Consider the following 110,148-nt stretch of genomic DNA (forward strand, 5'->3'; position numbering starts at 1 on the left):
AGCGGCGCGCGTCGACATTGACGAGGATGTCCGCACCCGTGGCCCGCGACAGCTCCGCTGTCCGCGCCGCCAGCTCCGGATGCTCCCCGAGGTCGTACCCGACGCTGCTCTCGCCCCAGACGATCAGGTCGACGTCCTGGCCGATCAGCCGCCGGGTGAGCCGCTCCGCGACGTCGAACCGGCGCTGGGCCCCGTCCACCACGCCCGGCTGGACGACGGCGATCCGGGCCCGACCTTCGACCTCGGGGCGGGGCGCCCACACCCACGCCGCCGAGGCGGTGGCCGCCGTCGCGACCAGTCCGGCGAGGGCCGGGGTCCGCGAGCCGGGCACGGAGACGATCACGGCGACGGCCACGTTCACCGCCACCAGCAGGAAACTCAGCAGCCACACCCCGCCCACCGAGGCGAGCCGCAGCGCGGGCTCCACCTGCCACTGACTGGAGCCGAGCATGCCCCAGGGCCCGCCCAGCCCCTGCCAGGACCGTACGAGTTCGACGACCAGCCAGGCGGACGGCAGTACGAGGAGCGCACCGCCGATCCGCCCCCGGCCGGGCGTCCCGGTCGCACCTGTGGCGAGAAAGCGACGCACCAGCCAGCCCCAGGGCGCCCACAGGGCACCGAGCAGCGCCGCGATCACGAGCGTGAACACGTTCAGGCTCGGCAGCAGCCAGTGATGCATCGCCAGCATGAAGCCGAACCCCCCGCACCAGCCGTCCCGGGCCGCACGCCGCCCGCTCGGCGCGGAACGGGCGAGCAGCATCCAGGGGACGAGCGCGACGTACGCCCACCACCACAGCGCGGGCGCCGGAAAGGCCGCCACCGGCAGCGCCCCCGCCCCGGCGGCGACGGCCGAGCGGCCCCAGGGGGAGGCGAGGAGCCGGGAGGCGGAGGGCGGGGAGGCGGAGGGCGGGGGAGGGAGGCCAAAGGGACGTGGCCGGACGGGAGGTGAGCCAGTGGCCGGACGCGTTCATGCGGCACCTCCTACCCGGTGGTGCCTTCAGTGTGCGCCCCCGCGGACGATCTCCGACAGGACTCTTTCGGGCGCGGCCGGTGTCACGCCGTCGGCAGGCGCCGCCACTTCTCCTCGACGACCACCTCACGCAACCGCCAGCCGTCGTGGGTGCGCAGCAGCCCGAAGGAGTACCGCCCTCCGCAGACGAAGTCGGGTGGCCCGCCGTGGCTCTCGTCCCCGTGGCCCGCCAACCGCATCGGGTTGACGTAGTCGGCGCCGACCCGGGCGGTGTCACCCGTGTCCTGCTCCAGGACCCCGAACCGCACCCGCCGGTTGACGATGAGGTGCTGCCGCATCGCGAACAGCCCCAGACTCTCCGCGAGCCACGTCGCGACGCCGTCCACGTCCCCCTCGATCCCGCCCGCCGAACGGTAGTCCGCCCGTCCGTCCGGCGTGAACAGTTCCCGGTACGCCGCCCAGTCGCCGTCGTCCACGGCCACCGCGTACGCGGTGACCAGCTCGTCGACGGCCAGCCGGTCCATCACCGTGGCGAGCTCCACACGCTGCGTCATGGGCCGAGTGTTGGGCATGACGGCTGCGGAGCCAAGGGGTGTGCGCGTGCCACTCGGGCCAGTACCTGGTCGGCCAGGGCTCGTGGGGGCAGTGTGCCGTTCAGGAAGACCGTGTCGGCGGGCAGCGTGTCGGCCGCCGCCCTGCACGCCGTGATGCGGTCCTTGGCCCAGCTCCGGATCCGTTCGTCTCGTTCGGGGTCGTCAGGGACCAGGGAGCGGCCGTCGATGCGCTTCTCCAACTCCGGGCGGGGGACGTCCAGGAAGAAGTGGTGGAGCTCGATGCCCGCATTCCGCAACGCGCCGAAGATCTCGCTCACATAGCCGGGGTCGACCAGCGTCATCGGCACCAGGACCGGGCGGCCGTACTCCTCGACCAGTCCCACCGCCAGGTCGGCGACCTGGCGGCGCCACAGAGGAAGGTCCTGGAAGTCGCCCGTCGGCACGTCCACGATCCTCCGCAGGACGAAGCCGACCATCTCCGGGTCGTAGACCAGTGCCTCGGGCCAGCGCGGCCGTAACTCGCCCACCAGCGTGGTCTTCCCGCTGCCGAACGCGCCGTTCACCCAGACGATCAACGTGATCCTCCCGCCCCGTTGCCCTGCTCCACGTCAGTGGGTGTACTACAGCACGCTCCGGCGACGGCCGGGCCGTCGGGCCCTGGACACAGCCGGCTCGCAGCCCGGCCCTAGGGTGATCCCATGCCTGCCCCGTTGAGTTCCGCGAGAAGCCGTGCCGCCTTGCGTGGATCGGCCCGTGTTTCCGGTGAGTTGCTGCTGGTCCTCGTGATGCTCACGGTGGCGCTGTGGGTGCTCGGCCGGATGTGGTCGGTCGTGTGGCCGCTCACCGTCGCCCTGTTCCTCACCACCCTGACCTGGCCGCCGACGCGGTTCCTGCGCCGGCGCGGCTGGCGGCCGGCCGCCGCGGCGTCGCTGGTGACCCTGCTGTTCGTCCTGGTCGTGCTGGGCATCCTGGCGTTGATCGCCGTACCGGTCGCCTCGCAGTCCGGGGAACTGACCGACGGTGTGGTCGCCGGGATGCAGAGGATGCGCGAGTGGGCCGAGGGGCCGCCGCTGAACATCGGTGACGACCAGATCGCCGGCGCCTTCGACGCGGCGGTCGACCGCGTGCAGAACAGCGTCGGCAGTCTGGTCGGCACGGTCGCCTCCGGCGTGGGCACGGTGGTCGACGGGGTGGTCACCGCCCTCCTGGCGGTCTTCCTGATGTTCTTCTTCCTCAAGGACGGCCCGCGCTTCCTGCCCTGGCTCACCCGCCAGTTGCCCGGCCGGTTCGCCACCGACGTGCCCATCGTCGCCCTGCGCGGCTGGGAGACCCTGGGCGCCTTCGTCCGCTCCCAGGCGCTCGTCGGCGTGCTCGACGCCGTCTTCATCGGCCTGGGGCTGTGGATCCTCGGAATACCGCTGGTGCTTCCGCTGGCGGTGCTGACGTTCGTCTCGGCGTTCGTGCCGATCGTGGGAGCCCTGTTCGCCGGTTTCGTGGCCGTGCTCATCGCGCTGGTGTCGAACGGTCCGACGGACGCCCTCGTCGTGCTGGGGATCATCGTCGTGGTGCAGCAGCTGGAGGGCAATGTGTTCCAGCCGATGATCCAGAGCCGTGGGCTCGGGCTGCACGCCGCGGTCATCCTGCTCGCGGTGACACTGGGCGGCAGTCTCGCCGGGATCGTGGGCAGCCTGCTGGCCGTTCCCGTCGCCGCGCTGATCGGGGTGGTCTGGAACTACGTACGGGAGCAACTCGGCGAGTCGCCTCGGGCCGAGGGGGACGAGGAGAACCTGCAGAGGGCGGAAGAGGGAGAGAACGGAGAGAACGGAGCGGACGGAGAGGACGGGGATGGCCGGGAGCCCGCAGGGGCGGCCGTTCCCGCGGTGGCGGACTGAGGGCCGGTGGCCTCGCCCGGCCGGTGGCCTCGCCCGGCCGGTGGCCTCGCCCGGCCGGTGGCCTCGCCCGGCCGGTGGCCTCGCCCGGCCGGTGGCCGGTGCTCAGGCCGCCGTGACCACCTCGCCGCGGATCGCCGCGGCCCACTCCACCACCAACAGCTCGTACTCCTCCCGCTCCTGGGCGGACAGCGAGCCGCCCGTGCGCAGCCACAGGGAGCGGATCCGCTCGTTCACCTCGGAAGCGGACCGCACGGAACCAGGGGCATCAGAATTGGGGGACATGGCTGTCAGCGTAGGGCGAGCAGCTGACAGCGCGCCATGCCCCCGTCACGGGAACCGTTATGGGCTTGGTCACGGTTGATCGATCAACCGGACGGCTCCGTCCGGGAGTTCGAAGGGCCCCGGCTCAGCCCGCCGACTCCGCCGCGTGCGGGCTCAGCGCGCCGGTGGCGACGAGGGCGATGATCACGGCGCCGAGGGCGACGCGGTAGTACACGAACGGCATGAAGGACTTGGTGGAGATGAACTTCATGAACCAGGCGATCACGGCGTAACCGGACGCGAACGCGATGACCGTGGCGAACAGCGTCGGGCCCCAGGCCACATGGCCGGTCTCCAGCGCGTCCTTCACCTCGAAGGTCCCGGAGGCGAGGACGGCAGGGATGGCCAGCAGGAACGAGTAACGGGCCGCCGCCTCACGCTTGTAGCCCATGAAGAGGCCTCCGCTGATGGTGGCGCCGGAGCGGGAGACGCCCGGGATCAGCGCGCAGGCCTGGCAGAGACCGAAGATCAGACCGTCCCGGACACCCAGGTCCTCCAGCTGCTTGCGCTGCTTGGGCGCGCGGTGCTTCCCGCCCGTCTCGTCACGCGCCGCCAGCCGGTCGGCTATGCCGATGACGACGCCGATCACCACGAGCATGGTCGCGGTGACGCGCAGATCGCGGAACGGGCCCTCGATCTGGTCCTTGAGCGTGAGGCCCAGCACACCGATCGGGATCGAGCCGACGATCACCAGCCAGCCCATCTGGGCGTCGTGGTCCTTGCGCATCGTCTTGTCGAACAGGGACTTCGACCACGCGGCGATGATCCGGCCGATGTCCTTGCGGAAGTAGATCAGCACCGCTGCCTCCGTGCCGATCTGGGTGATCGCCGTGAAGGCGGCGCCGGGGTCCTTCCAGCCCGAGAAGGCTGCGGTGAGCCGCAGGTGCGCGCTGGAGGAGACGGGGAGGAACTCGGTCAGCCCCTGGACGAGTCCGAGGATGAGCGATTCAAACCAAGACATGAGGTTAAGGAGTCCAAGCGCCGATCGGAGCGGGGCGACGGGCGACGGCCGCCCGCGCGCGGTGATCAAGGGTGTGCCAGGGGAAGCGTAGCGGTCCCCGAAGACAGCCCCGCCACAGGGGTTTGGCAGGCGCCGGGGAAGGGGGCCCGCGCCGCTCCCCGGGACCTTCCCCACCCCTGCCCCCGAGCAGCCCCGAGGCACCTCTCCCGGCCACCTGCGCCCGGCACCGGCGTCGACCACCCGTCCCACCCTTCCCACCCGGCGCAGTCGTCCCCCGCCCGGAGGCGACCACAACCGCGGATGGTTGACCGGCCCCAGGGGCGCCGCATACGTTGCTGCCGAGCGGAAAGCGCTTGCTGAGCGTGCTTGCTGCTCCGTTTGCCGCTCACCGGTCCTTCGGGCCGTACCTCGGAGGAGTGCTGATCACGCCCATGTCCCCCACCACACCGCTCTCCGGACGTCCGGTCCGGGCCGCCGTCGTCGGGACCGGTGCCATCGGCCGCGGCTCCCATCTCTCGGCTCTCCAGCAGCTCGCCGCGGAGGGCGAGACCGAGGTGGTCGCGGCCGTTGACATCGATGCCGCGGCGGTCGAGGCGTTCTGCGCGGAGGGCGGGGTTCCGCACGCCTACACCGACCTCGACCGGATGCTCGCCGAGCAGCGCCCCGATCTGGTGACCATCTGCACCCCGCCGACCCTGCACCGCGAGCAGAGCGTGGCCGCGCTGCGCGCCGGTGCCTGGGTGTGGTGCGAGAAGCCGCCGGTGCCGACCCTCGCCGACTACGACGCCGTCCAGGCCGAGGAAGGCGCGGAGCACGGGCCGTACGCCTCGATCGTCTTCCAGCACCGGTTCGGTTCCGGCACCCGGCATGTGAAGCGGCTGCTCGCCGACGGCGCCCTCGGGCGGCCGCTCGTCGCGCACTGCCAGACCACCTGGTACCGCGACACCGCCTACTACGCCGTGCCCTGGCGCGGCCGCTGGCAGACCGAGGGCGGCGGCCCCGCGATGGGACACGGGATCCACCAGATGGATCTCCTGCTCGACATCCTCGGGCCGTGGCGCGAGGTGCGCGCCATGGCCGGCCGGCTCGTCCACGACGTCGAGACCGAGGACGTGTCGACGGCCCTGCTCCGGTTCGACAACGGCGCGCTGGCGACGGTCGTCAACAGCGTCCTGAGCCCCGACGAGGTCAGCCGTATCCGCATCGACTGCGAGCGTGCCACCGTCGAGCTCACCCACCTCTACGGCCACTCCAACACCGACTGGCGCATCACCCCGGCCCCCGGTGCGACCGGCGACGAGGTGGCCGCCTGGCAGGACTTCGGCACGGACGTGCCCAGCTCGCACCTGGCGCAGCTGCGCGAGCTGGTCGCCAGCATGCGCGCCGGTGAGCGGCCGCGCAGCAGCGGCGCCGACGGGCGGACCAGCCTGGAGCTGATCACCTCGCTGTACAAGTCCGCCTTCACGGACACCACGGTCAGGCGCGGGGAGATCGGCCCCGGCGACCCGTACTACACGGCCCTGCACGGCGGAGCCCCCGGCTGGGCGCCCCGCACGGCCGCGGCGGACGTGGAGGTGCCCGCATGAGCGGCGCCCTCCGCCTCGTCCACGCGCACGGCGACCGGATCACCGTGACCGACCCGGCGACCGGTGTGGAGCTGCTGGCCTACGTCTACCGTCCGGAGGCGGCCTGGGAGGCGCCCCGGCCGTACCTGCACCCGCTGCGCACCCTCGCCGGCGACGTCGTCACCGACTACCGGCCCAACGACCACCGCTGGCACAAGGGGCTGTCGCTGACCGCTTCGCACCTCTCCGGCGCGAACCTGTGGGGCGGCAACTCGTACGTCCACGGCGAGGGGTACGTCGCGATCCCCGAACGGGTCGGCTCGATGGCGCACGCGGGGTTCGACGAGGTCTCCGCCGGAGAGGGACGGGCCGTGATCGCCGAGCGGCTGACCTGGCACCCGCACAGCGGCGAGCTGTGGGCCGAGGAGAGCCGCCGGATCGAGATCCACGACGTGGACCCCGAGTCCGGCTCCTGGGCGCTCACCTGGACGAGCGCGATCACCAACCGGCGCGACGAGCCGCTGCGCTTCGGCAGCCCCACCACCGCGGGACGTGAGCTGGCCGGCTACACCGGCCTGTTCTGGCGCGGACCGCGCGCCTTCCGCGACGGCCGGATCATCGGCCCCGACGGCGAGGGGCCCGGTCTCATGGCCTCGCAGAGCCCCTGGCTCGCCCTCTCCGGCGAGCACGACGGCACCGACGGCCATGCCACGGTCGTCTTCGCGCACGCCCCCGAGAACGACCACGCGGGCGCGCACGGCGCCCACCCCGCGCACTGGTTCGTCCGCAACGAGCCCTTCGCGGGCATCGCCCCGTCCTGGTCCTTCTTCGACGAACTGGAACTCGCCCCGGGCGACACCCTCACCCGCCGCTACCGCGTGGTCGTGGCCGCCGGCGCCTGGGAGCGGGAGGAGATCGTCAAGTACCTGGACACCCACCCGTGGTGACCGGGTACGGCGGGCTGCCCGGGGGTGTCGCGCTCTCGCACCTGTGCGTGTACGACTGGCCGGCCGCCGACGGTCTGCGCGGCGGCACCCCCCATCTGCACCTGGCCTGTTCGGAGGCGTACGTCGTCACGGGCGGCCGGGGCGCGGTCCAGACGCTGACCGCGTCCGGGTACGAGGTCACGCCCCTGGCGCCCGGCACCGTCGCCTGGTTCACCCCGGGCACCGTCCACCGGCTCGTCGACGAGGGCGGGCTGAGGATCACGGTGCTGATGCAGAACGGCGGCCTTCCGGAGGCGGGCGACGCGGTCCTCACCCTGCCCCCGGAGTACCTGGCCGACCCGCGCGCGTACGCCGCCGCGACCACGATCCCGGCCGACGCCCCCGAGGAGGAGCAGGCCCGGATCGCCCGCGCCCGGCGCGACCTCGCGCTGGAGGGGTACCGCGCGCTGCGGGAGGCCCCCGAGGGGCTGGCCGCCTTCCACCGGGCAGCCGCCGCGCTCGTACGGCCCCGGATCGACGCGTGGCGCGCACGCTGGCGGCGCGGTGCGCTGGCGGCGGCCGAGGCCACGGGGGAGCAGCTCGACCGGCTGGCACGGGGCGACGCGGGCCACCTCGCCGACGCCGTCGTACGGGCCGAACAGCCTTCCCAGCACGGGAAGTTCGGGATGTGCGGGCGGTTGGACGTGTACCCGCAGGGCTGACGCCACCGGCACCGCCCGCACCCGGACGGCCGCCGAGCGCACCGGTGATCACTGCACCTGGGCCGCCGTCGGCCCGGACACCGGCCACCCCGGTGCCTGCGGACGGGGCGCCCGCTACGGCCTCCGGACGATGTGCGGGGCGGGCGGACTGGCCAACGCGATGATCCTCGAATCGGTGTGACGGCTCACCGGCGACGCAGGTGGTGGCGCTTGCGCCAGGCCATCACCGCGCCCGCCACCGTCGGCAGGGCGATCGAGGCCAGCGCGATCAGGAAGACCGGGGACGTCGGGGCCGACGCCCGGGCGCCGGCGACGACGTACGCGGCCGTGTTCGGGATCGAGCCCAGCGCGGTCGCGACCAGGTACGGCGTCCAGCGCATCCGGGACACGGCCGCCGCGTAGTTCACCCCCCAGAACGGCAGCCCCGGGAACAGCCGCGCCCCCAGCATCGAGCGCATCCCGTGCCGGCTCAGCTGACCGTCCGCCGCCTTCAGCAGCCGGCCGCGCAGCAGGGGCCGCAGCGCGTCCTGCCCCAGCACCCGGCCGAGGCCGAACGCGAGCCCCGCGCCCAGCACGGTGCCCACCAGCGCCGCGCCGAGCCCGACGGCCGAGCCGAACACCGCCCCCGCCGCCAGGTTCAGCAGCGGCCGCGGCACGAACGCGACCGTGCACAGCCCGTACGCCGCCGCGAACACCACGGCAGCCATCACCCCGCCCACCTGGGGCGGCCAGCCGTCCGCGAGGAGTCTCTGGGGTTCGAACAGCAGCACGCTCGAACCGGCCAGCGCGAGCAGGGCGACGAGCAGCGCGAACCGGGACCAGGGCGACAGCAGCATTCTGCCGAGGCGCGCCAGGGGACGGGCGGGCGCGGGCGCGGCGGCGGTGACGAGGGGCACGGGAACCAGGAGCTCCGTGGCGGCGGCCCGGGGAGTGGCCGCGGCGGTGCCCCCAGAGCGGGTGGTGGCATCGAGCATCCCGCGACAGTAACCGACGGACATGTGTGATCGCCGTATGGTTCGTCTCATGACCGACTCCGGCGCGGGTCCCACCGACGTACCGCACAGCGCCCTCGCCGACACCCTGCTGGAACGCCTCACCGCCGTGTACGCGGGCGCGGCCGACCCCGTCCGGGCCGACGCCATGCGGGCGTACATGAAGGACGTGGCCCCCTTCCTCGGCCTGCCCACCCCCGAGCGCCGCGCCCTGTCCCGGACGGTCCTCGCGGGCACGCCCCGGCCCACCGAGACCGACTGCACGGCCGTGGCGCTGCGCTGCTGGGCCCTGCCGGAGCGCGAGTACCACTACTTCGCCGTCGACTACCTGCGCCGGTACGCCGGACGCTGCTCGTCGGCGTTCCTCCCCGTCGCCCGCCGGCTGATCACCACGACCTCCTGGTGGGACACGGTCGACCTGCTCGCCGCGCACGTCGTCGGCGCCCTCGTCGCCGCCGACCCCCGGCTCACCGCCGCGATGGACGACTGGATCGCCGACGACGACCTCTGGATCGCCCGCACGGCCCTGCTCCACCAGCTCCGCTACAAGGACCGCACCGACACCGAGCGTCTCTTCGCCTACTGTCTGCACCAGTCCGGCCACCCGGACTTCTTCATCCGCAAGGCGATCGGCTGGTGCCTGCGCGAGTACGCCAAGACCGACCCGGAGGCCGTCCGCACCTTCCTCGCCCACGAGCGCGGCCGCTTCGCCCCGCTGACGGTCCGTGAGGCACTCAGGAACATCGGCGCCGGCGGCCGGCTCCACTAATTCTTGTGCCCCACGGCGCCTCGACGGGTCGCCGTGAGGTGCGTGTCGATGGAGCGGGCGAGGATCAGGCCGTCCTCCGGCGCGTCGGCACGGAAGGAGACACGGCGGAGCAGGGCGACACGGTCGAGCGAGATTCCCTCACGGGCCAGGACGAAGACCAGGGTCAGGAAGGCGGAGCGGGCGTTGCCGTCGTCGAACGGGTGGAAGAAGCACACGTCCAGACAGGCCCGGGCGGCGCGGGCGGTCAACGGGAGCGGCCGGTCGCCGCTCGCGGCGCTCTCCGCCCGGCAGGCGTCCAGGCGGGCGCGGGTGTCCGGGCCGACGCCGTAGCGCTCCCGGCCCTTCTCGGCGAAGGCGGGCAGGCTGCGGAGGTCCGGCAGCTCAGGGGTGCCCAGAACGTGCCGCTGCCAGCCGCGCAGCAGCTCGAAGTCGAGCACGGCGCCGCGTGCCGCGTCGGCCCGCACCTGCTCCAGCGCGCTCCAGCGCGGCGAGCGGGCCCGCCCCGCGGGCGGGGTCCAGGACGCAGTCGAAGGTACGGACGGAGTCCGCCGCCCCGTCGGAGGCCGGGGTGACCGGCCCGTCCTCGCCGCTGCCCGACGCCTCCCGCCACGGCACGGCTTCCCGCACCTCGAGCCAGCGCTCGAGATGATCGGGCAACGCCGCGGGGACCCGACTGCCGTCGTCCGGCCGCAGCGCGCCCGCGATGTGCTCCGCCACGTCGTAGATCAGCACGCGGTCCGGGCCGCACCAGCTCCGACGCGATGTCTCAGGCGCTGGTAGAGCATTACGGACACTGGGCCGCCGGCTGGCGCTGGGCGCTCGACGAGGGAGACTTCGACGGCGGCCCGGTCGGCAGCTGGTGCTGTCCGCCGCACTCGATCACCACCCCGGAGGAGACGGTCACCCGGGTCGTCTCGGCACTGTGCGAGTGGACGGTGACACCGCTCGCTCACGACGCGCTGCGCGTCCGGCAGATGCGGCCCAGCCCGCCCGGCTGCCCCACCTCCCGGACGACACGCACCGAACCGCCCCTTCCCCTCCGCGTTCCCGCCGCCCGAAAACCATTCGACGCCGAACGAACCATCGGCGAGGATCGGGACCATGTTCCGGTACGCCTTCTTCCTCGTCGCATCCGCCGTCGCGGATGCTCCGAAGGCTGCCGTCCCGCCGCACCCGGCCGCTGTCGACGGCGCCCGAAGCTGACCCTCCCCGGATCGTCCGGCGGACCCCGCAGGGGGAGGGTCGGCCGGTTCCCCCCGGGGTCCCCTCTCCCCACGGAGATCTTCCACGCAGACGCTTCGAGGTACCGCCATGTCCAAGACCGCGTACGTACGCACCAAGCCGCATCTCAACATCGGCACCATGGGGCACGTCGACCACGGCAAGACCACCCTGACCGCCGCCATCACCAAGGTCCTGGCCGACCGCGGCGCCGGCACCTTCGTGCCCTTCGACCGCATCGACCGGGCCCCCGAGGAGGCCGCCCGCGGCATCACCATCAACATCGCGCACGTCGAGTACGAGACCGACACCCGGCACTACGCGCACGTCGACATGCCGGGCCACGCCGACTACGTCAAGAACATGGTCACCGGCGCCGCACAGCTCGACGGGGCGATCCTCGTCGTCTCCGCGCTCGACGGGATCATGCCGCAGACCGCCGAACACGTGCTGCTCGCCCGGCAGGTGGGCGTCGACCACATCGTCGTCGCGCTGACGATGGCCGACCGCGCCGACGACGAACTGGCCGAACTCGTCGAGCTGGAGGTCCGCGACCTGCTCACCGCGCACGGCTACGGCGGCGACGCCGCCCCCGTCGTACGGGTGTCGGGGCTGAAGGCCCTGGAGGGCGACCCGCGCTGGACGGCGTCGGTCGAGGCGCTGCTCGACGCGGTGGACACGTACGTGCCGATGCCCGAGCGGTATCTGGACGCGCCGTTCCTGCTGTCCGTGGAGAACGTCCTCACCATCACCGGGCGGGGGACCGTCGTCACCGGCGCCGTCGAGCGCGGCACGGTGCGGGTGGGTGACCGCGTCGACGTGGTCGGCGCCGGGCTGGAGTCCGTCGTCACCGGCCTGGAGACCTTCGGCAAGCCGATGGAGGAGGCCCAGGCCGGGGACAACGTGGCGCTGCTGCTGCGGGGCGTGCCACGGGACGCCGTACGGCGCGGCCACGTGGTGGCGGCGCCGGGCAGCGTCGTGCCGCGACGGCGGTTCTCCGCGCAGGTGTACGTGCTCTCCGCCCGCGAGGGGGGCCGCGCGACGGCGATCGCCACCGGCTACCGGCCGCAGTTCTACCTGCGCACCGCGGACGTCGTGGGGGACGTGGACCTGGGGGCGGCGGGGTTCGCGCGCCCGGGGGAGCGGGTCGACATGACCGTCGAGCTGGGGCGCGAGATGCCCTTGGAGCCGGGGCTCGGGTTCGCGATCCGGGAGGGCGGACGGACCGTGGGGGCGGGCACGGTGACGGCCGTGCTGTGAGCGGGGACGGCCGTGCTGTGAGCGGGGCCCGCCCCACCCCGAGCCCCTGGGGCGGCTCCGCCCACCAGGCACAATGAACGGGTGGAGTCCCTACCCGTCAGCCGCGCCGTCGACCACGGCACCGCCAAGCTCATGCCCGACGTCGACCGGGAGCGGGCCTGGCTGCTGACGGTCGACGGCGCGCCGCAGTCGTACGTCGATCTCGACGAGCCGGAGCACCTCGAGTTCGAGTACGCGCGCCGCCTCGGGCATGTGCTCGACGTCGTGGCCGAGCCCGGTCTGCCCCTGGACGTGCTGCACCTCGGGGGCGGGGCGCTCACCCTGCCCCGCTACGTGGCCGCCACCCGGCCGGGCTCCCGGCAGGACGTCGTCGAGGCCGACCGGGCGCTGCTGGAGCTGGTCGTCGAGCAGCTGCCGCTCCCGGCCGGCTCCGGCGTCGCGCTGCACCCGGCCGACGCCCGCGCCTGGCTGGAGGCGGCGCCCGGGGACTCGGCCGACGTCCTGGTGGCGGACGTCTTCGGCGGTTCCCGGGTCCCCGCGCACCTGACCTCCCTGGCCTACGCCAGGGAGGCCGGCCGGGTCCTGCGGGACGACGGCGTCTACCTCGCCAACCTCGCCGACGCGGCGCCCTTCGGCTTCGTCCGCTCCCAACTGGCCACCTTCGCGGCCGTGTTCGAGGAACTCCTGCTCATCGCGGAACCGGCCGTGCTGCGCGGCCGCCGGTTCGGCAACGCGGTCCTCGTCGCCGCGCACCACCCCGTCGACGTGACCGCACTGGCCCGCCGCACCGCCGCGGACGCGTTCCCCGCCCGGGTGGAGCACGGCCCCGGGCTACGGCGGTTCATCGGCGACGCGCGTCCGGTACGGGACGAGGACGCCGTACCGTCCCCCGTGCCACCGGACGGGGCGTTCGGCATCGGCTGACCGGTCCGGCCTCAGCGCGCCGCACTCCGCCGCGCCACCCACGGCCGCGCTCAGGGTGCGGGCGGTGTAGCCCCGGCGGGCCAAACGGAGTGACGGATCGTCCGTCGGACGCGCGCCCGGGGGCCGGCCGCCCGTTCAGTTCGCCGTGGGCTCCCCGTGCCAGCGCACGGTGCTCAGGATCTGCATGACCGTCGCCTTCGGGACCTCGTCCTTGACGCCCTTGGCGCCGAACCAGTTCCACGACACGTAGTCGCCCTTGGAGTTCTTGAAACCGAACGTGATCGCCTTGCCGTCGCTGTCGCACTTGCCCTTCTGGGGCGTGTTCGTCGACTGCGCCCAGGCGTAGCTGCCCTCGATGCCGGAGGCGGTGGTGAACGGGGTCGCCTTCTCGTCGAAGGTGAGGCTCTTCTTGTCCGGCTCGGTGTAGCCGCCGAAGACCCACCACGCCGGGGTGTTGACGGCGATCTCGTCGGTGTTCTTGGCGCCCTCGGCGCCCTTGGTGCCGACCATCGCCAGCGCCGTGTAGTCGGTCTTGCCGTCCTTGTCGCTGTCCGTGCCGCACCACTGGGACTTGTACTCGGCGACCCCCGACATCAGGATCGAGCCGTAGCCGCTGGGTTCCTTCTTGTCCTCCCACTCGAAGCCGCGGCCGACGCCCGGCTTCTCGACCTCCCAGTCGGCCGGCACGTCGAAGGCGAGCCCCCACTTGGGGTTCACCACGACCTTCCAGCCCGGGATCGTCGCCTTCTCCTCCTCGTTGTCACGCGGGTTGTCGTCGGTGCCGGTGCCGGTGGACGCGGCGGCGGACGCGGACGCCGAGGGGCTCTCGCTGCCCTTGGCCACCACGCCCTTGCCGTCGTCCTTGGCGCCCAGCACCAGATAGCCGGTGACACCGGCGGCCACGACCACGGCCGTGGCGGCGATGATCGCGACCAGCTTCGTGCGGTCCCCACCGCCCCCGCCGCCGGGTGCGGGCTGAGGTCCGCCCACGGCCGTCGGGGCACCCCACTGCGGCTGCGGGCCATGGGGGTGGGGCTGCGGGGTGCCGGGCTGCCCGGTCTGCTGATAGCCGGGCTGCTGGTACGGATTCGGCTGCTGGTATCCGGGCTGCTGGTACGGATTGTTCTGCGCCTGCGGGTTCTGCTCTCCCCCGGGCGGCTGGTTTCCTGGCCACATGGCCAGAAACCCTAGTGCCGCCCCGGACGCGCCGTGGCCACCGCCCCTCGCCGGAGCCGGCCGGGCCGACTCTGGCCAGGAAGGCTACTCATGGGTAACATCGCGGCATGAGCGCAGACCAGATGTCCATCGGCGAGATGCTCGCCGCCACCGTGCCCATGGCCCGGACCCTCAACCTGGAGTTCGTGGAGACCGGCCGGGACCGCGCGGTGGTCGCCCTGCCGGACCAGGGCGACTTCCACAACCACGTGGGCGGCCCGCACGCCGGTGCGATGTTCACGCTCGGTGAGTCCGCCAGCGGCGCGATCGTGCTGGCCGCGTTCGGGGACCAGCTCTCGCGTGCCGTGCCGCTCGCCGTGCGCGCCGAGATCGCGTACCGGAAGCTCGCGATGGGGGCCGTCACCGCCACGGCGACCCTGGGCCGCCCGGCCGCCGAGGTCGTCGCCGAACTCGACGCGGGGGCGCGTCCCGAGTTCCCGGTGGAGATCGAGATCCGGCGCGCCGACGGCGCCGTCACCGGCGAGATGACCGTCGTCTGGACCCTGCGCCCCAACGGCTGAGCGGCGCGGGCGGATGACGGGCCCGAGGGGTCTTTGGAGGAGGTGTGCCCCTCGGCTAGTGAATACGTAGAGTGATGAACGGGAAGAGGGTCGTGTCCCTCGCCGCCGCCGGAGGTCGAAGGTGACTGCAGCCGATACGTCCCCCGGAACCACGGTTGCAAGCGGGCTGGCTTCCTTGGGGAACTGGCGACGCGAGCCCACCAGTACGGGACCCCAGCTAGGAGCGTGGGTCAGTAACGGGCAACTGACCCGGTGGTCTTGATCGCTGGGATCGGTCGCGGGCGCCTGGGCGGTTCCCTCCGGGGCGGGGCGGAGGGCTTGATGGCCTGGGAGTCTGCCTGGAGGGGGGGGCCAGCCGGGGTCGGTCAGCCGATGGGCTTGGTCCGCAGCTTGCGGGCCATGAGCTCCTTCAGAGTAGCGTTCTTGGGGATGCGTCCGCGGGGTACGGGCGAGACCTGTTCGTCGTGGCCGAGGCGACCGGTGGCCATGAACGTGTCGGTGCCGCAGGAGAACCGGCGGTCCGTCGCGGCTTCGAGGTTGGTCTAGTATCCGGCGTCGACGAGGGCCTGCTTGGGGTGGTGGCCGGTGTTGCGGGCAGACTGGTCGAGCATGCTGGTGTAGTTCAGCGCGTCGGAGGCGTTGGTGGTCACGTCGGCGGCGGTGATGACCTGTTGGGCCTCGTCCATGACGGCCTGGGCGTTGTAGGCCTGGATGCAGGCGCCGTCGCCTTCTTCATGATCCGCGAGTCGGGGTCGGTGAAATTGGCCTGGGCCTTCGGCTTGGGCCTCGCCTTCGCGGAGGCCTGCTCGCCCGCGTCGGTGACGGCCTGCTCGTCGCTGGTACCGACACGCTGCTGGCGGCAGCGTTCCTTCTCCTCGGCATGCTTTCGGGCCTTGTCGGCGGCCTCGGCCTCGATCTGAGCGCGGGCGGCCTGCAGCCTGGCGAGGCGTTTCTCGCGCCGGTCCAGCTCGGCGGGCAGGTCGGTGTCCTTGCCGTCATACCGAAGGCCTGGTCCTCGGCGATGTCGGTGGCCTCGGCGTCGGCCAGCAGAGCGGCGGCCTTGGCCTCCAGTTCGGCGATCTCGGCCTCTATCCGCTCCTCCTTGTCGACCAGGCGGCCGTAGCTCATCGCCTTGTGCTTGGAGGCGTTCGCCTCCAGTTTCGTGCCGTCCAGGGCGAGCGGCCCATCTTGACCATGCCGAGCTTCTGCGCGAGGTGCAGCGATTGGAGGAACAGATCCGCGCGGGCGTCCAGGTGGCGGCGGCGGAACCGGGCGATCGACCGGCAGTCCGGGGCCTGGTCGACAGCCAGGAAGCGGAACGCGACATCGTCCACGCAACGACGCTCGATCGCTCGGGACGAGCGGACCCCGGTGGTGTAGCCGTAGATCAGCAGGCGCACCATCAACCGCGGGTCGTAGAGCGGGAAGCCGCGCCTTTCGGTGTAGCCGGCCAGGACCGGGGAGAGGTCGAGGACCTCGTCGACCAGGTCGGCGACGAACCGGGCCAGGTGCCCCTCAGGCAGCCAGTCGTCCAGTGACGGCGGCAGCAGCAGGACCTGACGCGGGTCGAACGCCCGGAACCGTTTGCCCGCCGCCGCTGGACGGCCTTGTGCCCGCTTCCTCTCAACCAGCTCGACCTCGTCGAACAGCCCGTTTCTGTCGCGCATACCAGGATCATCCCGCATGAATGATCATGAAATGCAAGCAGGTTACTGCCAGGTGGTACCAGCTCAGACGGCCGCCGACTGGAGCTGATGCGGCATGTTCCACCCTTCAGCGAGTTTCGAGGGATGAACGTTGCGTCCACCGCCGAAGAACTCGCAGAACTTCATGATGAGTGGATCCCAGCCGCGTGGATCCACATAGTGCGTTCCCGGGATGACCAACTCCTCCTCGACATGGGCGCGAAGGACCTCGACCTGGAAGGCCGTGGCATAGGAGCCGGGGCTGCCAAAAGGATGAGACGAGACGACCCTGCACTCCAGTTGGATCGGACATTCCGCGACCCGTGGTGCCCGGACCAGCTCCGATTCCTGCTCAGTCAGCTGTGCGGCCGAGAACTTGTCCGGTTCGTATCGGTAGCTCTGCTTTGCCTTGTGGTCCGGCACGGCCGGTTTCCCGGTGGTGAGCGCGATCCGGTCCACGGCGTCGACCATCGCCGATGAGGGCAGGTTGAGCACGCATTCATCCTCGCGGAGCAGGTTCGCGGTCGTCTGACTGCTGTTGTCGAGACCGAGCATGCAGGACTGGCCCAGCCACCACGCGGAGGACATCGGCGCGAGGTTCGCGGTGCCGTCCTCGTTACGTGAGCTGATCAGTACGACCGGCGTCCCGAAGTACAGCACTTTGAGTCCGGGGTCCACGTGCATTCGTTTTCCTCTCGCAGGGTGTCAGCTGAACGGGTCCGCGATCAGGATCGCGAGCCGTCGCCGACTCTCCCGAAAGAAGGCGAATGTTGCTGGCGGGAATCCGACCTTGCGTCCCGGCAGGTCGGATCGACTGCCTTGCTGGATGCACCCAGCTGCTTGCCCGTTACTGAGACGCGCTCCTAGCGGCCCCGGGAAGTTGGCGTGCCGGTCATTGAGCGGGGAGAGCCGGGCCACGTGCTCGTCCCGTGTCTCGTGGCCCTCGGCGCGGAGCTGGGCAACGGCGGCGTCCAGGTAGCGGGTGCTCCACGATGTCGAGACATCCTTCAGGAAGAGCATGCCCGTCACGTCTAGCACTGGAATGGGTGATCACATAACGGAGCGCCACCGGCACGCCCGCCGCGCCGGGCGCCCGCACCTCCGGCCACGAGGAGCCCGCGCCGTCCGGCTCCCCCTCGACCGCCTCCGCCACCCGTTCCGGCGCGCCCGCCCACGGCCGGCTGCGCCGTCCGGCGACCGGGCGCTGCCTCGACGTGGCGGGCGGCAGGGCCGTGTCCGGGGCGGCGGCCGTCCTGACGGTCTGCTCCTCGGCCGCCTCCCAGCAGTGGTCGTACCAGGACGACGGTCTGCTGCGCAGTGCCGCCGCCCCGGCCCTCTGTCCGGCCGCCGACCCCGGTCGGGCATCGGTCGCGCTGGCCGGCTGCACGGTCCACTCCGGCGAGGCCCTCTTCGACCTGACCGTGCGCGGCGAACTCCTGCTGCGCCGCGACGGCGGTCTGCTGGCCGCCCCCGGTCCCGGGAAGGCCGGCACGAAGGCCGTCGTCACGGAGCGGAACGGCTCGCCGGGGCAGCGGTGGGAGTTCGAGGCGGCGGTACCCGGGGCGGGGCCGTCGGCCGGACCACCGGTCCCGCCGCTCTCCCACGAGACCGGCCCCACGCCGCCCGCGCCCCGTGCCGCCACGCCGCCCCCGCCGCGACCCGCCGCGCCTACGGGGGACTTCGAGAGGAGGGCCGCCCAGGTGCGGTGCTGCGGGAGCCGTGAGCCACTCCCGCTACCGGACTCGACGTGCCGGTGCCGATACCGGGGGCGGTATCAGCGGCGGTGGCGCTGCCGGTGCCGCTGGCAGTCCTCGATCGCCCGGTCACGGCACTAGCTTGCTGGTCAGCGCGAGCGCCGCGGCGGTTGAGGCGATGACGGCGGCGGTACGACGGCGGGGGCGCTGCTCCCCGGTCCACGGTGCAGGCCGCTCCACCACGCGCCCGGCCGCGCCGGGGCGAACCGGTAGGCTTCCCGGCAGCAGGCGATGTTCGAGGAACGTCCGAGGGAATGGCGAAGGGGAGGCCCGCCGGTGCACGTGCAGGAGTGGCTCGACACGGTGCCCGCGGCGGCCGTGTACGCCGTGGTCGGCCTGGTCATCGGGCTGGAGAGCCTGGGCATCCCGCTGCCCGGCGAGATCATCCTGGTCTCGGCCGCGCTGCTGTCCTCCCAGCACGCCGGGGTCAACCCGATCGTCCTCGGGGCGGTCGCCTCCGCCGGTGCGGTGATCGGTGACTCCATCGGCTACGCCATCGGCCGCAAGGGCGGACGTCCGCTGCTGGCCTGGCTGGGCAGGAAGTTCCCGAAGCACTTCGGCGAGGGGCACATCGCCACGGCTGAGCGGTCCTTCGAGAAGTGGGGCATGTGGGCCGTGTTCTTCGGCCGCTTCATCGCCCTGCTGCGGATCTTCGCCGGGCCGCTCGCGGGCGTGCTGCACATGCCCTACTGGAAGTTCCTCATCGCCAACGTGCTCGGCGGGATCATCTGGGCGGGCGGGACCACCGCCGTCATCTACTACGTGGGCGTGGTCGCGGAGTCCTGGCTGAAGAGGTTCTCGTACCTGGGGCTGGTGGCGGCCGTGCTGATCGGGCTGACGTCGTTCCTCGTCATCAAGCGCAAGGCGAAGCGCGCGGCGAAGGAGGTCGAGCCGGAGGCCGTGGGGGCCGCCGAGTAGTCGGGCGCGGGTTCGTGCAGGCCGGTCGCGCCCACGCGGCGGAGCCGCACAGTGCGGCTCCGCGCGCCCCTTGGACCGGTCGGCCTACCCGTGGATCTCGCTGTGGGCCTTGGCCAGGTCCGCGTAGAGCGTGCCGTTGAGCGTGACGCCCTGGCGCTCCTCCTCCGTCAGTTCCCGCTTGACCTTCGCCGGGACGCCCGCGACCAGGGAACCCGGCGGTACCTCCATCCCCTGGGGAACCAGGGCCTGGGCCGCGACCAGGGAACCCGCGCCGATCACCGCGCCGTTCAGGACCGTCGCGCCCATGCCGATCAGGCAGTCGTCGCCGACGGTCGCGCCGTGGACGACCGCGTTGTGGCCGACGGAGACCCGCTCACCGACCGTCACGGGGAAGCCGAGGTCCGCGTGCAGGGTCACGTTGTCCTGGATGTTCGCGTCGCGGCGGACGGTGATCCGCTCGACGTCCCCGCGCACGACCGCGCCGTACCAGACGCTCGCCCCCGCCTCCAGCGTCACGTCCCCGATGACCGAGGCCGTCGGCGCCACGAACGCCTCCGCGTCGACCTTGGGTTCCCTGCCGCCGATGCCCACGATCAGCGCCTTGTGCGTCGTCACCGTCTCACCGTCTCCCTAACGCCGTGATGGCCCAGTGGGTTGATGGCCTCATGGCCTCATGGATTCATGCCCGCATGTCCGTCGTACCGTACGCCAGCCGGTGGGGCGAAGATCACAGGCCCCGGCCCGTATCCCGGCGGCACGCGCTGAGTACGGTGAGCGGGTGCCGAAGCGCAAGAACACGTTCTCATCCTGGCGGGGCCGCCTCGCGCAGCGCGCCGTCCACGCGGGCTGGGCGTGGGTGCAGCGCACCGGCTCCGTGACCGCCGAGCGCCCCGGCCGGCTGCGCTTCGGCTCGATCGGCCCGGCGACCCGGCTCGCCTTCCCGCTGGGCACGGTCTTCGGCGAACCCTGGATCCACATCGGCTCGCACTGCATCGTCGGCGAGCAGGTCACCCTGACGGCCGGTCTGATGCCCGACCTCGACCTCGGGCCCGACCCGATCCTGCGCATCGGCGACGGTGTCGTCCTCGGCCGCGGCAGCCATGTCATCGCCGACACGACGGTCACCATCGGCAGCGACTGCTACTTCGGACCGTACGTCTACGTGACGTCCACCAATCACTCCTACGACGACCCGCACGAGCCCATCGGCAAGCAGTGGCCGCGTATGGAGCCGGTGCGGATCGGGTCCGGCTGCTGGATCGGCACCGGCGCGGTGATCCTGCCGGGGGCGCAGATCGGGCGGAACGTCGTCGTCGCGGCGGGGGCCGTGGTGCGCGGGACCGTGCCCGACCACTCCGTCGTCGCGGGCGCGCCCGCCAAGGTCGTACGACGCTGGACTCCCGGTGAGGGCTGGCAGCCGCCGCTGCGGACGCCCGCACCGGTCCCGATCCCGGACGGGGTCACCCCGGACCAGCTGGTCGCGCTGGCCGAACTGGACGAGGAGACCGTGGAGCAGCTCGCCCGGCTGGAGCCCGGGAGCTGACTCAGCCGGTCGCCAGCAGCAGCGTGCCCAGCAGGGCCAGTCCCGCACCGGCCGCCTGGACCGCGCGCAGCCGCTCGCGCAGGAAGCCGCGGGCGGCGAGGGCCGTGACCACGGGGTAGAGCGAGGCGAGCACGGCGGCGACCGTGACCGGGCCGTGCTGGGCGGCGACCGCGTAGGTGCCGTTGGCGGCGACGTCGGCGAGCCCCACGAACCCGTACACCGGCAGCGCGGCCGGCCGCAGTCCGCCCTCGGGGAGCGCGGGGGCACCGCGCCGGACGGCGGCGTACAGAGCGACCCCACCCGCCGCCACGTTGGTCAGGCGTTGCACGAACAGGGCGAGGAACAGGCCGGTGGGGCTCGTCGACGCCTCGGTGATCAGCACGAACACGGTGCCGAAGCCGAGCGCCGCGACCAGGGTGAGCAGGACGGCCCGCCGCTGCACCGGCGCGCCGCGCAGTTGGGGGCCGCCCGCCAGGACCACACCCAGCACGGCGACCGCGATGCCCGAGATCTGCAGGAGGCCGGGGCGCTCGCCGAGGAACAGGCCGACCGAGACGGGGACGGCCACGCTCAGGGTGGCCAGGGGGGAGACCACGCCCATCGGGCCGAGGGCCAGGGCCTGGTAGAAGGAGAGCAGGGCCACCGGGCCCACCAGTCCGGCGGCGACCGCGAACCACAGCCGGGGGCCGGCCTCGCTCCAGCCGCCGGTGGCGATCACGATCACGCCGAGGACGACGGTCGCGATCGACTGGGACACCATGACGACCGTGAGCGCCGGGGCCCGGCGGGTCAGCAGCCCGCCGCCGAAATCGGCCAGGCCCCACAGCAGGCTGGTGGCCAGGGCGAAGAGTGCGGTCACGGTTCCTCGCAGTACAGTTCGATGCATCATCGGGTACATCCACCGTAGTGCAACACAGTGAACTTAGTCATCCATAATATTGGACGGAATGTGGCGGATCTCGACCTGCTGACCCAGTCTCTGGCGCGCAACGTCAAGCACTGGCGTGCGGTGCGCGGCTTCACTCTGGACGTGCTCGCGGCCCGTGCGGGGGTCAGCCGGGGCATGCTCATCCAGATCGAGCAGGCCCGCACCAACCCGAGCATCGGGACGGTCGTCAAGATCGGGGACGCGCTCGGCATCAGCGTGACCACCCTGCTCGACTACGCGCAGGGACCGCAGGTGCGGGTCGTGCCGGCCGACCAGGTCGTGCGGCTGTGGCACACCGAGGCCGGCAGCTACAGCAGACTCCTCGCCGGCACCGAGGCGCCCGGCCCGCTGGAGATGTGGGAGTGGAAGCTGATGCCGGGCGAGAGCAGTTCCTCGGATCCGCATCCGGCGGGCACGTTCGAGATCATCCACGTCGTCGCGGGCGAACTGACGCTCACCGTCGAGGGCGAGAACTACCGTGTCCCGGCCGGTGCGAGCGTGACCTTCGAGGCCAACGCCCCGCACACCTACGGCAATTCGGGTGAGGTCCCGGCCGAGTGGGTACTGGCCGTCTCCGTCCCGCCCGTGCGCTGAGACGCGGGCACCCCAGGCGGGCGGATCTTGTTAGCGTGCGGGCATGCGCGCACCCATCGGAGAGTTCGACACCGCGACTCCCGTCCCGGACTGCCTCGACGAGCTGACCGCCCCGGTCGCCGACGCCGTACGCCACTGGGGCGGCAGCGTGCCCGCCTCCCAGATCCTCTATGTCGACACCGACCCGGAGTGGGCCGACACGGCGGTCTTCGTCGAGCACTACGGGCGGGACCTGCTGGAGAAGTCCGCGAACTGCGTCGTGGTCGCCGGCAAGCGCGGCGGGGACACCACCCTCGCCGCGTGTGTCGTGCTGTCCACCACCCGCGTCGACGTCAACGGCGTGGTCCGCCGGCATCTGGGTGCCCGCAAGGCGTCCTTCGCGGCGATGGACACGGCGGTGGGGGAGACCGGCATGGAGTACGGCGGGATCACCCCGATCGGGCTCCCGGCCGCGTGGCCGGTCCTGGTGGACTCCGCCGTGGTCGACCTGCCCTGGGTCCTGGTGGGCAGCGGCCGCCGCCGCGGCAAGCTCCTCGTCCCGGGCAAGGCGTTCACCGAGCTGCCGGGCGCGGTGGTACTGGACGGGCTCGGGGTCTGACGGTCCGGGGTGCGGTGGTGGCGGACGGGCTCGGTGTCTGTCCGTCCCGCGCGGTGGTGTCGGAAGGGCCGGGGGCTGACGGTCCCGCGCGGGGGCCGGCGGTGCTCTCAGGCCGGCGTGTGGTGGGCGAGAGGCAGATGGGGATCTGTCGCGCCCGGTACCGGTGCCGGATCCGCGTGGACCAGGGCCGCGGTGAGCCGGGGGACGGCGTGCAGCAGCGCGTGCTCCGCGTGCACGGCGATCGCGTGCGCCCGGCGTACGGTCGCCTCGCCGTCCACGACGACCGCGACCTCGGCCCGCAGCCGGTGCCCGATCCAGCGCAGCCGCAACTCGCCCACCCCGCGCACCCCGTCGACCTCCAGCAGGGCCCGCTCGGCCCGGTCGACCAGCGCCGGGTCCACCGCGTCCAGCACCCGCCGGAACACCTCCCGCGCCGCGTCCCGCAGCACCAGCGCGATCGCGGCCGTGATCGCCAGCCCCACCACCGGGTCGGCGAGCTGCCAGCCCAGCGCCGAACCGCCCGCGCCGAGCAGCACGGCCAGTGAGGTGAAGCCGTCCGTGCGGGCGTGCAGCCCGTCCGCCACGAGCGCCGCCGAGCCGATCGAGCGGCCGACCCGGATGCGGTACCGGGCCACCCACTCGTTGCCCGCGAAACCGGCCAGCGCCGCCAGCGCGACCGCGCCGACGTGCTCGACCGGCCGGGGGTCCAGCAGCCGCTCGACCGCCGTCCACCCGGCGAAGGCCGCCGACGCGGCGATGGTCAGGACGATCGCTAGGCCCGCCAGGTCCTCCGCGCGCCCGTAGCCGTAGGTGAAGCGGCGGGTGGCCGCCCGCCGGCCCACCACGAACGCGATGCCCAGCGGTACGGCGGTCAGTGCGTCCGCCGCGTTGTGCACCGTGTCGCCGAGCAGGGCCACCGAGCCCGAGAGCACCACCACGACCGCCTGGACGGCCGCCGTGACGCCCAGCACCGCCAGCGAGACCCACAGCGCGCGCAGGCCCCGGGCCGAGGACTCCAGGGCCGCGTCGAGCTTGTCGGCGCTCTCGTGGGAGTGCGGGGTGAGGAGATGGGAGAGCCGGTGCCGCAGGGAGGACACGGCGGAGGGCCGGTGGTGCGGATGCTCGTGCGCATGTCCCCGGTGATGCCCGCCCCCGTTCCCGTGCCCGCGCCCGTCCCTCTGCCCATGCCCATGCCCGTGCCCGTGCTCGTGCGCATGCCTGTGCCCGTGCCGCTCGCTCACGTCGGCCCCTTCCGTTGCGCCGGGGTGGACGGGCGTCCGCCCACGGCGCCATTATGTGCGTATGAGCGCACGCATGCACCTATCACCTGCGCACCATGCGCATCCGCGCACCCCCGGCGAGGAGCAGCTCGCGCTCGCCGCCGAGCTGCTGGCCCTGCTCGGCGACCGCACCCGGCTCACCCTGCTGCACGCGCTGACCTCGGGCGAGGCCGATGTGACCACGCTGACGGAGGTGTGCGGCGCCGCCCGGCCGGCGGTCAGCCAGCATCTGGCCCGGCTGCGGCTGGCCGGGCTCGTGCACACCCGCAAGGAAGGCCGCCGGGTGGTGTACTCGCTCTCCGACGGCCATCTGCGCCGACTGGTGGCCGAGGCCCTGAACGTGGCCGACCACCGGCTCGGGGACACCCCGGTGCACGACTGAACCGCGCGGAGTGCCCGGTCCGGTCAGTAGTGCTCGGCCGTCCCGAGGTACTGCTCGGCGAAGGCCGCGGCCGCCACCGGTGAGGTGAAGAGGCGGCGCAGCCGGGCGAAGGTCGTGCCCGCGCGGAAGGGATCCTTGGAAGCCGTCCCGTGGTACACCTCCGACAGCCACTGCGAGAACTCCTGGTAGTCCCACACCCGCCGCAGACACGCCTCCGAGTAGCCGTCCAGGCCCTCGCCGTCGCCGCCGTCGAGATACGCCACCAGCGCGTCGCCGAGCAGGAACGCGTCGTGCAGGGCGAGGTTCATGCCCTTCGCGGCGATCGGCGCGACGGCATGGGCCGCGTCACCGGCCAGGAAGAGCCGTCCGTAGGTCATCGGCTCGACCACGTAGTCATGCAGGGCGAGCACCCGTTTCTCGGTCAGCGGGCCCTCGGTCAGCGCCTCGGCGCCCGGGCCGCCCGCGAGCCGGACGTGCAGCTCGGACCAGATCCGGTCGTCGGGCCAGTTCTCCGGGTCGTCGCCGGGCGGGCACTGGAGGTAGTAGCGGGTCACCTCGGGGCTGCGGGCCATGTGCCCGGCGAACCCGTTCTCGTGCACGCCGAACACCACGCAGTCGGAGGACGGCGGCGCCTCGGCGAGCAGCGCCAGCCAGGCGACGCCGTAGTCGTGCCGGGCGGTACGGGCGTGTCCCGGCGGCATCGCGGCCCTGCTCACCCCGCGCGCTCCGTCGGCGCCGACCACGAACTCGCAGGCGAGCATGCGCCGTTCACCGCTGTCCCGGCAGGTGTACGACACGGAGGGGTGCCCGCCGTCCAGATCGCGCAACTCGACGTCGCGCACCGAGAACCGGGCGTCCCCGCCCCGTACGTCCACGTACTCGCGGACCAGGTCGGTCACCAGCAACGGCTGTGGGTACACCCAGTGATGACGGCCGGTCAGATCACCGTAGGGGAACCGGTACCGCTCGCCGCCGAAGCGGAACTCGCAGGCGGTGTGGCGCTGGGCGCGCGCCAGCAGGAAGTCGGCCAGGCCCCGTCGCCGCAGTCCGTTGACGGCCCACTCCTCGATGACGCCGGCCCGCGGCCGCTGCTCGATGAACGCACGGCTCTCCGTCTCCAGGACCACGCAGTCGACGGACGCGGCCCGCAGGATGTTCCCGACCGTGAGGCCGGCGGGGCCCGCGCCGACGATGACGACCCGAGTGCGCTGGAACGAGGGGGAGTTGGTGGTCACCCGGTCATTATCGACCGGGCCGCTGCCGGGACGTCCCGGGCGCGGCGGCACCCCGCGTGCGTGCCGCCGCGGACCACGTTCGGGCGTACGAGCGCCCGGCAGGCCCGGCAGACCCGGAGGCCGACCGGCCCGGTCCGGGGCGTCAGCCCAGTCGCGGGATCTCGATCGCCGGGCAGCGGTCCATCACCATCTCCAGACCCGCCGCGCGCGTCCGCTCGTACGCCGCCTCGTCCACGACGCCGAGCTGGAACCACACCGCCTTCGCGCCCTTGGCGACCGCCTCGTCCGCGACGGCACCGGCGAGGTCGCTGTTGACGAACACGTCCACCACGTCCACCGCGAAGGGGATGTCCGCGAGGGAGGCGTACCCCTGCTCGCCGTGCACCGCCTCCGCCTTGGGATGGACCGGCACGACCCGCTTGCCGTAACGCTTCAGCACCTCGGCGACGCCGTACGCCGCGCGCCGTCGGTTCGTCGACAGCCCCACCACCGCCCAGGTGTCACCGAGCCCGGTGAGAATCTTCCGGATCGTCGCCTCGTCGCCGTGCACCGTCGGCCTCCCGTGGGTCGCGCACCATACCTGTCGGCCAGTCCAACGCGCCACGCGTACCCCTGATTCCACCTCCCTGCCTGCGAACCCCCGACCAGCCGCCTAGGCTCGCCTCGTGCTGCGCATCATCGACGCCCGAACCGGCGAAGCCGTCGTCGCCGCCCCCGTCCGCCGTGGCCTGACCCGGGTACAGGCGCATGCCTCCGGGTACGGCACGGGATCGCTGCGGGTCCTGCTCGTCGCCGACGTGCTGGTGCGGGCGCTGGAACTCGGCGGGACGCCCGTGTGGGCGCTGCTCACCGGCGCGCGCGAGCAGGCCGAGCTGCGGTCCGGCGCCGCCGCGCTCGGCATGCATCCCTTCGAGGACGGCCAGGGCCTGGGCGCCGGGGTGGGGGAGGCGCAGATCCTGCACGTGGTGGCGGAGGACGGCCCGGAGCCCGACGGGGTGCGGATCGCTGTGGCCGGGGTCGAGGGCACCGTCCCGGACGATCCCGCCGCGCTGCGTCTCGCCCTGCTGTCCCGGCCCCGCACCGAGCCCGTCCGGCTGGACGGGGCGACGCTGGGCGAGGCCGGCGAGACCCTCGTACGCTGGCGGAGAGCCGTCGCCGACTGGGCGAGGCGGCCCTCGCGGCCCGTCCCGGACGAGGTGCGCGGACCGCTCCGTACCGCCTGGGAGGACGACCTGGACGTACCCGAGGTGCTGACGGTGCTGCGGTGGGTGGAGGACGCCGGGCCGGAGCTGCCGTACGGCGCCCGTTTCGAGACGTTCGCCTACGCCGACCGCCTCCTCGGCCTGGACCTCACCCGCGATCTGGGAGCCCCCGCATGAGCGCACAGGACGGACCGCCGCGCAGGCTGGTGGTGCTGCGGCACGCCAAGTCGGACTGGCCGGACGGCGTCCCCGACCACGAGCGGCCCCTCGCGGCCCGCGGCCGCCGCGACGCCCCTGCCGCGGGCCGCGCCCTCGCCGGGACCGGCTGCGTGCCCGACCTCGCGCTGGTCTCCACCGCCGTACGCGCGCGCCAGACCTGGCAGCTCGCCTCCGCGGAGTGGGACGCCCCGCCCCCGGTCCGCCACGACCCGCGCCTGTACGCGGCCGACGTGCCGGAGCTGCTGGACGTCGTACGGGAGACCCCCGCGGGGATCGGGACGCTGCTGCTCGTCGCCCACAACCCCGGGCTGGAGGAACTGGTCCTGGAGCTCGCCGGGGACGACCTCGACCACGCGCTGGACGAGGTACGGCTGAAGTTCCCCACGTCGGCGATCGCCGTCCTGGCCTGGCACGGACCCGACTGGCGGGCCCTGCGCCCCGGCACCGCGCTGCTGACCTCGATGCTCGTGCCCCGGGGGCAGAAGAAGGCCGGCTGAGCGCGGGTCCGGCCGGCGCATAGGGTGGCCGGATGCAGGACGAGTACCGCACGGTGGCCCGGGAGGGCGTGCACGAGACCGAGGTCAACCGCTCGCGCTTCCTGTGCGCCCTCGCCCCGGCGGCGACCGAGCAGGAGGCCCAGGCGTTCATCGCGTCCGTGCGCAAGGAGCACGCCGACGCCACCCACAACTGCTGGGCCTATGTGATCGGCGCGGACGCCGCCGTCCAGAAGGCCAGCGACGACGGCGAACCTGGCGGCACCGCGGGGGTCCCGATGCTCCAGATGCTGCTGCGCCGGGACATGCGGTACGTCGTCGCCGTCGTCACCCGCTACTACGGCGGCGTCAAGCTCGGCGCCGGCGGACTCATCCGCGCCTACGGCGGCGCGGTCGGCGAGGCACTGGACACACTCGGCACCCTCACCCGCCGGCGTTTCCGCCTCGCCACCGTCACCGTCGACCACCAGCGCGCCGGCAAGGTCCAGAACGGTCTGCGGGCCACCGGCCGCTCGGTGCGGGACGTCCGGTACGGCGAGGCGGTCACCCTCGAGATCGGCCTCCCGGACGCCGACGTGGACGCCTTCCGCGCCTGGCTCGCGGACGTCACGGCCGGGACGGCACTGCTGGAGCTGGGCGGCGAGGCGTACGGGGACGCCTGACGGGGCGGTCTACTCCGGCAGCCGGTACACCGAGACGTGGGACGGCGACTCGGCGGTGAACTCGGACCCCGACCAGTCCGCGTGCCGGCTCTCCCGCGCGAACCCGGCCAGCTCGGCCATGAGGTCGAGCTCGGCGGGCCAGACGTAGCGGTGCGGGGAGCGCTCCAGCCGGGCCTCGCGGCCCTCCTCGTCGAACCGGAAGTGGTGCGAGACGACGTGCTGGCGCAGGACGTCGTAGGTGTCCAGACCGATGTAGCCCGGCTCGGAGTGCCAGACCGTCGCCGGTGTCCCCGGCGGCAGCTTGCGCAGCTCCGGCACCCACAGCTCGATCACGAACCGTCCGCCGGGCGCCAGGTGCCGGGCGGCGTTGCGGAAGCAGGCGACCTGCTCGGCCTGGGTGAGCAGATTGGAGATCGTGTTGAAGACCAGGTAGACGAGCGTGTACGTGCCCGGCGCCCGGGTGGTCGCCATGTCACCGACGACCACGGGGATCGCCTCTTCGTCCACCTTTGCCCTCAGCTGTCCGATCATCGGGCGGGACAGCTCGATGCCGGTCACCGGCACGCCGCGGCCGGCGAGCGGCACCGCGACCCGCCCGGTGCCGATCGCGAACTCCAGCGCCGCCCCGCCGTCCGCGAGCGCGGCCAGCCGGTCCACGGTCGGCCCGAGCACCTCGGGCGCGAACATCCCGGTACCGGGGGTGTCGTAGCGTCGGGCGGCGTCCGCGTCCCAGATCTGTTCCTGGTCCATTCCGTCAACGATTGTCAGGGGGACGGGAGTTGTCCAACGGATTTGCCGTCGGTGCCGCCGTGAATCAGACAGAATCGGCATCGTTTGGGCGGTTCAATGTCGTATACGGGCAAAAGGTGCCGTCGGTGCGGGGGCAGGTGCCGAAGGCGTTAGCGTGGTCGGTGTTCACGGTCGGTTTCTGTACGTCGGAGCGGTTTCTTGAGATTGCTGCACACGTCCGACTGGCACCTCGGCCGGTCGTTCCACCGCGTGAACATGCTTCCGGCGCAGTCCGCGTTCATCTCCCGACTCGTCGCAACCGTGCGTGAGCGCGAGGTCGACGCGGTGCTCGTCTCGGGGGACGTGTACGACCGCGCGGTGCCGCCGCTCGCCGCGGTCGAGCTGTTCGACGAGGCCCTGCACCGGCTCGCGGACCTCGGGGTGCCGACCGTGATGATCTCGGGCAACCACGACTCCGCCCGCCGGCTCGGCGTCGGGGCCGCGCTGATCGGCCGGGCGGGCATCCATCTGCGCACGGACCCGTCGGCCGCCGGCACCCCCGTGGTGCTCGCCGACGCCCACGGCGACGTCGCCTTCTACGGCCTGCCGTATCTCGAACCCGCGCTGGTCAAGGAGGAGTTCGGGGTCGAGAGGGCGGGACACGAGAGCGTGCTCGCCGCCGCCATGGACCGGGTCCGCGCCGACCTCGCGACCCGTACGCCGGGCACCCGGTCCGTCGTCCTCGCCCATGCCTTCGTCACCGGCGGCGAACCCAGCGACAGCGAACGCGACATCACCGTCGGCGGCGTCGCCTCCGTGCCCGCCGGTGTCTTCGACGGCGTCGACTACGTGGCACTCGGGCATCTGCACGGCTCCCAGACCCTCACGGAGCGCGTCCGCTACTCCGGCTCCCCCCTGCCGTACTCCTTCTCCGAGACCGACCACCGCAAGACGATGTGGCTGGTCGACCTCGACGCGACCGGTGCCCTCACCGCCGAGCGGATCGACTGCCCGGTGCCGCGCGCGCTGGCCCGGATCTCCGGCACCCTCGAGGAACTGCTCGCCGATCCCGCGCTCGCCCGGCACGAGGAGGCATGGGTCGAGGCGACGCTCACCGACGCCGTCCGCCCCACCGAGCCCATGGCCCGGCTCACCGAGCGGTTCCCGCACACCCTCAGCCTGGTCTTCGCCCCCGAGCGGGGCCCGGACGACCCGGACGCGTCGTACGCCCGCCGCCTCGCCGGCCGCAGCGACCAGGAGGTCGCCGAGGACTTCGTCGCCCATGTGCGCGGCGCCGGGCCCGACGCCCGGGAACGGGGTGTGCTGCGGGACGCCTTCGACGCGGTCCGCACGGACGACGTGGTGCGGGAGGTGGCCCGGTGAGGCTGCACCGGCTCGACCTGACGGCCTTCGGGCCCTTCGGCGACGCCCAGAGCGTCGACTTCGACGACCTGTCCGCCGCCGGTCTCTTCCTGCTGCACGGGCCGACCGGAGCGGGCAAGACCTCCGTCCTCGACGCCGTCTGCTACGCGCTCTACGGCTCCGTCCCGGGCGCCCGCCAGGCCGTCCAGGGCCAAGGCCTCACCCTGCGCAGCGACCACGCCGCCCCCGGCACCCGCACCGAGGTCACCCTCGAACTCACCGTGTCCGGACGCCGGTTGGAGATCACCCGGCAGCCGCCCCATGAGCGCCTCAAGAAGCGCGGCACCGGTACGACGGTCGAGAAGGCCCAGACCTGGCTGCGCGAGTACGACGCCGTCGGGGCCGTCTGGAAGGACCTCAGCCGTTCCCACCAGGAGATCGGCGAGGAGATCACCCAGCTGCTCGGCATGAGCAGGGAGCAGTTCTGCCAGGTCGTGCTGCTGCCCCAGGGCGACTTCGCGCGTTTCCTGCGCGCCGACGCCGAGGCCCGCGGGCGGCTGCTGGGCCGGCTCTTCGACACCCGGCGGTTCGCCGAGGTGGAGAAACGGCTCGCCGAGCGGCGCCGGGAGGCGGAGGCACGGGTACGCGAGGGCGACGCCGAACTGGTCGCCGACGCCCACCGGATGCAGCAGGCCGCCGGGGGAGCCATGGAGCTGCCGGAGCTGCAGCCGGGCGAGCCGGGTCTCGCCGAGGCGGTCACCGCCGCCGCCGCGGTGGCCCGCAGCACCGCCCGCGAGCAGCTGACCATCGCCCACTGCCGTCTGGCCGCCGCCGAGTCCGCCCAGGCGGGCGCCGAGCGCGCCCTGACGGACGTACGCGAACTGCACCGGTTGCAGAGCCGGTTCGCCGAGGCGCGGGACCGGGCCGTGCGGCTGGAGGAGCGCGCCGACGCGCACCGCGAGGACCGGGCCCGCATGGAGCGCGGCCGCAAGGCCGAGGCGGTCGCGCCCGCGCTGGAACTGCGGGAGTCCGCCGAGTCGGACCACCGCCGGGCCGCCCGGGCGGAGGCCCGCGCGCGTGCGCTGGTGCGCGACGCCGTCGACCACGGACGGCCCGGCGGGCTCGCGGACGCGGGCGCGGCGGGACTCGCCGCCGCCGCCCGGCGCGCGGCCGAGGAGCTGGGCGGTCTGGACTCGGCCCGCCGGGCCGAGCGCCGGCTCACGGAACTCCAGGCGGAGCGGACGGAGTTGGACCGGCAGGAGCGGTCCGACACGGACGTCCTCCAGGAGGCGGAGGCCTGGCTGGCCGGCTGGGAGGAGACCCGGACCGGTCTGCTGGGCGCCGTGGAGGTCGCGCAGGAGGCCGCCACCCGCGCCGAACGGCTCGCGGTGCAGCGTGAACCCGCCCGCCGGCGCCTCGCCGCCGCCCGCCGACGCGACCGGCTCGCGGGGGAGACCGACGAGGCGCACCGCCAGGTGCTCGCCCTGACCGAGCTGGCCCAGCAGGCGCGCGCCACCTGGCTGGAGGTCAAGGAGCGGCGGCTGGACGGCATCGCCGCCGAACTCGCCGCGCGGCTCAGCGCGGGCGAGCCGTGCGCGGTCTGCGGGGCCGTCGACCATCCGGCACCCGCGCGCAAGGACGCCGGACACGTCGGCCGGGAGACCGAGGACCGCGCGCTGGCCGCGGTCCAGCAGGCCGACGGGGAGCGCGCCGATGCCGAAGAGCGCCGGGGGCTGCTCCAGCGGGAGCTGGCCGCCGCCGAGGGCGAGGCCGGTGACACGCCCACCGCGCAACTGGCCTCTGCCGCCGATGAGGTGGAACAGGAGTACGCCCGGGCCCGGAACGGCGCCTCGGCCCTGCACGCCGCCCAGGAGCGACTGCGGCAGGCCGAGCGGGAACGCGACCGGAGGGTCTCCGCGCAGCAGGAGGCCGCCGTCCGCGCCGCCGCACGGGTCGCCCGACGGGACGCCCTCGACAGCGAACGCGGCTCCCTGGAGGCCGAGTTGACCCAGGCGCGAGGCGCGGCCGGTACCGTCTCCGCCCGTGCCGCCGAGCTGGAGCGGAGGGTCGCGCTGCTCACCGAGGCCGCGGACGCGGCGCGGTCCGCCGAGGACACCGCCCAGCGGCTCAAGGACGCCGACGCCCGGCTCGCCGACGCCGCGTTCCGGGCCGGATTCGACACCCCGCAGGCCGCCGCCGACGCCCTGCTCGACGCCGGCGCCCACCGCGAGCTGCAACGGCGCCTGGACGCCCGGCAGTCCGAGGAGGCCGCGGTCCGCGCGGTCCTCGCGGAGACCGACACCGCGGCCGCCGCCCAGCAGCCGCCCGCCGACCTCGCGTCCGCGCAGGGCGCGGCGGCCGCCGCCGCCCGGCGGCTGCGTGACGCCGCCTCCGCGCGCGACGAGGCGGCCCGGCGCTGCGCGGAACTGGACCGCCTCTCGGCCCGTGCGGCGGAGGGGGTGCGGCGGCTCGCCCCGCTGCGTGAGGAGTACGACCGGGTGGCCCGCATGGCCGGCCTGACCGCGGGCACCTCGGCCGACAACGAACGCAAGATGCGGCTGGAGGCGTACGTCCTCGCGGCCCGGCTGGAACAGGTTGCCGCCGCCGCGACCGCCCGGCTGCGGCAGATGTCCGCCGGGCGCTACACCCTCGTCCACTCCGACGACCGGGCCGGACGCGGTCGCAGCGGGCTCGGACTGCATGTCGTCGACGCCTGGACCGGCCGGGAGCGCGACACCGCGACGCTCTCCGGCGGCGAGACCTTCTTCGCCTCGCTCGCCCTCGCGCTCGGCCTCGCCGACGTGGTGACCGACGAGGCGGGCGGGGTCCGGCTGGACACCCTCTTCATCGACGAGGGTTTCGGCAGTCTCGACGACCAGACCCTCGACGAGGTCCTCGACGTCCTGGACTCGCTGCGGGAACGCGACCGCAGTGTCGGCATCGTCAGTCATGTCGCCGACCTGCGCCGACGTGTCCACGCCCAGCTGGAGGTCGTCAAGGGGCGGTCCGGTTCGCAGGTGCGGCAGCGGGGCCGAGCCGTCCCGCCCGGCCCCTGACCGCCCCGTCCGGGGAATGCCCGGTCATGCCTTCGAAGGGAGGGGGTTTCCCCGGCGGTGCGGCAGGCGTGCCGGGGAATCCCCCTTCAGGAAGGTGATCACCGGCCGTAGATTTCTGGTCATCGGATCCCCCGCAGAGAGGCCCCCGCGATGACCGCCACGACCAGCCCCGTGAACCCCGTCCTGCGTGTCGCCCCCGCCGCCCCGGCCGAGGCCGCCGCCCACTTCCGGGCGAGCCTCGTCTTCCACGCCGACGTCTCCGACGTGGCCGCCGTCCTCGCCGCCGGGGGCGACCCCGGGTTCGTCGTCCTCGACTCGCGCTCCCCGCAGGCCTGGGACCAGGGCCACATCCCCGGCGCCGTCCACCTGCCGACCGCCCTCATCGCCGAACAGGCCGAGCGCCTCCTCGACCGGAACGTGCCCGTGGTGACGTACTGCTGGGGCCCCGGCTGCAACGGCGCCTCCCGCGCCGCCCTCGCGCTCGCCGAACTCGGCTACCGGGTCAAGGAGATGCTCGGCGGCTTCGAGTACTGGGTGCGCGAGGGCTTCGCCTACGAGACCTGGGAGGGCCGCGAGCGCCACGCCGCCGACCGGCTCACGGCCCCCGCCGAGGCGGAGAACTGCGGCTGCTGACCCCGCCGCCCCGCCGGTTCGCGGCCGCGGCCGCGAACCGGCCCGTCAGAGCCGCGCCAGCTCGTCCACCAGGTCGTCGAGCCCCAGCGATCCCTGCGAAAGGGCCGCCATGTGCCAGGACTTGAGGTCGAAGGCGTCCCCCCGGCGCTCGCGCGCCCGCTCGCGGCCCAGCAGCCAGGCCCGCTCGCCGAGCTTGTAGCCGATCGCCTGGCCCGGGATCGTCAGATAGCGGGTCAGCTCGCTCTCCACGAAGTCCGCCGGCCTGCTGCTGTGCGCCCCGAAGAACTCCTCCGCCAGCCCGGGGGTCCAGCGCTCGCCCGGGTGGAACGGCGAGTCCGCCGGGATCTCCAGCTCCAGATGCATGCCGATGTCCACGATGACCCGCACCGCCCGCATCATCTGCGCGTCCAGATAGCCGAGCCGGTGCTCCGGATCGGTGAGGAAGCCCAGCTCGTCCATCAGCCGCTCCGCGTACAGCGCCCAGCCCTCGGCGTTGGCGCTGACCATGCCCACGACGGCCTGGTAACGGGAGAGGTCACCGGAGACGTGCGCCCACTGCGCCAGCTGGAGGTGGTGGCCCGGCACGCCCTCGTGGTACCAGGTGGAGACCAGGTCGTACACCGGGAAGCGGGTCTGGCCCATCGTCGGCAGCCAGGTGCGGCCCGGCCGGGAGAAGTCCTCCGACGGGGACGTGTAGTACGGGGCGGCGGCGCTGCCCGCCGGGGCGATCCGCGACTCCACCCGCCGTACCCGCTCGGCGAGTTCGAAGTGGGTGCCGTCCAGCGCCTCGATCGCCTGGTCCATCAGGCCCTGGAGCCAGTCGCGGACCTCGTCGACGCCCTCGATGTGCTTGCCGTGCTCGTCCAGGTGCGCGAGGGCCACCCACGGGGTCGCCGCACCCGGCAGGATGCGCTCGGCCTCCTTCTTCATCTCGCCGAGCAGCCGGTGGTACTCCGCCCAGCCGTACGCGTACGCCTCGTCCAGGTCCAGGTCTGTGCCGTTGTAGTAGCGCGACCAGCGGGCGTACCGCTCCCGGCCCACCGTGTCCGGCGCCCCCTCGACGGCCGGCGTGTACACGTCGCGCATCCAGTCCCGCAGCTCCACGACCGCCGCCGTCGCGGTTCCTGCCGCCTCCCGGAGCTCGGCGCGCAGCGCCTCCGGCAGCGACTCGGTCCCCGTGGCCACGAACTCCTCGAACCAGCCGCGGCCGGCGCCGTCCGTGTCCGACCACTCGGTGAGCTGGCCGACGAAGACGGCCGTCGGGCGCGGCGCGCCGTACAGCTTGCGTTCGAGGCCGAGCGCCAGGGACTCGCGGTAGCCGCCGAGCGCCGCCGGTACGGCCCGCAGCCGCTCGGCGATCGCCGCCCAGTCCTCCTCGGTGTTCGTCGGCGTCACGGTGAACACCTCCCGCACATGGTGCGCGGGCATGCCCAGGTTGCCGACCGCGCGCAGCCCCTCCTCGGCCTCGTGCACGGCGAGTTCCGCGGTCAGGCGCTCGCGCAGCAGGCGTGCGCACCGGCGCTCGATGTCACTGTCCGCGCCGGGTCTCCGCTCCGCCTCGTCGAGCCGGGCCAGCGTGTCCCGGGCCAGTTGCGCCCGCGCCTCCAGACCCGCGGGCGAGAAGTCGGGCAGACGGCTCGAACTCTCCGCCACGCCGAGAAAGGTACCGGTGACCGGGTCGAGGGCGATGAGGTCGTCGACGTAGGCGTCGGCGACCGCACGGGGAAGAGGGTGGTTGGTCTGTGACATGCACACCATCCTCGTACGGAGGGAAGCGCACGTCACGGCGTTTGAGCTGATGGCGTAGGACGGTGCAGAGGGGTTTGAGCCGAGCTCCGCCCGGCCCCTCGCGCGCGGCTAGCCCGGCGGCAGCAGCGGCCCGCAGTCCCACTGCTGGAAGATCAGCCGGGTCTCGACCCGCGCCACCTCCCGCCGGGCCGTGAACTCGTCCAGGACCAACCGCTGGAGATCCGCCATGTCGGCGACCGCCACATGCACCAGGTAGTCGTCGGGACCGGTCAGATGGAAGACGGTCAGCGCCTCCGGCAGCGCCCGGATCCGCTCCACGAACGGCCCCACCAGCTCCCGCCGATGCGGCCTGACCTGCACCGACAGCAGCGCTTGGAGCCCGCGCCCCAGCTTGGCCGGATCCAGCCGGAGCTGATGCCCGAGGATCACGCCCGAGCGGCGCAGCCGCGTCACACGGTCCAGACACGTGGACGGTGCCACCCCGACCTGTGCCGCGAGATCGCGGTAGGTGGTCCGGGCGTCGTTCTGCAGCAGGCGCAGCAGATGCAGGTCCACCGGGTCCAGTACGACAGATTCGGCCATCGGTCGAACGTAGCACGGTGTTCGATTCCAGTGTCCCGTGCGTTGTTCACTCTGCGGTCCATGGACTCAGCCGCAGCGAGCACGCACGCATCCCCCGAGATACGACGGTCCGCAGCACCCCGCGCCCTGGCCACCGAGGCCGTGCACGCCGGGCGGGACGACCTGGCCCGGCAGGGCCTGCACGCCCCGCCGATCGACCTGTCCACCACCTACCCCTCCTACGACAGCCGCGCCGAGGCGGCCCGGATCGACGCGTTCGCCGCGACCGGCGCCGAGCCCGAGGGCCCACCGGTCTACGGACGCCTCGGCAATCCGACGGTCGCCCGCTTCGAGACCGCCCTCGCCCGGCTGGAGGGCACCGCGAGCGCGGTCGCCTTCGCCAGCGGGATGGCCGCCCTGAGCGCGGTCCTGCTCGCCCGTGCCTCCCTGGGCCTGCGGCACGTCGTCGCCGTACGCCCCCTGTACGGCTGCAGCGACCACCTCCTGACCGCCGGACTCCTCGGCTCGGAGGTCACCTGGACCGACCCGGCCGGCATCACGGACGCGCTGCGGCCCGACACCGGACTGGTGATGGTCGAGTCGCCGGCCAACCCCACGCTGGCCGAGGTCGATCTGCGGGCCGTCGCGCACGCCTGCGGCTCGGTCCCGCTGCTCGCCGACAACACCTTCGCCACCCCGGTGCTCCAGCGTCCGGCGGAACACGGCGCCCGGCTCGTCCTGCACAGTGCCACCAAGTACCTCGGCGGACACGGGGACGTCCTGGGCGGCGTGGTCGCCTGCGACGAGGAGTTCGCGGGGCTGCTGCGGCAGATCCGCTTCGCCACCGGAGGCGTCCTGCACCCGCTGGCGGGCTACCTCCTGCTGCGCGGACTGTCGACCCTCCCGGTCCGGGTCCGGGCGGCCTCCGCGACCGCCGCCGAACTGGCCCGCCGACTGGCCGCCGACCCGCGCGTCGCCCGCGTCCACTACCCGCGCATCGGTGGCGCGATGATCGCCTTCGAGGTCCACGGCGATCCGCACGAGGTGATCGCGGGCGTCCGTCTGATCACCCCCGCGGTGAGCCTCGGCAGCGTCGACACCCTCATCCAGCACCCGGCGTCCATCAGCCACCGCATCGTCGACGCGGACGACCGCCGAGGCGCCGGGGTGAGCGACCGCCTGCTGCGGCTGTCGGTGGGTCTGGAGGACCCGGAGGACCTGTGGGCCGACCTGGACGAGGCACTGGGTAACGCCCCGCTGCGTACGTCGGGTGCCAGGACAGTCTCCGCCGCCTCCTCCTGACGGGCCGTCCGTCGGCCGGGACCGGGCGGGGACGGTGAGAACGGCCGCGAGGCCGCCCCGGTGGACGCGCGAGTGGCGCGGGACGTGCCCGCCCCGCGCCACCGGCACTAGCCGCGGGCCCGCCGGGAACCGGCCTCTCCGCGCTCCCCGGCCACGCCCACGGCGTCGAGCCGGGCCGTGATCACCAGGGTCCCCTCCTCGATCTGGTAGTCCAGGGGCAGCCCGAGCCCCCGCATCGCGGCGACCATCCCGGTGTTGGAGGACTGCGTCACGGCGTACACGCTCGCGCACCCCGCCTCGACGGCCATCGCCACCAGCCGTTCGAGCAGCTCGCGCCCTACCCCGCGCCGCTGCCACCGGTCCTCCACGAGCAGCGCCACCTCGGTCTCGTCCCCGTCCCACAGGAGGTGCCCCAGCCCGACGATCCGCCCGGACGGCGTCCACACCGCGAGGGTCCGGCCGAACCGCGGGCTGAGCAGGTGGTTGAGGTAGCGGTCGGCGTCGCCCACGGGCCCGTGGTACCGCCGGGCGAGCGTCCGCGGCGAGCACCGCTCGTGCATCGCCAGGGCCGCCTCCAGATCTCCGGTGTCGGCCCGCCGCACGGTGATGTCGTTGCCCTCGGGCAGCGTCAGCACGTCCTGGCTGCGCGGAATGCGCGGACCGAGCCGGGCGTCCAGCTCGACCAGGGCCCGTGCCCGGGCGAACTCGGTCGGGGTGAACGGCAGATACGGCCGTTCCACGGTGATCACTCCGCCTTCCGGCGCCCGCAGGCGCATCACGGTGTCCTCCAGCACCCCTTCGACGGGCACGTGGGCCGGTCCCCGGCCGCCGCCGACGGGTGCGGCGGGCAGTGAGCGGATCGTGCAGCGGCCGAGGAGCTGCCGCAGCGCGAGCGGCAGTTCGGCCGCGTCGAGCGCGGTGCGGGTCGCCAGCCCCAGGACCCGGGTCGGCACGTCCACCAGATCGTGGGTGTCGGCCCGCTCGATCCAGGTGCCCGAGCCGCCCGCCTCGGCGACCGCACCGGTGATGTCGGCGCAGGCCAGCGCCGACGGGGCGCGCAGCAGGAACTCGTCGACGGTGTCCTCGCCCAGGGGATGCGTCTGGAGACTGAGGATGTCGACCCGGTGCCCCGCCAGCGCGGCGCAGAGCGCGGCGAGGGAACCCGGCGCGTCCTTCACCGTGGTCCGCATCCGCCACAGGGTGCCCTCCCCGCCGACGGTGCCGGGCCCGGCCTGCTCCTCCGGGGAGGACGGCCGGGCACCGGTATCGCTCGTGGGCGGCGGGTCCTCGTGGCGCCGTGCCCGCCACGGGGCCTTGAGGAACGCGGAGAGCGCGGAGACGGTGGCGACGGTGACGTCAGACAGGTGTCGATTCATGCAGCCACTGTGGAGGAACGGTGTTGCGTGATCACGAACGGCTTGTGACTGACGGGTAAAGGCCACTCATGCCCGTTTTGTTGATCCTTCTGTTGATTCTTCTACGACCACTGCGCCACCGTCACTGCCCCACGCGCCCCGGCTGGAGCACCTGGGTGAACAGCACGGTGCCGTCCTGCTCGCGCAGCCGGACCGTCAGCTCCCCGCTGTCGCCGTCGATGTCGACCTCGCCGAAGAACTGGTAACCGCCGGCCGGCGACACGTTGGCCGCGGTCGGCGCCTTCACGAACACCCGCTCCGGGCCGAAAGTGCCGTCGAGCGCGTTGGCCGGGAAGGCGCCCGCGTTGAGCGGGCCGGAGACGAACTCCCAGAACGGCTCGAAGTCGGTGAACGCGGCCCGCGAGGGCTGGTAGTGCTGGGCCGAGGTGTGGTGCACGTCGGCGGTCAGCCACACCGTGCCGGTGATCCTGCGGTGCTTGACGAACCGCAGCAGCTCGGCGATCTGCAGCTCACGGCCGAGCGGCGCCCCCGGGTCGCCCTGCGCCACGGCCTCGATGTTCGCCCTGCCCTCCGTGGTGTCCGGCACCACGAGGCCGAGCGGCATGTCGGCGGCGATCACCTTCCACACCGCGCGCGAACGCGACAGCTCCCGCTTGAGCCACTCCAGCTGCTCCCGGCCGAGGATGCCCTGCGGGTCCACCGCCTGGTCGTCGGGCGAGTTGGCGTTGCGGTACGTCCGCATGTCGAGCACGAACACGTCGAGCAGCGGACCGTGCCGCAGCACGCGGTGCACCCGGCCCTCCTCGCGGCCCGGCCGCAGCGTCGAGATCGGGAAGTACTCGCTGAACGCCCGCCGGGCGCGCGCCGCGAGGACGTCGACGCTCTTCTCCGTGTAGCGGGTGTCGGAGGCGGCGATCACCTCGCCCGGGTACCAGTTGTTGCGGACCTCGTGGTCGTCCCACTGGATGACCGACGGCACCTGGGCGTTGAACCGGCGCAGGTTCTCGTCCAGCAGGTTGTAGCGGAAGTTGCCGCGGAACTCGCCGAGGGACTCGGCGACCTTGGACTTCTCCTCGGTGACGAGGTTGCGCCAGAGGGAGCCGTCGGGCAGCGCCTGGGTGGCGGTGATCGGGCCGTCGGCGTAGATGTTGTCGCCGCTGCAGAGGAAGAAATCGGGGTCGAGCCCGGCCATGGCGTCGTAGATGCGGTAGCCGCCGAGGTCGGGGTTGATGCCCCAGCCCTGGCCGGCCAGGTCCCCCGACCACAGGAAGCGCACCCCGCGGCGGCGGCCGGCGGGCACCGTGCGGAAGGTGCCGGTGACCGGCTCGCCGGTACGGCGGGGGTCGTCCGGGTCGGCCAGCAGCACGCGGTAGTGGATCTGCTCGCCCGCGGGCAGGCCGTGCAGCCGGGTCGTGCCGGTGAAGTCGGTGCCGGCGCCGAGCAGGGGGCCGTGCCACCGCCGCGCGTGCCGGAACGACTCGGTGGCGGCCGTCTCGACGATCATCCGCGCCGGACGGTCCGAGCGCACCCACACCAGACCGGAGTCACAGGTCACGTCCCCCGTCTGCACGCCCCAGTCGGCCCGCGGCCGTCCGGACAGGGCCAGCGCGGGTGCGGCGCCGGCCGCGACGGGCAGGGTCAGGGCCGCGGACGCGGCGAGCGAGCCGCGCAGGACACTGCGGCGCCCGGGCAGGTGCAGATGTGACATGGGAGGGCCTCCAGGGACGGGATCCGGCCGGTGTGCACCGCCACAACTACTGGGGCACCGCAGCGCACACGCAAACCCCAAGTGAACAACTCCCGGCACACGGAGGGGCGTCACGCCACGGCTGCCCTCCGGGGCGAGTGAGGGGGCTCGGGTACGGCGGGGCGCCAGGGCGGCGGGGTGTGAGGGCCGCTCAGGTCTGGTTGGCCTCCGTCACACGCCGGTCGTGCGGTCCTCCGTCACGCGCCGGTCGTGCGGTCCTGCGCGTTCCGCGGGGCGGCCGTCCTCGCGCCGTCGCGCCTCCCGGCGGGTCAGCACCCGCCCCGCCTGTCCCCGGGCCGCCCGGCCCGGCTCGCCGGATGTCCGTTGCTGTGCCCGGCCCGCGTCCGCGCCCGTTCACCGGCCCTCGGCCGCCCCGGACCGAGCCGTTCCCCGGGGCCGGCCCCGGCTCAGCTGCTCGCGTCCAGGATGACCCGGGCCACCAGGGCCGGGTCGTCGTTCATCGGGCAGTGGCCGCAGCCGGGCAGGCGGACCAGCCGGGCGGCGGGGATGATCTGCTTCGCGCGGACGCCCTGGCGCCGGACGAGCAGCCAGTCGCGGGTGCCCCAGCCGACGGTGACCGGGATACCGGGGATGTCGTCGGTGAACTGCACGGTGGTGCCCGCCCGCAGGGTCTGGTCGAAGCCGGTGGCCTGGGCCAGCGCGAGCGTCTCGGCCACCACGGCCTCGGGCGCGCGCCGGCCGGGGCGGGCGTAGATGGTGCTGGTCAGCGCCGTGCGTCCGGCCGTCGTACGGGAGAGCCGCTCGACCAGCGGCAGCGGCAGCCGACGGGAGATCTGCCGCATGGTGAGCAGGATGCCGAACGCGTACCGTCGCTCGGCCTCGGACCAGAACCCGGCGGGGGACAGCGCGGTGACGGACCGTACGAGCTTCTCGCGGCCGAGTTCCAGGGCGAGCAGGCCGCCGAGGGAGTTGCCCGCGACGTGCGGCCGTTCGAGTTCCAGCGCCTCGCAGAAGGCGGCGAACACGGCGGTCGTGGTCGGCAGGTCGTAGGCGAGCCCGTCCGGCAGTGCGGGGGAGACACCGAAGCCCGGCAGGTCGACGGCGATGACGTCGCGCTCGGCGGCCAGCAGATCCACCACCGGGTCCCAGGCCTGCCGGTGATGGCCGATCCCGTGCAGCAGCAGCAGGGGTTCGCCGCGGCCCGTCCGTTCGTAGGAGACGGAGACCGGCTGCGGTCCCCCGGGCGTGGTGACCGGGAAGGAGACGGTGGCGGGCATGGGGGAGCTCCTCGTCTGGACGGACCGGCGAACGTCATAGACAGCTTGTCAGCAATTGCTACCGACGGGTAGCCCTCAGGGGTGCCGTGACCGGTTCAACGGGAGGTGTGCAGTTCGAGATTGAAGTCCGCGTGCCCGAAGTGCCGCATGAGGTTCAGCCACAGCGGCAGCCACATCTCGACACTGCGCGCCGCCTGGATGCCCCCCAGGTCGAGCACCCGGTCCGCCGGCCACCCGAACTCCCCGAGCAACTCCGTGACCTGCGCCTTCGCCTCCGCGTCGGCCCCGCACACAAAGATCTGGTGCCGCCCCGGCACCCGCCCGGGATCGACCATCACCTCGCAGTTCACCGTGTTCAGCGACTTCACCACGCGCGCGTCCGGGAACGCCCGCTGGATCTGTTCGCCCACGCTGTCCGACTCCACCGGCGACAACCGCACCTCGCCGCCCTCGAACGACAGCGGGTTGGAGACGTCCAGGACGACCTTGCCCGCGAGGTTCTCCGCCCCGGCTGCCTCCAGCGCGGCGAGCGCCACCTGACCCGCCACCGCGTTCACGACCACGTCGGCGCCCGCGGCGGCCTCGGCGAACGTGCCGGCGGCGGCGCCCGTGCTCGCGGCCCACTCCCGGCCGACCGGGTTGTCCTGCGTACGCGAACCCAGGGTCACCTCGTGGCCCAGTGCCACCAGCTTCCCGCCGAGCGTGCGACCGACCTGCCCCGTGCCCAGCACCCCGTACCGCATGGAGACCTCCCGTTTCCCGATCATTGCCGACTCGGTCATTGTGGGCCGGGAGCCCGGATTCCGCCCGGAGAATTGGTCTTGACCAAGGATGGGGGCCGTCCTATGGTCGCAGAGAAGTACAACAACCTTTAATAAACAAGGGCGCGAAATACGCCGCCGGACCACGGCGATTGCGGAGGACAGGGTGGGGACCACGCAACTGGAATCGGTGCCGGAGCCGAAGTACTGGCATCTCAAGACAGTGCTCAGCGAGGCGCTCGACTCCGAGTTCTCCGTCGGCGAGATCCTGCCGAACGAGCGCGACCTGGCCGCCCGCTTCGGTGTCGCCCGTGCGACGCTGCGCCAGGCCCTGGAGCAGCTCGAACTCGAAGGCCGGCTCCAGCGCCGCCGCGGCGTCGGCACGACCGTCGCACCGCCCCGGATGGGTGTCGCCGTCGGCTCGGAGCGCCAGGGCTGGCCGGACGGCGCGGACGACGCCTGGACCTGCGTCGACTCCACTCTCACGGTCCCGCCCGCCGCCGTCGCCACCACCCTGGAGACCCCGCGCGACCAGGCCGTGCACGTGGTGCGCCGCTCGCGCGTCTCCCAGGGCCAGCCGGTCGCCGCCGAACTGCTCTACGTCCCGGCCGCCTCGGTGCCCGACCTCAGCGCGATCGACACCCCGTCCGAGGCGGCCCGCGCGCGGGCGGTGCTGCGCGAACTGCAGCACCTGGACCTCCAGGGCCAGGACCGCTCCGTGGAGCTGGGCTCGGCCCGCGCGGACGACGCCAAGGAGCTCGACCGGCTGCCCGGAGCCCCCGTCCTCGTCGTCACCACCCGCTTCTTCGCGGGGGGCCGTACCGCCGCCCTGTCCGTCGCGACGTACCGCGCTGACACGTGCCGCCTGACGTTCGGCGCCTCGGGCGGCGTGGAGATCCACCACGGCCCGCGACCGGAGCGCCAGGCCTCCTGACGCCCGCTCCCCGCGCCCCGGAGCCCGCTCCGGGGCGCGCCGCGTTCCCCGGGTGACGTCCCGTCAAGGAGGCGCCGGATACCGTACGTCGTCCCGGACCCGACGTCCCGCACTCGTACGTCCCGGACCCGACGTCCCGCACTCGTACGTCCCGGACCCGACGTCCCGCACTCGTACGTCCCGGACCCGACGTCCCGCACTCGTACGTCGCCGAAGACGACGCCCTCACCTGCGGGCCGTCACCGTCCCCTCCACGGCGAACAGTTGCTCCTCGACATGGTCCAGCGCCAGCCGCAGCGCCCCCGTCGCCACCGCCGCCTCGCCCAGGATCGACAGCGCCACCCGGGGCGGCCGCAGGCAGTAGCGCGCCAACTCCCGCCGCAGCGGCTCCAGTACACCGTCGATCCCGGCCGCCCAGCCGCCGACGACGACCAGCTCCGGATCGAGGGCGAGCACCAGCGCCGCCACGTCGTGGACGAGCCGCTGGATGAACCGGTCCACAGCCGCCCGCGCCTGCCCGTCGCCCTCCCGGGCCCGGGCGAACACCTTGGCCACCGCCTGCTCGTCCAGCGGGTGCAGCGGCTCGCCCGTCGTGGACAGCAGGGTCTCCGGCGTCACCTCCCGCCCCAGCAGGTGCAGCGCCCCGATCTCCCCGGCCGCCCCGCCGTACCCGCGGTGCAGCCGCCCGCCGATCAGCGACCCGGCGCCCGGGCTCAGTCCGGCCAGCACGAACACCACGTCGTCGGACTCGGTGGCCGACCCCTTCCAGTGCTCGGCGACGGCCGCCGCGTTGGCGTCGTTCTCCACCAGCACCGGACACTTGAAGGAACGGCTCAGCCGGTCGCCCAGCCGCAGCCCCGTCCACTCGGGCAGCGCCGTGCCCAGCCGCACCGTCCCGTCCGCCTCGACGATCCCGGGGGTGGCGACCCCGACCGCCCGCAGGGAGTCCCGTGGCACGCCCGCCCGGCGCAGCAGCTCGGCGACCGCGGCGCGCAACCGCTCCAGCCGCTCGTCCGCGGACGCCGCCTCGTCGACGTCCTTGGCCTGCGAACCCAGCAGCCGTCCGTCCAGGTCGGCGAGGAGCGCCGCCACCCGGTGCGGGCCGATCTCCAGGCCCAGCAGATGCCCGGCCTCCGCACGGAAGCGGAACCGCCGCGCCGGCCGCCCCTGCCGCCGGGCGACACTCTCGTCGGCCGCCTTCTCCACGACGAGTCCCGCCCCGATGAGATCCTCGACGACCCCCTCGACGGTCGGCCGGGACAGCCCGGTCACCCGGGTGATCTCCGTGAGCGTCGCGCAGTCCGCGGCACGCAGCGCGTGCAGCACCACCGCGGAGTTGATCCTGCGCAACAGCGAGGGATCCCCGCCGGTCAGCCGCCCCAACGTCCGTCCTCCAGCTCGTGCGCGTGTTGGGCGGATCGTACTCGGCGGGGACGAGCCGGGCGAGTGCGGAATCCGTACCGATGCCGTCACACACCGTCTCAACCGGGCGTCACGAAGCCCGACTCGTACGCCGTGATCACCGCCTGGACGCGGTCCCGCGCCCCCAACTTCGCCAGCACCGCGCTCACGTGCGACTTCACCGTCTCGGTGCCCACCACCAGCTGCCCGGCGATCTCCGCGTTCGACAGGCCGCGCGTCATCAGCCGCAGCACCTCGGCCTCCCGCTCGGTCAGCCGGGCCCGCTCCAGGGTGGCGCGGGCCGCGCGGTCGCCGCCCGCCTCGCCGTACTCGGCGGCCAGCCGCCGCACCGACGCCGGGAAGAGCAGCGACTCGCCCTCGGCGACCAGCCGCACGGCGTGCACGATCTCGGCAGGCCGGGCCCGCTTCAGCAGGAACCCGTCCGCGCCCGCCCGCAGCGCCTCGTACACGTACTCGTCGTTCTCGAAGGTCGTCACGACCAGGATCTTCGGCGGCCCGTCCACCGTCCGCAGCAGCGCCCGGGTGGCCTCGATACCGTCCATCAGCGGCATCCGGACGTCCATCGCGACCACGTCGGGCCGCAACCGCCGCACCAGCGGGATCACCGCGGCCCCGTCCGCCGCCTCGCCCACGACCTCGATGTCGCCCTGCGCCTCCAGGACGGCCCGCAGACCGGCACGGACCAGGGGTTCGTCGTCGACGAGGAGTACGGTCACCGGCATCCGGCCAGCGTAGATCAGCGCAGCGGCAGCTCCGCACGCACCTCCCAGTCGCCCGCGTCCGGCCCGGTCGAGGCGTGTCCCCCGAGCAGGGCAGCCCGCTCGCGGATTCCGCGCAGCCCGCTGCCCCGCCCGGGGCCCGGTATGCCGGCCGGCAGCGGATTGCGCACCTGTAGACGCAGGGTGTCCCTCTCGACGCCCACCCGGACCCGCACCGGGACGGCTCCCGCGTGCCGCAGCACATTGGTCAGCGCCTCCTGGAGGATCCGGTAGCCCTCCCGGGACACCGGCCCCGGCACGGTGTCCAGCGGGCCGCTCAGCTCGGCGTCGACCGCCGCCCCGGACACCCGCGCGGACTCCAGGAGCCGGCCGGCCTCGGCGAGCGTGGGTCTGCCGCCCACCGGACGCCCGGCCTCGCGCAACACCCCGAGCACGCGCTCCAGGTCCGCCAGCGCCGACCGCCCCGTGTCCTCGATCGCCGCCAGCGCCCGGCGGGTGAACTCCGTGTCGTCGGCCGCCCGCGCCGCGCCCGCCTGCACCACCGCCACCGTCAGCGCGTGCCCGATGGAGTCGTGCAGCTCGCGTGCGATCCGGGTGCGCTCCAGCAACTGCTCGGTCCGCTCCTCCAGGGCGGCGAGCCGCTCGGCGGCGGAGGGACCGAGCAGGGCCCGGGCGGCCGCGGTGACCACCCGGCCGAGGCCGACCACCACGCCGTACAGCACGACGAGGGGCAGGGGAGCGAGGAGCGACCAGGCCCAGTGGCCGGGCGCGTCCCGCACGAGCGGCAGGTCGCCGCCCGGGTGTCCGAGGGCGGCGCGGATCAGTTCGTAGCAGAGGACGGGCAGCCAGACGCACGCCGCCGTCGTCACCGCGCCCAGCAGCAGGCGCACTTCGAGCCACACGACCGTGCGCAGCCGGTCGCGCCAGGTCGCGGACGGGGCCACCGAGAGACCGGAGCCGGCCTCGCCCGGCAGGAGCAGCAGCCGGGCCTGCACGCCCTCCCCCCTGCGCACCCCCGGGATCAGCCCGACCGGGGCGAGGAGCAGCGCGGGCACCCACGGCCGGGACGGGTCGACGAACATCCAGACGCTCACGACCAGCATCGGCACCCACAGGTGCAGCAGTCGTGTGTACGTCGTCCCCCGCAGCAGCGGGCGCAGAGCGCGGCCCATGCGCAAAGCCTGCCAGGCCCCACTGACAACGGGCCTCCCCCGTGCGGGGGAGACGCTCTCCCCGCCCGGGGGAGGCCCGGCACCCCGGCCGGCGGCCAGAGTCGTGGTCATGACCAGCATCGACGTCCACGACCTCACCAAGGAGTACGGCACCCGGCGCGCCGTCGACCGCCTCACCTTCCGGGTCCTGCCCGGCCGGGTGACGGGCTTCCTCGGCCCCAACGGCGCCGGCAAGTCCACCACGCTGCGCCTCGTCCTCGGCCTCGACCGGGCGACCTCCGGGACGGCCACCGTCGGCGGCCGCCCGTACGCCACCCTCCCCGACCCGCTGCGCCGGGTCGGCGCCCTGCTCGACGCCCGGGCGGCGCACGGCTCCCGCACCGGCCGCGACCACCTCCTCGCGCTCGCGGTGAGCAACCGCCTCCCCGCCCGCCGGGTGGACGAGGTCCTGGCGCGGACCGGCCTCGCCCCGGCCGCCCGTCGGCGGGTGCGGACGTATTCCCTGGGCATGCGCCAGCGGCTCGGCATCGCCGCCGCCCTGCTCGGCGACCCCGACGTCGTCCTGCTCGACGAGCCGTCCAACGGCCTCGACCCCGAGGGCATCGTCTGGATCCGCGGACTGCTGCGCGCCCTGGCCGCCGAGGGCCGCACGGTGCTGGTCTCCAGCCATCTCATGAACGAGACCGCGTCCTTCGCCGACCACCTCGTCGTCCTCGGCCGGGGCCGGCTGCTGGCCGACACCCCGATGCGGGAATTCATCGACGCACGCGTGCGCCCCCGCGTCCGCATCCGTACGACGGACCCCACCGCCCTGCGGACCGCACTGGCCCGGCACGGCCACGAGGCCGTGGAGCACCCGGAAGGCCACTGGACCGTGTCCCACACGCGCGTGGACGACATCGGCCCGCTGCTCACCGCGGCCGGAGTCCCCCTGCTCGAACTGACCACGGAGGAAGGCACGCTGGAGCAGGCCTACCTCGACCTCACCGCCCGCGACGCGGAGTTCGCCGCGGCGCGGCCCCGTCGGCACCAGGAGGCCTGACCGTGACCCTGTCGGACTTCACGCCCGTACTCCACTCCGAGTGGATCAAGATCCGTACGCTGCGGTCGCAGACCGGTGCCCTGTGCGCGGTCCTGATCGCCACGGTGGTGTTCTCGGCGCTTGCCGGCGCCGACCCCGAAGGCTCGGCCGCCGATCCCCTCTTCTCCGCGTTCTTCGGCGTGAGCTTCGGCCAGATCGCGGCGGTCGCGTTCGCCGTGACGGCCGTGTCCGCCGAGTTCCGGGACGGCGCGCTGCGGGTGTCGCTGGCCGCCGTACCGCGCCGGGGCCGCTGGTTCGCCGCCAAACTGACGGCCGTCGCGCTGCCGGTCCTGGCCGTCGGCCTGCTCACGGGAGCCGCGACCCTGGCGGTGGGCAGCGCGCTGCGGGGCGACCGGGCGGACGCCCCGGGCGCGGCCGAGGGCCTGCGCGCGGTGGCCGGCTGCGCTCTCTACCTGACGCTGATGGCCCTGCTGGCCGCCGGACTGACGACGGTCCTGCGCAGCGGAACGGGGGCGCTCGGCATCCTGGTCCCGTTCCTCCTCGTCGTGTCCTTCGTCGTCGGCGACCTGTCCGGCAACGCCGCCGACTTCTTGCCCGACCGGGCGGGCCAAGTGGCGCTCCACAGCAGCTGGGACGGCATCCTGGGGCCATGGGAGGGGCTCGCGGTGACGGCGCTGTGGGCGGCTGCCGCGGTCCTTGCGGGTGCCTGGCGGCTGCGGCGCCGGGACGCGTGAGCGGAGCGAGGGACTGACGGAGCGCCAATTGTCAGTGGTCGCCGCTTTACTGGAGTGATGGACATCGAGAGGTTGCTCGCCGGACCCGGCGACCGCACCGCCGCCTTAGCGACCAGCCATGGTCTCAGGGCGGCGGACGCCGCGGCGCGGGTCGCGGAGGCGGGGCGGTTCCACGAGCAGCGGGAGGACCTGGCCGGGGAACTGACGCGCAGATGGGGCGAGCCGGAGCACATGGGCCTGCAGACGGTCCGGCTGCGGACCGCGGCCGAGGAGATACCCGAGCCCTGGGCCGGACTGAGCCTGCGTGTCGCGGACGTGTACCTGTGGCAGACCGCGGACCACGGCCGCTGGATCGCCCTGGGCGTCGCCGACCTCGACCGGGACGACGAGATAGAGCTCCTGCTCGTGGTCACCGAGACCGACCCGCCCTGACCACCGCTCAGTGCCCGGACCACCGCTCAGTCCTGCGCCGCCACCCGCAGCCGGGCGAACTCCTCCGCCATCGTCGCGGCCGTCCAGTGGGCGTTGAGTCCGCTGGGGTTCGGCAGTACCCACACCCGTGTCCGCCCGATCACCCGCTCCTGCGGCCCGACCGAGGCCTTCCGGTCGTCGAAGGCGGCCCGGTAGGCGGTCACCCCGACCACCGCCAGCCAGCGGGGCGCCAGCCGGGTCACCTTCTCCGTCAGCAGCCGCCCGCCCTCGCGGTACTCCTCGGCGCTCAGCTCGTCGGCCCGCGCGGTCGCCCGCGCCACCACGTTCGTGATCCCGAGTCCGTACGTCAACAGCTCCGCCTGCTCCGCCGGCCTCAGCAGCCTCGGCGTGAACCCGGACCGATGCAGCACCGGCCAGAAGCGGTTGCCCGGACGGGCGAAGTGGTGACCGGTCGCGGCGGTCATCAGCCCCGGGTTGATCCCGCAGAACAGCACCCGCAGACCGCCCGCGACGACGTCCGGTACGAGACGGTCGCGCGCGGCCTCCAGCTCCGCCTGGGTGAAGCGGGGCGAGGGTGTCAGAGGATCGCTCCGGGGGTGTAACCGGCCGCCTCGGGACGCTGCTTCACGATCTCCTCGATCCGGCCGACGACCACGCCGACCTGCGCCGCCGCGGCGCCCGTGAAGGACAGCTTGTCGGACATCAGCGCGTCCAGCGCGGCGCGGTCGAGCGGCAGGCGCTCGTCGGCGGCCAGGTTGTCGAGCAGCTCGTTGCGCTCGGCGCCCTGCTCGCGCATCGCGAGGGCGGAGGCGACGGCGTTCTCCTTGATCGCCTCGTGCGCGAGCTCACGGCCCACGCCCGCGCGCACCGCGCCCATCAGCACCTTGGTGGTGGCGAGGAACGGCAGGTAGCGGTCCAGCTCCCGGGCCACGACCGCGGGGAAGGCGCCGAACTCGTCCAGCACCGTCAGGAACGTCTCGAGCAGACCGTCCAGCGCGAAGAACGCGTCCGGCAGGGCCACCCGGCGCACGACCGAGCAGGACACGTCGCCCTCGTTCCACTGGTCGCCCGCCAGCTCACCGGTCATCGACGCGTAACCGCGCAGGATGACCATCAGGCCGTTGACGCGCTCGCAGGAGCGGGTGTTCATCTTGTGCGGCATCGCCGAGGAGCCGACCTGGCCGGGCTTGAAGCCCTCGGTCACCAGCTCGTGGCCCGCCATCAGCCGGATCGTCTTCGCGAGCGAGGAAGGCGCGGCGGCGAGCTGCACCAGCGCGGTCACGACCTCGTAGTCCAGCGAACGCGGATAGACCTGGCCCACCGAGGTGAAGGCCTGCGAGAAACCCAGATGACCGGCGATCCGGTCCTCCAGCTCGGCGAGCTTGCCCGCGTCGCCGCCCAGCAGGTCCAGCATGTCCTGCGCCGTCCCGACCGGGCCCTTGATCCCGCGCAGCGGGTAGCGGCCGAGCAGCTCCTCGATGCGGCCGTACGCCACGAGCAGCTCGTCGGCGGCCGTCGCGAAGCGCTTGCCGAGGGTGGTGGCCTGCGCGGCCACGTTGTGCGAGCGGCCGGCCATGACCAGCTCGCCGTACTCGCCGGCCAGCTTGCCCAGGCGCGCCAGCACCGCCACCGCACGGTCGCGGATCAGCTCCAGCGAGAGACGGATCTGGAGCTGCTCGACGTTCTCCGTGAGGTCACGGGAGGTCATGCCCTTGTGGACCTGCTCGTGCCCGGCGAGGTCGTTGAACTCCTCGATCCGCGCCTTCACGTCGTGCCGCGTGACCTTCTCGCGGTCGGCGATGGAGGCCAGGTCGACGGTGTCCAGGACACGCTCGTAGTCGGCGATCGCCGCGTCCGGCACCTCGATCCCGAGGTCCTTCTGGGCGCGCAGCACGGCGAGCCAGAGCTGACGCTCCAGCTTCACCTTCTGCTCGGGCGACCAGAGCGTGGCGAGCTCGGCGGAGGCGTACCGTCCGGCGAGGACGTTCGGGATGCGGGGCTTGGCGGGCGCAGAAGTCACGTGTACGGATTCTACTGGCGATTCGTGCAGGCCAGCGCCACGGTGCCGTTCGGCGGATCCTACGAGACGGGCGTCACGCGGGGTGGCGGCGGGCGCGGACCGGGTGCCGGCCGGGGTTTTCCTAGGCGGATCCCTCGTACGGCAGCAGTTCGGGGCGCTTGGCCGGGCGGCCGTCGCCGGAGGAGCGGCCGGTCAGGCGGCGGCCGATCCACGGGAGCAGGTGCTGCTTGGTGAACCGGGCGTCGGCGGCCCGTCGGGCGGCCCAGCCGGGCGGCACGGTGGGGGGGACCGGGGTGCGCCACTCGGTGTCCTCGGCGGGGTAGCCGAGGGTCTGCCAGACCGCCTCGGCGACCCGGCGGTGCGCCTCGGGCGTCAGGTGCAGCCGGTCGACGTCCCACAGCCGCGGGTCGGAGAGCGAGGGGGCGCCGTACAGGTCGACGACCAGCGCGCCGTGCCGCTCGGCGAGGCCGTCGACACAGTCGAACAGCTCCTCCATGCGCGGCCGGAACCGCTCCAGGACGGGGCCCTGGCGACCGGGACTGCGCATCAGCACCAGTTGCTTGCAGGCCGGGGCGAGCCGCTCCACCGCCTCCGTGAGCAGCCCCTTGACCATGCCCATGTCGCACTTGGGGCGCAGGGTGTCGTTCAGGCCGCCGACCAGGGTGATCACATCGGCGTCCATCGCGGCCGCCACGTCCACCTGCTCCTGGACGATCTGGCCGATCAGTTTGCCGCGCACCGCCAGGTTGGCGTACCGGAAGCCGGGCGCGCGGGCCGCCATCCGGCCCGCCAGGAGGTCCGCCCAGCCGCGGTAGGAGCCGTCGGGCAGCAGGTCCGACATGCCCTCGGTGAAGGAGTCGCCGACCGCGACCAGGCTGGTGTGTGTGGGGTTCGTCTGCATGGCGACATAGATGGTAGCCCGAGGCCCATACCCGTCAGTCGGTCACCCCGGTCCGGAACGCGGTCCCGGGCCCACCTTCTCTCACGCCGGCTGTCCGAACAGCTCGCGCAGCACGTCCTCCATCGTCACCAGCCCGGCCGGCCGTCCGTCCGCGCCGAGCACCGCCGCCAGATGCGTACGGCTGCCCCGCATCGCGGTCAGGACGTCGTCCAGGGGTGTCGTCTCCCGCACGCGCGCGATGGGCCGCATGTCCCGCAGCCGGAACGGCTCGTTCCGGGGCGAGGCGTCCAGCGCGTCCTTCACATGCAGGTAGCCGATGATCCGGCGCCCCTCGTCCACCACCGGGAACCGGGAGAACCCCGACTCGGCGGCCAGCGCCTCCAGCTGCTCCGGCGTGACGCCCACGCGCGCGTGGACGACCCGCTCCAGCGGCAGCACGACATCGCGCACCGGACGGCGGCCCAGCTCCAGGGCGTCGTGCAGACGCTCCTGCGCACGGTCGTCGATGAGGCCCGCCGCGCCCGCGTCCTTGACGATCTGCGCCAGCTGGGCGTCCGAGAAGGCCGCCGCGACCTCGTCCTTGGTCTCGATCCGCAGCAGCTTCAGCAGGGCGTTGGCGAACGCGTTGATCGCGAAGATCACCGGGCGCAGCGCCCGCGACAGCGTGACCAGTGGCGGGCCGAGCACCAGCGCGGTGCGCACCGGCTCGGCGAGCGCGATGTTCTTCGGGACCATCTCGCCGAGCAGCATGTGCAGATACGTGGCCAGCACCAGCGCGATCACGAAGGAGACGGCGTGTCCGGCGCCCTCGGGCACGCCGATCGCGTGGAACACCGGCTCCAGCAGATGCGCGATCGCCGGTTCGGCGACCACACCGAGGAGCAGCGTGCACAGCGTGATGCCGAGCTGCGCCGCCGCCATCAGCGCGGACACGTGCCGCAGGCCCCACAGCACGCTCTTGGCACGCCGGTCGCCCTGCTCGGCGTACGGCTCGATCTGGGCGCGTCGCACGGAGATCAGCGCGAACTCCGCGCCGACGAAGAACGCGTTGACGACCAGGGTCGCCAGGGCGATCAGCAGCTGGACGGCGGTCACTGGTCCGCTCCTTCCACGGGGGTCTCGGCGAGCGGGGCGTGCAGCAGCACGCGGGCGGCGCGGCGGCCGGACGCGTCGACCACGTCCATGCGCCAGCCGGTGACCTCGACGCCGTCACCGACGGCCGGTATCCGGCCCAGTTCGGTGGCGACGAGGCCGGCGAGCGTCTCGTACGGCCCCTCGGGGGCGTGCAGGCCCACCCGCGCGAGCTGGTCCATCCGGGCGGCGCCGTCGGCCGAGTACAGCGCCCGGCCGTCGTCGTCGGTGCCCGCGGGAGCCAGGTCGGGCGTCTCGTGCGGGTCGTGCTCGTCGCGGACCTCGCCCACGACCTCCTCGACGATGTCCTCCAGGGTCGCCACGCCCGCCGTGCCGCCGTACTCGTCGATGACCACGGCCATCGTCCGCTTGCCGGACAGCCGGTCCAGCAGCCGGTCCACGGTCAGTGACTCCGGGACCAGCAGCGGCTCACGCACGATCTCCGAGACGGGGACGTGCAGGCGCCGTTCGGCGGGGATCGCCAGGGCGTCCTTGATGTGCACGGTGCCGACGACGGCGTCCAGGCCGCCGCGGTGGACGGGGAAGCGGGACAGGCCCGTGGCCCGGGTCGCGTTCGCGACGTCCTCGCAGGTCGCCAGGGCGTCCAGGGAGATGACCTGGACCCGCGGGGTCATCACGTTCTCCGCGGTCAGGTCGGCCAGGTTCAGGGTGCGCACGAACAGCTCGGCGGTGTCCGCCTCCAGCGCGCCCTCGCGGGCCGAGTGGCGGGCCAGCGCGGCCAGCTCCTGGGGCCCGCGCGCGGCGGCCAGTTCCTCGGTGGGCTCCACGCCGAAGCGGCGCACGACGTGGTTCGCGGTGTTGTTGAGGTGGGTGATGAAGGGCCGGAAGGCGGAGCTGAACCAGCGCTGCCCGTTGCCCACGGTCTTGGCCACCGGCAGCGGCGAGGAGATGGCCCAGTTCTTCGGCACCAGCTCGCCGACGACCATCAGGAAGACCGTCGACAGCGCCGTCCCCAGGACGAGCGCCAGCGAACTCGCCGTCGTGCCCGACAGGCCCGCCGACTCCAGCGGTCCCGCGATCAGCGCGGCGATCGACGGCTCGGCGAGCATGCCGACGACCAGGTTGGTCACGGTGATGCCGAGCTGCGCGCCGGAGAGCTGGAAGGTGAGGTTCCGTACGGCCTTCAGCGCGCCGGAGGCGCCGCGCTCACCGCGCTCCGCCGCCCGTTCCAGCTCGCTGCGCTCGACCGTGGTCAGCGAGAACTCGGCGGCCACGAAGGCACCGCACGCGAGGGACAGCAGGATCGCCACCAGCAGCAGGAGCACTTCCGTCATCGGTTCACCTCCGTCCCATGGTCCGGCAGGGCAGGGAGGATCGCGCGATGTCGCGCACGGCTACTGGGAGGCTCGCCCATGGGCGGACACTCACAACCTTTCGAAAGTCGCAGGGGGACCGCACGCTGTCGCACGGTCCCCCAATGGTAAAGGATCAGCAAAGTCCCGCGGCCGGGGGTGACGGTCAGGGAGCCTGCCGGCCGGCGAACGGCTTCACCCAGCGCCGCCACTTCTCCTCCGGCGCGTACCCCGCGGCGCGCCACGCATGGTGCGCCGTCTCGTTCCGGTTGAGCACCATCGCGTCCCCGCGCCGCCCGCCGAGCCGTACGAACCGCTCCTCGGCGGCGGCGAGCAGCGCCGAGCCGATGCCCTGACGACGCCGCTCCGGATGCACCGCCAGCCGGTACAGGTGGCACCGCCAGCCGTCGAACCCGGCGATCACCGTGCCCACCAGCTCGGCGCCCAGCTCGGCCAGCAGCAGCGCCTCGGGGTCCCGGGCGACCAGCCGCTCCACGCCCGCGCGGTCGTCGCTGATGCTCGTCCCCTCGGCGGCGGCTTTCCAGAAGGCGAGAACGGTGTCCAGGTCGTCGGGCGTCGCGGCCCGTATGCGCAGCTCAGACATGCGGCGATCCCACCACGGGCGCGGGGGCCGGGTGCGCAATTCCACGATCCGGACGGACACTTGACCGGCCCGGGCGCCGGTCGGGGCTCGACGGTGTCCTCGACCGCCCTCCCGGCCTGACACCGAGAGCGGCACCGCGGGCGGCCGGACGGACCACGCGATCCTGCTTCGAACGGAGCCGAGAGCACCGCCGCCACCCCGCCCCGCCCGAGCGCCGCCCCCGGCCGGCACCGGAGCCGCACACCCGGGCCGGCACCGGCGCGTTCTGGGGGGCGTTGCGAAAGTCCTGTGCGGTGCCCGCGGTGTCCGGTGCGTGCTCTCGGAGTGCCGGACGAAAGCCCTCGTACTGGATGTACTCGGGATTCCGGCCGGTGCGCCGAGAGGGCGTGCCGGGCGCCGTGGGTGCTGTGCGGGACTTTCGCAACACCCCCTAGTCGTGGGCGATGGCCGCCAGCACGTTCATCCGGGAAGCCCGCAGCGCGGGCAGCAGGGCCGCCACCACGCCGACCACCGCCGAGCCGATGACGACCGCGACGATCGTGCCCCAGGGGACGGCGAGGGCCTTCATGCCCTGGAGGGCGAGGACCTGCTGGATGCAGACGCCCCACAGCAGGCCCAGCGCCAGCCCGAGGACCGCGCCGAAGACCGCGATCACCACCGACTCGAGCCGGATCATGCGCCGTAGCTGACGCCGCCCCAGTCCGATCGCGCGCAGCAGCCCGATCTCCCGGGTGCGCTCCACCACCGACAGCGCGAGGGTGTTCACCACGCCGAGCACCGCGATGACGATCGCGAGGCCGAGGAGGGCGTACACGAGGTAGAGCAGGACGGCGATCTGGTCGTGCACCAGCTTCTTGTAGTCGGCCTGGTCGCGTACCTGGACCTGGGGATACGCGTCGAGCGTCTTCTCCAGGCGGGGCCGCAGCTGCTCCGCGCCGGTGCCGGGCGCCGCGTTCACGTACAGCGCGGAGTCCTGGCCGTCGGGCACGTACTTCTCGACGGTCCCCAGCCCGAGGAACAGCCCGCCCTCCGTACCGAAGCCCTCGGCCGCGTCCTGGTCGGTGAGCGCGCCCACCTTCAGCGAGGTCGTGCGGTCGCCGGGGAACTCCACCGGGAGCACACTGCCCAGTTTCACCCCGTGGTCCTTGGCGAAGTCCACGTCCATGCCGATCGCGCCGTCCGCCAGCGCCGCCGCCGAGTCGCCCTGGGCGTAGGTGACATGCGCGACGTCGTCGAGCCGGTCGTCGTAGCCCGAGGCCGTCGTCTCGACCCGTTTGCCGTCCGGCAGCCGTACGGCGAGGGGCGCGAACCGCTGCCGTACGACGAGGCCGACGCCGTCGGTCGCGCGGACCGCGTCCGTCACCTCGCGGGAGAAGGGGGTGAAGTTGGCGTTCTGGATCACGTAGTCCGCGCCGAGCGTCTTGTCGATCTGCTGGTCGAAGGACTTCGACATCGAGGCGCTCGCCACCGACATACCGCCGACCAGCGCCAGGCCCACCATCAGCGCGGCGGCGGTGGCGCCCGTGCGGCGCGGGTTGCGCAGGGCGTTGCGCTGGCTCATCCGCCCGACCGGGCCGAACAGGGCGGGGAAGGCACCGCCCAGGACCCGGATCACCGGCCGGACCAGCAGCGGTCCCGCGATCACGGTGGCGATCAGCGTCAGGACCACCCCGAGGCCCAGGAGCGAGGCCGCCGAGGCCGTCCTCGAGGCGGTCGCACAGCCCAGCAGCGCCGCCGCGCCGAGTGCCCCGACGACCGCGCCGACGATCGCGCGCACCCGCAGCGGCCGGCCCACCCCGGCGATGTCCGCGTCCGAGAGGGCCGCCATGGGCGAGACCGTGGCGGCGCGCCGCGCGGGGAGGTAGGCGGCCACGAAGGTGACGCCCACGCCGACGACGTACGCCGCCACCGGGGTCCCCCAGCCGACGACCATCTCCGTCGTCTTCAGGTTCATGCCGAACGCGCTCATCAGCCGGATCAGCCCGGCCGCCAGACCGATACCGGCGGCGAGGCCCAGGGTGGAGCCCACGAGCCCGAGCAGCACCGCCTCCGTCAGCACCGAGCGCCGGACCTGACGGCGGTCGGCGCCGAGCGCGCGCAGCAGCCCCAGCTCACGGGTGCGCTGGGCGATCAGCATCGAGAACGTGTTGACGATCAGGAACACACCGACCAGGACGGCGATGCCGGCGAACCCGAGCATCACGTACTTGATCACGTCGAGGAAGCCGCCCAGCGACGCGGCCGAGGACTTGGCCTGCTCGTCGGCGGTCTTCACGTCGTACGGCCCGGAGCCCAGCGCGGCCGAGACGCGGTCCTTGAGCACGGCGTCGGAGACGCCGGACGCCGCGTCGACCGAGATGCTGGTCGCCTTGTCCGCCGCACCCAGCAGCTCGGTCGCGGCCACCTTCGGGTCGAGGAAGACCAGGGCCGCGCCCGGGTTGGTGGTGGTAAAGGTGGCGATGCCGACGATCTCGACGTCGAAGGAGCCCGGCTGGGCCATCACGGTGAGTGTGTCGCCGATCCTCACGTGCTTCTTGTCGGCGGTGTCGGCGTCCAGCATGGCCTGCCCGGCGCCCTGCGGGGCGTGGCCGGAGGTCAGCTTCACCGGGCTGCGGTGGGTGACGTACCAGTCGGTGGCGATGGTGGGGGCGCCGGTGGTGGGGCCGACGGACTTGTGGTCGCTGTCGACCACGGTGATGTTCTCGACGCTGACGTCCGCGTGCGCGGAGGCGACCCCGTCGACCCGGGCGACCCGGCCGGCGAGCGCGGCCGGGACCGTCTGCACCGCGCCGCTCGGCACGTTGGAGTTCAGGTCGTCCTTCGGCTGCACGGTGACGTCCGCAGCCGTGGAGGCGAACAGCCGGTCGAAGGTGCGGGTCACCGTGTCCGAGAAGATCAGGCTGCCCGCGACGAACGCCACGGACAGCACGACGGCGAGGGCCGACAGCAGCAGCCGTCCCTTGTGCGCCAGGAAACTTCTGAGGGTCGCCTTCAGCACCGGGTCAGCCCTCCTCGGACGCGCCGTCCGCGACGGACGCGCGGCCGACGTCGAACCGCTTCATCCGTTCGAGTACGGCATCGGCCGTAGGGTGTTCCATCCGATCCACTATCCGGCCGTCCGCCAGGAAGAGGACCAGGTCGGAGTGGGCGGCGGCGTTCGGGTCGTGGGTGACCATGACGACCGTCTGGCCGAGTTCGTCCACCGCCCGGCGCAGGAACGCGAGGACCTCCAGCCCGGCCCGCGAGTCCAGATTGCCGGTCGGCTCGTCCGCGAAGATCAGCTCGGGCCGGGAGACCAGGGCCCGGGCGCAGGCCACGCGCTGCTGCTGGCCGCCGGAGAGCTGGGACGGCCGGTGCTTCAGGCGCTCCCGCAGCCCGAGCGTGTCCACGACCTGGTCCAGCCACTTCTCGTCGGGTTTGCGGCCCGCGATGTCCATGGGCAGCGTGATGTTCTCGGCCGCGTTCAGGGTCGGGATCAGGTTGAACGACTGGAACATGAACCCGATCCGGTCCCGGCGGAGCCGGGTCAGCTCGCGCTCCTTCAGCCCGGTGATCTCCGTGTCGCCGAGCCAGACCTGACCGGCCGAGACGGTGTCGAGTCCGGCCAGACAGTGCATCAGCGTGGACTTCCCGGACCCCGAGGGCCCCATGACCGCGGTGAAGCGGCCCCGCGCGATGTTCACATCCACGGAGTCCAGGGCCAGCACCGTCGTCTCGCCGGAGCCGTACGCCTTGGTCAGACCGTGGGCCCGGGCCGCGATCCCGTCGGGGGTGGACAAGGCCGCTGTGGACAAGACTGCCTCCTCGCTCGCGTCGACGTGCCGAGACTAGTGTGACCCGGCGCACAGTCGGTATCTCTTTTCGCATCCGGCGCGCCCTTGCCGTTGCTAGCGCACCCGCGCTAGCGTCGAAGGTATGGCGAAGACCCAGCTGAACGTACGCGTCGACGAGGGGACGGCCCAGGCCGCCCGCGAGCGCGCCACGGCGCGCGGCATGAGCGTCAACCGCTACATCGAGGAGCTGGTCAGACAGGACGCCGGGGAGGTGGGCCACACCTTCGTGGAGGCCGCCGCCGACTTCATGAAGCAGTACGAGAACGTCTTCGCCGAGGAATTCGGCGCGGACCGCGAGGGCACCGTGCCGGAAGGCCGCCGCTGATCCCTTGAGCGACCTCCGTATCGATCTCGCCTGGCTCCTCATGCTCGCCGAGCAGCAGACCCCGGGCGACCCTCAGGTCACCGACTGGGGCGCCCTGATCGCCGCCGTGGCACGCCACCAGGCCGAGATATTCGACGTCCCCGTGTACACCGACCCGCCGGCCCGCGCGGCCGCGCTGCTCCAGCTCCTCATCCACGTCCCCGCCCTGGAGCGCTCCAACGCGCTGTTCGCCTGCGCGGTCGCCTACGCCTACCTCGTCGCCAGCGGTCTGAAGGTGGCCACCTCGCCCGAACAGGTGCGGGACCTGGCCCGGCTGGTCAAGACGGGGGAGGCGTCGGTCGCCGACATCGCGCGGGAACTGCGCGAGTGGAGCCTGTGAGCCGGGGGCGTCACGCACCGGCGCGGGCCCGGGCCTAGGCGGGCCTGCGCGCCGTGCCGAGCACGGCGTAGGAGAAGGGGAACCTCGGACCCTTCTCCGGCAGGAACAGCCGCCGGTAGGGGCCGAGTTCGAAGCCGGCCTCGCGCAGCGCGCCGATCGTGTCCCGGGTCAGATGACAGCCCCCCGCGAGCGAGGGCCAGACCGTGCGGTCCAGGGCACGCTGGGTGGCCCGCATCGCGCGGCCGCCGCCGGGGCCGTGTTCGAGGAACCGCAGTTCGCCGCCGGGCCGCAGCACACGCCGCAGCTCGGCCAGCGCGCGGGGCACGTCCCGCACGCTGCACAGCACCAACGAGACCACCGCCGCGTCGAACGCCTCGCTCTTGACCGGCAGCGCCTCCGCCACGCCGGGCACCACGTCCACCGGCACCCCGGCGCGCAGCGCCGCCTCCAGCGCCAGGGTCCGCATCCGGCGCTCCGGCTCGATCGCGACGACCTCCGAGACGGCGGCCGGACAGTGCGCGAAGTTCAGTCCGCTGCCCGCGCCGACCTCGATGACCCGGCCGGAGAGCCCGGCGAGCAGCCGGCCCCGCACATCGGCGAGGCCGGCCCTGGACTCCGCCGCCGAACCGAGCGCGGCGTAGCAGCGGGCGAACAGCGGATGGTGCACGGGGTCACCGGGCACCCGGCCGGAGCCGGTGGAGCGCAGGGGCATGACGACCTCCCGGGCAGGACGGGCCTACCCGGATTCTCCCCCGCACAGAGCCGCCGCACCCCCGCCGCACCCCCGCAGTCCGGCACGCGCGCACCGCCGCACGCGCGCACCGCCGCACGCGCGCACCGCCGCACGCGCGCACCGCCGCACGCGCGCACCGCCGCACGCGCGTGCTTCCCCGCGGCGTCACTGGATGAAGTCGCGCACCTTCTGGTAGACGCCGTAGTCGTTGTTCATGTCGTCGTGCGAGATGCACCCGACGCCGACGTTGGTGGCCCCGCTCAGCAGCGCCGAGGAGTCCGGGTCGATGGCCGCGTCGCAGTTGGACCAGTACGTCCCGTAGGTCACGCTGCCCGGTGTCTCGTCACCGGAGTTGAGCGCGGTGAGGAACGAGCTGCCGGTGACCATCTCGGCGCACGAGGTGTACAGCCAGCTGCACAACGAGGCCACCGACGTACCGTGGTTGACGCCCGCGACGGAGACGAAGTCGTCCACGAAGGACGTGCCGCCGAGGTTCTTGAGGTAGTAGCGGGCGCTGAGGGCGCCCATCGAGTGGACCACCAGGTTGACCTTGCTCGCGCCGGTTCTCGCCAGCACGTTCTTGATCTCGGTGGACAGTTGGGAGGCCGTGGTGACGTTCGACTGGGACCAGCTGTACGTCCACGCGTCCAGTTCGGCGGACGTGTAGCCGTCGGCCTTGAAGTCGGCGACCCAGTCGTTCCAGCTGCTCGACGAGCTGCTGATGCCGTGCACGAAGACGACGGGGTTGTGGGTCGCCGCCTGGGCGGAGGGGGCGGAGAGCGAGAGTGACAGAAGGAGCGAAGAGGCCACGGCCGCGAGGACCGTGGCGATGCGACGCCTGGAGCGCTGCATGATGCCTCCTGAAACGGGTGGGGTTGCCAGGAGTGTCCGGTCGGGTCTACGCGCGCCGCATCGGTGAAATCGCCGGTCTTTACTGTTCAAGTAACCCGCCAGTAACGTCAATTGCGTGGTGACTCCTGTAAACCCCCCACGTCTCGACGGCACTTCGCCACCGCCGCCCCCCGCCCCGGCGCCGCGGCCGCGCCCCGTCACATCCCTCCCCGACGGGGTCCGCACGCGCGTGCTGCGTCTGGCGTACGGCGATCAGCGCGCCGCCGCCGAACTCGCCGCGCGGCTCACCGACCGCCAGGCGGCCGGCCTCGACCCCCTGCCCACCGACCCCGCCCACCTCGCCCCCGGACTGCTGCACGGCTACCGCCGGGAGATCCGCGCCCTGCCCGAGGACACCCGGCTGCTGCTCCTCCTGGCCGCCGCCGACCAGTACCCGGTCGCCACCCACGCCTTCCTGCGCGCCGTGGCCGCCGCCCGCCTCGACACCCGCCCGCTGGAGGCCGCCGAGAGCGCCGGCATCGCCTACGCCACGGCGGGCGGGGTCGGCTTCCGCGACGCCTGGACGCGGATCGCCGCCTACGAGACGGCCACCCCCGCCGACCGTCGCGACGCCCACCGGCTGCTCGCCCGCGTCCTGCACGACGACACCGAACTGCCCCGCCGCTCCTGGCACCGGGGCGCCGCCGCGCTGGGCCCCAGCGGACGGCTCGCGGCGGAGCTGACGGCCGCCGCCGACCGGGCCCGGCGGGTCGCCGACCCCGCTCTCGCCGCCGCCCTCACCGAACGTGCCGCCGCGCTCGGCACCGACCCCCGCGAACAGTCCCGTCTCCTCGCCCGTGCGGCGGCCGACGCCTGGCACGCCGGGGACGCCGACCACGCCCGCACCCTCGCCGCCCGCACCCACGCCGACGCCCTCACCGGTGTCCTCGCGCTGCGCACCGGCCAGGCGGGGGAGGCCTTCGACGCGCTGATCGCCGGGGCCACCCTGGGCACCGCCCCCGTCCCGCTCCTCGCCCGCGCCACCGAAGCCGCCATCTACACCGGTGACCTGCGCCGATGCGCGGAAGCCGTGGCCACCGCGCGACGGCTCGGCGTCCGGCCGCCCGGCGTGCTCCCGGCCCTCGCCGCCGCGGCCGACGGACGGTACGAGGACGCCCGCGACCTGCTGGAGGCGACCGCCGGACGGTGCGGACCGGGCGGCGACCCCAGCCGGCTCCTGCACGCCGGCATCGCCGCCCTCCTGCTCGGCGACCACACCCGCGCCGCGACCGCCACCGTCCGCGCGGCCGCCGCCGCCCGCGCCCGGGGCCTGACCGCGCTCGTCTCCCAGGCGATGGAGTTCCGCGCCTACGCCGACTTCTGGACCGGCCGCCCGCGCGCCGCCGAGGCCGCCGCGCTGGACGCCCTGCGGCAGTCGTACGCCACCGGACAGGACAACGGGGCCTGTCATCTCCAGGCCGCCCTCGCGATGTTCGCCGCGCTCACCGGCGACGCCGACCTGTGCCGTGAGCGAGCCGCCGCGGCCCGCTCCTACGCCCTCGCCCACGGCCTGGGTCTGCCGGCCGCCCTCGCCCAGTGGGCGCTCGCCTTCCTCGACCTCGGCTGCGGACGCTACGGCGCCGCCGCCGCCCGGCTGCGGGCCCTCGCCGCGTTCGGCCCGGGCCACGGTCACCGGGCCGTCCGCCATCTGGCCACCCCGCACTACGTCGAGGCCGCCGCCCGCGCGGGCGACACCCGGATCGCCCGCGCCGCCCACGCCGACTACGACCGCTGGGCCCGCGCCGTCCGCAGCCCCGACGACCTCGCCCTCAGCGCCCGTTGCCGGGCCCTGCTCACCCCCGGCGCGGAAGCCCTCGACCACTACCGCGCGGCCCTCGAACTGCACGCCGAGGGCACCCGCGCCTTCGAACGCGCCCGCACGGAACTGCTCTTCGGCAGCGCCCTGCGCCGGCTGCGGCGCCGCGCCGAGGCCCGGGACCGGCTGCACAGCGCCCGCGAGGCCTTCGACTCCTTCGGCGCACCGCACTGCGCGGAGGCCGCGCGGGCGGAACTGCGCGCCCTCGGCGCGCCGGCCGGCCCGGCGCGGGGTGCCGAGCCGCCGACCGTCCGGCTGACCGCGCAGCAGCTCATGGTGGCGCGGATGGCTGCCGAGGGGGCCACCAACCGGGAGATCGCGGGGCGGCTCGCGCTCAGTCCCCGGACCATCGATCACCATCTGCGCGGGGTCTTCACCCGGCTCGGGATCCGCTCCCGTATCGAGCTGGTCCGGCTGCTGTCGGAGGTCGAATGAGCGTGCGGGTGGGCGGGGGCTGCTCGCGCAGTTCCCCGCGCCCCTACCGGGGCGCCGTCAGTGCCCCTTCTCGGAAAGCCGATGCCTCCCATGTCCCGTCCAGGCGCGCCGCCAGCCAGCCCGGGGCCGCCGTGCGGAACTCGGCCGGGGCGAGTGCGCCCACGCCCGTCGGCAGCGCGCCCAGCAGCGGTGCCCCGGCCACGTCCGGCAGGTCCGTGACGTTGCAGCGCATCGCCAGGTCCGGGGCGTCGGGCCAGCCGCCGATCACCACGCCCAGGAGTTCCACGCCCCGTGCGCGCAGCTCCCGGGCCGTCAGTTCCGTCGTGTTGAGGGTGCCCAGGCCCGCCGAGGCCACCACCAGGACCGGGGCCCGCAGCGCCTCGGCCACGTCGGCCAGGGTGCCGCCCGCCTCGTCGAAGCGGACGAGCAGCCCGCCCGCCCCCTCGACCAGCACGAGGTCGTGCTCCGCGGCCAGCTTCTGCGCCGCCTCCACCACGTCGTACGGCCGCACCGGGGGCAGTCCCGCCCGCCGGGCCGCCGTCGCGGGGGCGAGCGGCTCGGGATAGCGGGCGCACTCGGCCGTCGTGACCGGTCCCGCGAGGCGCGCGACCTCGTCGGCGTCGCCGCGCTCGCCCGGCCGTACACCCGTCTGCGCGGCCTTGAGGACGGCCACCGTGCGGCCCGCCGCGAGCGCGGAGGCGGCGACGGCGGCCGTCGTGACCGTCTTGCCGACCTCCGTGCCCGTCCCCGTGATCACCAGGATCGGCATGTTCATCCCTCCCGCGCAGCGGCGCACACCGCGCGCGTGATCCGTGCCAGGTCCGTGTCGCCGGTGACGTACGGCGGCATCGTGTAGACCAGGTCGCGGAACGGCCGCAGCCAGACGCCCTCCCGCACGGCCGCCGCGGTGGCGGCCCTCATGTCCACCGGGTGGTCCAGCTGGACGACCCCGACCGCGCCGAGGACCCGTACGTCCCGCACCCCGGGCAGCCCGGCGGCCTCCGCCAGCCCGTCCCTGAGGCCCGACTCGATCCGTTTGACCTCCGCGAGCCAGTCCTGCCCGAGGAGCAGCCCGATCGAGGCACAGGCGACGGACGCGGCGAGCGGATTGCCCATGAACGTCGGGCCGTGGGCCAGCACCGGCACCTCGCCCCGGGAGATCCCGTCGGCCACCCGGGACGTGCACAGCGTCGCCGCCAGGGTCAGATAACCGCCGGTCAGCGCCTTGCCCACGCACATCACGTCCGGGGTCACCGCCGCGTGGTCCGCCGCGAACAGCGCACCCGTACGCCCGAACCCGGTCGCGATCTCGTCGAACACCAGCAGCACGTCGTGCGCGTCGCACGCCTCGCGCAGCACCCGCAGGTACGCGGGGGAGTGGAAGCGCATCCCGCCCGCGCCCTGCACCACCGGCTCCACGATCACCGCGGCCAGTTCGTCCGCGTGCCGTGCGATCGCGGCGCGCAGCTGATCGGCGTACGTCTCCTCGTACTCGGCCGGTGGCGGGTCCACGAAGACCTGGCGGGGCAGTACCCCGGTCCACAGCTCGTGCATCCCGCCCTCCGGGTCGCACACCGACATCGGCTGCCAGGTGTCACCGTGGTAGCCGCCGCGCCAGGTCAGCAGGCGCTGCTTGGCGGGGCGGCCGAGCGAACGCCAGTACTGCAGGCACATCTTCACCGCGACCTCGACCGACACCGAACCGGAGTCGGCGAGGAAGACGTGTTCGAGGCCGTCGGGAGACATGTCGACAAGGAGCTTCGCCAGCCGGACGGCGGGCTCGTGGGTGAGCCCGCCGAACATGACGTGGCTCATCCGGCCGAGCTGCTCGCGCGCCGCAGCGTTGAGCACCGGGTGGTTGTAGCCGTGGATCGCCGACCACCAGGACGACATGCCGTCGACCAGCTCCCCCGAGCCGTCCTCGAGGCGCAGCCGCACCCCGCTCGCCGACTCCACGACGAGCGGGTCCACCCGGCCGGGCATCGGACCGTACGGGTGCCAGACGTGCCGCCGGTCCAGGTCCAGCAGGTCGGCGACGGGCAGAGGGGGCAGCTCAGGCATTGGGCGCGAGGTCGGTACCGGCGCCCCGGCGGCGCACGGCGACCAGGTCCGTACGGGGCTCGGCGGCCGGCGCGGCGGCAGCGGCCGTACCGCACACCGAGCCGCCCTCGTGCGAGCCGCACCCGGAACCGCAGCCCGCCTCCGCCGAGGAACCGCAGCCGGCCTCCGCGTGCGAGCCGCAGCCGCCGCCGGCCGCCGCCCGGTGCTCGGGCAGGGTGACCTCGCCCGCGCCCTCCACCTCGAAGCCGGCGTCCGCGATCATCTCCAGGTCGGCCTTGCCGGCCTGGCCCTCGGTGGTGAGGTAGTCGCCGAGGAAGATCGAGTTCGCCAGGTGCAGCGCGAGCGGCTGCTGGGTGCGCAGATGGACCTCGCGCCCGCCCGCGATCCGCACCTCGACGTCCGGGCAGACGAACCGGACCATCGCCAGGATCCGCAGACAGCGCTGCGGGGTGAGGTTCCACTCCTTGGCCAGCGGGGTGCCCTCGACCGGGATGAGGAAGTTGACCGGCACCGAGTCCGGGTCCAGCGCGCGCAGCGAGAAGACCACGTCGACCAGGTCCTCGTCGCTCTCGCCCATGCCGGCGATCAGCCCGGAGCAGGCGGACAGACCCGCCGCGTGCGCCTTGGAGACGGTGTCCACCCGGTCGGCGTACGTGTGGGTGGTGGTGATGTCCCCGTACGTCGCCTCGGAGGTGTTGAGGTTGTGGTTGTAGGCGTCCGCGCCCGCCTCGCGCAGCCGCTCGGCCTGGCCGTCGGAGAGCAGCCCGAGACAGGCGCACACCTCGACGCCCTCGTTCTGGTCCTTGATCGCCTTGATGGTCTCGGAGACCCGGTCCACGTCACGGTCGGTCGGACCGCGCCCGGACGCCACCAGGCAGACCCGCTTGGCCCCGCCCGCGAGCCCGGCCGCGGCGGCCTTGGAGGCCTCGTCGGGCTTGAGCCAGGTGTACTTGAGGATCCCCGTCCGGGAGCCGAGGCGCTGGGAGCAGTACGAGCAGTCCTCGGGGCACAGGCCCGACTTGAGGTTGACCAGGTAGTTGAGTTTCACCCGCCGGCCGAACCAGTGCCGGCGCACCTTCCCGGCCGCGGCCACCACGTCCAGCACGTCGTCGTCGGAAGTGGCGAGGACGGCCAGCGCTTCCTCGCGGGTCGGCAGCTCGCGCCGAAGCCCCTTGTCCACCAGCGTGTTCAGCAGGTCCATGAGAGCCGATCCTGTCCTACGGGACCGCCCCGGGCCAAGGTAGGGATCACACAACACACCCGGATCGACGTGTGGGTATTGCCACACCGTGGGTAGCGGCCCGTGACGCTAGGGTCTGTCCGCTACCTACAAAAGCCCCGGAGGAGCCATGGCGTTCGGCTGGATCGACGAACAGGCGCGGGCGCGCCGCCGGGCCGGACTGGTCCGGACGCTGCGGCCCCGTCCGGCCGACTCGCCGCTGCTCGACCTCGCGAGCAACGACTACCTGGGCCTGTCCCGGCACCCGGAGGTCACCGAGGGCGCCGCGGCGGCCGCGCGGACCTGGGGCGGCGGCTCGACCGGCTCCCGGCTGGTCACCGGCACCACCGAGCTGCACACCGAGCTGGAGCGGGAGCTGGCGGAGTTCTGCGGCTTCGAGGCGGCGCTCGTCTTCTCCTCCGGGTACGCCGCGAACCTCGCCGCGGTCACCGCGCTGGCCCCGCACGGCTCGCTGATCGTCTCCGACGCGGGCAACCACGCCTCGCTGATCGACGGCTGCCGGCTGGCCCGGGGCACCACCCAGGTGGTGGCGCACGCGGATCCCGACGCCGTCCACAAGGCGCTCGGCACCCACGACGGCCCGGCGGTGGCCGTCTCGGACACGGTCTTCTCGGTCGACGGGGACGCGGCCCCGCTGGCCGCACTCGCGGCCGTCTGCCGGAAGCACGGCGCCGGGCTGGTGGTGGACGACGCGCACGGCCTCGGCGTCCTCGGGAACGGCGGGCGGGGCGCCCCGGACGCGGTCGGGCTGGCCGGCGCCGAGGACGTGGTCGTCACGGTCACGCTGTCGAAGTCCCTCGGCAGCCAGGGCGGGGCGGTGCTGGGGCCCGCGCGGGTGATCGACCACCTGGTCAACTCGGCCCGCACCTTCATCTTCGACACGGGCCTCGCCCCCGCGGCGGCGGGCGCCGCCCTCGCGGCGCTCCGGCTGCTGCGCCGGGAGCCCGAGCGGGCGGCACGCGCGCGTGCGGTGGCTGCGGAACTGCACGGGCGGCTGACGGCCGCGGGCCTGGAAGCGGTGCGTCCGGACGCCGCGGTCGTCTCCGTGCGTGCGCCCTCCCCGGAGGAGGCCCTGCAGTGGGCGGCGGACTGCCGGTCGGCGGGCCTCGCCGTGGGCTGCTTCCGTCCTCCCTCCGTGCCCGACGGCGTCTCACGTCTGAGGCTGACCGCCCGCGCCGACCTCTCCGGGGCCGAGCTGGATCGCGCTGTACGGGTCATCGGGGAGACACGACCATGAGTCGGCGTGACACGGCCGTGGGGCGCCCCTGCTGACGGATGACGGTGATCAGTGGATCGGTGATCAGTGGAACGCGGCGGTGAAACCCGACCAGCTCTCGGGGGAGAAGAGCAGGGCGGGACCCGCCGGATCCTTGGAGTCGCGTACGGCGAGCAGCCCGGCGAAGGGCCCGAGGGCCGGCCGGGCCGTCTCCACGCAGTTGTTCGCCCCCGTGCTGTAGCTGCTGCGCAGCCACCGCACCTGGGGGAGAGCGTGGGGGTCGGTGCTGCTGGGTACCGTCCGAGGTACGTTCCGAGGCAGAGCAGTCATGGTGCCTCCCTACGCGCCGTCAGCTGTCGCGGCGATGTATTCCAGTGATTCCCCGGGCGAAAGGGCATGTGCCCGAAGGGCGTTGAAGGCCTCGGTGTAGGCCTCGAGGTCTTCTTTCCGTTCGAGGTAGAGGCTACTCGTCAAGTGGTCGAGAACAACCACATCCAGATCAGGGGCGCTCGAAAAGGAGAAGATAACGAAAGGCCCGGTGACCCCGATATGGGCACCGGCCGCAAACGGCAGAACCTGCAAACGCACGTGGGGGAGTCGCGCCGCCTCCATCAGCCGGACGAGCTGGCGCTCCATCACCTCGGGGCCGCCCACCTCCCGCCGCAGCACCGCCTCGTCCAGCACCGCGCTCAGCCGCAGCGGGGGTTGTCTGCGCAGCACGTCCTGGCGGGCGAGCCGCACCTCCACCAGCGTGTCCAGCTGGTCCTCGTCGGCGCCCTCCACCGCCGCCCGGGTCACCGCACGGGCGTACTCGGCCGTCTGGAGCAGCCCGGGAACCACCGTCGTCTCCAGCGTGCGCATCGCGCCGGCCTGCGACTCCAGGCTGATGAAGTCCCGGTAGGCGGCCGGCAGCACCCCGCGGTAGGCGTGCCACCAGTGGTCACGGCCGCCGCTCTCCTCCGACCCGGCCAACGCCGTCATCAGCTCCCGCAGCCGCGGATCGGTCACGCCGTAGACGTCGAGGAGTAACCGCACATCGGCCGGTTTCGTACCGCTGGTGCCGGTCTCGATACGGCTCACCTTGGACTGGTGCCAGCCGACGAGCCGGGCCGCCTCGCCGCTCGTGAGCCCGGCCCGGGCGCGCAGACTGCGCAGTTCGGCGCCCAGCTTCCGGCGGCGCACCGCGGGACCGTGTTGCACGGGCTCCTCCTTACTCCTCAGGGGCCGCCCCAAAACGCTCTGCCGTGGCAGGGTTCACCGCATCGGGCGACAGATATATGCATATCTTGGTGGATCGCCACCCGTGACGGGCGTGCTGATGGCAGTCTGGCGAAGTAGCACCAGTCCGGGACCGTACTCGAACCATCCGCAGCGTGTCGGACTCCGGTCCCGTGGGAAAGGGACGAGGTCGCCATGGCAGACCATCTGGAAGCATCCGTCACTCTGCCGAGCGAAGCCGCCTCGGTCTCCACGGCCCGCGGCTTCGTGGCCGGCACGCTCGACGCATGGGGGCTGCCGGCGGACACGGAGGCGGCCGACGCCATCCGGCTGATCGTCTCCGAACTCGCCACCAACGCGGTGCAGCACACCTTCGGCCAGTCCCCCACCTTCACGGTGGACCTGGTGCTCGACCGCGACGAGCGCCTGTGCATCGGCGTCACCGACAGCCATCCGCGCTTCCCCAGACGACTGCCGGCCGCCGTCCAGCAGGACAACGGCCGAGGCATGGTGATCATTCGCTGGCTGACCGCCGAACGGGGCGGCAGGCTCAGGGTGCGCCCCACCCGGGAGGGCGGCAAGACGGTCACGGTCGAGCTGCCGTGGACCGTCCCGACGGCGGAGCCGGTGGCGGGCGCCGCGGCGGCGGTGCTGCCGGGCGAGCTCCCGGGGCGGTGAAGGCGCGTCAGGGGCACCGACGCCACCCCGGGGAGCGGTGCTCGGACAGGCCCTAGCGGACCCGGCCGTACCAGACGCTCTTGGTCCAGATCTTCTCCAGCTTGACCCAGCTGCCGGTCTTCGGCGAGTGCCAGATCTTGCCGTGCCCGGCGTAGATCCCGACGTGGTACACGTTCGACCCCGAGTGGAAGAACACCAGGTCCCCGGCCTTGCGGCTGGAGGCCGAGATGTGGCGCGTCTTGTTGTACTGCTGCGCAGCCGTGCGCGGCAGGGTCTTGCCCGCCTTCTTGAACGAGTACATCGTGAGACCTGAGCAGTCGAACCTCTTGGGTCCGGCCGCCCCGTACTTGTACGGTGCACCCTTCTTGGACGCTGCGACCTGGAGCGCCTTCGCCGCCGGCGTGGCGGCGGCCGCGTCGGCGGCCACCCCGGGAATCACGATCGAGCCGCCCACGGCGGCGATGGCGAACGCCGAGGCCGTACCGGCCCGGGCCATGAGCGACGGGACACGATTGAGCGCAGTCATGCGCAACCCTTCGTCAACCGCCTGTGAAGGATGACCTGTCGGATTCGGGCTGACAAAGGTGCCCGGCCGCTCACGCGGCTTCACCCCAAGGGCTGCTCGGCGCGGTCATGGCGTGACCGTTCCGGCTACCCGTCGTGCTTGGGTCCTCCACTCCTGCCGATGCACTCCTGTCGACGGGTCAATCCGGGCAGCGGCAGGACTCGGCGTCCGCCCGGACCGCCCCGCCGCTTGTGGCGGGGACTTGTCGTCAGACACGGATCTTGACTCACCGTTGACCGAAATACCCAATGGAAGCGGCTATTTGTGGGGTTACTCACCATTCACCTGTTCGGGTGAACACCTGATGGGTTATCAGGTGTCAAGACCGCAAAAGCCCTCCCGACCTGCGCCGCTACCCCTTGTGGTGCCTCGGGAAACGGCGCCTTCGGTGCAGTGCGCTCGTCCGCAAGAGGAGTCGCCGCTACGCCGAACGGGGGTAACCCGACTGGTCCGTTTCACGTCCGGCCCGGACGTCGCGGTCATCACGGCGACGCTCGGAGCCGGACGGGTGTGCGTCAACTGTCGGAGAGCGGGGGAACCGTGACGCGCGCGGTACGGCGCTCCCCGTCCAGGACGCGCAGCGCCCGCGCGAGCGTCGGCGCGTGCAGCTCGCTCTCGCCCCGCTGGTGCATCAGCGTCAGCGCGTCGCGCAGCTCCGCCGCCCGAGTCACCAGCGCCTGGGCGGCACGCAGGCCCCGGTAGGTGTCCCCGTCGTGCGCGGGATTGATCCGTCCGAGCAGATCCACCACGTCCAGATAACGGTCGATCAGCTCGCCCTCGGCGCGGGTGAGCGCCGGCAGGGGCGGCAGGTCGGGAACCATCCCGGCTCACCTCGCCCCGGAGACGTCGCGCCGGCTGGGGACGACGCCGTCCACCAGTCCGTACTCCTCGGCCTGAGGTGCGGTCAGGATCAGGTCCCGCTCGATGTCCTCGGTCACCTGTTCGGGGCGGCGTCCGGTGTGCCGTACCAGCATCTCCTCCAGCAGGTCCCGGGTGCGCGCGAGCTCCCGGGCCTGGATCGCCAGGTCGTCGGCCCGGCCTTCTACGGGCTCGGGCAGCGCGGGCTGCCGGATCACCACCCGGGCGCCCGGCAGCGCGAACCGCTTGCCCGGTGCGCCCGCCGCCAGCAGCACCGCCGCCGAGGAGCCGGCCTGGCCCAGGCAGGTCGTCGCCACGTCGCAGGTGATGTACCGGACGGTGTCATAGATCGCGGTCATCGCGCTGAACGAGCCGCCGGGGGAGTTGATGTACAGCGCGATGTCCCGGTCCGGGTCCTTGTGCTCCAGGTACATGAGCTGGGCCATCACGTCGTTCGCCGCGATGTCGTCGATCGGGGTGCCGAGGAGGACGATCCGCTCCTCCAGCAGCTTCGCGTACGGATCCATCGTGCGGTGCCCCTGGCTGGTGCGTTCGGTGAACTCGGGCAGGACGTAACGGGCGGACGGTCGGGTCATCGGGAGCCCCTCCTCGGCGTCTGGCGCATCTGTAAGAAATGTACAGGACGTACGTGACGTTAGAATGGGGTCATGGCCTACGAGATTCCGGTGACACAAGCCAGGGCTGAACTCGCCGATCTGATCAACCGGGTGGTGTACGGCGGCGAGCGCGTCGTCGTGACACGGCACGGCAAGCCCCTGGTCGCCCTCGTCTCCGCCGCCGACCTGGAGCGACTCGACGACCTGGACCGGCCCGTGGAGGAGCAGGTGATCAGCTCGGTCGCCGCCGTGCACGAGGTCGGTTCCGCTCCCCGCGAACGGCACCGCTTCGGGATCGCGGCGGAGCACCGGGGCGGGGCCGCCGCCGAACACCGGGGCCCGAACCCGTCGTAGGCACACCGAAGGCCGCGCACCACTTGGGTGCGCGGCCTTCGGCGGGGCGGAGGGGGCCGGTCAGGCGGCGGCGAGGGCGGGCTTCCGCTGCTCGGCGGCCGGTCCGGCCGGGCTCCGGTGCGCCTTCAGCTGGGCACCCAGCAGGACCGCGCCGAGACCGAGGGCGGCCCACCATGCCAGGGTGAGGGCGGGGCCGGTCGCCGCCGCGCCGTCGAAGAACGACACCGAGCGCAGCAGTGTGGTGCCCGCGCCCGGCGGCAGCCACTGGCCGATCGTCCCGGCCGGCTCGGGCAGCATCCGCGGGGCCGAGGCCGCCCCGGAGAACGGGTTGCCGAGGAACATCACCAGGAACGCCACGGCACCGATGCCCGCCGGACCGATCAGGGCCGCGCAGCCGGCCACCGCGGCGGCCACGGCGAGCGTCGACAGCCCGAACACCGAGGCCTCCGCCCACCAGTCGCCGCCGAGCACGCCCAGCCAGCTGTCCGCCAGGGCCGCGGCGACCAGCCCGACCAGGGCGGCCGAACCCACCAGTGCGAGCACCGCGCGGACCCCGCGCAGCCCCAGGAGCGTCACCGTCGCGCCCGCGGCGATCCCGGCCAGCGCCAGCGGCAGCACACTCGCGCCCAGAGCGGCGCCGCGCGGGTCCGTCGACGGGGCGGGGACGACGTCAACCGTCCGCACCGGGGTGCCCTCGGCGGCGGCCTGCCCGGCCACCGCCTGCGTGAGCAGCTGGGCCACCATCGGGCCGGCGGCGGAGGCGGTCAGCAGTTCCGGACCTCGGGCGGTGACGACCACCGCGCCGTATACGGTCCGGTCCTCGACGGCGTCGCGGGCGGCGGCCTCGTCCCGGTAGCGGTGGATCTCGAAGGCGCCCTCGTGCCGGGCGAGTTCCTTCTCCATCCCGGCGGTCGCGGCGGGCGGGCCCGCCACGCCGAGGGGCAGGTCGCGGGGTGCCGTGCGGGCGGCGGGCCAGGCGAAGGCCCACAGGGCGACGGCGGCGAGGGTCGGAACGAGCAGGACGACGGCGATCAGGCGCCGGGAGGCGGACATGGCTTCCCCTCAGGGCTAAAAAGAAGGATCGTTCGTTTTTCTTACGGGCCCACCGTGCGCCCTCGCCTCGCCGCTTGTCAAGAAGGAATGTTCGTTTTACTTTTGCGGCATGGCACGCGTATCCCAGGCCCACCTCGACGCCCGCCGCCGGCAGATCCTCGACGGCGCCGCCGTCTGCTTCGCCCGCAACGGCTTCCACGCCACCTCCATGCAGGACGTGCTGAAGGAGGTCGACCTGTCGGCGGGGGCGGTCTACCGCTACTTCAGCGGCAAGGAGGAGCTGATCGCCGCGATCGTCTCCGAGGTGCTCGGCCAGGTCCGCGCCTCCTTCGAGGAGGCGTCGTCCCGGACCGACCCGCCGCCGCCCGACGTCCTGGTCTGCGAGGTACTCGGCCGCACCCTGGCCGCCAAGGCGTCCCTGACCGTCGACGGGAAGCCGGCCTTCCCCCGGCTCGTGGTCCAGGTCTGGACGGAGACCCTGCGCAACGACGAGCTCTCCGCCGTCCTGAGCGAGGGCTACCGGACGGTCCACGCGGCCTGGGTGCAGATCGTCGAGGCGTACCAGGCCGCCGGGACGATGCGCGCGGACGTGGATCCCGACCACGTGGCCCGCACCATGATCGCGTCCGTACTGGGCTTCATCGCCCACCAGTCGCTGTTCGGACCGGCACCCGTGGAGGTGCTCGGCGACGGGCTGCGCGCCCTCATGAGCGTGCCGGAGCCGACACCGGGCCCCTGAACGCGGGCCCCGAACGCGTCACAGCTCGGTTAACGTGCTCGAAATGCGCCCCAACTAGCCTGCCCCTCCACGCCACCAGGACTTTTCCTCGTGGCTGCGGCAACCGGGCCCCGCACGGTCCGGAGCGAGGATGTGAGGTGGGACGTGCAACTGACCCCGCACGAGCAGGAGAGGCTGCTGATCCATGTCGCGGCCGACGTCGCCGAGAAACGCCGGGCCCGCGGACTCCGGCTCAACCACCCCGAGGCCGTCGCCCTCATCACCGCGCACATCCTCGAAGGCGCGCGGGACGGACGTACCGTCGCCGAGCTGATGGCCTCCGGACGCAAGCTGCTCACCCGGGACGACGTCATGGAGGGCATCCCCGAGATGATCCACGACGTCCAGGTGGAGGCCACCTTCCCCGACGGCACCAAGCTCGTCACCGTCCACGACCCGATCGTCTGACGGGGGAGGCCGCCGTGATTCCCGGAGAGATCCTCTTCGCCGAGGACCCGATCGTCTGCAACGAGGGCCGTGAGGTCACCCGGCTCACCGTGCTCAACGCCGCCGACCGGCCCGTCCAGGTCGGCTCCCACTACCACTTCGCCGAGGCCAACCCCGGGCTCGCATTCGACCGCGCCGCCGCCCGCGGACTGCGGCTGAACGTCGCCGCCGGCACCGCCGTGCGCTTCGAACCCGGCATCCCCGTCGAGGTGGAACTCGTCCCGCTCGCCGGTGCCCGGGTGGTGCCCGGACTGCGCGGGGAGACCGGAGGTGCCCTCGATGCCTGAGATCTCGCGTGCCGCATACGCCGACCTGTTCGGCCCGACCACCGGTGACCGCATCCGCCTCGCCGACACCGATCTGCTGATCGAGATCGAGGAGGACCGCTCCGGCGGCCCCGGGCTCGCCGGTGACGAGGCGGTCTTCGGCGGCGGCAAGGTCATCCGGGAGTCCATGGGACAGTCGCGCGCTACGCGCGCAGACGGCACCCCCGACACCGTCATCACCGGCGCCGTCGTCATCGACCACTGGGGGATCGTCAAGGCCGACGTCGGCATCCGCGACGGACGGATCACCGCCCTCGGCAAGGCGGGCAACCCCGACACGATGGACGGCGTCCACCCCGACCTGGTGCTCGGCCCCGAGACCGAGGTCATCGCGGGCAACGGACGCATCCTCACGGCCGGCGCGGTCGACGCGCACGTCCACTTCATCTGCCCGCAGATCGCCGACGAGGCGCTGTCGGCCGGCGTGACCACCCTGGTGGGCGGCGGCACCGGACCCGCCGAGGGCTCCAAGGCCACCACCGTGACCCCGGGGCCCTGGCACCTCGCCCGCATGCTGGAGGCGATGGAGCACTACCCGCTCAACATCGGCTTCCTCGGCAAGGGCAACACCGTCTCCCAGGAGGCGATGCTCTCCCAGATCCGGGGCGGCGCGCTGGGCCTGAAGCTGCACGAGGACTGGGGCTCGACCCCGGCCGTCATCGACGCCTCGCTGAGCGTCGCGGAGCGCACCGGCATCCAGGTCGCCATCCACACGGACACCCTGAACGAGGCCGGATTCGTGGGCGACACGCTCGCCGCGATCGCCGGACGGGGCATCCACGCCTACCACACCGAGGGCGCGGGCGGCGGACACGCCCCCGACATCATGACGGTGGTCTCCGAGCCGCACGTCCTGCCCAGCTCCACCAACCCGACCCGCCCGTACACGGTGAACACCGCCGAGGAACACCTCGACATGCTCATGGTGTGCCACCACCTCAACCCGGCGGTCCCCGAGGACCTCGCCTTCGCCGAGTCCCGGATCCGGCCGTCCACCATCGGCGCCGAGGACATACTCCACGACCTCGGTGCCATCTCGATCATCTCCTCCGACTCCCAGGCCATGGGCCGGGTCGGCGAGGTGATCCTGCGGACCTGGCAGACGGCCCATGTCATGAAGCGCCGCCGGGGCGCCCTGCCCGGCGACGGGCGCGCCGACAACCACCGCGTACGGCGCTATGTCGCCAAGTACACGATCAACCCGGCACTCGCGCAGGGGCTGGCCCGGGAGATCGGGTCCGTCGAGGCGGGCAAGCTGGCCGACCTCGTGCTGTGGGAGCCGGCGTTCTTCGGTGTCAAACCGCACCTCGTCCTCAAGGGGGGTCAGATCGCCTACGCCCAGATGGGTGACGCGAACGCGTCCATCCCGACCCCGCAGCCGATCCTGCCGCGCCCGATGTACGGGGCGATCGGCCGTGCTCCCGCCTCGAACTCCTTCAACTTCGTGGCACCGCTCGCGATCGAGGACGGACTGCCGGAGCGGCTCCAGCTCGGCAAGAGGTTCGTCGCCATCGAGTCGACCCGGGCGGTCACCAAGGCGGACATGCGGGAGAACGACGCCCGGCCGCGCGTCCAGGTCGACCCCGACAGCTTCGCCGTGCACATCGACGGCGAACTGGTCGAGGCGACCCCGGCGGCCGAGCTGCCCATGGCCCAGCGCTACTTCCTCTTCTGATGGGCGGCCTCTGATGGGCAGGGCAGCGCTGCTCGTGCTGGCCGACGGCCGCTTCCCCGCCGGAGGGCACGCGCACTCCGGCGGGGCGGAGGAGGCGGTCAAGGCGGGCCGGATCACCGGCGCGGCGGGCCTGGAGGCCTTCTGCCGCGGCCGGCTGCACACGACGGGACTCGTCGCCGCCGCCCTCGCGGCCGCCGCGGCGGCCGGGGCGGACCCCGTCGCGCTGGACGCGGCGGCGGACGCCCGCACCCCGTCCCCGGCGCTGCGGCTCGCCGCGCGCAGGCTGGGCCGCCAGCTCGTGCGGGCCGCCCGGGCCGCCTGGCCCGGCCCCGAACTGGACGCCCTGGCACATGAGTTCCCCAAGGGAGCGCACCAGCCGGTGGTGCTGGGACTGACGGCGCGCGCGGCCGGACTGGGCCCCGAGGACGCGGCGTACTGCGCGGCGTACGAGAGCGTGAGCGGTCCGGCGACGGCCGTCGTACGGCTCCTCGGCCTGGACCCGTTCGAGGCGACGGCGGTCCTGGCCCGGCTGGCACCGGAGCTGGACCGGGTCGTCGACCGGGCGACGGCGGCGGGAGCCGCCGCGACGACCGCCGGCCCCGACATCCTGCCGGCGGCGTCCGCGCCCCTGCTGGAGATCGGCGCGCAGGCACACGCGGCCTGGCCGGTGCGCCTGTTCGCCTCCTAGACCCGCCGCCCCGTCCGGGGCCGCCGCCCCCCGGACCCCCCCGCACAGACAAGGAGCCGCCCATGCATCTCGACCACTCCCACCCCGGTCCCGCCGCCGTGAGCGCCGACGCCCGTCGGCCCGACGGGGCCCGGCGCGCCCTCAGGATCGGGCTCGGCGGGCCCGTCGGATCGGGTAAGACCGCCACGGTCGCCGCGCTGTGCCGGGCGTTGCGCGACGAGCTGTCCCTCGCCGTCGTCACCAACGACATCTACACCCGCGAGGACGCGGAGTTCCTGCTGCGGGAGGCCGTGCTGCCACCCGAGCGGATCGCGGCCGTGGAGACGGGCGCCTGCCCGCACACCGCGATCCGGGACGACATCTCCGCCAACCTCGAGGCGGTGGAGGACCTGGAGGACGCCGTCGGCCCGCTGGACCTCGTGCTCGTGGAGTCCGGAGGGGACAACCTCACCGCCACCTTCTCCAAGGGGCTCGTCGACGCGCAGATCTTCGTCATCGACGTCGCGGGCGGCGACGACATCCCGAGGAAGGGCGGCCCCGGCGTCACCACCGCCGACCTGCTGGTCGTCAACAAGACCGACCTCGCCCCGTACGTCGGCTCCGACCTCGCCCGGATGGCCGCCGACGCCAAGGCGCAGCGCGCCGAACTGCCCGTGGTGTTCCAGTCGCTGCGCGCCGGGAGCGGGGTGGCGGACGTCGCCGCCTGGGTGCGGGCACAGCTCGGCGCCTGGACGGCGTGAGATGGGCGGAGTACGTGCCCTCGCCCGGATCTCGGCGACGGCCGACGGACGCGGCGGCACCGCCCTGCCCGTCCTGGAGAGCGACGGTCCGCTCGCCCTGCGCCGCACCCGGGGCGCCGCCGACGAGGCCCGGGTCCTGCTCGTGGGCGCGATGAGCGGCCCCCTCGGCGGGGACCGCTTCGCGGTCGAGGCCGAGGTCGGGAGCGGGGCCCGGCTGGGCGTGGGCTCGGCCGCGGCCACCATCGCCCTGCCCGGACAGGTCAAGGACGCCGCCCACTACGACGTGCGGCTCGACGTCGCCGACGGGGGCGAACTGCACTGGCTGCCCGAGCCGTTGATCTCCGCGCGCGGCAGCGACCTGTACGTCACCACCCGCGCCGACCTCGCGCCCGGCGCCCGACTGGTCCTGCGCGAGGAGCAGGTCCTCGGCCGGGCGGGGGAGGAGCCCGGGCGGCTCACCAGCCGGCTCGTCGTCCGGGTCGGCGGCCGGGCCGTCCTCGACCAGGAACTCGCCTGCGGACCCGGCGCCCCCGGCGGCTGGGACGGCCCCGCCGTCCTCGCCGGACATCGCGCTGTGGGTCAACTGGTGGTCGTGAGACCGGAGTTCGCCACGTATCCTGTCGGCCCGCAGCACCTCGGCGAGCACGCCGCCCTGATGCCGCTCGCCGGACCCGCCGCGCTGGTGAGCGCCGTCGCGCCGGACGGCCTGCGGCTGCGGCGGGCGCTGGACGAGGCCCTGGCCCTGCTCCGTCCCCGCTGAGCGGGGCTTTCCTCTCCGGTTATCGGATTGGCAAAGAAGGTCAATCACACCTTTTCTCAGGCACCTCACAGCCGCAAGGATCCCCATACCGCCGTATCGCTGTACCGCCATAACAAGGTAGGGGAGAAGCCCACTTGAGGGACATACGACCGAACAGAAGGACCGCAGCGCTCGGTTCGGCCGGCGCGCTCGTCGCCGCCACGCTGATGGCCACCGCGGTCGCGGCGCCGACCGCGAGCGCGGCCGGCGGCCGTTCGGGACAGGACAGGGAACAGCGGGGTGCGGCGATCGCCGCGGAGCGCGCCGCCAAGGCCGGTATCGACTGGCAGGACTGCCCGGCCGACTGGGGCCTGGAGAAGCCGATCCAGTGCGGCTGGGTCAGCGTGCCGCTCGACTACGCGCGTCCCAACGGCAAGCAGATCAAGATCGCCGTCGACCGCATCGGCAACACCGGCACCCCCCAGGAGCGCCAGGGCGCCCTGGTCTACAACCCGGGCGGCCCCGGCGGCTCCGGCATGCGCTTCCCGCGCCGTGTCACCACCAAGAACGCGATCTGGGCGAACGCGGCCAAGGCCTACGACTTCGTCGGCTTCGACCCGCGCGGCGTCGGCCACTCCGCGCCCATCTCCTGCGCCGACCCGCAGGAGTTCGTCAAGGCGCCCAAGGCCGACCCGGTCCCGGACAACGAGGCCGACAAGCTCGCCCAGATCAAGCTCGCCCGGGAGTACGCCGACGGCTGCTACGAGCGCAGCGGCGAGATGCTGCCGTACATGACCACGCCGAACACCGTGCGTGACCTGGACGTCATCCGCGCCGCCCTCGGCGAGAAGAAGCTCAACTACCTGGGCGTCTCCTACGGCACCTACATCGGCGCCGTCTACGGCACCCTCTTCCCGGGCCACGTCCGCCGCATGGTGGTCGACAGCGTGGTCAACCCCTCCCGCGAGAAGATCTGGTACGAGGCCAACCTCGACCAGGACGTCGCCTTCGAGGGCCGCTGGAAGGACTGGCAGGACTGGGTCGCCGCCAACGACGCGACCTTCCACCTCGGCACCACCCGCGCCGCCGTCCAGGCCAAGTGGCTGGAGCTGCGCGCCACCGCAAAGAAGCACCCCATCGGCGGACTGGTCGGCCCGGCCGAGCTGATCTCCTTCTTCCAGGGCGCCCCGTACTACGACTCCTCGTGGATCCCGGTGGCGACGGTCTTCAGCAAGTACTTCGCCGGGGACACCCAGGCCCTCGTCGACGCCGCCGCCCCGGACCTGACCGACACGGCCGGCAACATCACCTCGGAGAACGGCAACGCGGTCTACACCGCCGTCGAGTGCGCCGACGCCAAGTGGCCCACCAGCTGGCGCAAGTGGAACGCCGACAACACCCGGCTCAACAAGGACTACCCGTTCCTGACCTGGGCCAACGCCTGGATGAACCTGCCGTGCGCCTACTGGTCCACCAAGCAGCAGACGCCGGTCGAGGTCAAGACCCACAAGGGTCTGCCGGGCGTGCTGATCGTGCAGTCCGAGCGGGACGCGGCCACCCCGTACGACGGTGCCGTCTCCCTGCACAAGCGGTTCAAGGGCTCCCGTCTGATCACCGAGAAGAACGCCGGCTCCCACGGTGTGACGGGCCTCGTCAACCCCTGCATCAACTCCCGGGTGGACAGCTACCTGCTCACCGGGAAGCTGGACGCCAAGGACGTGACCTGCGCCCCGCACGCCACGCCGAAGCCGTAGTCACCGGCTGACAGCGAGGGGCGGCCGGAGCACCTCCGGCCGCCCCTTCGCGTCTGCGGCACCGCCTCAGCTCAGCGGTATCCGGGGGAACTTGCGCGGCTTCTCCGCCGCCGCGGCCTCCCGCGCCTTCACCACCGCCGCGTACTCGTCGACGTACTCCTGCTCGGACAGCTTCAGGATCGCGTACATGATCTCGTCGGTGATCGCGCGCAGGATCGCCTTCTCGTTCTCCATGCCGGCATAGCGGGAGAAGTCCAGCGGCTTGCCGAAGCGGATCACCACCGGGTGGAGATTGGGGACGATCTTGCCGGGCGGCTGCGCCTCGAAGGTGCCGATCATCGCGCACGGGATCACCGGCACCCCGGCCTTCAGCGCCATCACCGCGACCCCGACCTTGCCCTTGTACAGACGCCCGTCGTGCGAACGGGTGCCCTCCGGGTAGATGCCCAGCAACTCGTCCTTGCCCAGCACCCCGAGTCCCTCGCGGATCGCCGCCTGCCCCGCCTCCTTGCCGGAACGGTCCACCGGGATCTGACCCGCGCTGCGGAAGAAGAAGGCCGTGAGTCTGCCCTTGAGGCCCGGCCCGGTGAAGTACTCCGCCTTGGCGAGGAAGGTGATGCGCCGCTTGAGGACCGCCGGCATCAGGAAGTGGTCGGAGAACGACAGGTGGTTGCCGGCGACGATCGCCGCCCCCGACTCCGGCACGTGCTCGAGGCCCTCGATGCGCGGGCGGAAGGCCAGCTTCAACAACGGGCCCAGCAAGACGTACTTGAGCACGTAGTAGAACAAGGGGTAGCTCCTCACTCCGGTGGATCCGCGACGATCGGCCGCGGCACCAGGTTCCTGCCGCCGGTGGCCGCTCAGCAAGTCCGCGGCACCCGTTGTCGCCGGCCCCTCACAGCCGTACGACGACCAGGGCCGTGTCGTCGGTCGCGCCGCCCGGCGGGAGCAGTTCGAGCAGGACGGAGTCGGCGAGGGACTCCGGGTCCGCGTCCCGGTGCCGGGCCAGGGCCTCGGCGAGCCGCCGCAGACCGGTGTCGATGTCCTCCTGCCGCCGCTCCACCAGCCCGTCCGTGTAGAGCACGAGGGTGGCCCCGTCGTCGTAGGCGGCGCACTCCTCGGGCCGCGGCATCGGCGTCGGGCGGGCGTCCAGCGGCGGGTCGGTGGCCCGGTCGAGGAACTCCACCCGGCCGCCGGGGTGGACCAGCGCCGGCGGGGGATGGCCGGCGCTGCTGTAGGTGATGGTGTGCCGGTCGAAGTCGATGAACGTGGTGACCGCGGTCGCCGATTCGGCGCCGTCCACGACATGCGCGTACCGGCCCAGCACATTGAGCGCCTCCGCGGGGCCCTCCGCGACCCGGGAGGCGGCGCTGAGCGCGCTGCGCAGCTGGCCCATCACCCCCGCGGCCTCCAGACCGTGCCCTACGACGTCCCCGACCGACACACCGATCCGGTTGCCGCCGACCAGGTCGACCAGGTCGTACCAGTCCCCGCACACGTTCAGCGACCCGACCGCCGGGCGGTAGCGCACCGCCGCGTGGTGGTGGCCGACCTGACGGCGGGCGGGCAGCATCGCCTCCTGCAGCGCGAGGGCCACCTCGCGTTCCCGGGCGTGCGACTGCCGCAGCCGCTCGTTGACCTCCTGGAGCTCGCGGGCGCGGGTGTACAGCTCGGCCTCCAGGACCCGGGTCCGGCTCCCGGGACCTCCGGCGCCCCGTGATCCACGGGCCCGGATCAGCTCGGTCACCTCCTCCACGCGGTGCACCAGGAGCACCACCGAACCGTCGGGGCCGAGCACGGGCGCGTTGACCGGGCTCCAGTACCGCTCGTCCCACTCCCCGGGCCGCTCGGGGTCCTCGACGTCGTAGCGCTGGAGGGCCATCGCGTCGCGCTCGCCGGTGGCCAGCACCCGGCGCAGCGAGGCCTCCAGGTTGCGGACCCCGCTGGCGCCCGGGTCGTTGGGGTTGTCCGGGAACACCTCGAAGAGATGGCGGCCGATCATCTGTTCGCGTGTTCGGCCCGCCACGCGCAGGAACTCCTCGTTGACGTCGGCGTAGAGCAGATCGGGCGTCAGCAGCGCCACCATGCCGGGCAGGCACTGGAACACCGCCGCGTAGTCGATCGCCGTGTCGTTCATGCCCGTCCCATCCGCCGGTGTCCCGGTATGCCGGTACCGCACCATGTCGGCGTCCATCCGGTTTGGGTTATTTTCGCATGTGGTGTGACGGATGGGGTCCGTGCGTCACACGCCCGGCTCGGTGAGCGACTGCTCGGCCCAGATGATCTTCCCTTCGCCCAAGAAGCGGGTGCCCCAGCGCTCGGTGACCTGGGAGACCAGCAGCAGCCCGCGGCCGCCCTCGTCCGTGGTGCGCGGATGGCGCAGATGCGGGGCGGTGGCGCCGCCGTCGAAGACCTCGCAGACCAGCGAGCGCTCCCGGATCAGCCGCAGCCGGATCGGGCCGACGGCGTACCGGATGGCGTTGGTGACCAGCTCGCTCACCACCAGCTCGGTGGTGAACGACAGCTCCGGCAGCCCCCACTCCGCCAGCCGCCGGCTCGCGGTCCTGCGTGCCTCGGCGACCGCGGCCGGGTCGGCGGGCAGCTCCCAGTCGGCGACCCGGTCCGGGGACAGCCTGCGGGTACGGGCCATCAGCAGGGCCACGTCGTCGTACGGACGCGCCGGAACGAGCGCCTCGATCACGGTCCGGCACGTCAGGTCCAGCGCGGGCGACCGCCGCTCCAGGGCGCGCCGCAGCCGGGTGCGGCCGGTGTCCAGCGCCCACGCGGAGCCCTGGGCCAGCAGGCCGTCGGTGTGCAGCGCGAGCGTGCTGCCCTCCGGCAGGGTCAGCTGCGTGGACTCGAACGGCGGTCCGCCCAGGCCCAGCGCGGACCCCTGCGGCAGGTCCACGAAGGTGACCTCCCCGTCGGGCAGCACGACCGCCGGGGCGGGATGCCCGGCGGCGGCCATCGTGCACCGGCCGTCGACGGGGTCGTACACGACGTACACGCACCCCGCCCCCTGCGCCTGGGTGCCCGCGTCCAGCCCCTCCTCGCGGGCCATGCGCGCCACCAGGTCGTCCAGATGGGCGAGGACCTCCTCCGGCGGCAGATCCAGCGCCGCGAGGGTCCGTACGGCGGTCCGTACGCGTCCCATGGCGGCGGCGGCGTCGATGCCGTGCCCGGGCACCTCGCCGACCACCAGCGCCACCCGCGCCGCGGACAGCGGGATCAGGTCGTACCAGTCGCCGCCGAGGCCGGTCAGCTCGTCGGCGGGCCGGTAGCAGACGGCCACCTCGACCGCGTCCTGCTCGGGCAGCCGGTGGGGGAGCAGATTGCGCTGGAGCACCAGGGCCGCGTCGCGCTCCCGCGTGTACCGGCGGGCGTTGTCCACGCACACCGCCGCCCGCGACACCAGGTCCTCCGCGAGCGCCAGGTCATCGGCGTCGAAGGGCTCGCGCGGCCCGCGCCGCAGGAACGTGGTCACCCCGAGGGTGGTGCCCCGGGCCCGCACCGGGACGATCAGCACGCTCACCGACTCACCCGGGGAGGGCACGACGGGCAGGTTCCGCAGCCAGGGCTGCGCCGCCACGTCGAGCCGCTCCCCCCGCCAGGGCCGCCCGGTGAGGAGACAGCGCACGGGAGGCGAGTCGGCGGGGTGGTCGACGGGGGCCGAGGGAGGGGAGCCCGCCGGCGGGGCGGTGTCGGGCGAGGGCGCTGCCCCGGTCCGCGGGGCGGTGCCGTGGGGGGAGTCCGGCTCGGTGACGCGTACGCCCGCGCGGTGCAGGGGCACCGGGCCGGTGGGGTCCACCGTGGGTTCCGCGCCGTGCAGGACCGGGGCCGGCAGGTCCACGGCGACCGCGTCGGCGAAGCCGGGGACGGCCGCGTCGGCCAGTTCCTGGGCGGTGCGGGCGATGTCCAGGCTGCTGCCGATCGAGCGGCCCGCACGGTCCAGCAGCGCGAGCCGCTGCCGGGCGCGGTGGCGGTCGGTGATGTCGACGACCGTGTAGTAGACGCCCACCGGATTGCCGTGGTCGTCCTCCAACCGGGTGAACGACAGCACCTGCGCCGTCTCCCGGTGCGGCGCGGTCCGCAGATGCCCGACGTGCTCATAGCCGACGACGGTCGCGCCGTCGGCCAGCACCCGCCGCATCTGCGCCTCCGCCGCCTCGGCGTCCAGCCCCGGCTGGACGTCCCCGAGCCGCAGCCCCAGCCGCTCCTCGGGCCGGCCGCCGCCGAACCGGGCGAGCGCGTCGTTGGACCACACGAACCGCAGATCGGTGTCCACGATGGCGATGCCGATCGGCGAACCGGACACCATCTGCTCCAGGACCGAGCGGCTCATCGTCCAGCCGGGGGCGTCCCCCATCTCGCTCAGCAGGACGAGCCTGCGGTCGGCGCCGCCCGGCTCGTCCGCACAGGTGATCCGGGCCATCACCGGCACCGGCCGGCCGTCCCCGCGCCGGGCCGACAGCAGCCCGCTCCAGCCGCCGTCCCGCCGGCACCGGTCGAGGATCTCCGCCACCCGGCCGGCGTCCCCGGGCGTCAGCAGCCCGGCCAGGTCCCGGCCCACCGCGTCCGCCGCGGAGTAGCCCAGCAGCCGTGCGGCCTCCCTGGTCCAACTCGTCACCACACCCCGGCCGTCGAGCAGCAGGGGCGCGGCGTCCGCCACGTCGAACCGCCGGCGGGCAACGCCGTCCTCGTCGTGTGTGCCCACGGTCGACCTCTCTGTCGCTGAGAGTGGTCTACCACCTCCTGACCCAATCTTCACCCTGCCCGGACGACAGCGACCGGGCCACCCGGGAGCCGGCGGCCTCAGGCCCCCCGCGTCAGCACCCGCTCCAACGCCGCCAGCGCCGACCCCAGTTCCTCGGCCGTGATCGTCAGCGGCGGCGCCAGCCGGACGGTGGAGCCATGGGTGTCCTTGACCAGCACCCCCTCCCGCATCAGCCGCTCGCTGACCTCACGGCCGCTGCCGAGGGCCGGGTCGATGTCGACGCCCGCCCACAGCCCCCGGGACCGGAATCCGACGACGCCCTTGCCGGCCAGAGCGGTCAGACCGTCCCGCAGCACGGTCCCCAGCTCCGTCGCCCGCCGCTGGAACTCACCCGTCTCCAGCAGGTCCACCACCGCCGTGCCGACCGCCGCCGCCAGCGGATTGCCGCCGAACGTCGACCCGTGCTCGCCCGGCCGCAGCACCGACAGCACCTCGCGCCGCCCCACCACCGCCGACACCGGTACGATCCCCCCGCCGAGCGCCTTGCCGAGCAGCACGACGTCGGGGACGACCCCCTCGTGCTCCACCGCGAGGGTCCGGCCGGTGCGGCCCAGCCCGGACTGGATCTCGTCCGCGACGAACAGGCAGTTCGCCCGCCGGGTCAGCTCCCGCACCCCGGCCAGATAGCCGTCGTCGGGGATGATCACGCCCGCCTCGCCCTGGATCGGCTCGATCAGCACCGCGGCCGTCGTCTCGTCGACCGCCGCCTCCAGCGCCGCCAGGTCGTTGTACGGCACGATCCGGAAGCCCGGGGTGAACGGGCCGAAGCCCGTCCGTGCCGTCTCGTCGGTCGAGAAGCTCACGATCGTCGTCGTCCGGCCGTGGAAGTTCTCCGCCGCCACCACGATCGTCGCCCGGTCGGCCGGGACGCCCTTCACCTCGTAGGCCCACTTGCGGGCCAGCTTGATGCCGCTCTCCACCGCCTCCGCGCCGGTGTTCATCGGCAGCACCATGTCCAGACCGGTCAACTCCGCCAGCCGCTCGGCGAATCCGGCGAGCCGGTCGTTGTGGAAGGCGCGGGAGGTGAGGGTGAGCCGGTCGAGCTGGCGGTGCGCCGCGTCGATCAACCGCGGGTGCCGGTGGCCGAAGTTGAGGGCCGAGTAGCCGGCCAGCATGTCGAGGTAGCGGCGGCCCTCGACGTCCTCCACCCAGGTGCCCTCCGCGCGCGCGACGACCACGGGCAGCGGATGGTAGTTGTGCGCGAGGACCGGCTCCTCGGCGCGGATCAGCTCCGCGGAGGACCGCTCGGGGGCGGTCTCGGACGCGACGGCGGCAGCCGCCTCGGGCGAGCGCGCGGGAACGACGGGTGCGGTCATGAGCGGATCTCCTGAGTGCAGCACTTGATGCCACCGCCGGCCTTCTGGAACTCCGACAGGTCGACGGGGACGGGGACATAGCCGCGCTCGGTCAGCCGGGCGGCGAGGGCCTCGGCCCGGGGCGCGATGAACACATGGCGGCCGTCGGAGACCGAGTTCAGACCGAACGCCATCGCGTCGTCGCGCGTGGCGAGCACCGCGTCCGGGTAGAGCCGGGCCAGCACCTCACGGCTGCCCGGCGAGAACGCCTCGGGGTAGTAGGAGATGTTGTCGTCGTCCAGCACGAAGAGTGCCGTGTCCAGGTGGTAGAAGTGCGGGTCCACCAGCGTCAGGCTGATCACCGGGTGGCCGAAGAACTCCTGCACCTCGCGGTGCGCCTCACGCGTCGTACGGAACCCGGTGCCGGCCAGCACGTACCGGCCGGTCCACACCAGATCGCCCTCGCCCTCGCAGACGTGCTCGGGGCGGTGCACGTCGTAGCCGGCGGTCTTGAACCAGCTGTCGTAGAGGGCGGACTCGGGACGCCGCTCCGGCGCGTGGAACAGCGAGCCGAAGACCCGGCCGGCCACCACGACCGCGGAGTTCGCGGCGAACACCATGTCCGGCAGTCCGGGCACCGGATCCACGGTGTCGACGGTGTGCCCGTGGGAGCGGTAGGCGCGGATCAGCGTCTGCCACTGCTCCTGGGCGAGATCCACGTCCACGGGGGTGTCGGGACGCATCCAGGGATTGATCGCGTACCGCACGGCGAAGTGTCTGGGTTCACAGACGAGAAAGCGCCGGGCGCTCGGCCTGCGGCCGGTGGTCACACTGTCGGGCATGTCCCCAAGGTAAGAACCGACAGCGGAGCGCTACAAGGAAGGAACGCTGCGTGTTCGCGCAGGAATGCTGCGTATTCAGTCCGGTCGGCGCACGTTCCCTGCGTCATCGGGGGCCACCTGGGTGGCTCCCGCCTCCGGACTGTCCGGCAGCAGGTGCGACAGCACCATCACACTGATCGTCTTGCGGATGAACGGCTCCACCCGGATCCGCTCCAGCACCTCCTCGAAGTGCTCCACGTCCCGCGCCCGCACGTGCAGCAGGGCGTCCGCCCCGCCCGTCACCGTCATCGCCGCCGTGATCTCCGGATGGTTGCGCACCACCTCCGCGAGGCGCCGCGGCGGGGCCGCGCCCTCGCAGTACACCTCCACGTACGCCTCCGTGCGCCAGCCGAGCGCCGCCGGCTTCACCGTGGCCGTGAACCCCGTGATCACCCCCGTGTCCCGCAACCGGTCCACCCGGCGTTTCACGGCCGTCGCCGAGAGGCCGACCGCCGAGCCGATCTCCGCGAAACTCGTCCGGGCGTTCGCCATCAGAGCGGTGACGATCTTCCGGTCGAGATCGTCGAAAGGGGCAGTGCCGCTGTTCATGCGGGCACTGTATCCAGCGGATACGTCCACACCCCGGCACATGTCCAGCCATGCCGATCGCCCCTACACTCCACGTTCATGCTGCGCGCCCTCGCCGTCGACGACGAACGCCCCTCGCTCGAGGAACTGCTGTACCTGCTCAACGCCGATCCCCGCATCGGCAGCGTGGAGGGCGCCGGCGACGCGACCGAGGCGCTCCGCCGTATCAACCGCGCCCTGGAGTCCGGACCGCACGGCCCCGAGGCCATCGACGTCGTCTTCCTCGACATCCAGATGCCCGGCCTCGACGGCCTCGACCTGGCCCGCCTCCTGACCGGCTTCGCCCGCCCGCCGCTGGTCGTGTTCGTCACCGCCCACGAGGACTTCGCCGTCCAGGCCTTCGACCTCAAGGCCGTCGACTACGTCCTCAAGCCCGTCCGCAAGGAACGCCTCGCCGAGGCCGTCCGCCGGGCCGCGGAACTGCGCGGCACCGCGCCCCGCATCCCCGTCCACGAGCCCGACCCCGACCACATACCCGTCGAGCTCGGCGGGGTGACCCGGTTCGTCGCCGTGGACGACATCACCCACGCCGAGGCACACGGCGACTACGCCCGGCTGCACACCGACCGCGGCAACCACCTGGTCCGCATCCCGCTGTCCACCCTGGAGGAACGCTGGCGCGCCCGCGGATTCGTCCGCATCCACCGCCGCCACCTCGTCGCCCTGCGCCACATAGGCGAACTCCGCCTGGACGCCGGCACGGTCAGCGTCCTGGTCGGCGGCGAGGAACTCCAGGTCAGCCGCCGCCACGCCCGCGAACTGCGGGACCTGCTGATGAGGAGGCCCTGACCATGCCGCAGGACCCCGCCGAGCGGCGCGTCGTCGTCAGCGGCCCGCCCCGCCGCACCGTCCCCCACGCTCGGCTTCGCTCGCGCGGGCGGTACCCCCATGCCTCGGGCTACTACCGCCCCCGCACCGAGATCGACGAACAGACCACCCTCGGCCACACCTACGTCCGCTCCCTCATGCGCTCCCAGCTGCGCGCCGCCCTCGTGGTGTTCGCCGTCCTCGCCCTCCTCGTCGGCCCGCTGCCGCTGCTCTTCGCGGCGATGCCCGACGCCCACCGCCTCACCTGGGCGGTCCTCGGCTTCTGCCTCTACCTCCCGCTCGTCCTGCTGGCCCGCTGGTACGTCCGCCGCGCCGAACGCAACGAACGGGACTTCGTCCGGCTGGTCGAAGACCGGTAGGGGCCGCACCGATGAACTCGGCGTACGCCGTGCCCGCCGTCGCCCTGGTGGTCGTCGCGACCGTCCTGGTCGGCGCCTTCGGCCTCAGGATCTCCCGCACCACCTCCGACTTCTACGTCGCCTCGCGCACCGTCGGTCCCCGCCTCAACGCGGCCGCCATCAGCGGCGAGTACCTCTCCGCCGCCTCCTTCCTCGGTATCGCGGGCCTGGTCCTGGTCCAGGGCCCGGACATGCTCTGGTACCCGGTCGGCTACACCGCCGGCTACCTCGTGCTGCTGCTGTTCGTCGCCGCCCCGCTGCGCCGCTCCGGTGCCTACACGCTGCCCGACTTCGCCGAGGCCCGGCTGGCCTCCCACACCGTCCGGCGGGTCGCGGGCACGCTCGTCGTCGGCGTCGGCTGGCTGTACCTGTTGCCGCAGCTCCAGGGGGCCGGGCTGACGCTGACGGTCCTCACCGGTGCGCCGGACTCCCTCGGCGGACTGATCGTCGCGGTCGTCGTCGCCGCGACCGTCGCCGCGGGCGGGATGCGCAGCATCACCTTCGTGCAGGCCTTCCAGTACTGGCTCAAGCTCACCGCCCTGCTCGTCCCCGCCCTCTTCCTGGTGCTCGCCTGGCAGGGCGACGGCACGCCCCGGCACCCCTTCGCGGAACCGGCCGCCTTCCGCGAACAGCGCACGGTCCGCGTCGACGACACCCTCGACCTCCGGCTCGACCGCCCGCTGACCGTGACGGCCGACGGCACGGTCGACGGGCGCCGGCACGAGAACACCGCCCTGCGGCTGGCCGCCGGCACCCACCGCATCGAACGGGGCACCCGCCTCACCTTCGCCGAGGGCAGCCCCGTCCCCACCGCCGAGCGCGGCAGCACCGGCGGCATGTCCACCTCCCTCGCCGCGGGCCGCCAGGAACGCCCGCTGTACGCCACGTACGGCCTGATCCTCGCCACCTTCCTCGGCACGATGGGCCTGCCGCACGTCGTCGTCCGCTTCTACACCAGCCCGCACGGGGTCGCCGCCCGCCGCACCACGGTCGCCGTCCTCGCCCTGATCGGCGTCTTCTACCTGCTCCCGCCCCTGTACGGCGCCCTCGCCCGCCTCTACACCCCCGAGCTGGCCCTCACCGGCGACGCCGACGCGGCCGTCCTGCTGCTGCCGGACCGGATGATCGGCGGCGTCGGCGGCGACCTGCTCGGCGCGCTGGTCGCCGGGGGCGCCTTCGCCGCGTTCCTCTCCACGGCGTCCGGGCTCACCATGGCGGTGGCGGGCGTCCTCACCCAGGACGTGCTGCCGACCCGTGGGGTACGGCACTTCCGGCTCGGCACCGCGCTCGCCATGGCCGTACCGCTCGCCGCGAGCCTGCTGGTGGGCGGGCTGCCGGTGGCCGACGCGGTGGGTCTCGCGTTCGCGGTGTCGGCGTCCTCCTTCTGCCCCCTGCTCGTCCTCGGTATCTGGTGGCGCCGGCTGACCCCGCCCGGGGCGGTCGCCGGGATGGTGGTCGGCGGCGGATCGGCGTTCCTCGCGGTCGCCGTCACCATGGCGGGCCTCCCGGCCACCGGCGGACTGCACGCGCTCCTCGCCTGGCCGGCCCTGTGGTCGGTGCCGCTGGGCTTCCTCACGATGATCCTGGTCTCCCTGACCACCCCGGCCCGAGTCCCCCCCGGCACGGCAGCGATCCTCTCCCGCTTCCACCTCCCGGAAGAACTCCGCACGGAGGAACGCGGGAGAGCGGAATCGGGGGGCGGGGAGGAGTGGGGGGTGTCGGAGGAATCCGGGGGCGGGGAGGAGTGGCGGGTGCTGGAGGAATCCGGGGGCGGGGAGGAGTGGCGGGTGCTGGAGGAACCGGGGGGCGTGGAGGAGCGGGGGGTGCCGGGGGTACGCGGGGTGCCGGGGGAGCGGCTCGAAGCCGACGCCGCTCAGCCCCTCGCGCCCGCGTCGACGGAGCGCCGGGCGCCGGAGGATCCGAGGCTCGGGGAGGAGAGGAGGGCGTCGGAGGAGCGCCGGGTGCCTGAGCCACGCGAGCTCCCGGAGGAGCGCACGGCTCGTACGGCTCCCACGCCGCGGACGGCACCCCCGGAGCGGACCGTGTCCGACGAGCACACGGCCCCCGACGAGCGGACCGCGCCCGACGAGTACACGGCCCCCGACGAACCGATCGCGCCCGACGAGCGGACCGCCCGCACGAGGCGGACGGCACCCACGCCGCGGACGGCACCCCCGGAGCGGACCACGTCCGACGGGCACACGTCGGCCGACGAGCACACGGCCCCCGACGAACGGACCGCGCCCGACGAACGGACCGCGCCCGCGAAGCGCACCGCGCCCGCGCAGCGGAGCGTGCCCGAGGCCAGTGCATGAGTGGGTTTCTGGCCGGGGTGTTCATCGCCATCCTCCCCTTCCTCGCCCTCGGCTTCTGGCTCGGGCGTCGTACCGCACGTCCCGACCGCCAGGCCGGCCTCGGTACGCCCGTCGAGCACGCCACCTTCCAGACCCTGCACACCGCCTCGCTGGCCGCACCCCCGCTCCGCGCGGGCCTGACCGAGGAGACGGCCCGCAAGTCCGCCCGCAGACTGCGCACGCTGCTCGGCACGGACGCCCTCTGCCTCACCGACCGCGAGCAGGTCCTCGTCTGGGACGGCGTGGGCGCCCACCACCGCACCGAGATCATGGAACGCCTCGCCGCCCCCCTGGACAGCGGCCGAGGCGAGGCCTTCCGGCTCAGCTGCGACCACGCCGACTGCCCGGTCCGCTGGGCCGTGGTCGCCCCTCTCACCGTCGACGACCGGGTGCATGGCGCCCTCGTCGCCTGCGCGCCCCGCGAGTCGGCCGTCCTGGTCCGCGCCGCGGGCGAGGTGGCCCGCTGGGTCAGCGTCCAGCTGGAACTCGCCGACCTCGACCAGTCCCGTACGAGGCTCATCGAGGCGGAGATCAAGGCCCTGCGCGCGCAGATCTCCCCGCACTTCGTCTTCAACTCGCTCGCCGTGATCGCGTCCTTCGTCCGCACCGACCCCGAACGCGCCCGCGAGCTGCTCCTGGAGTTCGCCGACTTCATCCGCTACTCGTTCCGCCGGCACGGCGACTTCACCACCCTCGCCGACGAGCTCCACGCCATCGACCACTACCTGGCCCTGGTCCGCGCGCGCTTCGGCGACCGCCTCGCCGTCACCCTCCAGATCGCCCCCGAGGTCCTCCCCGTCGCCCTGCCCTTCCTCTGTCTCCAGCCCCTGGTGGAGAACGCCGTCAAGCACGGCCTGGAGGGCAAGACGGACAAGTGCCACATCCAGATCACCGCCCAGGACGCCGGAGCCGAGGCCCTGGTCGTGATCGAGGACGACGGCGCCGGCATGGACCCGGCCCTGCTGCGCCGCATCCTGGCCGGCGAGGCCAGCCCCTCCGGCGGCATCGGCCTGTCCAACGTGGACGACCGGCTGCGCCAGGTGTACGGCGACGACTACGGCCTCGTCATCGAGACGGCCGTCGGGGCGGGCATGAAGATCACCGCCCGGCTGCCGAAGTACCAGCCGGGCGTCCACTCGGCGGCCCGCCTCGGCCCGGGCTGATCAGCCGGTCTTTAGCACGACCATCGCCAGTGTGATCAGACCGAGCACGACCCAGCCGAACCACAGCCAGCCGTTGCTGCCGAGCGCCACCGTGTAGGCGGTCACCGCGACCAGCGCGCCGACGGTGAGCACCCCCATCGTCCTCGTGGAACTGTCCGTGGAACCTGCCATCGCGACACCCTCCTCAGGGCCGCCCGCCACCGGGCGCGTCCCCCTCCATGGTGCCCCGCCGCACCGCGGACCGCGTCCCCCTCAGCGTCCCCGGGTGTTCAGCGAGGCGAGATAGGCGTTGTACGCCTCCAGCTCCTTGTCGCCGTCCCGGTCGGCGGCGCGGTCCTTGCGCTTGGCCTGCCGCTGCTCGGAGCCGTACCACTGGAACAGCAGCGCGATCAGCACCAGCACGGACGGGATCTCACTGAACGCCCACGCGATGCCGCCCGCGGCGCTCTGGTCGGACAGCGCGTCGATCCCGAGCGAGGCGGGCGGCTCGCGGAACGTGTCGACCATCGGCTCGGACGCCATCATCAGCGCGATCCCGAAGAACGCGTGGAACGGCATCCCGGCGAACAGCTCCAGCATCCGCATCAGATGCCCGGGCCGGTGCGGCCCCGGGTCCACCCCGATGATCGGCCAGAAGAACACCACGCCCACCGCGAGGAAGTGCACCATCATCGCGATGTGCCCGACCTTCGAGCCCATCAGGAAGTCGAAGAGGGGACTGAAGTACAGCGCGTACAGCGAGGCGATGAACAGCGGGATGGTGAACGCCGGATGCGTGATGATCCGCATGTACCGGCTGTGCAGCAGCATCAGCAGCAGCTCCCGCGGCCCCTTGCGCCCCCCGCCGGCCGCCGGCAGCGCCCGCAGCGCCAGCGTCATCGGCGCCCCCAGCAGGATCAGGATCGGCGACAGCATGCTGATGACCATGTGCTGCACCATGTGCACGCTGAACATGACCATCCCGTAGTCGTTCAGCCGGGTGCACATCACCAGCATGATCGTGAGCACCCCGACGACGAACGACACGGTCCGCCCGGCCGACCAGGCGTCCCCCCGCCGCCGCAGCCGCACCACACCCCACCCGTACAGCCCCAGCCCGGCCAGACAGGCCACCAGGAAGAACGGGTCCGCCGACCACTGAAGCCCCCGCCCCAGCGTGAACGGCAGTAGATCCGTATGCATGCCGTGCCCGCTGTGATCCATGGTGGGCGGCTCCTGATTCGTGGGGGGTTGTGCGTTTCCTGCCGCCCCAAGACTAGAACCGCCCCCGGCGATCACCGTCACCGGGGGCGGACGGCTAGTGCCGTGACCGGAAAGGTTCACCGGCTGGCAAACCTTCCCGGTCACGGCACTAGAGCACCGTCTCCGCCTCGGCGTACCGCTCCGCGGGGACCGTCTTGAGCGTCTCCACGGCCTCCGCCAGCGACACCATCACGATGTCCGTCCCGCGCAGGGCCGTCATCTTCCCGAACTCCCCCCGGTGCGCGGCCTCCACCGCGTGCCACCCGAACCGGGTCGCCAGCACCCGGTCGTACGCGGTCGGCGTGCCGCCGCGCTGCACATGCCCGAGGATCACCGGACGGGCCTCCTTGCCGAGCCGGTCCTCCAGCTCGATGGAGAGCTGACGGGCGATCCCGGCGAACCGCTCGTGCCCGTAGATGTCCTTGCCGCCCTCGTCGAAGTCCATGGTCCCGGCGCGGGGCTTCGCGCCCTCCGCGGCGACGACGATCGCGAACCGCTTCCCCGCCTCGAACCGCGCGCCGACCCGCCGGGCCAGCTCCTCGATGTCGAAGGGCCGCTCCGGTACGACGATGGCGTGGGCGCCCGCCGCCATGCCCGACTGAAGCGCTATCCAGCCGGTGTGCCGCCCCATGACCTCGACGACCAGCACCCGCTGGTGGGACTCGGCGGTCGTCTTCAGCCGGTCGAGCGCCTCGGTCGCCACGCCGACGGCCGTGTCGAAGCCGAAGGTGACGTCGGTGACGGCGATGTCGTTGTCGATGGTCTTCGGCACGCCGACGACCGGCAGTCCGGCGTCGGACATCAGCCGGGCCGCCTTGAGGGTGCCCTCACCGCCGATCGGGATGATCGCGTCGAGCCCGAGCTCCTGGACGTGGCCCTTCGCCCGCTCCACGCCGTCCCGCAGATGGGAGGGCTGGACCCGGGAGGAGCCGAGGATGGTACCGCCGCGGGCCAGGATGCCCGCCACCGCGTCCAGGTCGAGCTTGAGGTAGTCGCACTCCAGGAGGCCCTTCCAGCCGTCCCGGAAGCCGATGACCTCGTCGCCGTGGTCGGCGACGGCACGGTGCACGACGGACCGGATGACGGCGTTCAGGCCGGGGCAGTCGCCGCCGGACGTGAGGACACCAATGCGCATAGCCCGAAAAACCTTCTCCACGAGGGCCGGATCCGGACCCCGTCGTCCGGCTCGATCCCCGCCACCCTAGCGGCAGGAGGGGGCGGTGCCGAAGCACGCGTCCGCCTGCTGGACGTGCCTGCTCACCTGTGCGGACGCACCGTCAGACGGGCTGCTGACGGTGGTCCGAAAAGCAGGTGAACGGACATCTCACGCGGGCTGCTGCGCCGAGGCGATGCGCTCGTTGCGCAGCGCCTCGTACCACCGGTCGTCGGTCGGCGGCAGCGCGTTCACATCGAGCGCCAGCTTCAGCAGCAGGTCCGCGATGAGCGGGTTGCGGGCGAGCACCGGTCCGTGCATGTACGTACCGAACACGGTGTCGTTGTACGCCCCCTCCGTGCCGTCGCCGGTGCCGTTGCCCTTGCCGAGCTGGACGCGGGCGAACGGGCGGGCGGTCGGGCCGAGGTGGGTGACGCCCTGGTGGTTCTCGAAGCCGGTCAGGGCCGGCAGCCCGAGGCGGGGGTCGATGTCGGCGAGGACGTCACCGACGCACCGCTCGCCCTCGCCGCGCACCGTGGTGACGTCGAGGAGGCCGAGCCCCGGCTGACGCTGGCCGACGTCGTTGACGAACTCGTGCCCGAGGATCTGGTACCCGGCGCAGACCGCGAACACGATCGCGCCGTTGTTCACCGCCTGGAACAGGTGCCCGTCGCGCAGCAGCCGCTCCGCCGCGAGCCGCTGGGGCCGGTCCTCGCCGCCGCCGATGAGGTAGATGTCGCCGGAGGTGGGGATCGGCTGGTCGCTGCGCACGTCGAGGCGGGCCACGTCGAGGCCGCGCTGGCGGGCGCGGCGCTCCACGACCAGCACGTTGCCCTGGTCGCCGTAGGTGCTCAGCAGGTCCGGGTAGACCCAGACGATCCGCAGTTGGTTGTCGCTCATGAACTGGTCGTCCTTCGTGGTCAGTTGCCGACGCGGCGGCGCAGGTCCTGGAACGCGGTGTAGTTCGCGATGACCTCGATCCGGCCCGGCGGGCACTGCTGCACGGCCTGGTCGACGCTGTCGCACACCTGGAAGTGCTGGTTCGCCACCTCGAGGCGTACCGCGAGGTCCAGCTTGCGGTCACCGATGACGAAGATCGGGTGGCCGGTCAGCCGCGTGTAGTCGACGTCCCACAGCCAGGAGGTGTCGGTGCCGTCCGCGCCGCGCGCGTTCACCGAGAGGATCACCGGGGCGGGTGCAGGATCGATCAGGCTGAACGTCTCGAGCCAGCCCGCGGGGTTCTTGGCGAGCAGCAGCCTGAGGTCACGGCCCTGGAACTGGACGACGTCGTAGCGTCCGGCGACGGCCTGCACCTGGTACATGCGCTCCAGCGCGACCTGCGGCGGCACGCCGAACACGGCGGCGACGGCGGCCGAGGAGGCGGCGTTGGCCTTGTTGGCCCGTCCGGGGAGCTGGAGGTGGATGGGCCAGGCGGAGCCGTGCGGGTCGAGGACGTGGTCCCCGGACAGCGCCCAGCTCGGCTGCGGCCGGCGGAACCCGCACTCGCCGCAGAACCAGTCGTCACCGGGGCGCTGCATGACACCGCCGCAGGACGGGCACGACCAGGCGTCGTCCTTCCACATCTGCCCGGCGGCCACCCACACCACGTTCGGTGAGGAGGACGCGGCCCACACCACCAGCGGGTCGTCGGCGTTGGCGACGACGACGGCCTTGGAGCCGGCCAGCCCCTCGCGCCAGTTCTCGGCGAGCATCCGGGTCTCGGCGGCGCGGTCCAGCTGGTCGCGGGAGAGGTTCAGCAGGGCGATGCACTTCGGGGCGGTGTCCCGGGCGACGCCGGCGAGGTACTTCTCGTCGACCTCGATGACGCCGTACTTGGAGTCCGAGCCGCCCGCGAGCGCCGAGGTGATGCCGGCCGGCATGTTGGCGCCGAGCGCGTTGGACACGACCGGCCCCGCGGCCCGCAGGGCCTCGGCGATGAGCCGGGTCGTGGTGGTCTTGCCGTTGGTCGCCGACACCAGGATGACGTCCAGGTTCTGGGCGAGCCGGGCGAGGAGATCGGGGTCGAGCTTGAGTGCCACCCGGCCACCGATCACCGATCCGCTGCCGCGTCCGGCCGCGCGGGATGCCGCAGCGACCGCCTTGCCCGCGGTCACGGCGATCTTGGCCCGCGGCGTGAGCGGGTCCGAGTTGCCTGCCATCAGTTCTCGATCCTCCTTGCGTACGCGCCGCGCCTCTGCCGTACGGCAACGTGGTAGGGGGTCAGCCTATCGAGATCCATTCACAGGCCCGAATCGCGGCACCACCTCACACCCGCACGGCATGCGCGTGTCAGAAGGGACCGTACCCTTGCCGCCATGCGACACGGCTCCATCCGGGGCGCGCGCGGACGCGTCCGGCCCCTCACACTCCTCGGCGATCCCGTCCTGGCACAGCCGTGCCGGGAGGTCACCGACTTCGGTCCCGAACTCGCCGGGCTGGTCGAGGACATGTTCGCCACGATGTACGCGGCCGAGGGCGTCGGCCTCGCCGCCAACCAGGTCGGCGAAGCCCTGCGGGTCTTCGTCTACGACTGCCCGGACGACGACGACGTCCGCCATCTGGGCCATGTCGTGAACCCGAGGCTGGTGGCGGCGGACGGGATCGTCCTGCGCGGCCCGGAGGGCTGTCTGTCCCTGCCGGGACTGGAGGCGGGCACGGAGCGGTACGACCACGCGGTCGTCGAGGGCCTCACCGTGACCGGCGAGCCGGTCACGGTCCACGGCACGGGATTCTTCGCCCGCGCCCTCCAGCACGAGTGCGACCACCTGGAGGGCCTGGTGTACGCCGACCGGGTGGAGGGCTGGCGCAGGCGCAGACTGATGCGCCAGGTCTCCCGAGCTCCGTGGCACCGGTGAGTGCTGGTTCTTCAGGGGCGCGGGGCTGCATCAACCTGCGGCTCCGCCGCGTGGGCGCGACCAGCCCCGTCCGGCCCGAAGACCGCGTACGACCCTCAGAACCCGGGCCCCCCGATCCTGTCCCCCGCGGCCGCGAGACGCCCCCACAGCAGGTCCGCCAGGCTCCGTACCAGCTCCGCCCGGGAGCACGGCCGTTCCCCCAGCCACCAGTCACCGGCCGCGTGCATCATCCCGACGATCCCGTGCCCCCACACGCGGGCCAGTCGCTGGCTCTCCGGTCCGAGATCCAGCCGGTCCTCGATCACCTGGGCCAGCTCCTCGCCCATCCTGCGCAGCAGCGGCGCGCTGTGCTTGCCCACGTCGAACCCCGCCTCCGTGCCCTGTCCCCCTTCGGAGGGGTGCATCAGGAACCGGTACACCTGGGGCCGCGCCTCGATGGCGGCGAGATAGGTGTCGAGGGTGGCCTCCACCCGCTCCCGCCGCTCCGCGGGCGCGTCCAGGGCGGCCCGCAGGGAGTCCAGCAGCGCGTCCGTGTGCCGCTTGGCCAGCGCCGCGTACAGTCCGCCCTTGTCGCCGAAGTGCCGGTAGAGGATGGGCTTGGTGATGCCGGCCTCCGCGGCGATCGCGTTCATCGACGCCTGGGGCCCGTCCCGGAGCACCACCCGGTCCGCGGCCTCCAGCAACTCGCGCCGTCGGCGGTCGGCCGACCTCTGCTGTTCGGTCCGCTGCGTGGTGTCCATGTGCTCTCCCCACCCGTGCTGTTTCGGTGCCGCCTGCGCAAACTAACACCTGACAGCAGCCTGACAGCGAACGGGCCGGAGGGCTCCTTGGTCGTCGTCAGGAGTTGACTTTTCCTACCCGTGAGTAACAGACTCGGGGTTACCGCTAGTAACACGTATGCCCGCCGCTGGAGGGGACATGGCCGAGTTCACCATGGAGCTCAACGACGAACAGAAGGAGGTCCGGGACTGGCTGCACGGTTTCGCCGCAGACGTGATCCGTCCCGCGGCCGCCGAATGGGACGAGCGTGAGGAGACTCCCTGGCCGGTCATCCAGGAGGCCGCCAAGGTCGGCATCTACTCCCTCGACTTCTACGCGCAGCAGTACTTCGACCCCACCGGTCTCGGCATCCCGATGGCCATGGAGGAACTGTTCTGGGGCGACGCGGGCATCGCCCTGTCGATCGTGGGCACGGGCCTGGCCGCCGTGGGAGTCCTCGCGAACGGCACCGAGGAGCAGATCGGCACCTGGATCCCCCAGATGTACGGCGACGCGAGCGACGTCAAGGTCGCCGCGTTCTGCTCCTCCGAGCCCGACGCCGGCTCCGACGTCGCCTCGATGCGGACGCGCGCCGTCTACGACGAGGCCAAGGACGAGTGGGTGATCAACGGCACGAAGACCTGGGCGACCAACGGCGGCATCGCCAACGTCCATGTCGTGGTCGCCGTCGTCGACCCCGAGCTGGGCTCCAAGGGCCACGCCTCCTTCATCGTCCCGGCGGGCACGCCCGGTCTGGCCCAGGGCCAGAAGTTCAAGAAGCACGGCATCCGCGCCTCGCACACCGCCGAGGTCGTCCTCGACAACGTGCGCGTCCCCGGTTCCTGCCTGCTCGGCGGCAAGGAGAAGCTGGACGAGCGGCTCGCGCGGGCCCGGGAACGGGCCAAGGCGGGCGGCGAGCGGGTGAAGAACGCGGCGATGGCCACGTTCGAGGCCTCGCGCCCGGCGGTCGGTGCGATGGCGGTGGGCACCGCCCGTGCCGCGTACGAGGTGGCCCTGGAGTACGCCATGACCCGGGAGCAGTTCGGGCGGCCGATCATCGACAACCAGGGCGTGGCGTTCCAGCTCGCCGACATGCGGACGCAGATCGACGCGGCGCGGCTGCTGGTGTGGCGGGCCTCCTGGATGGCGATCAGCGGCAAGCCGTTCACCGCGGCCGAGGGCTCGATGTCGAAGCTGTTCGCGAGTGAGACGGCCAAGAAGGTCACGGCGCAGGCCGTGCAGATCCTCGGGGGCAACGGGTACACCCGTGAGTACCCGGTGGAGCGGATGCACCGCGATGCCGCCATTTACACGATCTTCGAGGGGACGAGCGAGATCCAGCGGCTGGTGATCGCGAGGACGCTCTCCGGGATGTCCATCCGCTAGTACGGCGGCTGCGGGCGCGGGGGCTGTTCGCGCAGTGCCCCGCTCCCCTGACAGGCACGTCCACCGCACCCGGCGACGAAACACGAGCCCCTACGAAGTCCCCCCGCTGCTGTGCGCGATGCACGCCACGTCGATCCGGTCCGCCAGCTTGGCCAGTTCGATCGTCAGCGCGGCCACCGTGTCCTCGTCGAGATCCTCCGCCCCCGCCTCGACGAGGTGCAGCCACCTCCCGCCCAACGTGCGGAGCAGTCTGCTCACATCGGCGGCGGCCACCTGAAGGGTCCCGCGGTCGTCGACGATCAGGGGCAGGGTCACTTCGCGGTTCACACCCGCGATCGTAACCGCGCCGCGCTCAGGCCCCGTGCCAAACCGTGGTGATGTTGCAGAACTCGCGGATTCCGTGCCCGGACAGCTCACGTCCGTACCCGGACCGCTTCACCCCGCCGAACGGGAACGCCGGATGGGAGGCGGTCATCCCGTTGACGAACACACCGCCGGCCTCCAGATCCCGGGCGAAACGGTCCACCTCGGCCTCGTCCTGCGTCCATACGTTCGAACTCAGTCCGAACGGCGAGTCGTTGGCGAGGAGCACCGCCTCGTCCAGGTCGGCCACCCGGTACAGCGTCGCGACCGGGCCGAACGCCTCCTCGCGGTGGATGCGCATCTCGCGGGTGAGGCCCGTCAGGACGGTCGGCGGGTAGTACCAGCCGGGCCCGTCGGGGCGTTCGCCACCGCACAGCACCCCCGCGCCGGCCCGCCGCGCGTCGTCGACCAGCTCCTCCAGGTCGGCCCGGCCCTGTTCGCTCGCCAGCGGACCGACGTCGGTGTCCTCCTCCAGCGGGTCGCCGACCTTCAGCGCCTTCATCCCGTCGGTGAAGCGCTCCGCGAACGCCTCGTACACGTCCGAGTGGACGATGAACCGCTTGGCGGCGATGCAGGACTGACCGTTGTTCTGCACCCGGGCCGTCACCGCGACCCGCGCGGCCCGGTCGAGGTCGGCGGAGGGCATGACGACGAACGGGTCGCTGCCGCCCAGCTCCAGGACCGTCTTCTTGACCATCGCCCCGGAGGTGGCGGCGACGGCCCGGCCCGCCGGTTCGCTGCCGGTCAGGGTCGCGGCCTTCACCCGTTCGTCGCGCAGGATCTCGTCCACCGCGCCGGAGCCGATCAGCAGGGTCTGGAAGCAGCCCTCGGTGAAGCCCGCGCGGTGGAAGAGGTCCTCCAGGTACAGCGCGGTCTGCGGGACGTTGGAGGCGTGCTTGAGCAGGCCCACGTTCCCCGCCATCAGCGCGGGCGCCGCGAACCGGACGACCTGCCACAGCGGGAAGTTCCACGGCATCACGGCGAGCACCGGGCCCAGCGGCCGGTAGCGGACCAGGGCCCGGGTACCGCCGGAGTCCGCCACGTCCGCCTCGTTGGGCCGCTCGTCCGCGAGCAGCCCCTCCGCCCGCTCGGCGTACCAGCGCATCGCCTTGGCGCACTTCGCGGCCTCGGCGCGCGCCTGCCGGATCGGCTTGCCCATCTCGGTGGTCATCACCCGCGCGATGTCCCGCTGGTCCTCCTCCAGCAGGTTCGCCGCCTGGAGCAGCAGCCGTGAGCGGTCGGTGAAGCTGCTCAGCCGGTACGTACGGAACGTGGCCTCGGCGAGCTGGAGCCGGCGTTCCAGCTCCTCCTCGCCCATGGGCTCGTACGTCTTGAGCGTCTCGCCGTCCGCCGGGTTCACCGTCGCGATGGGCATGGCCGACCTCCTGGAGAGCTGCCTGCTTCGACCTTCCCGCGCCGCACCGGAGCGCGCAACGCGTGCACGTCAGGGCGAGTGCCCCGGCAGCCGGTCGAGGAACGCGGCCTGGGCCGGCACGATCAGTTCACGGGCGCGCGCTACGGTGTACCAGGCCACCCGGTCCAGCTCCGGGAACTCCTCGAGCCGCCCGGAGTGCGGCGGCCACTCCATGGTGAAGGTGCCCGGCTCGGCCGTCGCCGGATCCAGGTCCGCCTCGATGGCCCAGACGGTGACGATCTTGCCGTTGGTCTGCCGGACCTCCCCGAGGTCGATCGCCTCGCCGTCGGGCGGCTCCAGCCCGAGCTCCTCGCGGAACTCGCGGCGGGCCGCGTCCCAGGCCCGCTCGTCGGGCTCGTACTCGCCCTTGGGCACCGACCAGGCCCCGGCGTCCTTCTTCGCGAAGTAGGGGCCGCCCATGTGGCCGAGCAGCACCTCGGTGCCGTCCGCGCCCCGCCGGAACAGCAACAGGCCCGCACTGCGCTTCTGTGTCACGGGTGCACCTCCGGGTGCGCGGCGAGCAGGGTCTCCACGGTATCGGCGTCCGAGGGCCGTTTGTCCTCGCGGTAGCGGACCACGCGGGCGAAGCGCAGGGTGACTCCGGCCGGGTAGCGGGTGGAGCGCTGGAGGCCGTCGTAGGCGATCTCGACGACGAGTTCGGGGCGTACGGCCACCACCTGGCCGTCGTCCCGCACGGCGAGCCGCCGGAGGCGTTCCGTCTGCCAGTCGAGCATCGCGTCGGTCATGCCCTTGAAGGTCTTGCCGAGCATGGCGAAGCCGCCGTCGGCGGTGCGGGCGCCGAGGTGGAGGTTGGAGAGCCTGCCGGTGCGACGGCCGTGGCCCCACTCGGCGGCCAGGACCACCAGGTCGAGGGTGTGCACGGGCTTGACCTTCAGCCAGGACGCCCCGCGCCGGCCGGCGCCGTAGGGGGCGTCGAGGGACTTCACGACGACGCCCTCGTGGCCGCGTCCGAGGGTCCGGGCCAGGAAGTACTCGGCGGCCGGGAGGTCCTGGGGACCGTCCACCACCGTCCGCCGCACCCGCATCGGTTCCGGCACCAGCCGGGCCAGCTCCGCGTGCCGTGCGGCGAAGGGCAGGTCCAGCAGGTCCCGGTCGGCCACGGACAGCGCGTCGAAGAAGACCGGGGAGACGGGGACGGACCGGGCGGCCGCCGCCACGTCCACCCGGGAACCGACCCGCCCGGCCGTCTCCTGGAAGGAGCGGGGCCGGCCGTCCTCGTCGAAGGCGATGACCTCGCCGTCCAGGATGAACCGCTCCCCGGCCAACTCCCGTGCCGCCGCCGTCACTTCGGGCAGCCGGTCGGTGATGTCGTCCAGGGTGCGGGTGTAGAGGCGCACGTCCGCGCCGTCCCGGTGCACCTGGACCCGGATGCCGTCCAGCTTCTCCTCCACCGCGCAGCCGCCCAGCTTCCCGACCGCCTCGGCGACGGAGGACGCGGAGTGCGCCAGCATCGGCAGGACCGGACGGCCGACGGTCAGCCGGAACCCCTCCAGCGCCGCGGGCCCGTCCCGGAGCAGGGACTCGGCGACCGTCTGGAGGGACCCCGCGAGCATCACGGCCCGCCGGACGTCCGCCGGCGGCGCCCCGGTCGCCTGGGCCAGGCCCTCCACCGCCACCGCGTCCAGCGCACCCTGGCGGACCTCGCCGGTGAGCAGCCCGAACAGGAACCGCTGCTCGTCCGCCGTGGCCGCGCCCATCAACGCGCCGAGCAGCCGCAGCCGTTCGGCCTGGGAGCCGGGGCCGGAGACCGTGCCCAGCTCGCCGAGCAGCGCGTCGACCTCACGCACGGTCAGCGCCGGGGCCCCGGCGGGCTCGACCGGCCGGCTCAGCACCTTCCAGCCCACGCCGAGCCGGCCCTGCGGCAGCCGCCCGGCCAGGTAGGGGATGACGATCGGGACGTCGTCCGCCTCCGTCTCCCGGAAGAGCTCCGCGAGCAGAGCGATCTTGCGGGAGCGCGCCGAGGTGGCAGCGACCTCCCGGGACACAGCGGCGAGCCGGGTCAGCAGCATGCAGCCATGGTGCTACGCCCGTGCCGGGACTACACCCCGGTTGCGTCCAGGTCCGCGAAGAGCAGCTCGCCGTTGATCGCCGCCCCGGCCCGGTAACCACGGCTCGCCGCGTTCACCACCTGCTCGGCGAAACCGCTCGCGTTGCCTGCGGCCCACACGCCCGGCACGCTCGTCAGGCCCCGCTCGTCGATCACCGGATAGGCGCCGAAGGGCGTTTCCCTCAGCTCGGCGCCGAGCTGGATCAGCAGGTCGTTCCGCGGGGCCGGGCGCGGGGCCACGAACAGGGTGTCCCGTTCGTGCACGCTCCCGTCCTCCAGGCGTACGCCGGTCAGCCGGTCGTCCTCGATCCGCAGCCCCGCCACCTCGCCCGGCACCACCCGGACCCCGGCTGCGGCCAGGCGGCGCAGGTCGTCGTCGGCCGGCTCCGCCTCCGTCACCCGGTGCAGGAAGAACGTCACGTCCTTGGACCACTGGGTGACCATCAGCGCCTGGTGCGCGCTCATCGGGCTGGTGGCGAGCACCCCGAACGCCCGGTCGCGGACCTCCCAGCCGTGGCAGTACGGACAGTGCAGCACATCCCGGCCGAAGCGCTCCGCGAGCCCCTCCACCGGGGGAAGCTCGTCCTTCAGTCCGGTCGCGAGGACGAGCTGCCGGGCCCGCACCGTCCGGCCGGACGCCAGCCCCACGGCGAAGCCCCCCTCCTCCCCGCGCGCGGCCACGGCCCGGTCCCGGACCAGCTCCACGCCGTAGCGGGCGATCTCCTCCCGCCCCTTGGCGAGGAACTCCGCGGGCGGCATGCCGTCCCGGGTCAGATAGCCCTGCAGATGGGCGGCGGGCGCGTTGCGCGGCTCGCCCGCGTCGACCACCAGCGTGCGGCGCCGCGCCCGGCCCAGCACCAGCGCGGCCGACAGCCCCGCGGCACCGCCGCCGACGACGATCACTTCGTACCTATCGGTCATGGTGACCACCTCCACCGAGACGGTGCCCCGGACGGCGCGGGATTGACAAAGCAATTTGCCGAACCTGCAATAAGCGGTATGAGTGCCGAAGACGTTCTCGCGGAAGTGGGCCCCCGGCTGCGCCGGATCCGGAAGGAACGGGAGGTGACCCTGGCGGCACTGTCCGAGGCGACCGGCATCTCGGTCAGCACCCTGTCCCGGCTGGAGTCGGGGCTGCGCAGGCCCAGCCTGGAGCTGCTGCTGCCGATCGCCCAGGCCCACCAGGTGCCGCTGGACGAGCTGGTCGGCGCGCCCCCGGTGGCCGACCCCCGGGTGCGGGCCAAGCCGCTGGTCCGGCACGGGCGCACCTTCTGGCCGCTGACCCGGCAGCCCGGCGGCCTCCAGGCGTTCAAGGTGCTGGTGCCGGTGGGCGTCGAGGAGCCGGAGCCGCGCACCCATGAGGGCTACGAGTGGCTGTACGTGCTGTCCGGGCGGCTGCGGATGGTGATCGGGGAGCACGACGTGGTGCTGGCCGCGGGGGAGGCCGCCGAGTTCGACACGCGGGTGCCGCACTGGTTCGGGTCGACGGGGGAGGGGCCGGTGGAGTTCCTCAGCCTGTTCGGTCCGCAGGGCGAGCGGATGCACGTACGGGCGCGGCCGCGCGGCAAGGCGTGACGGCGCCGTCGCCCCCGACCGTGGTATTTCGGAGCACGGTGTTACCGCGGACACGGTTCCCTCGGCGGCAAGCGACCGCTTAGTATGCGATGGACCCCGACGAAGCAGTCTGTGGAGGCACCGCATGCAGGCATGGCAAGTGCACGAGAACGGTGAGCCGAGCGAGGTGATGCGGCTCCACGAGGTGGAGCGGCCCACGCCCGGTGACGGCCAGGTGCTGCTCAAGGTGCGTGCCGCCAACATCAACTTCCCCGATGTGCTGATGTGCCGGGGCCAGTACCAGGTGCGCCCGCCGCTGCCGTTCACCCCGGGCGTGGAGATCTGCGGCGAGACCGAGGACGGCCGCCGGGTGATCGCCAACCCGGCCCTGCCGTACGGCGGTTTCGCCGAGTACGCCGTCGCGGACGCCGCCGCCCTGCTGCCCGCGCCGGACGCGCTCGACGACGCCGAGGCCGCCGCCCTGCACATCGGCTACCAGACCGGCTGGTTCGCACTGCACCGCCGGGCCGCGCTCGAAGCCGGCGAGACCCTGCTCGTCCACGCTGCCGCAGGCGGGGTCGGAAGCGCGGCCGTGCAGCTCGGCAAGGCGGCCGGCGCGACCGTCATCGGTGTCGTGGGCGGCGCCGACAAGGCCGCCGTCGCCCGTGAGCTGGGCTGTGACGTGGTCGTCGACCGGCGTGCCGAGGACGTCGTCGCCGCGGTGAAGGAGGCCACCGGCGGACGCGGCGCCGACGTGATCTACGACCCGGTCGGCGGCGACGCCTACACCCAGTCCACCAAGGTCGTCGCCTTCGAGGGCCGGATCGTGGTCGTCGGCTTCGCGAGCGGCACGATCCCCACCCCGGGCCTCAACCACGCCCTGGTGAAGAACTACTCGATCCTCGGTCTGCACTGGGGCCTGTACAACACCAGGAACCCGAAGCTGGTCCAGCACTGCCACGAGCAGCTCACCGACCTCGCCGCCCGGGGCGCCCTCAGGCCGCTGGTGAGCGAGCGCGTCCCGCTGGCCGGGGCGGCCGCCGCCGTGCAGCGGGTCGGCGACGGCGTCACCACCGGCCGGGTCGCCGTCGTCCCGACCCTGGAGAACGGAGCCGTGGCATGACCGACGCCGCCGAACTCACCCGCCGCACAGCCGAGTTGCTGGCCGCGCACCCACCCGCCGGCACCGACCGGCTCGACTTCCTCAAGGCCCGCTTCGACGCGGGTCTGGCCTGGGTGCACTACCCGGAGGGCCTCGGCGGCCTCGGTGTCCCGCGCTCCCTCCAGAGCGTCGTCGACACCGCGCTGGAGGCGGCCGGCGCCCCCGACAACGACGCCCGCCGCAACGGCATCGGCCTCGGCATGGCCGCCCCGACCATCCTCAAGTACGGCACCGAGGAGCAGAAGCAGCGCTATCTGCGGCCGCTGTGGATCGGCGAGGAGGTGTGGTGCCAGCTGTTCAGCGAGCCCGGCGCCGGCTCCGACCTCGCCGCGCTCGGCACCCGGGCCGTCCGCCAGGACGACGGGGACTGGGTCGTCAACGGGCAGAAGGTGTGGACCTCCGGGGCGCACAACGCGCGCTGGGCCATCCTCATCGCCCGCACCGACCCGGACGTGCCCAAGCACGCCGGCATCACCTACTTCATCTGCGACATGACCGACCCCGGCGTCGACGTCCGCCCGCTGCGGCAGATCACCGGCGAGGCCGAGTTCAACGAGGTCTTCCTCACCGACGTCCGCATCCCCGACTCCCGCCGCCTCGGCGGGATCGGCGACGGCTGGCGCGTCGCGCAGACCACCCTCAACAACGAGCGCGTCGCCATCGGCGGCATGCGCCTGCCCCGTGAGGGCGGCATGATCGGCCCGGTCGCCCGGACCTGGCGCGAGCGCCCGGCGCTGCGCACCCACGACCTCCACCAGCGGCTGCTCACGCTGTGGGTGGAGTCCGAGGTCGCCCGCCTCACCGCCGAGCGGCTGCGCCAGCAGCTCGTCGCCGGACAGCCCGGCCCCGAGGGCGCCGGCATGAAGCTCGCCTTCGCCCGCCTCAACCAGGAGATCAGCGGCCTCGAGGTCGAACTCCGGGGCGAGGAAGGCCTGCTGTACGACGACTGGACCATGCGCCGCCCGGAACTGGTGGACTTCACGGGACGGGACGCCGGATACCGCTACCTGCGCTCCAAGGGCAACAGCATCGAGGGCGGGACCAGCGAGGTCCTGCTGAACATCGTCGCCGAGCGCGTCCTGGGCCTGCCCGCGGAGCCGCGCACCGACAAGGACGTCGCGTGGAAGGACCTCGCCCGATGAGCACACAGTCGGATCTTCTCTACTCCGAGGAGGAAGAGGCGCTGCGGTCGGCGGTACGCGACCTGCTGGCCGACCACTGCGACGCCCCCGGGGTCATCGCCCGCACGGAGTCGGACGCCCCGCACGACCTGGCGGCCTGGAAGGCGCTCGCCGACGGGATGGGACTCGCGGGCCTGCTGATCCCCGAGGAACTGGGCGGCCAGGGCGCCACCCACCGCGAAGTCGCCGTCGTCCTGGAGGAGCTGGGCCGCGCCGTCGCCCCCGTGCCCTATCTGACCAGTGCCGTGGTCGCCACCGAGGCGCTGCTCGCCTGCGGCGACGAGGAACTGCTCGGCCGGCTGGCGTCCGGCCGGACGATCGGCGCGCTGGCGGTCGGACTGCACCTCGCCCCCGGCGCCGCCTTCACCGCCGTACGCGTCGAAGGGGGCGCCCTGCACGGGGAGGTGACCGGCGTCGCGGACGCGACAGCCGCCGACGTGCTGCTGGTGCCGGCCGAGGACGGCGGGCTCTACGCCGTCTCCGCCGCGGACACCGGCACGGTGACCGTCACCCCGCAGATCGCCTTCGACCTCACCCGTCCCCTCGCCACCGTCACCCTCACCGGTGCCCCGGGCCGCCGCGTCGGCGATGCCGGACCCGCCGTGCGCCGGGCGCTGCGCGCCGGTGCCGGACTGCTCGCCTCCGAACAACTGGGCCTGGCCGACTGGCTGTTGACCGAGACCGTGCGCTACCTCAAGGAGCGCAAGCAGTTCAACCGGCCCGTCGGCGGCTTCCAGGCGCTCAAGCACCGGCTCGCCCAGCTCTGGCTGGAGGTCGTCAACCTCCGGGCCGCCGCCCGCGGGGCCGCCGACGCCCTCGCGACCGGTGCGGACGTCGATCTCACGGTGGCGGTCGCCCAGGCCTACGCGGCGGGTGTCGCCGTACACACCGCCGAGGAGGCGCTGCAACTGCACGCCGGGATCGGTATGACCTGGGAACACCCGATCCACCTGTACCTCAAGCGGGCCAAGTCCGACGCGATCGCCTACGGCACGGCCGGCGCCCACCGGACCGCCGTGGCCGAACTGGTCGATCTCCAGGCCCCCTGACCCCCGTCGCCGTCCCCGCGGTGAAGCCCGCCCCACCTGGGGCGGGCTTTTCCGTGCGGCTGGACGGAAGGAGTGAACGCACCGCGGCGGTCCGGCCAACTCCTGGCAGGTACAGGTTCCTTGGGGGCCGCACGGCTCCATACTCCCTGTGGTCCCAACCCGCCCCACAGGGAGGAACACCATGGCCCACGTCACCCGCCGCAGAGTGCTCACCGGTCTCGCCGCGACCACCGCCGCGGTCCTCGCACCGCCCGCCGGCAGCGCGTTCGCCGACGGCCGGCACCACGGCCCCCGCCCGCTGTGGCGCGCCCACGCCCACAACGACTACGAACACCCGCGCCCCCTCTTCGACGCGCTCGACCACCGCTTCGGCAGCGTCGAGGCCGACATCTTCCTGGTCGACGGCGACCTCCTCGTCGCCCACTCGGTGGACCGACTCGACCCCGCCCGCACCCTCGAAGGCCTCTACCTCGCCCCGCTCGCCGCCCGCGTCAAGGCCAACGGCGGTTCCGTGTACCGGGGTCACCGGCAGCCGCTGCAACTGCTCATCGACATCAAGACCGAGGGGTCCTCCACCTACCTCGCCCTCGACGCACTGCTCAAGCGCTACCGGCACCTGTTCACGACGTACTCCCGCGGCACGGTGCGGCGCGGCCCCGTCACGGCGGTCGTCTCCGGCGACCGGGCCGCCCGCGTCCCCATGGCGGCACAGACCGTCCGCCGCGCCTTCTACGACGGCAGGCTCACCGACCTCGGCACCAGCGAGGCCTCCTTCGCCTCCCTGATCAGCGACAACTGGACCCTCAACTTCACCTGGTCGGGGGTGGGCGCCTTCCCCGAGGCGGAGCGGACCAGGCTGCGCGCGATCGTGGACACCGCCCACGCCCGCGGGCAGCAGGTCCGCTTCTGGGCCACGCCCGACCTGGCCGGACCCGAGCGTGACGCCCTGTGGACCGAACTCCTCGCGGCCGGCGTCGACTACCTCAACACCGACGACCTGGCCGGTCTGGAGGCCTT

At 73.2% G+C, this 110,148-nt stretch carries 111 protein-coding genes, 2 pseudogenes and 1 riboswitch (2 of these 114 cut by a window edge); of the genes and pseudogenes, 50 read left to right on the forward strand and 63 right to left on the reverse strand.

Going from position 1 to position 110,148, the window contains the following annotated elements:
- The 3 genes from lnt to U5640_RS38260 all read right to left on the reverse strand — a co-directional run.
- Positions 1 to 820, reverse strand: partial view of an apolipoprotein N-acyltransferase gene (gene lnt, locus U5640_RS38250; RefSeq protein ID WP_340383659.1) — the 5' portion only. Its footprint begins 683 nt before the window's first position; the window shows 820 of its 1,503 coding nt (coding positions 1–820); it begins with the start codon at positions 818 to 820; its stop codon lies beyond the left edge, outside the window.
- Positions 821 to 1,053: 233 nt separating this feature from the next.
- A complete protein-coding gene (locus U5640_RS38255) occupies positions 1,054 to 1,524 on the reverse strand; it encodes a nuclear transport factor 2 family protein (RefSeq protein WP_340383661.1) in 471 nt (156 codons plus the stop codon).
- Positions 1,521 to 2,099 carry an AAA family ATPase gene (locus U5640_RS38260; protein ID WP_340383663.1) on the reverse strand — a complete coding sequence of 193 codons (579 nt, stop codon included), beginning with the start codon at positions 2,097 to 2,099 and terminating at the stop codon, positions 1,521 to 1,523. The genes U5640_RS38255 and U5640_RS38260 overlap by 4 nt, the downstream gene beginning before the upstream one ends.
- Positions 2,100 to 2,222: 123 nt before the next feature.
- Here U5640_RS38260 and U5640_RS38265 point away from each other — a divergent pair, with 123 nt between their 5' ends.
- A complete protein-coding gene (locus U5640_RS38265) occupies positions 2,223 to 3,416 on the forward strand; it encodes an AI-2E family transporter (protein ID WP_340383665.1) in 1,194 nt (397 codons plus the stop codon).
- Positions 3,417 to 3,518: 102 nt separating this feature from the next.
- On the opposite strand, the gene U5640_RS38270 is transcribed toward U5640_RS38265, so the two are convergent.
- Together U5640_RS38270 and U5640_RS38275 are read right to left on the reverse strand one after the other, a co-directional pair.
- Positions 3,519 to 3,698 (reverse strand): hypothetical protein, encoded by a 180-nt coding sequence (locus U5640_RS38270; RefSeq protein WP_340383667.1) that lies wholly within the window; start codon positions 3,696 to 3,698, stop codon positions 3,519 to 3,521.
- 124 nt (positions 3,699 to 3,822) lie between these two features.
- A complete protein-coding gene (locus U5640_RS38275) occupies positions 3,823 to 4,698 on the reverse strand; it encodes an undecaprenyl-diphosphate phosphatase (RefSeq protein WP_340383669.1) in 876 nt (291 codons plus the stop codon).
- A 431-nt stretch (positions 4,699 to 5,129) separates the two neighbouring features.
- Here U5640_RS38275 and U5640_RS38280 point away from each other — a divergent pair, with 431 nt between their 5' ends.
- Genes U5640_RS38280 through U5640_RS38290 form a run of 3 tightly spaced genes read left to right on the forward strand, consistent with a single transcriptional unit; the run spans position 5,130 to position 7,911 of the window.
- Entirely contained in the window at positions 5,130 to 6,284 is a 1,155-nt protein-coding gene (locus U5640_RS38280; protein WP_340383671.1) for a Gfo/Idh/MocA family oxidoreductase, read from the forward strand.
- Entirely contained in the window at positions 6,281 to 7,210 is a 930-nt protein-coding gene (locus tag U5640_RS38285; protein ID WP_340383673.1) for a PmoA family protein, read from the forward strand. Before U5640_RS38280 ends, U5640_RS38285 begins: the two co-directional genes overlap by 4 nt.
- Complete coding sequence (locus tag U5640_RS38290; RefSeq protein ID WP_340383675.1) at positions 7,204 to 7,911, forward strand: cupin; 708 nt, start codon at positions 7,204 to 7,206, stop codon at positions 7,909 to 7,911. Before U5640_RS38285 ends, U5640_RS38290 begins: the two co-directional genes overlap by 7 nt.
- 185 nt (positions 7,912 to 8,096) lie before the next feature.
- Here U5640_RS38290 and U5640_RS38295 read toward each other — a convergent pair whose 3' ends face one another.
- Positions 8,097 to 8,885, reverse strand: coding sequence for a TVP38/TMEM64 family protein (locus tag U5640_RS38295; protein WP_340383677.1), 789 nt, complete (start codon positions 8,883 to 8,885; stop codon positions 8,097 to 8,099).
- Positions 8,886 to 8,934: 49 nt separating this feature from the next.
- On the opposite strand from U5640_RS38295, the gene U5640_RS38300 reads away from it, so the two are divergent.
- Positions 8,935 to 9,672, forward strand: a complete 738-nt coding sequence (locus tag U5640_RS38300; protein WP_340383679.1) for a DNA alkylation repair protein — start codon at positions 8,935 to 8,937, stop codon at positions 9,670 to 9,672.
- Here U5640_RS38300 and U5640_RS38305 read toward each other — a convergent pair.
- A complete protein-coding gene (locus tag U5640_RS38305) occupies positions 9,669 to 10,109 on the reverse strand; it encodes a Fic family protein (protein WP_340383681.1) in 441 nt (146 codons plus the stop codon). The two genes, U5640_RS38300 and U5640_RS38305, sit on opposite strands and share 4 nt — an antisense overlap.
- On the reverse strand, positions 10,054 to 10,404 hold the full coding sequence (locus tag U5640_RS38310; protein ID WP_340383683.1) for a hypothetical protein: 351 nt from the start codon (positions 10,402 to 10,404) through the stop codon (positions 10,054 to 10,056). Before U5640_RS38310 ends, U5640_RS38305 begins: the two co-directional genes overlap by 56 nt.
- Before the next feature lie 579 nt (positions 10,405 to 10,983).
- On the opposite strand from U5640_RS38310, the gene tuf reads away from it, so the two are divergent.
- Positions 10,984 to 12,153: an elongation factor Tu gene (gene tuf, locus U5640_RS38315; RefSeq protein WP_340383685.1), complete on the forward strand. Its 1,170-nt coding sequence runs from the start codon at positions 10,984 to 10,986 to the stop codon at positions 12,151 to 12,153.
- A 132-nt stretch (positions 12,154 to 12,285) separates the two neighbouring features.
- Positions 12,286 to 13,077: a fused MFS/spermidine synthase gene (locus U5640_RS38320; RefSeq protein WP_340385581.1), complete on the forward strand. Its 792-nt coding sequence runs from the start codon at positions 12,286 to 12,288 to the stop codon at positions 13,075 to 13,077.
- A gap of 135 nt (positions 13,078 to 13,212) precedes the next feature.
- Here U5640_RS38320 and U5640_RS38325 read toward each other — a convergent pair whose 3' ends face one another.
- The gene (locus U5640_RS38325; RefSeq protein WP_340383687.1) at positions 13,213 to 14,253 is read right to left on the reverse strand and encodes a hypothetical protein; all 1,041 of its coding nucleotides are present in this window, start codon (positions 14,251 to 14,253) and stop codon (positions 13,213 to 13,215) included.
- A gap of 122 nt (positions 14,254 to 14,375) precedes the next feature.
- Between U5640_RS38325 and U5640_RS38330 the strand changes: the two genes are divergently transcribed.
- Positions 14,376 to 14,813, forward strand: coding sequence for a DUF4442 domain-containing protein (locus U5640_RS38330; RefSeq protein WP_340385583.1), 438 nt, complete (start codon positions 14,376 to 14,378; stop codon positions 14,811 to 14,813).
- 374 nt (positions 14,814 to 15,187) lie between these two features.
- On the opposite strand, the pseudogene U5640_RS38335 reads toward U5640_RS38330, so the two are convergent.
- The 3 genes and pseudogenes from U5640_RS38335 to U5640_RS38345 form a co-directional block, all read right to left on the reverse strand.
- Positions 15,188 to 16,480: pseudogene (locus tag U5640_RS38335) on the reverse strand (transposase); the annotation flags it as partial.
- 63 nt (positions 16,481 to 16,543) lie between these two features.
- Positions 16,544 to 17,182 carry a flavin reductase family protein gene (locus tag U5640_RS38340; protein ID WP_340383689.1) on the reverse strand — a complete coding sequence of 213 codons (639 nt, stop codon included), beginning with the start codon at positions 17,180 to 17,182 and terminating at the stop codon, positions 16,544 to 16,546.
- Between the two features lie 21 nt (positions 17,183 to 17,203).
- Positions 17,204 to 17,518: a Tn3 family transposase gene (locus tag U5640_RS38345; protein ID WP_340385585.1), complete on the reverse strand. Its 315-nt coding sequence runs from the start codon at positions 17,516 to 17,518 to the stop codon at positions 17,204 to 17,206.
- Positions 17,519 to 17,679: 161 nt separating this feature from the next.
- Here U5640_RS38345 and U5640_RS38350 point away from each other — a divergent pair, with 161 nt between their 5' ends.
- Together U5640_RS38350 and U5640_RS38355 are read left to right on the forward strand one after the other, a co-directional pair.
- On the forward strand, positions 17,680 to 18,333 hold the full coding sequence (locus tag U5640_RS38350) for an RICIN domain-containing protein (RefSeq protein ID WP_340385587.1): 654 nt from the start codon (positions 17,680 to 17,682) through the stop codon (positions 18,331 to 18,333).
- A 195-nt stretch (positions 18,334 to 18,528) separates the two neighbouring features.
- On the forward strand, positions 18,529 to 19,170 hold the full coding sequence (locus U5640_RS38355) for a DedA family protein (RefSeq protein WP_340383691.1): 642 nt from the start codon (positions 18,529 to 18,531) through the stop codon (positions 19,168 to 19,170).
- A gap of 84 nt (positions 19,171 to 19,254) precedes the next feature.
- Here U5640_RS38355 and U5640_RS38360 read toward each other — a convergent pair whose 3' ends face one another.
- Positions 19,255 to 19,785, reverse strand: coding sequence for a gamma carbonic anhydrase family protein (locus U5640_RS38360; protein WP_340383693.1), 531 nt, complete (start codon positions 19,783 to 19,785; stop codon positions 19,255 to 19,257).
- A 163-nt stretch (positions 19,786 to 19,948) separates the two neighbouring features.
- On the opposite strand from U5640_RS38360, the gene U5640_RS38365 reads away from it, so the two are divergent.
- On the forward strand, positions 19,949 to 20,713 hold the full coding sequence (locus U5640_RS38365; RefSeq protein ID WP_340383695.1) for an acyltransferase: 765 nt from the start codon (positions 19,949 to 19,951) through the stop codon (positions 20,711 to 20,713).
- Between the two features lies 1 nt (position 20,714).
- Here U5640_RS38365 and U5640_RS38370 read toward each other — a convergent pair whose 3' ends face one another.
- Entirely contained in the window at positions 20,715 to 21,572 is an 858-nt protein-coding gene (locus U5640_RS38370; RefSeq protein ID WP_340383697.1) for an EamA family transporter, read from the reverse strand.
- Between the two features lie 90 nt (positions 21,573 to 21,662).
- On the opposite strand from U5640_RS38370, the gene U5640_RS38375 reads away from it, so the two are divergent.
- Complete coding sequence (locus tag U5640_RS38375) at positions 21,663 to 22,235, forward strand: XRE family transcriptional regulator (protein WP_340383699.1); 573 nt, start codon at positions 21,663 to 21,665, stop codon at positions 22,233 to 22,235.
- Between the two features lie 43 nt (positions 22,236 to 22,278).
- Positions 22,279 to 22,833 carry a YbaK/EbsC family protein gene (locus tag U5640_RS38380; protein ID WP_340383701.1) on the forward strand — a complete coding sequence of 185 codons (555 nt, stop codon included), beginning with the start codon at positions 22,279 to 22,281 and terminating at the stop codon, positions 22,831 to 22,833.
- Positions 22,834 to 22,940: 107 nt separating this feature from the next.
- Here the strand turns inward: U5640_RS38380 and U5640_RS38385 are convergent, their stop codons facing one another.
- Positions 22,941 to 23,930, reverse strand: coding sequence for a cation diffusion facilitator family transporter (locus U5640_RS38385; RefSeq protein ID WP_340383703.1), 990 nt, complete (start codon positions 23,928 to 23,930; stop codon positions 22,941 to 22,943).
- Positions 23,931 to 24,135: 205 nt separating this feature from the next.
- Here U5640_RS38385 and U5640_RS38390 point away from each other — a divergent pair, with 205 nt between their 5' ends.
- Positions 24,136 to 24,495, forward strand: a complete 360-nt coding sequence (locus U5640_RS38390) for a metalloregulator ArsR/SmtB family transcription factor (protein WP_067256102.1) — start codon at positions 24,136 to 24,138, stop codon at positions 24,493 to 24,495.
- Positions 24,496 to 24,518: 23 nt separating this feature from the next.
- Here U5640_RS38390 and U5640_RS38395 read toward each other — a convergent pair whose 3' ends face one another.
- Both U5640_RS38395 and U5640_RS38400 read right to left on the reverse strand, forming a co-directional pair.
- Positions 24,519 to 25,730, reverse strand: a complete 1,212-nt coding sequence (locus U5640_RS38395; RefSeq protein ID WP_340383706.1) for a 4-hydroxybenzoate 3-monooxygenase — start codon at positions 25,728 to 25,730, stop codon at positions 24,519 to 24,521.
- Positions 25,731 to 25,872: 142 nt separating this feature from the next.
- Positions 25,873 to 26,280, reverse strand: coding sequence for a CoA-binding protein (locus U5640_RS38400; RefSeq protein WP_340383707.1), 408 nt, complete (start codon positions 26,278 to 26,280; stop codon positions 25,873 to 25,875).
- Between the two features lie 115 nt (positions 26,281 to 26,395).
- On the opposite strand from U5640_RS38400, the gene U5640_RS38405 reads away from it, so the two are divergent.
- From U5640_RS38405 to U5640_RS38415, 3 genes are read left to right on the forward strand one after another with little or no spacing between them, the layout of a single operon-like run.
- Positions 26,396 to 27,109, forward strand: a complete 714-nt coding sequence (locus U5640_RS38405; protein WP_340383709.1) for a hypothetical protein — start codon at positions 26,396 to 26,398, stop codon at positions 27,107 to 27,109.
- Positions 27,106 to 27,648, forward strand: coding sequence for a histidine phosphatase family protein (locus tag U5640_RS38410; protein WP_340383711.1), 543 nt, complete (start codon positions 27,106 to 27,108; stop codon positions 27,646 to 27,648). Before U5640_RS38405 ends, U5640_RS38410 begins: the two co-directional genes overlap by 4 nt.
- A gap of 32 nt (positions 27,649 to 27,680) precedes the next feature.
- Entirely contained in the window at positions 27,681 to 28,307 is a 627-nt protein-coding gene (locus U5640_RS38415; protein WP_340383713.1) for a YigZ family protein, read from the forward strand.
- Positions 28,308 to 28,316: 9 nt separating this feature from the next.
- Here the strand turns inward: U5640_RS38415 and U5640_RS38420 are convergent, their stop codons facing one another.
- The gene (locus U5640_RS38420; RefSeq protein ID WP_340383715.1) at positions 28,317 to 29,057 is read right to left on the reverse strand and encodes a methyltransferase domain-containing protein; all 741 of its coding nucleotides are present in this window, start codon (positions 29,055 to 29,057) and stop codon (positions 28,317 to 28,319) included.
- 198 nt (positions 29,058 to 29,255) lie between these two features.
- Between U5640_RS38420 and U5640_RS38425 the strand changes: the two genes are divergently transcribed.
- The 3 genes from U5640_RS38425 to U5640_RS38435 all read left to right on the forward strand — a co-directional run bounded on the left by U5640_RS38425 (position 29,256) and on the right by U5640_RS38435 (position 34,087).
- The gene (locus U5640_RS38425) at positions 29,256 to 30,419 is read left to right on the forward strand and encodes an exonuclease SbcCD subunit D (RefSeq protein ID WP_340383717.1); all 1,164 of its coding nucleotides are present in this window, start codon (positions 29,256 to 29,258) and stop codon (positions 30,417 to 30,419) included.
- The gene (locus U5640_RS38430; RefSeq protein ID WP_340383719.1) at positions 30,416 to 33,454 is read left to right on the forward strand and encodes an SMC family ATPase; all 3,039 of its coding nucleotides are present in this window, start codon (positions 30,416 to 30,418) and stop codon (positions 33,452 to 33,454) included. Before U5640_RS38425 ends, U5640_RS38430 begins: the two co-directional genes overlap by 4 nt.
- Before the next feature lie 150 nt (positions 33,455 to 33,604).
- Positions 33,605 to 34,087, forward strand: a complete 483-nt coding sequence (locus U5640_RS38435) for a rhodanese-like domain-containing protein (protein WP_340383721.1) — start codon at positions 33,605 to 33,607, stop codon at positions 34,085 to 34,087.
- A gap of 45 nt (positions 34,088 to 34,132) precedes the next feature.
- On the opposite strand, the gene U5640_RS38440 is transcribed toward U5640_RS38435, so the two are convergent.
- Positions 34,133 to 35,836 (reverse strand): DUF885 domain-containing protein, encoded by a 1,704-nt coding sequence (locus tag U5640_RS38440; protein WP_340383722.1) that lies wholly within the window; start codon positions 35,834 to 35,836, stop codon positions 34,133 to 34,135.
- Positions 35,837 to 35,944: 108 nt separating this feature from the next.
- Positions 35,945 to 36,418 carry an Lrp/AsnC family transcriptional regulator gene (locus U5640_RS38445; protein WP_340383724.1) on the reverse strand — a complete coding sequence of 158 codons (474 nt, stop codon included), beginning with the start codon at positions 36,416 to 36,418 and terminating at the stop codon, positions 35,945 to 35,947.
- Positions 36,419 to 36,478: 60 nt separating this feature from the next.
- Here U5640_RS38445 and U5640_RS38450 point away from each other — a divergent pair, with 60 nt between their 5' ends.
- Entirely contained in the window at positions 36,479 to 37,699 is a 1,221-nt protein-coding gene (locus tag U5640_RS38450) for a PLP-dependent transferase (protein ID WP_340383726.1), read from the forward strand.
- A gap of 107 nt (positions 37,700 to 37,806) precedes the next feature.
- On the opposite strand, the gene U5640_RS38455 is transcribed toward U5640_RS38450, so the two are convergent.
- The 4 genes from U5640_RS38455 to U5640_RS38470 all read right to left on the reverse strand — a co-directional run bounded on the left by U5640_RS38455 (position 37,807) and on the right by U5640_RS38470 (position 42,803).
- Positions 37,807 to 39,075 carry a GNAT family N-acetyltransferase gene (locus U5640_RS38455; protein ID WP_340383728.1) on the reverse strand — a complete coding sequence of 423 codons (1,269 nt, stop codon included), beginning with the start codon at positions 39,073 to 39,075 and terminating at the stop codon, positions 37,807 to 37,809.
- Positions 39,076 to 39,196: 121 nt separating this feature from the next.
- Positions 39,197 to 40,783: an alkaline phosphatase D family protein gene (locus tag U5640_RS38460; RefSeq protein ID WP_340383730.1), complete on the reverse strand. Its 1,587-nt coding sequence runs from the start codon at positions 40,781 to 40,783 to the stop codon at positions 39,197 to 39,199.
- A gap of 446 nt (positions 40,784 to 41,229) precedes the next feature.
- Positions 41,230 to 42,060 carry an alpha/beta fold hydrolase gene (locus U5640_RS38465; protein WP_340383732.1) on the reverse strand — a complete coding sequence of 277 codons (831 nt, stop codon included), beginning with the start codon at positions 42,058 to 42,060 and terminating at the stop codon, positions 41,230 to 41,232.
- Positions 42,061 to 42,155: 95 nt separating this feature from the next.
- The gene (locus tag U5640_RS38470; RefSeq protein ID WP_340385589.1) at positions 42,156 to 42,803 is read right to left on the reverse strand and encodes an NAD(P)-binding domain-containing protein; all 648 of its coding nucleotides are present in this window, start codon (positions 42,801 to 42,803) and stop codon (positions 42,156 to 42,158) included.
- 184 nt (positions 42,804 to 42,987) lie between these two features.
- On the opposite strand from U5640_RS38470, the gene U5640_RS38475 reads away from it, so the two are divergent.
- The gene (locus U5640_RS38475) at positions 42,988 to 43,755 is read left to right on the forward strand and encodes a GntR family transcriptional regulator (RefSeq protein ID WP_340383734.1); all 768 of its coding nucleotides are present in this window, start codon (positions 42,988 to 42,990) and stop codon (positions 43,753 to 43,755) included.
- A 225-nt stretch (positions 43,756 to 43,980) separates the two neighbouring features.
- Here U5640_RS38475 and U5640_RS38480 read toward each other — a convergent pair whose 3' ends face one another.
- The 3 genes from U5640_RS38480 to U5640_RS38490 all read right to left on the reverse strand — a co-directional run bounded on the left by U5640_RS38480 (position 43,981) and on the right by U5640_RS38490 (position 47,068).
- The gene (locus tag U5640_RS38480; RefSeq protein WP_340383736.1) at positions 43,981 to 45,138 is read right to left on the reverse strand and encodes an ROK family transcriptional regulator; all 1,158 of its coding nucleotides are present in this window, start codon (positions 45,136 to 45,138) and stop codon (positions 43,981 to 43,983) included.
- 98 nt (positions 45,139 to 45,236) lie between these two features.
- Entirely contained in the window at positions 45,237 to 45,899 is a 663-nt protein-coding gene (locus U5640_RS38485) for a response regulator transcription factor (RefSeq protein ID WP_340383738.1), read from the reverse strand.
- 14 nt (positions 45,900 to 45,913) lie between these two features.
- The gene (locus tag U5640_RS38490; RefSeq protein WP_340383740.1) at positions 45,914 to 47,068 is read right to left on the reverse strand and encodes a histidine kinase; all 1,155 of its coding nucleotides are present in this window, start codon (positions 47,066 to 47,068) and stop codon (positions 45,914 to 45,916) included.
- Positions 47,069 to 47,177: 109 nt separating this feature from the next.
- Here U5640_RS38490 and U5640_RS38495 point away from each other — a divergent pair, with 109 nt between their 5' ends.
- Genes U5640_RS38495 through U5640_RS38505 form a run of 3 tightly spaced genes read left to right on the forward strand, consistent with a single transcriptional unit; the run spans position 47,178 to position 49,276 of the window.
- Positions 47,178 to 48,110, forward strand: a complete 933-nt coding sequence (locus U5640_RS38495) for an ATP-binding cassette domain-containing protein (RefSeq protein WP_340383742.1) — start codon at positions 47,178 to 47,180, stop codon at positions 48,108 to 48,110.
- A 2-nt stretch (positions 48,111 to 48,112) separates the two neighbouring features.
- Positions 48,113 to 48,844, forward strand: a complete 732-nt coding sequence (locus U5640_RS38500) for an ABC transporter permease (protein ID WP_340383744.1) — start codon at positions 48,113 to 48,115, stop codon at positions 48,842 to 48,844.
- Between the two features lie 57 nt (positions 48,845 to 48,901).
- Positions 48,902 to 49,276, forward strand: coding sequence for a hypothetical protein (locus tag U5640_RS38505; protein WP_340383746.1), 375 nt, complete (start codon positions 48,902 to 48,904; stop codon positions 49,274 to 49,276).
- Positions 49,277 to 49,302: 26 nt separating this feature from the next.
- Here U5640_RS38505 and mug read toward each other — a convergent pair whose 3' ends face one another.
- The 8 genes from mug to U5640_RS38545 form a co-directional block, all read right to left on the reverse strand.
- On the reverse strand, positions 49,303 to 49,857 hold the full coding sequence (gene mug, locus U5640_RS38510; protein ID WP_340385591.1) for a G/U mismatch-specific DNA glycosylase: 555 nt from the start codon (positions 49,855 to 49,857) through the stop codon (positions 49,303 to 49,305).
- Positions 49,854 to 51,296, reverse strand: coding sequence for an adenylosuccinate lyase (gene purB, locus U5640_RS38515; RefSeq protein WP_340383749.1), 1,443 nt, complete (start codon positions 51,294 to 51,296; stop codon positions 49,854 to 49,856). The genes mug and purB overlap by 4 nt, the downstream gene beginning before the upstream one ends.
- Before the next feature lie 121 nt (positions 51,297 to 51,417).
- Positions 51,418 to 52,197: an SGNH/GDSL hydrolase family protein gene (locus U5640_RS38520; RefSeq protein WP_340383751.1), complete on the reverse strand. Its 780-nt coding sequence runs from the start codon at positions 52,195 to 52,197 to the stop codon at positions 51,418 to 51,420.
- 81 nt (positions 52,198 to 52,278) lie between these two features.
- Complete coding sequence (locus U5640_RS38525) at positions 52,279 to 53,292, reverse strand: hemolysin family protein (protein ID WP_340383753.1); 1,014 nt, start codon at positions 53,290 to 53,292, stop codon at positions 52,279 to 52,281.
- Positions 53,289 to 54,623 (reverse strand): hemolysin family protein, encoded by a 1,335-nt coding sequence (locus U5640_RS38530; protein WP_340383755.1) that lies wholly within the window; start codon positions 54,621 to 54,623, stop codon positions 53,289 to 53,291. The genes U5640_RS38525 and U5640_RS38530 overlap by 4 nt, the downstream gene beginning before the upstream one ends.
- Positions 54,624 to 54,807: 184 nt before the next feature.
- Positions 54,808 to 55,245, reverse strand: coding sequence for a GNAT family N-acetyltransferase (locus tag U5640_RS38535; protein WP_340383757.1), 438 nt, complete (start codon positions 55,243 to 55,245; stop codon positions 54,808 to 54,810).
- A gap of 430 nt (positions 55,246 to 55,675) precedes the next feature.
- Complete coding sequence (locus tag U5640_RS38540) at positions 55,676 to 58,243, reverse strand: ABC transporter permease (protein ID WP_340383759.1); 2,568 nt, start codon at positions 58,241 to 58,243, stop codon at positions 55,676 to 55,678.
- Between the two features lie 4 nt (positions 58,244 to 58,247).
- Positions 58,248 to 59,039 (reverse strand): ABC transporter ATP-binding protein, encoded by a 792-nt coding sequence (locus U5640_RS38545; protein WP_340383761.1) that lies wholly within the window; start codon positions 59,037 to 59,039, stop codon positions 58,248 to 58,250.
- Positions 59,040 to 59,160: 121 nt separating this feature from the next.
- Between U5640_RS38545 and U5640_RS38550 the strand changes: the two genes are divergently transcribed.
- The gene (locus tag U5640_RS38550; protein WP_067256046.1) at positions 59,161 to 59,403 is read left to right on the forward strand and encodes a toxin-antitoxin system, antitoxin component; all 243 of its coding nucleotides are present in this window, start codon (positions 59,161 to 59,163) and stop codon (positions 59,401 to 59,403) included.
- Between the two features lie 4 nt (positions 59,404 to 59,407).
- Complete coding sequence (locus U5640_RS38555; protein ID WP_340383765.1) at positions 59,408 to 59,782, forward strand: fic family toxin-antitoxin system, toxin component; 375 nt, start codon at positions 59,408 to 59,410, stop codon at positions 59,780 to 59,782.
- A gap of 34 nt (positions 59,783 to 59,816) precedes the next feature.
- Here the strand turns inward: U5640_RS38555 and U5640_RS38560 are convergent, their stop codons facing one another.
- Together U5640_RS38560 and U5640_RS38565 are read right to left on the reverse strand one after the other, a co-directional pair.
- A complete protein-coding gene (locus U5640_RS38560; protein ID WP_340383767.1) occupies positions 59,817 to 60,494 on the reverse strand; it encodes a class I SAM-dependent methyltransferase in 678 nt (225 codons plus the stop codon).
- 186 nt (positions 60,495 to 60,680) lie between these two features.
- Complete coding sequence (locus tag U5640_RS38565) at positions 60,681 to 61,367, reverse strand: alpha/beta fold hydrolase (protein ID WP_340383769.1); 687 nt, start codon at positions 61,365 to 61,367, stop codon at positions 60,681 to 60,683.
- Positions 61,368 to 61,596: 229 nt separating this feature from the next.
- Here U5640_RS38565 and U5640_RS38570 point away from each other — a divergent pair, with 229 nt between their 5' ends.
- Positions 61,597 to 63,657, forward strand: a complete 2,061-nt coding sequence (locus tag U5640_RS38570) for a LuxR C-terminal-related transcriptional regulator (RefSeq protein ID WP_340383771.1) — start codon at positions 61,597 to 61,599, stop codon at positions 63,655 to 63,657.
- 43 nt (positions 63,658 to 63,700) lie between these two features.
- Here U5640_RS38570 and bioD read toward each other — a convergent pair whose 3' ends face one another.
- From bioD to bioB, 3 genes are read right to left on the reverse strand one after another with little or no spacing between them, the layout of a single operon-like run.
- Complete coding sequence (gene bioD, locus U5640_RS38575; RefSeq protein WP_340383773.1) at positions 63,701 to 64,426, reverse strand: dethiobiotin synthase; 726 nt, start codon at positions 64,424 to 64,426, stop codon at positions 63,701 to 63,703.
- Between the two features lie 2 nt (positions 64,427 to 64,428).
- Positions 64,429 to 65,718: an adenosylmethionine--8-amino-7-oxononanoate transaminase gene (locus tag U5640_RS38580; protein WP_340383775.1), complete on the reverse strand. Its 1,290-nt coding sequence runs from the start codon at positions 65,716 to 65,718 to the stop codon at positions 64,429 to 64,431.
- Positions 65,711 to 66,919 carry a biotin synthase BioB gene (gene bioB, locus U5640_RS38585; RefSeq protein WP_340383777.1) on the reverse strand — a complete coding sequence of 403 codons (1,209 nt, stop codon included), beginning with the start codon at positions 66,917 to 66,919 and terminating at the stop codon, positions 65,711 to 65,713. The genes U5640_RS38580 and bioB overlap by 8 nt, the downstream gene beginning before the upstream one ends.
- Positions 66,920 to 67,067: 148 nt before the next feature.
- Here bioB and U5640_RS38590 point away from each other — a divergent pair, with 148 nt between their 5' ends.
- Entirely contained in the window at positions 67,068 to 68,195 is a 1,128-nt protein-coding gene (locus U5640_RS38590) for an 8-amino-7-oxononanoate synthase (protein ID WP_340383779.1), read from the forward strand.
- Positions 68,196 to 68,258: 63 nt separating this feature from the next.
- On the opposite strand, the gene U5640_RS38595 is transcribed toward U5640_RS38590, so the two are convergent.
- Together U5640_RS38595 and U5640_RS38600 are read right to left on the reverse strand one after the other, a co-directional pair.
- Entirely contained in the window at positions 68,259 to 68,504 is a 246-nt protein-coding gene (locus U5640_RS38595; RefSeq protein ID WP_340383780.1) for a DUF397 domain-containing protein, read from the reverse strand.
- Positions 68,505 to 68,513: 9 nt separating this feature from the next.
- Positions 68,514 to 69,374: a helix-turn-helix transcriptional regulator gene (locus U5640_RS38600; RefSeq protein WP_340383782.1), complete on the reverse strand. Its 861-nt coding sequence runs from the start codon at positions 69,372 to 69,374 to the stop codon at positions 68,514 to 68,516.
- Between the two features lie 213 nt (positions 69,375 to 69,587).
- On the opposite strand from U5640_RS38600, the gene U5640_RS38605 reads away from it, so the two are divergent.
- Complete coding sequence (locus U5640_RS38605) at positions 69,588 to 70,070, forward strand: ATP-binding protein (protein WP_340383784.1); 483 nt, start codon at positions 69,588 to 69,590, stop codon at positions 70,068 to 70,070.
- A gap of 52 nt (positions 70,071 to 70,122) precedes the next feature.
- Here the strand turns inward: U5640_RS38605 and U5640_RS38610 are convergent, their stop codons facing one another.
- The 3 genes from U5640_RS38610 to U5640_RS38620 all read right to left on the reverse strand — a co-directional run bounded on the left by U5640_RS38610 (position 70,123) and on the right by U5640_RS38620 (position 72,089).
- The gene (locus U5640_RS38610) at positions 70,123 to 70,596 is read right to left on the reverse strand and encodes a C40 family peptidase (RefSeq protein ID WP_133915238.1); all 474 of its coding nucleotides are present in this window, start codon (positions 70,594 to 70,596) and stop codon (positions 70,123 to 70,125) included.
- 3 nt (positions 70,597 to 70,599) lie between these two features.
- Positions 70,600 to 70,802: riboswitch (cyclic di-AMP (ydaO/yuaA leader) on the reverse strand.
- Between the two features lie 348 nt (positions 70,803 to 71,150).
- Entirely contained in the window at positions 71,151 to 71,456 is a 306-nt protein-coding gene (locus tag U5640_RS38615; protein ID WP_340383790.1) for a hypothetical protein, read from the reverse strand.
- Positions 71,457 to 71,462: 6 nt separating this feature from the next.
- The gene (locus U5640_RS38620; protein WP_340383792.1) at positions 71,463 to 72,089 is read right to left on the reverse strand and encodes an ATP-dependent Clp protease proteolytic subunit; all 627 of its coding nucleotides are present in this window, start codon (positions 72,087 to 72,089) and stop codon (positions 71,463 to 71,465) included.
- Between the two features lie 72 nt (positions 72,090 to 72,161).
- Here U5640_RS38620 and U5640_RS38625 point away from each other — a divergent pair, with 72 nt between their 5' ends.
- Positions 72,162 to 72,464 (forward strand): type II toxin-antitoxin system Phd/YefM family antitoxin, encoded by a 303-nt coding sequence (locus U5640_RS38625; RefSeq protein ID WP_340383794.1) that lies wholly within the window; start codon positions 72,162 to 72,164, stop codon positions 72,462 to 72,464.
- 60 nt (positions 72,465 to 72,524) lie between these two features.
- Here the strand turns inward: U5640_RS38625 and U5640_RS38630 are convergent, their stop codons facing one another.
- Positions 72,525 to 73,517 carry an ABC transporter permease gene (locus tag U5640_RS38630; RefSeq protein WP_340383796.1) on the reverse strand — a complete coding sequence of 331 codons (993 nt, stop codon included), beginning with the start codon at positions 73,515 to 73,517 and terminating at the stop codon, positions 72,525 to 72,527.
- Positions 73,518 to 73,626: 109 nt separating this feature from the next.
- Here U5640_RS38630 and U5640_RS38635 point away from each other — a divergent pair, with 109 nt between their 5' ends.
- The 8 genes from U5640_RS38635 to U5640_RS38670 all read left to right on the forward strand — a co-directional run bounded on the left by U5640_RS38635 (position 73,627) and on the right by U5640_RS38670 (position 80,664).
- Positions 73,627 to 74,256 carry a TetR/AcrR family transcriptional regulator gene (locus U5640_RS38635; protein WP_340383798.1) on the forward strand — a complete coding sequence of 210 codons (630 nt, stop codon included), beginning with the start codon at positions 73,627 to 73,629 and terminating at the stop codon, positions 74,254 to 74,256.
- 144 nt (positions 74,257 to 74,400) lie between these two features.
- Positions 74,401 to 74,703, forward strand: coding sequence for an urease subunit gamma (locus tag U5640_RS38640; RefSeq protein ID WP_067256018.1), 303 nt, complete (start codon positions 74,401 to 74,403; stop codon positions 74,701 to 74,703).
- Positions 74,704 to 74,717: 14 nt separating this feature from the next.
- Positions 74,718 to 75,029, forward strand: a complete 312-nt coding sequence (locus U5640_RS38645; RefSeq protein ID WP_340383801.1) for an urease subunit beta — start codon at positions 74,718 to 74,720, stop codon at positions 75,027 to 75,029.
- Positions 75,022 to 76,743 carry an urease subunit alpha gene (locus U5640_RS38650; RefSeq protein ID WP_340383803.1) on the forward strand — a complete coding sequence of 574 codons (1,722 nt, stop codon included), beginning with the start codon at positions 75,022 to 75,024 and terminating at the stop codon, positions 76,741 to 76,743. The genes U5640_RS38645 and U5640_RS38650 overlap by 8 nt, the downstream gene beginning before the upstream one ends.
- A gap of 13 nt (positions 76,744 to 76,756) precedes the next feature.
- Positions 76,757 to 77,431 (forward strand): urease accessory UreF family protein, encoded by a 675-nt coding sequence (locus U5640_RS38655; protein WP_340383806.1) that lies wholly within the window; start codon positions 76,757 to 76,759, stop codon positions 77,429 to 77,431.
- 62 nt (positions 77,432 to 77,493) lie between these two features.
- Positions 77,494 to 78,171, forward strand: a complete 678-nt coding sequence (ureG, locus tag U5640_RS38660; protein WP_067256011.1) for an urease accessory protein UreG — start codon at positions 77,494 to 77,496, stop codon at positions 78,169 to 78,171.
- Between the two features lies 1 nt (position 78,172).
- Positions 78,173 to 78,931 (forward strand): urease accessory protein UreD, encoded by a 759-nt coding sequence (locus U5640_RS38665; protein WP_340383809.1) that lies wholly within the window; start codon positions 78,173 to 78,175, stop codon positions 78,929 to 78,931.
- Positions 78,932 to 79,065: 134 nt separating this feature from the next.
- Positions 79,066 to 80,664 carry an alpha/beta hydrolase gene (locus U5640_RS38670; RefSeq protein ID WP_340383811.1) on the forward strand — a complete coding sequence of 533 codons (1,599 nt, stop codon included), beginning with the start codon at positions 79,066 to 79,068 and terminating at the stop codon, positions 80,662 to 80,664.
- 66 nt (positions 80,665 to 80,730) lie between these two features.
- Here the strand turns inward: U5640_RS38670 and U5640_RS38675 are convergent, their stop codons facing one another.
- The 6 genes from U5640_RS38675 to U5640_RS38700 all read right to left on the reverse strand — a co-directional run bounded on the left by U5640_RS38675 (position 80,731) and on the right by U5640_RS38700 (position 88,163).
- The gene (locus tag U5640_RS38675; RefSeq protein ID WP_340383813.1) at positions 80,731 to 81,453 is read right to left on the reverse strand and encodes a lysophospholipid acyltransferase family protein; all 723 of its coding nucleotides are present in this window, start codon (positions 81,451 to 81,453) and stop codon (positions 80,731 to 80,733) included.
- A 106-nt stretch (positions 81,454 to 81,559) separates the two neighbouring features.
- A complete protein-coding gene (locus tag U5640_RS38680) occupies positions 81,560 to 82,801 on the reverse strand; it encodes a SpoIIE family protein phosphatase (RefSeq protein WP_340383815.1) in 1,242 nt (413 codons plus the stop codon).
- A gap of 105 nt (positions 82,802 to 82,906) precedes the next feature.
- Positions 82,907 to 85,378, reverse strand: a complete 2,472-nt coding sequence (locus tag U5640_RS38685; protein WP_340383817.1) for a SpoIIE family protein phosphatase — start codon at positions 85,376 to 85,378, stop codon at positions 82,907 to 82,909.
- A 98-nt stretch (positions 85,379 to 85,476) separates the two neighbouring features.
- Positions 85,477 to 86,754, reverse strand: coding sequence for an ornithine--oxo-acid transaminase (rocD, locus tag U5640_RS38690; RefSeq protein WP_340383819.1), 1,278 nt, complete (start codon positions 86,752 to 86,754; stop codon positions 85,477 to 85,479).
- Positions 86,751 to 87,575: a dimethylargininase gene (ddaH, locus tag U5640_RS38695; RefSeq protein WP_340383821.1), complete on the reverse strand. Its 825-nt coding sequence runs from the start codon at positions 87,573 to 87,575 to the stop codon at positions 86,751 to 86,753. Before ddaH ends, rocD begins: the two co-directional genes overlap by 4 nt.
- Positions 87,576 to 87,650: 75 nt before the next feature.
- Positions 87,651 to 88,163, reverse strand: a complete 513-nt coding sequence (locus U5640_RS38700) for an Lrp/AsnC family transcriptional regulator (RefSeq protein WP_340383823.1) — start codon at positions 88,161 to 88,163, stop codon at positions 87,651 to 87,653.
- Positions 88,164 to 88,241: 78 nt separating this feature from the next.
- Between U5640_RS38700 and U5640_RS38705 the strand changes: the two genes are divergently transcribed.
- The 4 genes and pseudogenes from U5640_RS38705 to U5640_RS38720 all read left to right on the forward strand — a co-directional run bounded on the left by U5640_RS38705 (position 88,242) and on the right by U5640_RS38720 (position 92,945).
- Positions 88,242 to 88,991, forward strand: a complete 750-nt coding sequence (locus U5640_RS38705; protein ID WP_340383825.1) for a LytTR family DNA-binding domain-containing protein — start codon at positions 88,242 to 88,244, stop codon at positions 88,989 to 88,991.
- 2 nt (positions 88,992 to 88,993) lie between these two features.
- Complete coding sequence (locus tag U5640_RS38710; protein WP_340383827.1) at positions 88,994 to 89,389, forward strand: hypothetical protein; 396 nt, start codon at positions 88,994 to 88,996, stop codon at positions 89,387 to 89,389.
- Between the two features lie 11 nt (positions 89,390 to 89,400).
- Positions 89,401 to 91,095: pseudogene (locus U5640_RS38715) on the forward strand (cation acetate symporter); the annotation flags it as partial.
- Between the two features lie 644 nt (positions 91,096 to 91,739).
- Positions 91,740 to 92,945 (forward strand): histidine kinase, encoded by a 1,206-nt coding sequence (locus tag U5640_RS38720; protein WP_340383829.1) that lies wholly within the window; start codon positions 91,740 to 91,742, stop codon positions 92,943 to 92,945.
- Here the strand turns inward: U5640_RS38720 and U5640_RS38725 are convergent, their stop codons facing one another.
- The 5 genes from U5640_RS38725 to U5640_RS38745 all read right to left on the reverse strand — a co-directional run bounded on the left by U5640_RS38725 (position 92,946) and on the right by U5640_RS38745 (position 97,499).
- Positions 92,946 to 93,116: a hypothetical protein gene (locus U5640_RS38725; RefSeq protein WP_340383831.1), complete on the reverse strand. Its 171-nt coding sequence runs from the start codon at positions 93,114 to 93,116 to the stop codon at positions 92,946 to 92,948.
- Between the two features lie 81 nt (positions 93,117 to 93,197).
- Complete coding sequence (locus U5640_RS38730) at positions 93,198 to 94,148, reverse strand: cytochrome c oxidase assembly protein (RefSeq protein ID WP_340383833.1); 951 nt, start codon at positions 94,146 to 94,148, stop codon at positions 93,198 to 93,200.
- A gap of 148 nt (positions 94,149 to 94,296) precedes the next feature.
- A complete protein-coding gene (locus U5640_RS38735) occupies positions 94,297 to 95,322 on the reverse strand; it encodes a 6-phosphofructokinase (protein WP_340383835.1) in 1,026 nt (341 codons plus the stop codon).
- Between the two features lie 189 nt (positions 95,323 to 95,511).
- Positions 95,512 to 96,240: a glutamine amidotransferase gene (locus U5640_RS38740; protein WP_067255990.1), complete on the reverse strand. Its 729-nt coding sequence runs from the start codon at positions 96,238 to 96,240 to the stop codon at positions 95,512 to 95,514.
- Between the two features lie 20 nt (positions 96,241 to 96,260).
- On the reverse strand, positions 96,261 to 97,499 hold the full coding sequence (locus U5640_RS38745) for a MurT ligase domain-containing protein (RefSeq protein ID WP_067255988.1): 1,239 nt from the start codon (positions 97,497 to 97,499) through the stop codon (positions 96,261 to 96,263).
- Positions 97,500 to 97,655: 156 nt separating this feature from the next.
- On the opposite strand from U5640_RS38745, the gene def reads away from it, so the two are divergent.
- Positions 97,656 to 98,195, forward strand: coding sequence for a peptide deformylase (gene def, locus U5640_RS38750; protein ID WP_340383838.1), 540 nt, complete (start codon positions 97,656 to 97,658; stop codon positions 98,193 to 98,195).
- A gap of 95 nt (positions 98,196 to 98,290) precedes the next feature.
- Here def and U5640_RS38755 read toward each other — a convergent pair whose 3' ends face one another.
- Positions 98,291 to 98,935, reverse strand: coding sequence for a TetR family transcriptional regulator (locus tag U5640_RS38755; protein WP_340383840.1), 645 nt, complete (start codon positions 98,933 to 98,935; stop codon positions 98,291 to 98,293).
- A 178-nt stretch (positions 98,936 to 99,113) separates the two neighbouring features.
- Between U5640_RS38755 and U5640_RS38760 the strand changes: the two genes are divergently transcribed.
- Positions 99,114 to 100,340: an acyl-CoA dehydrogenase family protein gene (locus tag U5640_RS38760; RefSeq protein ID WP_340383842.1), complete on the forward strand. Its 1,227-nt coding sequence runs from the start codon at positions 99,114 to 99,116 to the stop codon at positions 100,338 to 100,340.
- 90 nt (positions 100,341 to 100,430) lie between these two features.
- On the opposite strand, the gene U5640_RS38765 is transcribed toward U5640_RS38760, so the two are convergent.
- The 5 genes from U5640_RS38765 to U5640_RS38785 form a co-directional block, all read right to left on the reverse strand.
- Positions 100,431 to 100,667 (reverse strand): DUF6213 family protein, encoded by a 237-nt coding sequence (locus U5640_RS38765; RefSeq protein ID WP_340383844.1) that lies wholly within the window; start codon positions 100,665 to 100,667, stop codon positions 100,431 to 100,433.
- 25 nt (positions 100,668 to 100,692) lie between these two features.
- Positions 100,693 to 102,078, reverse strand: a complete 1,386-nt coding sequence (locus U5640_RS38770; protein WP_340383846.1) for an NADP-dependent succinic semialdehyde dehydrogenase — start codon at positions 102,076 to 102,078, stop codon at positions 100,693 to 100,695.
- A 69-nt stretch (positions 102,079 to 102,147) separates the two neighbouring features.
- Complete coding sequence (locus U5640_RS38775) at positions 102,148 to 102,612, reverse strand: NUDIX domain-containing protein (protein WP_340383848.1); 465 nt, start codon at positions 102,610 to 102,612, stop codon at positions 102,148 to 102,150.
- Positions 102,609 to 104,147, reverse strand: a complete 1,539-nt coding sequence (locus U5640_RS38780; protein ID WP_340383850.1) for an ATP-dependent DNA ligase — start codon at positions 104,145 to 104,147, stop codon at positions 102,609 to 102,611. Before U5640_RS38780 ends, U5640_RS38775 begins: the two co-directional genes overlap by 4 nt.
- Before the next feature lie 29 nt (positions 104,148 to 104,176).
- Positions 104,177 to 105,106, reverse strand: a complete 930-nt coding sequence (locus U5640_RS38785; protein WP_340383852.1) for an NAD(P)/FAD-dependent oxidoreductase — start codon at positions 105,104 to 105,106, stop codon at positions 104,177 to 104,179.
- Between the two features lie 78 nt (positions 105,107 to 105,184).
- Here U5640_RS38785 and U5640_RS38790 point away from each other — a divergent pair, with 78 nt between their 5' ends.
- From U5640_RS38790 to U5640_RS38810, 5 genes are all read left to right on the forward strand, one after another.
- Entirely contained in the window at positions 105,185 to 105,760 is a 576-nt protein-coding gene (locus U5640_RS38790) for an XRE family transcriptional regulator (protein WP_340383854.1), read from the forward strand.
- Between the two features lie 124 nt (positions 105,761 to 105,884).
- Positions 105,885 to 106,862, forward strand: a complete 978-nt coding sequence (locus U5640_RS38795; RefSeq protein ID WP_340383856.1) for an NADPH:quinone oxidoreductase family protein — start codon at positions 105,885 to 105,887, stop codon at positions 106,860 to 106,862.
- Positions 106,859 to 108,043: an acyl-CoA dehydrogenase family protein gene (locus tag U5640_RS38800; protein ID WP_340383859.1), complete on the forward strand. Its 1,185-nt coding sequence runs from the start codon at positions 106,859 to 106,861 to the stop codon at positions 108,041 to 108,043. The genes U5640_RS38795 and U5640_RS38800 overlap by 4 nt, the downstream gene beginning before the upstream one ends.
- Positions 108,040 to 109,131: an acyl-CoA dehydrogenase family protein gene (locus U5640_RS38805; protein ID WP_340383861.1), complete on the forward strand. Its 1,092-nt coding sequence runs from the start codon at positions 108,040 to 108,042 to the stop codon at positions 109,129 to 109,131. The genes U5640_RS38800 and U5640_RS38805 overlap by 4 nt, the downstream gene beginning before the upstream one ends.
- 181 nt (positions 109,132 to 109,312) lie before the next feature.
- On the forward strand, positions 109,313 to 110,148 hold the 5' portion of the coding sequence (locus U5640_RS38810; protein ID WP_340383863.1) for a phosphatidylinositol-specific phospholipase C/glycerophosphodiester phosphodiesterase family protein. 19 nt of this gene lie beyond the right edge of the window; only the first 836 of its 855 coding nucleotides appear in the window; the start codon lies at positions 109,313 to 109,315; the stop codon falls past the right edge of the window.

It is taken from the genome of Streptomyces sp. SS7, from assembly GCF_037993025.1.
In the GTDB taxonomy this organism is placed as follows: Bacteria; Actinomycetota; Actinomycetes; order Streptomycetales; family Streptomycetaceae; genus Streptomyces.

Bases quoted from the DNA above. Each gene is read 5' to 3' on its own strand.
- U5640_RS38255 (WP_340383661.1), bottom strand. From the start codon at position 1,524: ATGACGCAGCGTGTGGAGCTCGCCACGGTGATGGACCGGCTGGCCGTC.
- U5640_RS38265 (WP_340383665.1), top strand. From the start codon at position 2,223: ATGCCTGCCCCGTTGAGTTCCGCGAGAAGCCGTGCCGCCTTGCGTGGA.
- U5640_RS38270 (WP_340383667.1), bottom strand. From the start codon at position 3,698: ATGTCCCCCAATTCTGATGCCCCTGGTTCCGTGCGGTCCGCTTCCGAG.
- U5640_RS38275 (WP_340383669.1), bottom strand. From the start codon at position 4,698: ATGTCTTGGTTTGAATCGCTCATCCTCGGACTCGTCCAGGGGCTGACC.
- U5640_RS38280 (WP_340383671.1), top strand. From the start codon at position 5,130: ATGTCCCCCACCACACCGCTCTCCGGACGTCCGGTCCGGGCCGCCGTC.
- U5640_RS38285 (WP_340383673.1), top strand. From the start codon at position 6,281: ATGAGCGGCGCCCTCCGCCTCGTCCACGCGCACGGCGACCGGATCACC.
- U5640_RS38295 (WP_340383677.1), bottom strand. From the start codon at position 8,885: ATGCTCGATGCCACCACCCGCTCTGGGGGCACCGCCGCGGCCACTCCC.
- U5640_RS38300 (WP_340383679.1), top strand. From the start codon at position 8,935: ATGACCGACTCCGGCGCGGGTCCCACCGACGTACCGCACAGCGCCCTC.
- tuf (WP_340383685.1), top strand. From the start codon at position 10,984: ATGTCCAAGACCGCGTACGTACGCACCAAGCCGCATCTCAACATCGGC.
- U5640_RS38320 (WP_340385581.1), top strand. From the start codon at position 12,286: ATGCCCGACGTCGACCGGGAGCGGGCCTGGCTGCTGACGGTCGACGGC.
- U5640_RS38325 (WP_340383687.1), bottom strand. From the start codon at position 14,253: ATGTGGCCAGGAAACCAGCCGCCCGGGGGAGAGCAGAACCCGCAGGCG.
- U5640_RS38330 (WP_340385583.1), top strand. From the start codon at position 14,376: ATGTCCATCGGCGAGATGCTCGCCGCCACCGTGCCCATGGCCCGGACC.
- U5640_RS38340 (WP_340383689.1), bottom strand. From the start codon at position 17,182: ATGCACGTGGACCCCGGACTCAAAGTGCTGTACTTCGGGACGCCGGTC.
- U5640_RS38345 (WP_340385585.1), bottom strand. From the start codon at position 17,518: ATGCTCTTCCTGAAGGATGTCTCGACATCGTGGAGCACCCGCTACCTG.
- U5640_RS38380 (WP_340383701.1), top strand. From the start codon at position 22,279: ATGCGCGCACCCATCGGAGAGTTCGACACCGCGACTCCCGTCCCGGAC.
- U5640_RS38390 (WP_067256102.1), top strand. From the start codon at position 24,136: ATGAGCGCACGCATGCACCTATCACCTGCGCACCATGCGCATCCGCGC.
- U5640_RS38410 (WP_340383711.1), top strand. From the start codon at position 27,106: ATGAGCGCACAGGACGGACCGCCGCGCAGGCTGGTGGTGCTGCGGCAC.
- U5640_RS38415 (WP_340383713.1), top strand. From the start codon at position 27,681: ATGCAGGACGAGTACCGCACGGTGGCCCGGGAGGGCGTGCACGAGACC.
- U5640_RS38420 (WP_340383715.1), bottom strand. From the start codon at position 29,057: ATGGACCAGGAACAGATCTGGGACGCGGACGCCGCCCGACGCTACGAC.
- U5640_RS38435 (WP_340383721.1), top strand. From the start codon at position 33,605: ATGACCGCCACGACCAGCCCCGTGAACCCCGTCCTGCGTGTCGCCCCC.
- U5640_RS38440 (WP_340383722.1), bottom strand. From the start codon at position 35,836: ATGTCACAGACCAACCACCCTCTTCCCCGTGCGGTCGCCGACGCCTAC.
- U5640_RS38445 (WP_340383724.1), bottom strand. From the start codon at position 36,418: ATGGCCGAATCTGTCGTACTGGACCCGGTGGACCTGCATCTGCTGCGC.
- U5640_RS38450 (WP_340383726.1), top strand. From the start codon at position 36,479: ATGGACTCAGCCGCAGCGAGCACGCACGCATCCCCCGAGATACGACGG.
- U5640_RS38455 (WP_340383728.1), bottom strand. From the start codon at position 39,075: ATGAATCGACACCTGTCTGACGTCACCGTCGCCACCGTCTCCGCGCTC.
- U5640_RS38460 (WP_340383730.1), bottom strand. From the start codon at position 40,783: ATGTCACATCTGCACCTGCCCGGGCGCCGCAGTGTCCTGCGCGGCTCG.
- U5640_RS38465 (WP_340383732.1), bottom strand. From the start codon at position 42,060: ATGCCCGCCACCGTCTCCTTCCCGGTCACCACGCCCGGGGGACCGCAG.
- U5640_RS38470 (WP_340385589.1), bottom strand. From the start codon at position 42,803: ATGCGGTACGGGGTGCTGGGCACGGGGCAGGTCGGTCGCACGCTCGGC.
- U5640_RS38485 (WP_340383738.1), bottom strand. From the start codon at position 45,899: ATGCCGGTGACCGTACTCCTCGTCGACGACGAACCCCTGGTCCGTGCC.
- U5640_RS38490 (WP_340383740.1), bottom strand. From the start codon at position 47,068: ATGGGCCGCGCTCTGCGCCCGCTGCTGCGGGGGACGACGTACACACGA.
- U5640_RS38495 (WP_340383742.1), top strand. From the start codon at position 47,178: ATGACCAGCATCGACGTCCACGACCTCACCAAGGAGTACGGCACCCGG.
- U5640_RS38505 (WP_340383746.1), top strand. From the start codon at position 48,902: ATGGACATCGAGAGGTTGCTCGCCGGACCCGGCGACCGCACCGCCGCC.
- U5640_RS38520 (WP_340383751.1), bottom strand. From the start codon at position 52,197: ATGCAGACGAACCCCACACACACCAGCCTGGTCGCGGTCGGCGACTCC.
- U5640_RS38530 (WP_340383755.1), bottom strand. From the start codon at position 54,623: ATGACGGAAGTGCTCCTGCTGCTGGTGGCGATCCTGCTGTCCCTCGCG.
- U5640_RS38535 (WP_340383757.1), bottom strand. From the start codon at position 55,245: ATGTCTGAGCTGCGCATACGGGCCGCGACGCCCGACGACCTGGACACC.
- U5640_RS38550 (WP_067256046.1), top strand. From the start codon at position 59,161: ATGGCGAAGACCCAGCTGAACGTACGCGTCGACGAGGGGACGGCCCAG.
- U5640_RS38560 (WP_340383767.1), bottom strand. From the start codon at position 60,494: ATGCCCCTGCGCTCCACCGGCTCCGGCCGGGTGCCCGGTGACCCCGTG.
- U5640_RS38565 (WP_340383769.1), bottom strand. From the start codon at position 61,367: ATGCAGCGCTCCAGGCGTCGCATCGCCACGGTCCTCGCGGCCGTGGCC.
- bioD (WP_340383773.1), bottom strand. From the start codon at position 64,426: ATGCCGATCCTGGTGATCACGGGGACGGGCACGGAGGTCGGCAAGACG.
- U5640_RS38580 (WP_340383775.1), bottom strand. From the start codon at position 65,718: ATGCCTGAGCTGCCCCCTCTGCCCGTCGCCGACCTGCTGGACCTGGAC.
- bioB (WP_340383777.1), bottom strand. From the start codon at position 66,919: ATGGACCTGCTGAACACGCTGGTGGACAAGGGGCTTCGGCGCGAGCTG.
- U5640_RS38590 (WP_340383779.1), top strand. From the start codon at position 67,068: ATGGCGTTCGGCTGGATCGACGAACAGGCGCGGGCGCGCCGCCGGGCC.
- U5640_RS38595 (WP_340383780.1), bottom strand. From the start codon at position 68,504: ATGACTGCTCTGCCTCGGAACGTACCTCGGACGGTACCCAGCAGCACC.
- U5640_RS38605 (WP_340383784.1), top strand. From the start codon at position 69,588: ATGGCAGACCATCTGGAAGCATCCGTCACTCTGCCGAGCGAAGCCGCC.
- U5640_RS38610 (WP_133915238.1), bottom strand. From the start codon at position 70,596: ATGACTGCGCTCAATCGTGTCCCGTCGCTCATGGCCCGGGCCGGTACG.
- U5640_RS38615 (WP_340383790.1), bottom strand. From the start codon at position 71,456: ATGGTTCCCGACCTGCCGCCCCTGCCGGCGCTCACCCGCGCCGAGGGC.
- U5640_RS38620 (WP_340383792.1), bottom strand. From the start codon at position 72,089: ATGACCCGACCGTCCGCCCGTTACGTCCTGCCCGAGTTCACCGAACGC.
- U5640_RS38625 (WP_340383794.1), top strand. From the start codon at position 72,162: ATGGCCTACGAGATTCCGGTGACACAAGCCAGGGCTGAACTCGCCGAT.
- U5640_RS38630 (WP_340383796.1), bottom strand. From the start codon at position 73,517: ATGTCCGCCTCCCGGCGCCTGATCGCCGTCGTCCTGCTCGTTCCGACC.
- U5640_RS38635 (WP_340383798.1), top strand. From the start codon at position 73,627: ATGGCACGCGTATCCCAGGCCCACCTCGACGCCCGCCGCCGGCAGATC.
- U5640_RS38650 (WP_340383803.1), top strand. From the start codon at position 75,022: ATGCCTGAGATCTCGCGTGCCGCATACGCCGACCTGTTCGGCCCGACC.
- U5640_RS38655 (WP_340383806.1), top strand. From the start codon at position 76,757: ATGGGCAGGGCAGCGCTGCTCGTGCTGGCCGACGGCCGCTTCCCCGCC.
- ureG (WP_067256011.1), top strand. From the start codon at position 77,494: ATGCATCTCGACCACTCCCACCCCGGTCCCGCCGCCGTGAGCGCCGAC.
- U5640_RS38665 (WP_340383809.1), top strand. From the start codon at position 78,173: ATGGGCGGAGTACGTGCCCTCGCCCGGATCTCGGCGACGGCCGACGGA.
- U5640_RS38680 (WP_340383815.1), bottom strand. From the start codon at position 82,801: ATGAACGACACGGCGATCGACTACGCGGCGGTGTTCCAGTGCCTGCCC.
- rocD (WP_340383819.1), bottom strand. From the start codon at position 86,754: ATGACCGCACCCGTCGTTCCCGCGCGCTCGCCCGAGGCGGCTGCCGCC.
- ddaH (WP_340383821.1), bottom strand. From the start codon at position 87,575: ATGCCCGACAGTGTGACCACCGGCCGCAGGCCGAGCGCCCGGCGCTTT.
- U5640_RS38700 (WP_340383823.1), bottom strand. From the start codon at position 88,163: ATGAACAGCGGCACTGCCCCTTTCGACGATCTCGACCGGAAGATCGTC.
- U5640_RS38705 (WP_340383825.1), top strand. From the start codon at position 88,242: ATGCTGCGCGCCCTCGCCGTCGACGACGAACGCCCCTCGCTCGAGGAA.
- U5640_RS38710 (WP_340383827.1), top strand. From the start codon at position 88,994: ATGCCGCAGGACCCCGCCGAGCGGCGCGTCGTCGTCAGCGGCCCGCCC.
- U5640_RS38720 (WP_340383829.1), top strand. From the start codon at position 91,740: ATGAGTGGGTTTCTGGCCGGGGTGTTCATCGCCATCCTCCCCTTCCTC.
- U5640_RS38725 (WP_340383831.1), bottom strand. From the start codon at position 93,116: ATGGCAGGTTCCACGGACAGTTCCACGAGGACGATGGGGGTGCTCACC.
- U5640_RS38730 (WP_340383833.1), bottom strand. From the start codon at position 94,148: ATGGATCACAGCGGGCACGGCATGCATACGGATCTACTGCCGTTCACG.
- U5640_RS38735 (WP_340383835.1), bottom strand. From the start codon at position 95,322: ATGCGCATTGGTGTCCTCACGTCCGGCGGCGACTGCCCCGGCCTGAAC.
- U5640_RS38740 (WP_067255990.1), bottom strand. From the start codon at position 96,240: ATGAGCGACAACCAACTGCGGATCGTCTGGGTCTACCCGGACCTGCTG.
- U5640_RS38745 (WP_067255988.1), bottom strand. From the start codon at position 97,499: ATGGCAGGCAACTCGGACCCGCTCACGCCGCGGGCCAAGATCGCCGTG.
- def (WP_340383838.1), top strand. From the start codon at position 97,656: ATGCGACACGGCTCCATCCGGGGCGCGCGCGGACGCGTCCGGCCCCTC.
- U5640_RS38755 (WP_340383840.1), bottom strand. From the start codon at position 98,935: ATGGACACCACGCAGCGGACCGAACAGCAGAGGTCGGCCGACCGCCGA.
- U5640_RS38760 (WP_340383842.1), top strand. From the start codon at position 99,114: ATGGCCGAGTTCACCATGGAGCTCAACGACGAACAGAAGGAGGTCCGG.
- U5640_RS38770 (WP_340383846.1), bottom strand. From the start codon at position 102,078: ATGCCCATCGCGACGGTGAACCCGGCGGACGGCGAGACGCTCAAGACG.
- U5640_RS38780 (WP_340383850.1), bottom strand. From the start codon at position 104,147: ATGCTGCTGACCCGGCTCGCCGCTGTGTCCCGGGAGGTCGCTGCCACC.
- U5640_RS38785 (WP_340383852.1), bottom strand. From the start codon at position 105,106: ATGACCGATAGGTACGAAGTGATCGTCGTCGGCGGCGGTGCCGCGGGG.
- U5640_RS38790 (WP_340383854.1), top strand. From the start codon at position 105,185: ATGAGTGCCGAAGACGTTCTCGCGGAAGTGGGCCCCCGGCTGCGCCGG.
- U5640_RS38795 (WP_340383856.1), top strand. From the start codon at position 105,885: ATGCAGGCATGGCAAGTGCACGAGAACGGTGAGCCGAGCGAGGTGATG.
- U5640_RS38800 (WP_340383859.1), top strand. From the start codon at position 106,859: ATGACCGACGCCGCCGAACTCACCCGCCGCACAGCCGAGTTGCTGGCC.
- U5640_RS38805 (WP_340383861.1), top strand. From the start codon at position 108,040: ATGAGCACACAGTCGGATCTTCTCTACTCCGAGGAGGAAGAGGCGCTG.